This is a genomic window from Algoriphagus lutimaris (assembly GCF_017051705.1).
Classification (GTDB): domain Bacteria; phylum Bacteroidota; class Bacteroidia; order Cytophagales; family Cyclobacteriaceae; genus Algoriphagus; species Algoriphagus lutimaris.
Map to the genome: position 1 here is coordinate 1,038,090 of NZ_JAFIDJ010000001.1, position 92,661 is coordinate 1,130,750.

A 92,661-nucleotide genomic window follows, 5' to 3' on the forward strand; every position below is an offset into this window, starting at 1 on the left:
ACTTCATTTTTAGCACTAACCTCAACAGCTTCCCTCAAAGGTCTAATATCATCCAAGATCCAGAACCCGCGGCCATGAGAACCCAACACCACATCGTCATTTTTCAAGACAAGATCTCGAATTGGAGTATCCGGCAAATTCAATTGCAGAGATTGCCATTTTGCTCCATCATTAAATGATACATACACACCATGCTCAGTAGCCAAATACAATAGACCCGGCTTTTCTAAATCCTCACGGATGGCTCTGGCGAAATGTCCATCTTCAATTCCATCGATAATTTTAGTCCAAGTCTTTCCATAATCCGAGGTTTTGAACACATAAGGCTGTCTATCATCTACCTGATATCTATTTGCCGCTAAATACAAGGTGCCTGGCTGGAATTTACCTTCATCGATGATACTGATCCTTGAAAACTTAGGCAATTCTGTGGGGGTAATATCCACCCAGTTTTTACCTCCATCTTGGGTAATATGAACTTTTCCATCATCAGACCCTGCCCAAATCGTGTTGACATCATGCATGGATGGGGCTAAAGCAAATACAGTAGCATAGATCTCTGGACCATTCATATCCATGGTAATTACACCGCCCGTTTTACCTAAAGTCTCAGGATCTGCATAGGTTAAATCCGGACTGATCTTCTCCCAAGTTTGGCCATCATTGGTGGTTTTCCAAACATGCTGAGATGTGGTGTACATGATCGATGGATCCAATGGAGAAAACATGATTGGGAAAGTCCACTGCCATCTTTCCGGAAGAGCAGAAGCTGGTTCGCCCGAGAAGAATCTAGGATACACTTGAATATCTCTGTATTGGCCGGTTTTTCTGTTATATCGTGTCAATAGTGCTCCTTGGGAACCTGCATAAAAGACGTCTGGATCAGTTGGGCTTTGAGTAATCCATCCACTTTCTCCTCCACCAACAGCATAATGATAACCGTGGCCTGGACCTCTTCCTAACATATGATTCCAGCCTTCAGAAGGCATTGCCAAAGTACTGTTGTCCTGCTGTGCTCCAGCTACATGATAAGGAACATCAGAAGTGGTCATAACATGGTAAAATTGGGAGGTAGGATAATCTTCCTCTGTCCAAGTTTTACCGCCATTGATACTTACTACCCCTCCACCATCATTGGAGCTAATCATACGCATTGGATCATTTGGATCAATCCACAAATCATGATTATCACCATGAGGAACGGTTATTTCCACATCAAATGTTTCCCCTCCGTCTGTAGACTTCCAAAAATCAACATTCAATCCATACACTGTATTCTTGTCAATAGGATCAGCATAGATTCTAGAATAGTAAAAAGCTCTTTGTCTTAATTTTCGTTCATCATTTACCTTCTTCCAAGTCTGACCGGCATCATCAGAGCGGAATACTCCTCCTTCATTTGCTTCCACTATTGCCCATACGCGATTAGGATCAGCAGGGGATACAGTAACTCCAATCTTTCCAATTGGACCTTCTGGCATTCCTGGGTTCGAAGTCAAATCGATCCAGGTATCTCCACCATCCGTTGATTTCCATAGTTTGGAGTCAGGTCCACCCCCCCACATTTTCCAGGCTTTTCTATATACCTGCCAGGTAGAAGCATATAATACATCAGGATTCGTCCGGTCAATTATTAAATCTGCGGCACCTGCCTTATCACTTACATAAAGGACTTTTTCCCAATTGTTTCCTCCATCTGTAGAACGAAATACACCTCTTTCCTCATTTTCGCCATAGGGATGACCCAATGCAGCCACATAAACAATATCGGGGTTGGTAGGATGAACTCTAATTCTTGAAATAGCCTGAGTTTCTTTTAAACCTAAATGCCTCCAGGTCTCTCCTCCGTCAGTGGTTTTGTAAACTCCGTCACCTTGTGTGATACTTCCTCTTAACTGAGTTTCTCCTCCGCCTATGTAAACAACATCGGGATTAGTTTCAGCCACTGCTACCGCACCTATACTGGAAGAAGAAATTTTCCCATCGGTGACAGGAAACCATTCATTTCCACCGTCTACGGTTTTCCATAATCCTCCTCCTGTAGCTCCGAAATAATATTCATTTTTTCTTCCTGGACTTCCAGAGGCTCCTAAAGATCTTCCTCCACGGTTTGGACCAATATTCCGCCAGCTATAGCTACTATAAAAAGAGGGATCTACCACAGTTGATTGATCTTGCGCGAATACTTCATAATCGGTAAACGCTAATCCAAGGCATACCATGAACACCCGGATTGTTTGGTAATTGTATTTCATAAAGGTTGATGGTTTTGTCAAAATTAAAGTACAAAAAGTTAGAGTAAGCTCTGAATAGACTTTTTTGGACGGTTACTAGGGTGTGCTCAGAAGCAAAGAGAAGTAACTTAAAAAATCATTACGCACAAATCAAAAGAAAAGGGGAAGAAATAGCCTCCAACTATTATAAAGGTTAAATCTCAACATAAAATTCAAGTAAATAAATAATCATACACCATAAATTAAACTATTCCAAAGCTTATCTTGTTACTTAACTGTAATCACCTGCAATATGATGGTTATGAAATAAATGAGTTAATAGAAATTCGTGAAAACCAGGTCTAGGTTAGGTCTGGTTTTTTTATTGATCTAATCCTTTTTTCTTAAAACGTTTAAGGTGTATTAATAATTAAATTCTGTCTTTTTATAGAAGCTTAAAAACCTTTATTTTAAAAATTGATTTTTTTTCAACTATTTTTTTCAAAGATAAACTTATCGATCAAACACCTTCCTTGACACTTAAATTTTCGTTCAAAAACACCAAAAACCTGTTCATATAAACTAAAAAGAATTTAAATCAGGAGAGCAATTTTTTAAGTACAGAAAAAAATCAATTTAGCATTTCACAATCTAGAATTTGATTCAGGAGTAATGGTTAAAACCTTAAGATTTAAGGATTTAAAATTTTATATTGAAGTATACTTTTCAATTTTTTTTTACCCCTTAACCAAATTTTATAATGCAAATCATCGATTTTAGAAAAAGGGGAAAAGTCTGGATTGGCTTTTCCTTACTGCTATTTATTATCCAATCTTGTTCGGTCACTACCAATTCAAATTCAGAAGAAGAGAAAGCTACCAAAACTGTCAAAAACAATTTTCCAGACTTTGGAAAGATGCTTAGTCCTGAGGAGTTTCTCACACAATACCCAGGAGAAAAAGTATTTGAGTTGAGTCAAGATTACCCTTTAACCAAGCCAGATGAATCCCGGCTTCCGGAGTTCCTTAATATTCCATTTGATGAAGACGAACATTGGATGGAATACATTAACGCTGTAAGGGATTATTCCTTTGAAGGGATGATCGACGTGGACTTTGTTGCTCAAAAGAGTAAAGTTAGAAATTGGTACCATATGCCATGGATGCATTGGGGGCCACAAGGTTCGGAAGGCTTTCATGGATTGGCTAAAGAAGCTGAAATTGGTCCTTATCAATTGGGCCCGAATCAAACAGAATCGCATCAAACCTATGCCTTGGGTTTTTACAATGAATTTGCAGGGTACACTTTAGCCCAAATGTGGAAAGATGGAGATAATCCGAACCCTTATGCCACGCAAGAGCCCAATGGCTTCCCTGTAGGCACAGTCATTTTTAAACTACTCTTTACAGATGCAGATGAAACAGATGCAGATTATTTGGTGAATCCCATGACTTGGAATGCCTATATCACACCAACCTGGAATAATGGGTTGGACACTGGTAGAATTGTCAAGAAAATGCATTTAATCCAAATGGATGTAATGGTTAGAGATCCGAGAGCAGATCAGTATGGTACAGGTTGGGTCTTTGGGACCTTCTGCTACAACGGAAAGCTAAATAATGGAAAAGAAGGCTCCATGCGAGCTGAAAACTTAGTTCCTGTTGGAATACAGTTTGGAAATGACCCTCAGGATACAACCAATTTCATCAATCCATATCCCGTCAAGCGAACCGTTATAAACCCCAATTTAAAGCAAACCAAGATCAATCCTGATTCCACCCAGTTGCCTCCACAGCATTTGGGTTGGGGAGGGAGATTAGATGGTCCTGTGGATTTAAATAATTCTTCCTGCATGTCTTGTCATGCTACGGCTGAATTCCCTCAAGTAGCTCCATTGGTTCCAAAAGAAGCATTTATTGGAGATACCAATGCCATGGGACAATTGACAAAACTAACGGAAACACAAGCGGAAGCATTCAGAAAATATTTTCAAAATTTAAAATGTGCCACTCCTTATACTGACAATGCCACCTCTTGTGATTTCTCCCTTCAGGTTTCACTAGCCCTAGGATATTTCACGGAATGGAAAGATGAAGATGTAGCAGGTTATTGGACCAGTGAATACGAACGATTACCGGTGATGATGAACCGTGATGGATCCCCAAAAGTAGAGCCAAATACACCCCAATAATCATGAGCCAATATTTAGAAGAGCAAAAAGAAAGATTACAGAATAACATCAATCATATCGTGGTATTGATGCTGGAGAATAGATCTTTCGACAACTTATTGGGTTGGCTGTATGATGACGAAAAGCCCTGTAATAATCAGAAATTTGAAGGATTGAACTATGGCCTTTGGAACCCATTGGATAATATAGATTCTGATGGTATTCCATTTATTGAAAAAGTGGGAGTAGAGCAGAATGGAGAGAAAAAATATAAATACGGAAGAGAGGTAGATAATCCAGAAAATTTTTGTCTTCCAGACCCAGACCCAGGAGAAGGTTTTAAGGACACCAATTATCAATTATTTAGCTACTACAATGTGGCTGAAAATTACACTCCATCCCCCATTAATATGGGCTTCGTGCAAAATTACCAAAATGCCATGATGTACGGAGCATTCAGCTTTGGTGATCAACCCACCAACCCGAGAGATATTATGAAGTGTTACACACCTGCTCAGACACCGGTTCTATCTGGACTGGCCAAAGGTTTTGCAGTTTGTGATCAATACCATTGTTCTGTACCTAGTCAAACTTTACCTAACCGAAGTTTTGTCCATGCTGCCACTTCAGGAGGAAATGTCAATAATTCACCAAATGCTTTTTGTGATCAAAAAACCATTTACAATCAGATCCAAGATGCTATTGACAGCCAAAAGCGAACCGATTTAAGTTGGGGTATTTTTGGAAATAACTTAATGCCCTCCTCAGAGCGAAAGAAAGATTCAGATGCTGCAGGAGAGTTTGAAAGGGATTACTTTTCCTTAACCAGACTCTGTATGACGGAATTACATGATTCAAAATTCGATTCTAATTTTGGGACATTGGATCAATTTATCCAGAAATGTCAGGAGGGTAATCTTCCAAGTTACTCATTTTTAGAGCCTACCTATGGAGGAGTTAATCAAAATGATCAACATCCACCAAATGATATTCGACCTGGGGAGCAATTAATTGCTGACGTCTACAATGCAATCAAAAATTCCAAGGTATTTGATTCCACACTTCTGATTATTACCTATGATGAACATGGGGGTTGTTATGATCATGTAGCTCCTCCTGCCCAAGCCAAAAATCCTGATCCTAATAATACACCAGGGCAAGATGGTTTTCTTTTTAACCGATTTGGTGTGAGAGTTCCTTGCGTTCTAATAAACCCTTACATATCACAAGGGCTTATTGCTAGACCCAGTGGCTATATACCTTATGACCATACCTCTATAATCAAAACAGTTCAGGAATGCTTCCAATTAGAGGGAAACTTGACGGAACGTGATAAAGTAGCACCAAGCTTATCAGGTGTCTTGACGCTTTCAAAGGCAAGAACTAATTTTCCTGATGTAACTCCTCTGGCCTGGAATACAAAAGTGGACGAATCTCATGTGAATGATTTGCATAGAACCATGGCCAAAATAGTGAATGACTTGAGTGGTATCCCCCAAGAAGAAAAGGAAAGTACGCTCACTTACCTTCAGAAAAATTTTAAGAAACTTTTTATCACAAGACCGGCAAGATCTTAGTAACAGCTAGGGCTTCCTTTTTAACATTAAATACCATGAACAATAGCGTTTCATTTTTCCTCAATGGAGAAGAAGTCACCATTACCAACCCAAAACCTGAATTACTCTTATTAGATTACTTACGATCCAATGAAGTAGGACTTACAGGTGCAAAAAAAGGATGTGGCCAGGGCGGTTGTGGTGCTTGTACAGTCATTTTATCTACCTGGAATGAAAAAAAACAGGTTGCTGAACACAAGTCAATAAATTCATGCCTAAGGCCAGTTTGCGCCTTGGGAGGGATGGCTATCACAACAATTGAAGGTACGGGAGGAATCAAAAGGCCAGAGAACAAACATTTGACTTTCACGCCCTCCTCATCAAGGGGAGCGTCTAATTTTGCAGTTACACCTCCTCCTGCATGGAATAGAAAAAAAGCAGATTTACTGCAGTCCACATCATCGAGAACTGATCAGGTAACTCAGCGGTTGGTAGCAATTTCAACTAATTCCATCTCATCCAAATGCCTATCTGAACAAGAAAATCAAGATTTACATGAAGGAATTAATCCAGTAGCCCACCGCTTAGCAATCAACAATGGAACTCAATGTGGGTATTGTACTGTGGGATTTGTCATGAATATGTCGGCATTTTTATCAGAAAATCCCTCACCAACAAAACAGGAAATTGAATCAATTTTCGATGGGAATATTTGTCGATGTACAGGCTACAAATCCATACTCACTGGAATGAAAACTTTTGCCTCTGATTGGAATGCTGAGGATGAAGCCCATAGAATGAAGTGCTTAACTGAAGATAAATGTCAACAAGTGCTTGTTCATGATTCCATTAATATCCCGTTTCCAAAAGCTGCAAAAATGGCTTTGCCCCCCATATCTATTTTAAACTCTAGGCAAAAATGGTTTAGCCCAGAGACCTTGGATGAGTTAAAGATTATTCTTAGAAAAAACCCTCCGGATACCACAAGGATCGTTTTCGGAAATACTTCTTTTGGGGTTTACGCAGAGGAATTTCCGCAATTTAAATTATTCGTTGACATCAAATTAATTCCTGATCTATTTGGGATTAACAAGACTGAAAAAGGACTTGAAATAGGAGCTTCTACAACTTACTCGGAATTACTAGCCTACTTGGACCAACTTATCAAAAAAGAGGATTTAGCTTCAACTTCTAGAATAGGAGCTATTCAATATATGGTCCATAGAACAGCTGGGATGATCGTTAGAAATGCGGCATCCATTGCTGGTAATACCATGCTTGAATTAAAGCATATCTTCACTGGAGCACCTTTTCCATCTGATTTATTTACAACTCTCTTTGGAACAAATTCTGAAATCAGAATTCTAAAGGTGAAGTCAGGAAAAGAATCTCAAATCAAGATTTCTACGTTGATTCAGAAGGTATTAAAAGCTCCTGAAATGGTGCATGACCTAATTATCCTGGGATATTTCATTCCTTTTGGAAACTCCAATGAGGTGGTGTTATCCCAAAAAGTTGCTTTGAGAGAGGTAAATTCCCATTCTATCGTAAACAATTGCTCAAGGATAGAACTTGACCAGAATTTAAAAGTAAAAGAAGCCTCTATCGTATTTGCTGGAATTGCACCCTTGGCATGGAACGCCTCCAAATCAGAACAATGGTTGAAAGGCAAGACCATAAGTTTGGACCTTTTACCCAAGTTGACCGATATCCTAAGAATAGAAGTTCAAAAGGAGTTAAGTTATTGGGAGAATCAAGGAAGATATGACTCCATTCCTTCCGAGGGTTTTACCGATGAGTACAAAACCAACTTAGCAATTTCATTTCTATACAAAGCAATAATCAGAACCTTATTAGAAAAATCAAAAAAGGCGGTACCACCACACCTTTTATCAGCAGGAGATATTAATTGGGGAAACTGGGGTTTAAGTAATGGAACCCAATCATATGAAATTCAGGACTTTAAAAAACCTCTTTCTCAACCATACATCAAGTTAATGGCTTTTCATCAAGCCATGGGGCAAGTACATTATACGCATGAGATTCCGCTACCTCCTGTGGGTAAGAATGCTGCATTTATTCAATCCAAAAAATCCCTTGCCAATTATCATTTTATAAACCCTGACTCGAAAGAGAATATTAATGAAGAAGTTTTGGAACGTATTCTCAGGGATAAGTTTCCTTCCTTTTTTAAGCTGATCAATTCAAAGGATATCCCTGTTGGAGGAATGAACCTGCAGGGGATGGCTTTTGATCAACCTGTTTTTGCTACAGATAACATTCTTTATCCTGGACAAGCCATTGCCATGGTCATCGCACAAACAGAGCAAGATGCCATTGAAATCGCAGAATATGCCTCATCTAATTGTGTAGGTTATTCTCCCATTATCTGGCAAAATGAAGGGAATAAACAATGGGATAAAAGTTGGGAAGAACCCATTGTTTCTATTGAGGACGCCATTAAAAAAGGCAGCATTTTTCCAGATTGCCCAAGTACAGCCTCCTTCGTTTCTCATATATGGAAAATCACCAGACCCGGTACGGAGCTGTACTGGGTAAATCTGAACAGGGACCCTTTGGATAAAACTCCAAATTTAAGGAAAGAGAAAATAGATGGGGCTTCCTGCCTGGTGGTAGAAAACACCCAGATTTCGGGAGAGCAAGTCCATTTTTATATGGAAACTCAAGCCTGCGTAGCATTTCCGGAAGATGATGACCAAATCTTAGTCCATCCCTCTTCCCAAAGTCCCATGGAAATGCACCAAACAGTCGCAAGTACCTTGGCTGCAGAGCATAATAAAGTGAACGTGGACATCCGACAATTAGGAGGGGGGTATGGAGGAAAGACTGAGCAAGCAAAATTTGTTGCTGCTCCGGTAGCAGTAGCAGCCCATGCTTTGAATAGACCAATCCGACTGGCAATGAAGCGGGAACATGATACCGCGATGATAGGAAAGCGTCATGGATATTATGGTCAGTACCAAATTGCTATAGATCAAGGCAAATTACGGGAAGAGGACCGAGGGATCATCAGAGGCTTACATCTGAAGATCTGGGCGGACGGAGGAGCATTTTATGATTGTTCCTATATCGTATCCAACTGTGTTCAGTTACGAATTGACAATGCCTACAAGGTCAAAAATTTCGAAAGTCAATTAGATGTATGTAGAACCAATAAAGCTCCTAATACAGCCATGAGAGCCTTTGGAGATATACAAGGCAAACTCATTTTAGAAAATGCGATTGATGATGGTGCATTCTCTATCGGAATGGATCCTGTGGAATTTAGAAGGAAAAACATGTATGTAAGGGGCGATGTAACCCCTTTTGGACAGGCCCTTTCCTATTGCTACATGCGGGATGTCTGGAAATATGTGGAAGAAAAAAGCAATTACCGGGAAAAGCTCCAAGAAGTGGATGCATTCAATAAAGCCAATAAATGGAAAAAAAGAGGAGTGTATATGATTCCGGTAAAATACGGTTCCGGTTATAATCTGGTCATGATCGAGCAGGCAGCAGCAATTGTTTCGGTGTATTCTGGGGATGGAAGTGTTTCAATCAATCAAGGAGGAGTAGATATGGGGCAGGGCATGATGACCAAAGTTGAACAAGTTGCCGCATACGTGTTGAATATTCCTATGGAGTTAATTCAAATTCACAGTCCCACTACCAAAAGCATTCCCAATCCCACAAGCACCGGAGGTTCTACCGGAACTGCCTATAATGGAGAAGCAGTGAAGCAGGCTTGTGAGAAAATGCGAAGTAGAATTACCGAATTTGGCTTCAAGCTCTTAAAAGACCATGGAGAAGAATGGTGTAAAGAACAGGGAATTGACTTTTGGAATCATGGCTCAGCAGGTTGGTCTGCTTCCATAAAAAGACCCATCGATCAACATCCTAAATTAATTTGGCAAAACCTGGTCGCATTGGCCTATCAATATCGAGTAGATTTAATAGCATCATTTACAGCACCGATTCCTGGAGGAACCACTCCAATTCCTGCCATGACCTTCAAACCAAACAGTGAAAACAAGGCGATCCCAGGAATTGATTTAGCCAAGGTACCAAGTACAGCTGGGGTGGTGGACTCCTTTGTAGGATTTACATTTTCTGCAGCATGCTCGGAAGTAGAGGTAGATATTCTCACTGGAGAGGTAAAGATTTTAAAATCTGATATTGTTTTTGATATGGGATGGAGTTTAAACCCTGCCATTGACATAGGTCAGGTAGAAGGAGCATTTGTCCAAGGAGTGGGATATGTATTGACAGAAAAATTGGTCTTTGAACCTAAAGGAGAGGAAAAAGGAAGGTTGAATACCTTAAACACTTGGACCTATAAGCCACCGGCGATCACTACCATCCCCTTGGAAATGAATACTTATTTATATCCAAGATCCAACTCTTCAGAAGTGCCTGAAAACCCTAATGGGCTTTTTTCATCCAAAGAAGTAGGGGAGCCTCCTTTGGTTTTGGCCACCAGTGTATTCTTTGCCATAAAATCAGCCATTCGAGCTTCTAGATTGGAACGAGGTCTGTCTGGGTATTTTAAATTAGATGCCCCAGCCACAGTTCAGGAAGTAAGTAGGGTATTGGAAGTAAAGAAGCAGGATTTTAAATAAAATCTTTCCAAATCAACTCAAGACCTCAATAGTGTAGTGCTGTTGAGGTTTTTTTGCATCTGAAATCTTACAAATCGAAAAGGACTTTCTTAAAGTTTGTATTTTTTCTTTATATAAAAGGAAATTGCATCCTGCTCATTTTCAGCTAAATTTCTTGACTTAAAAAGACCGCCAACCTTATGAAAAAAATCTTATACGCTTCTCTGGCTCTTCTAGCAGCTTGTACCACTAGTCCTGACATGAAAGAGGAGCAAGTTCGAGAGCATTTTATCAAAGTAGATGAAATCAATTCTGCCATTCGTCCGGGGGATAATTTCTTCATGCATGTCAATGGAACTTGGTATGATACCGTCAAAATTGCTGATGATCAAGTAGGAGTGGGGTCCTATTCCTTTTTAAATATTCCCAAAAAACAATTATTGGAGAATATTTTAACTGAAGTATCAAAAGAAGAGCATCCCAAGGGGAGTATTGAACAGAAAGTAGGGGACTTTTACGCCTCTGGAATGGATACAGCAGCCATTAATGCGAGAGGCTATGAACCCATTATTCCCATTTTAGAGCAAATTGAGGCCATCAGTAGCCTTTCCGACTTACACCAATTTGTATCTTCTGAATTGAAGTCAAATAATCAAACCCTGATTGGGTTAAGAATATCTCCTGATGATGAAAACAGTATCGTCAACATTGTTCATTTAAGCCAAACAGGTATAGGCTTACCTGACAGGGATTACTACTTCAATACTGATTCCTCTACCATTGGTATTCAAAAGGCATATCAAAATTACTTGGCTACCCTATTTCAATTGACTGGTAGTTCAGAAACTGAGGCTACTAACGCCGCTGAAAAGACTTATGAGATAGAAAAATCATTGGCAGAATCCCACAAGACTAGAATCCAGCGCAGAGTTGTAAAAGAAAACTACCATAAGTTGGCTGTAGATGTAATTGAAACAGAACACGAGAACATTGGTCTAAAAGCTATTCTAACGGAGTTAGGTCTTCCTGCAGATTCTGTAGACGTTAGGCAACCTGCATATTACGATCGGTTAAACGGCATGCTTGCCTCAGTTCCACTGGAAGATTGGAAAACATACCTGAAATCTAGCACTTTGGTTAACTATGCAGATATCTTAAGCACCCCTTTCGAAAATGCAGCTTTTGAGTATTCGAAGGTTGTTTCTGGGCAGTCCACTCAATTGACACGAGCACAACAAATGGTACAGAAAGTGGATAGACAGTTAGGTTTTGACTTGGGACAATTATATGTCAAAAGATACTTCAATGAAGATGCAAAACAACGTGTTTTAACGCTTGTCAATAACCTCCAAAAGGCATTCGAAAATAGAATCAATAAGCTGGATTGGATGAGTGACAGTACTAAAACTCAAGCAAAAGAGAAGTTGTATTCCATTACCAAAAAGATAGGTTATCCTGATGAATGGAGAGAATACAACGTCTCCATCGACAAGAACAAATACTTTGAAAACGTCATAGCCCTTAGAAAAGACGAAAGTCAATATCAGTTGGCTAAATTCGGAAAAGCCCCAAATAGAGCCGAGTGGGGAACTACCCCAAGTACTGTTACAGCTTATTATAACCCCTCTTTAAACGAGATTGTCTTTCCAGCGGGAATTCTTCAATACCCTTATTTTGACTTCTATGCGGATGATGCTGTGAACTATGGAGGAATAGGGATGGTAATAGGACATGAATTGACTCATGCTTTTGATGATCAAGGTTCTCAGTTTGATAAAGATGGAAATGTGAAAAATTGGTGGACTTCAGAAGACTATGAAAAATTCAAAGCCAAAACACAGCAATTGATCGACCGTTATGACACGTATACAGTATTAGATTCTGTCCACATCAAGGGAGCCATGACCATTGGAGAAAATACAGCAGACAATGGAGGGATCTACATCGCTTACGATGCATTTAAACTCACAAAACAAGGACAGGACACTACCAAGATAGATGGGTATACCCCAGATCAACGTTTCTGTCTATCTATTGCCAATATTTGGAGAGTGAAAGTGAGGGATGAGTATATGAGAACCTATGTGAATACCAATTCCCACTCCCCAGCAATGTGGAGAGTCAATGGTCCTCTAATGAATTTTGAACCATTCTATCAAGCTTTTGACATTCTACCAGAGGACAAAAACTTTAAACCTGAAGAGCAACGGATTAAAATCTGGTAGGTAAAAGAAATTATAAACGCTATTTTTCGAAAGGCGAACTCTTCACTCTTAGAGTTCGCTTTTTTTGGATTCATCCAAAATCATGAGTTAAAGTGAAAGTAATTGTCAAGTTACTTTCCTTAATTTTTCGATTTTCATAGACATTCTTTTTGAAAATTCTTTTGGAATTAAGGAGACATAGCTTTCTTTGTTAAAACCCATTTTTCTTCAAATGAAAATTAGCCTTAAAGTATTACCTAACCTTTTCTTACTAGGAATCTTCTTTATAGTTCAATCTTCCTATTCCCAAACGGATTGGTTATTGGATAATTCGTCTTACAAAGCCAGAATTATTGAGGGAACTGGAGAATTGGAACTTACAAACAGCTTGGTCAAAAGAGTCATTAAAATCTCCCCAAATGCCGCAACCATTCGACTGGATAATATAACAAGTGGAGAATCCTATCTAAGGGGAGTAAAACCAGAGGCAGAAGTTCAGATCAATGGGGTAAATTACGAAGTAGGTGGATTGAAAGGACAACCCAACTATGCTTTTTTGAAAGAAGAGTGGATTAAGGACCTTCATAATTCCACCGCAGCTATGCAATTTGATGGCTACGAAATCCTGGAAACAGAAACCCCATTTGAATGGGCTAAAATACGCTATGGAGATTTGAATAAACCCTGGCCTCCTAAAGGGGTTCACCTTCGATTGGATTTCAAACTACCTGAACAAAATAAGTTATTAGAATCTAATGACCCTCTTCCAAGTTTTCTTGGAAGGAAAAAAATCTATTCCACTGAATTCAATGAATTAGATCCAACTTGGCGCACTCATGAATCTACCTCGCATCCAAGATCCTCATTTCAAAATGAGGGAAAAATGGGTGAGATCTACACCCTCCAAAACTCTGCAGTATATGTAGAGCGGAAATTGGAAGAGGATACTAAAATCATTGAAGCCACATTTAGAACAGGTACAGATCAATCCAAAGAATATGGTCCTGGAATCACCTTGGTATGGCCTGATCAAACTATCAAATTTTTCTTAAAACCGAGCGGAAATTCCTATGATGATGGAATTCCTATGTTTGGGCTTTGGAATGGCAAAGAACAAATCAGGGCTGCTGGAGGAAGACAAAAATTGGACCTTTCTACTCCTTGGTCTTTAAGATTTCGTGTCACAGAGAAGGCGGTTTATTGTGAAGCAAAACCAAAAAATGGCATCTGGATGACCATTGAAACCCTTCCTGCTTTTTCAAGTATGCCAACCAGCGTTAGGATTGGAAAAAGTGATGGAAAAGGAAACCCACAAGATGCGGATGAATTAGGAGAATTGGTTCGCCTGCAAGTCCTTGATTTTGCTTTATATGGTTCAATAGATCAATCGGTAAAAAACAGCTTACAACCAGAAGATGTAACTGTCTCCGTACACTACGAATTGTATGATGGTATCCCTGTGTTCGGAAAATGGATCACAGTCAAAAATCATAGTCCAAAGGATATCAATCTAGATGGGTTTACTAGTGAGATCATCGCTGCTGTAGAATATGAATCGAAAGTTGAATTAAGAGAAAATACAATTTTTAAAAGACCCAATATTCATGTAGAAACGGATATGGCATTTGCAAGTATGTCAGCCGATGATGCAAATGCACATTTGGTAAAATGGTTACCGGATCCTGACTATTCTACTCAAGTAAACTACCTAAGGCAGACCCCTAGCTTATTGAAGGTCAGTCCAGAATATGGTCCTGATCAAACCATTAACTCAGGAGAGGAATTTACTTCTTTCCGAACTTTTGTGTTACCACATGATAGTTATGATAGAGAACGAAAAGGTCTGGCGATGCGAAGGATGTATAAAACTCTTGCACCTTGGACTACAGAAAATCCTTTGATGATGCATGCTCGATTTGCAGATTGGGAACGCGTGAAAACAGCTATTGATCAAGCTTCAGAAGTGGGATTCGAAATGGTTATTTTGACTTTCGGAAGTGGATTCAACATTGAAGACGATAGCGAAGAATACCTCGCAGAAATGAAGCGATACGCTGATTATGCCAAAAGTAAAGGAGTAGAAATAGGAGGCTATTCCTTGCTAGCTTCAAGAAGTATCGATGCTTCAACTAACGTGGTCATGCCTGAGGGAATGAAACCTACATTTGGAAATTCTCCTTGTATCGAAAGTGAATGGGGACAATCCTATTTCAAGAAGCTATATAAATTTTATGAAAAATCAGGTTTTACCTTATTGGAACATGATGGCTCTTATCCAGGAGATGTATGTGCTTCAGAAAATCACCCTGGACACAAAGGGTTGAACGATAGTCGATGGAATCAATATCGTACCATTTCCAATTTTTACAAATGGAGCCGATCAAAAGGGATTTACCTCAACATTCCTGATTACTATTTTATGACAGGAGGAAGTAAAATTGCGATGGGTTACCGGGAGGTAAATTGGAGTCTACCAAGAAATGAGCAATTGGTTCATGCACGTCAAAATATCTTTGATGGTACGTGGGAGAAGACCTCTACCATGGGCTGGATGTTTGTTCCCTTAACCGAATATCACGGAGGAGGAGAAGCTGCTACCATCGAACCATTAAATGAACATTTAGCGCATTACGAAATGATGATGGCCAGTAATTTAGGTGCCGGCGTTCAGGCTTGTTATCGGGGACCTCGACTTTTTGATACAGAAGAAACCAAAAACATGGTCAAAGGCATGGTGGATTGGTACAAGGAGCATCGTCAGGTTTTGGAAGGAGACATCATCCATTTGAAAAGAGCCACTGGTAACGACTTGGATTATTGGCTAAATGTCAACCCTTCTGGGGAAGAGAAAGGTATGTTGGTGGTTTATAACCCTACCAATCAAGAGATTACCAAAAAGATAAAAGTACCTCTCTATTATACGGGGCTTACCGATGAAACCAGAATTACCACCAAATCAGGAGAATCCATCAATCTTCTTCTAAACCGTGATTTTTCGGTAGAAATTGAAGTAACTGTACCAAGTAATGGGGATTCTTGGGTATTGTTTCAATAAAAAAAGAAATACGATTTAAAGAGACGGTAGGTGCCAATTCTGGAAAGTTAAATCTTCCGAATAAATCCAATCTGTTTAAATCGTATTTCTACTTTTAATTTGTTTACTGTCAACCGAATTTCTTCATCAGCTGGTATGTAAACTGAACAATTTCTTTGTAATTCTCTTTGGAGATTTTCTCATCAATACCATGAAATCTTTTCATTCCATCCGGTGAAATCCGAATAGGGTAGTATCTATAAACCCCTTCAGAAATTCCATAAAAATACCGAGCATCGGTACCTCCGCCAATTAATCCAGGAACAACTACTGTTTCAGGAAATACAGAACGAATAGTAGCCTCCAAGAACTTATAAGCTTCCGAATCAATGCTGGAAGAAGGAGAGGGGTTTGTCAAAAAACCTACAGGTTCTACCCGTACTTTATCGCTAACTACAGATTCAATATGAGCTTGAACAGATTCGATAGTCTCTCCGGGTAAAATCCTAAAATTGATAGTCGCTTCGGCCACTGTAGGAATCACATTGTTTTTTACTCCTCCATCTATAATTGTAGGTGCCGTAGTGGTATGAGAATTAAGTCCTTCCAAAATAGGTCCTTGCATTAACCAAGGATTGGCAAAAGCAAGCTTTTGCATAAAAGGCAATTCTGGACCTAAATAGTCCAATTGGTATTGAACCGGTTCCACCATTCGGTAGGGCAATTGGTTGTTTTCCAAGTCGACAATGGATTGAGCCAAAATACCAATGGTGTTTTCACGAGGAGGAGAAGAGCTGTGTCCTCCAGTGGTTTCTACAATCAATCGAAAAGAAGCGAAACCTTTTTCTGCCACGTTGATCATAGATATTGGCTGATCCACCCCAGGAACAATTCCTTCGGTAATCATTCCTCCTTCATCCAAAGTAAATGCAGCTGATATCCCTTGTTGTTCAAGATATTCAGCAATCTTAGCAGCCCCTTTTCCGCCTCCTACTTCCTCATCATGACCGAAAGCAAAATAGATTGTCTGGGAAGGCTTAAAACCTTCATTTATTAGCATTTCTGCACTTTCCAATAAAGCTATTAGGGATGACTTATCATCTAAAGTACCTCGACCAATTATATGATCAGAAGTGATTCTTCCCTCAAACGGTGGTGCCTCCCACATTTCCATGGTTGGAAGGTCTACAGGTACCACATCCTGATGTGACATCAGAATAATTGGTTTTTTGGAAGTGTCTGAGCCTTCCCATTTGTATAACAGGCTGTATTGATTGATTTTGGTCAGGTCCATGGTTTCGTGAACTTGAGGGAAAGTTTCTGCCAAATAAGCGTGAAAGCCATTGAATGCTGCTGAATCCGGAATTGCATCTTCGCTAAATGAAATGGTTCGAAATTGAATGGCTCCAGAAAGATGATCAAATACATCCTCAGAAATAGCAACTTCTTGAATAGGCTGAGGTTCAACTTGTTTGGAGCTTAAACGGAAGGTGTTAAAGAGAAGAATAGCTATAACAATAATGACCAAAACAAAGAGAGTCAAGAACAGCTTTTTTAAAATTTTCATATTTGGTGGTTTGCTAGTTAAGGTGATGGTTTATGGAATATAAGGATAAGCCTTAGAAAATAGCACTATAGCCAAAGTAAATCAGTATCTCTTGAAAAAGTTGTTTCTCAACTATTTAACTGCTATTCAATCAAAATTTGATATTTTCATGGGAATAGTAATTCTATGATATCCTTTTTGAACGAGCAATTTTACCAATTGAGTAAGCGTGAAAAATTTTACGCCATTCTAGCTACAAGTCTATTTTTCAGCTTGTTTATGCTATTTTTTCAACCTTTTGGAGTAAATAATTATGACCCTAAAGAAGCGATTACACCACTTTTTACAATTACCATGTTCGGTCTAGGAATTTTGGTTTGTATCATTTTGATTGTAAATGAGTTTGTGCTTTTTCCTATAATTTTTAAAAATGAAGTATATAAATGGCAAATCCTTCTTTGGTTACTTTGGACAAATGTTTACACGGCTTCCTTTATTTTTTTAGCCTACAACTATTTAGGAGGGTGGCATGACTTCCATTGGAAAAGCTGGTTTGAATTTATTGGAAACTTCACAACGGTTAGCTTCATCCCTTTAGTAGCCATATATTTCTATTCGAAAATACAGCAGGTACAACATCGATCAGAGACTACAATCGATCATGAAAAAGAAGGAATAAAAATCATTCAAATTCCTTCAGAAAACCAAAGTGAGATTAAATCATTTGCCCTGGAAACCCTACTTTATATAGAGCCAGAAGATAATTATGTGGCAGTTCATTATTTACATCAGGGAAAAGAAGAGAAAACATTGGTAAGAACTACATTAAAAAAAATTGAAGACCTAAATCTTCATCCTGCATTGTTTCGTTGTCATCGTTCCATTACCATCAATCTTTTCCATTTAGCGAACTATGAAGGGAATAATCAACAAGGGATGATCAAACTAAACCATGTTCCAAAGCAGATTCCGGTATCTCGATCGTATGCTCCCAATTTATTGTTACAATTAAAATAAGTCATTAAACCCAAATACTTGAATTTCACCCCAAAAGCCCCAAATACTGTAACGAGGGGTGATATTTTTCGCTCAAAGAGAAAAAAAACAAATCTCTTATGAAAAATCTACCAGCATTTCGAACACCTAACATTTGGACTAATGTCCTGTCTTTGTTTATTTCTCTCACTTTTATGATCGTGTGGTTACCATTTATCCGGTCGTTATTTGATGGAACATCCTATGTTTGGGGGACAAATTATTTCGGTCTAAATATAAATGGGGCAGGAGTCACTCCTTCCTTCATTTTCCTCATTCTCCAAATGAGTTTATATGCCGCTGTCATTTTTGGACTTTACCGAATGAAAAACAGAAAACTATATGGAGGTTTGCTTGGCCTTTGGTGGCTAAATGTATTCGGAAACTTACTATTCGACATCTTCAAAAATGGAGATACCATGTTTCATGGAGACACCTTAAATGTCCATGTATCCATCAGCACCATTGTTTTACCTCTTTCCGCAGTTGCCCTTTTATTGATAATTATGGTACTTAGGATAGAAAAAGAAGAATTACTTATTCCATGGACTCAAAAAAACAGGACCTTGCTTTATTTGTTTTTAGGAATGTTACCGATCCTATTTTTATTGCTTTCCACAGGCACACCTAGCGGTACAAGCGACCAAATCGGAGTAATATTGGCTATCACCCAATGTTTTTATATCCCTTTTATTTTCAGACCTTACAAAACACAAGTTCAATTAAAAACCAACAGCATATAATTATATATGGGCAGGGATAATTCATTTTTTATCCCTGCCCATTTCAAATTTTTTTTAGGATAAAATAATCTATCACCTTTTTTTCCTTTATTCAAAATAGACTAATTTTATATAACTACTTGTTTTTTAAATGGTTATAAAATGGTAAAGTCGAAGTTTTTGTTTTTCTATCTGCTAGTCTATTCTGCCTTTTTCATTTGTTGCTCACCGGGAAACGAAGAAACCATACCATTCGATGGGGATAAAATACCTTCAGAAATAGCAGAAAAAATTGAGGATTTACCTATTGGTAAGGACAGTAGTGATCAAATAATGAAAAACCATGAACCTCTTCCTAGTAATGGAATCATTGAACCAAAAGGATCTTTAGGAGAGCTTGAAACATTACCGGAAGATGACTGTGATTGCAGTACCGTACGACTAGGTAAAATGGAAACAAAAACTTTTACGGGGTTTAGTGGATGGGGAATTCTCAGTCCCAAAACACCAAATTACACCACTGCGATTCATTATGAGATAGACAATTCTTCCAATCCACCGGAATCAGGAGAATTCACATTTCCAAGGAGGAACTTTAGAGATCAAATGTGCTTTTATTTCACATACCCTACCAATTTAGCTTATTGGGGAAGAGAAGGAGGGAGTCATCCTTGCAAGGTTTTGGTTGAAATAAAATGGCCTACAGCTAACTCCGCAACCGGTTTTTTTACCAACACTTGGCAATTATACGGCATAAGAGGAGTGGAAAACTTTGCCACAGGAAATAAAAATTATATCTGTTATATCTCCGCTCCAGAAGGTTTCGAAGTGGTTCCCGGAATTGGTGAAGTGCGTTGGTCAGTAAATGGAAGAATTTGTTCGGAAACGGTTCTTTTCAGAGTAATATAAAGTGGTGAAAAACATCAAAAACCAAATCTCTTTTTAATAACCCTTAATTTTTTCAACGGATGATTTCTAATAAATCTCCGAAGCAACCAGGGAGAAAAACGATTCAGCCAAAGTGTAAAGCCTTCAGCACCTCCCACGTAAAATTCCTCTTTGCCTTGTTGAATAGCAACAATGATTTTCCTGACTGCTTTTTCTACTGGGTAAGCATTTTTGAAAGCCGTTTCAACTTTTCCATAATTTTCTCCTTGCCCAAGCACCGCATGCGCTGTGATTTCTGTCTGAATAATTCCAGGGATAATCAGGCTAATCCCAATACCAGAATCTACTAACTCACTTCTAAGTGATTCATAAAAACCATGCAATGCATGTTTGGGAGCAGCATATGCAGCTAATTTTGGAACACCATATTTACCGGATAAACTACTGATCACCACCAGCTGTCCATTTCCTTGTATTTTAAATTGAGGTAATAATAATTTGCTTAAGGTAATAGGTCCTAAATAATTGATATTCATAAGTTTTAGATCAATTTCCAAGGAAGTATTCCCCACAAAATCGCGGACCGCCAGACCAGCATTATTCACAAGAATATCTACTCTCCCAAAATAGGATATGGCCATTTTAACCTTATCAGGAAGTTCAGTTAGGTTTTCTAAATCAAGGGGGTGAACTTTTGCTGAACCAGGATTTCGGGGCAGCTGAGCATTGACTCTCCTCAACTTACCTTCATTTCTAGCCGAAATAATCAATTGAGCCCCCAGCTTCGAAAATTGATAACTCATCTCTTCCCCAATACCGGATGATGCTCCGGTTATCCAAATTACTTTTCCATGAAAATGTGAATTCGATTTCATCCCTAAGATTAATTCACGACAAATTACTGATGTTCAGTTAAATATAAGCAAACCCTATCATCTAGTCCTATTTCATTAACAATCCTAATGCTTATTTCCGAATATACATCCGTACCTCAGTAATCTACATTCATCAATACATGGACCGATTGGAACAGCCAGATTTGAAGAAAAAAAAGATGAATACTTTCAAATTAATGTTGGCAACAGTTCTACTTCATTTAATAGGACTGATCAGTTATGCACAATCTGGATTTCAGGTTAATGGGAAGGTTCAGGGTCTTAACGCAGATTCATTGACAGTTCTGCATTTTGATACACCTTCTTCACCAAGATTTGAAAAAATCCCAGCCTTAAATGGTGATTTTCAATTCTCAGGAAAAGCTGAGTTCCCTTATTTTGTTCAGGTACTTTACCTGACAGAAGATGGTACGAATAGAAAGCTGACTGAATTTATCTTGGAGAATTCTGACCTCTTTATTTTCGGAGAAACTCCTCATTTTGATAGCGTACGGGTAGTCGGTTCCACATCCAATACCATTCTCAAATCTTACCTGGAGGAGGACAAAGCGCTACTGAAGCATTGGGATGATTTAAAAGAGGTTTATGACCAAGCGAAGGAATCTGGAAACCTTTCTACAGCTGGAATAATTGCTAAAAAATTAAATCAGATAACCCAAGTTGACCGGAAAGCACTTTTAAAAGAGTATGTAGAAAAGCATAAGGAGCAAATGATTGCAGCTTTGCTCCCGAATTTTTGCCTACTCGCTAATCAATTGACCATTGAAGATTATTCAGATCTATATGCTTCCCTTTCAATTCCTATCCAGCAATCCATCTATGGGCAGGAATTATTACACAAATCCAAATTAAAATAAAAACCATATTTTCACAGAAGTTCAGCTTCCAAGAAACTGTCTATGTGGATAAAACACTATCCAAAAATGAAAAAATTACTCTTCAGCATCTATTTATTACTACAGGCTTTCAGCTTGCAAGCACAGGTACACTTTGTAGAAAAAGGAAAACTAAAAATAGGAATCCGGGTATACAAAGACCAAACAAACTATCCAATTGATAGCCTTTGTGATGGTTTTGAACCTGGAACCAACTTACCTATCAATTTGATTATTCCTGAAGGTAGTTCACTCGGCATCAATACAGATTCTATCCAATCCACCGACATCGCTTTAGTCGTCAATAACAAACTTCAGTACATCAATCGACCTGAAGTAAAAATGAATGGATTCAGCATGAGTTCTTCGCCAGGATCAGAGCAGAGCTATGTATTTATTGATGAACAAATAGGAGATACACTGGCCATCACATGGAAAGTAGGATATTCCTCTTTGGAACTATCTGATCTTTATCCTGCTGAATACTTTAGCAACTTTGTCGCCTATCAGTTTCAAAACATCTTTGAATCTTATCCCGATTCCTCCCAATACAATTGGGAAGATGTAGAATATGTACAAGAACTGAATGAGAGGGGATTACCAGTTAATCCTTCATTCCCCTATAAGGATAATGGACTTTACTTCGTGGTAGATCAATTAACAGAAGATGCAAAGGTTCAATTAATCGGTTTCCATGAAAGTCTACAAGGATATGACCCTGAAAACCCATTTGCCTTATTTTTGTATGAAGATCTTTCTCCTGGCGACTATACCTTTTACGTCCAACCATTTGAAGGTGCGTCTGATGAGCTATCACTTAAATATCCATTCACTATCCTAAAGCCATGGTGGCTGGAGACACCTATGCTGATCGGAGGTTCTGTCCTAATAGTAATCTTGATAGGAGGTATTTTTTTCATTGGATACAGAAACAAACAAGAAAAACAAAAACAGCAGCTCGAATGGGCTAAACAATTGACGGAAGCAGAATTAAAAGCAATCCGAGCACAACTGAACCCACATTTTTTGTTTAATGCTTTAAGTTCCATTCAAAACTTAGTAAGTCAGGAAAAGAATGAAGCTGCCAATACTTATATCACAAAATTGTCAAGGCTCTTACGGGAAGTTTTATCTGCTTCGAACAGCCAGTTTCATGAATTAAAACAGGAATTAAACCTTATTCAACTGTACCTGGAACTGGAGCAACTTCGCTTCTCATTTACAAGTCGAATCCAAATTTCTGAAAATGTATCTCTTGATCAATTGGTTCCTGTGATGCTACTTCAACCCTATGTGGAAAATGCGGTAAAACATGGAGTTGCAGGAATGGGTAAAAATGGAGTTATTCAAATTGACATTCAGCAAAAAGAGCATTTTCTCCTTATAGATATTTTGGATAATGGACAAGGCTTATCAAAACCTAATAAAGCTTCTTCAGGATTGCATTTGAGCGAGGAAAGAATCCGGAATTTAAATAATTTATATGCGGGTGAGGCAGCTGTTGAAATCAAAAATAGAGAAGACGGGGTTGGAGTCCAAGTTCGAATAAAACTTCCACTGGAATAATGAAATACAATGCATTATTGATCGATGATGAGGAAGGCAATCGTGAATTACTAAAACGCTTGCTGAAACAGCATTGTTTAAGAATAGGATTTATAGATCAAGCCGCTTCTGCAAAAGAGGCGTTAGATAAAATCCAATTAACGAAACCAGACGTGGTTTTCTTAGATATTGAAATGCCAGGGGGAAGTGGGTTTGATTTTCTAAATGAAGCAGGAGACATTGACTTTAAAATCATATTTGTTACGGCTTATGATTCCTATGCCCTAAGAGCCATCAAGTATAGCGCACTGGATTATTTGCTGAAACCCGTTGACCCGAAAGAATTAATCCATGCAGTAGAGAAGTTGGAAGAACAAATAGGTCAACAAGAAAAAATTGATTTGCTATCCTATAACTTAAGTCATGACCAAGATCGGAGAATTGCACTAGCTACTCAGGAGGAAGTCATTTTTGCCAGGGTGAGTGACATTATCCGTCTGCAAGCTGAGGCAAACTATACCAAAGTTTTCATGGAAAATGAACCCACAGTATTACTTTCTGGGAATCTGGGACATTTTGAAAAGTTATTGAAAGACCAACGTTTTTATCGTACTCACCAATCTCATTTGGTCAATATGAAACATGTTCGAAAATATGTGAAGACTGAAGGAGGGTATTTTTTGATGGATGATGGGAGCCAAGTACCCATTGCGCGGATGAAGCGAGATGAATTGAAAAGGCTTTTTACTTAAATCTTATTTATAAAATTGATATTCAAAAAGTATTTAGGTAGTAAGGTCATTTATTCAAAAGCTTTTCAATAAAAATGCTCGCTGATTAATTTCAGCGAGCATTTCCTAATGGCATATTGTAAACTGCCTACTGATTATTGCCACTGGCTACAGCTTTAGCTTCCTCTACCAATTGCTCATTTCCATCTGCTAGCCCTGCGGAAATAAAGGCATCAATCTCCTTATTACGTTCTTGACCTTTGTTTAACAGAATGCCTAAAGTAATCATGGCTCCGATACGAGTTCCCACTTTTTTTGCAGCAGTCCCAAACAGAGGTTCCAATTCTTCATAAGTTACCTGTTCAGCAAGTTTTGCGATATCTGCTCTGGCAGCAGCAAGTTTATCACCGGAGAGATTGGTGTATTTTTTCGCAATTTTTTGAATTTCATTAATAGCCGAACGTTGACCTTGCCCTTGACTAGCATTAGGATTGGGCTGTTTAACAGATTGATTTGGTTGAGCTGCTGGAGCTGAATTTTGCTTGGCCCAAGAGTCTCTCAACCCCACTGTTTTATTAAATACCAATTGTTCTGACGTACTATCTTTATCAAGCGTAAAGTAGCCCAAACGTTGGAATTGGAACTTATCACTTAAGCTGGCATTTTTCAAGTATGGTTCCAAATAAGCTTCTTTGATCACGTTCAAGGAATTAGGATTGACAAACTCCATAAAATTCTTGTCTTCATGACTATCTGGAGCTTCATCCAAGAACAAACGATCGTATTCGCGAACTTCCGCTTTAATGGCATGTTGAATCGAAACCCAATGCAAGGTTCCTTTTACTTTTCTGGTACTTGCTTCTGTACCAGTTCCTGATCGAGAATCCAGGTCAGCTGTACAGTGAATTTCAGTGATATTTCCTGAAGCGTCTTTGACCACAGACTCGCCTTTGATGATGTAAGCACTCTTTAACCGTACCTCATTTCCCAATGTCAAACGGAAAAACTTACCTCCGGCTTCTTCTTTAAAGTCTTCACGCTCAATATACAATTCCCTTGAAAAAGGAACTTCATGCATTCCAGATTTTGGATCCTCTGGGTTGTTTTCAGCCTGAAGTATTTCTGTTTTTCCTTCAGGATAGTTTGTGATGACCAATTTTACCGGATCCAACACTGCCATTACGCGAGTAGCCGTTTTATTTAGATCTTCCCGGATGCAATATTCCAATAAAGAAACATCAGTTACAGAATCCCGCTTGGAAATACCTGAAAGTTCACTGAAATTTCGAATAGACTCTGGAGTATATCCTCGTCTTCTCAAACCAGAAATAGTTGGCATACGAGGGTCATCCCATCCAGAAACAGTTTTTGTCTGAACCAGCTCGAGTAATTTACGCTTACTCATCACGGTGTAGCTCAGGTTTCTTCGGGCAAATTCCCGCTGTTTAGGCCTTAACAATTTTGGATCTACGATTTGATCTAAAAACCAATCGTATAATTCTCGGTGCATCTTAAATTCCAGGGTACACAAAGAATGTGAAATCTGTTCTATGTAATCAGATTCTCCATGAGTCCAGTCATACATAGGGTAGATACACCAATCAGACCCAGTTCGGTGATGAGCTTTTTTAACAATTCTGTATAAGATCGGATCCCGCATGAGCATATTAGGAGAAGCCATGTCAATTTTAGCACGAAGCACATAGCTACCCTGCTCAAATTCTCCGGCTTTCATCCGTTCAAACATAGACAGATTTTCCTCCACCGAATTGTCTCGATAAGGACCTGCTACTCCGGGCGTAGTAGGAGTTCCTTTTTGCTCAGCCATGGCTTCCGCAGACTGTCCATCTACATAGGCTTTACCTTCTTTGATTAACTGAATGGCCCAATCATATAGTTGCTGAAAATAATCAGAGGAATAGCATTCTGTAGCCCATTTGAAGCCCAACCATTGAATGTCGTATTTTATGGCATCCACATATTCCTGCTCTTCTTTGGCAGGGTTGGTGTCATCAAAACGAAGATTTACAGGTGCATTATGCAGTTCACCGAGCCCAAAATTCAGGCAAATGGAAGCAGCATGACCAATATGTAAATAACCATTTGGCTCAGGAGGAAAACGAAAACGAAGCTTCTCCTTTGGAAAGCCAGCAGCTAAATCGTCTTCAATGAGTTGTTCTAGAAAATTGAGTGATGCGGATTCTTCAGTCATAGATCAAAATTGAATTTCAAAATTAAGTCAATTGGATGTATTTGCAACTGAAATCTGAAAGAAGTGAGCTGTAAATAGTGATCAGTTGGGAGTGTTTAGTCTTCAGGGAAGTAAGAAGTCGGGAATAAGGAATCTAAAAATAATGTGGTTAGTGTTCAGTCTCAGTATTCAGTAAATCAGAATTCTTAGATCATACATTATAAATTCTACCTCTTGCCTGTGAACTTACATTCGCACACTTCTTTATTCAACATGGTGAACGAACTAAGTCTATCTTAGAATTGAAATGACAGATTCTTACTATATTCCTATTTAAACCACCAGCCTTATGAAAAAACTTCACTTGATTGTAGTTCTATTGTTTTCTATTCCATTCTCCGTATTTCCCCAAGATGACCCTCATTTTCAAACTGAATTCTCCAAAGAGGAATTTGCCAAAAGAAGAAATACAGTATATGAAAAAATTGGAAATAACGCGATAGCCGTCATTCAAGGAGCCAGCGGAATTCCAGGATTCAGCGTATTTCGACAATCCAACACCTTTTTTTACCTCACGGGTGTGGAAACAGCTCGATCTTATTTATTACTCAATGGCAGAAGCAAAAGAGCTGTCCTTTACCTTCCTCATAGAGATGAAGGAATGGAAAGAAGCCAGGGGAAAGTGCTTTCTGCAGAAGATGCCGACTTAGTACAGGAACTTACTGGAATTGAACAGGTAAAAGGAATCGAATTTTTAGCGGCAGATTTAGTAGGAGCTGGCCTAATCAAACCTCCAGGCCCCATGCTATTTACAGAATTTAGTCCAGCAGAGACAGGTAATGACAGTAGAGATGAAATCTTATTTGGACAGGCTAGAAATGCATCAGACCCTTGGGATGGTGGTCCAACTCGAGAAGCAAGATTTATCTCCAAACTAAAAGACCAATACCCTCAATATGAAGTCCAAGATCTGACGCCTATTTTGGATGAGATGCGATTAATTAAAAGTGCAGAAGAAATTGCGGTCATCAAAAAGGCAACGCATATCGCAGGATTGGCCATTATGGAAGCCATGAGATCTACTAATCCAGGCGTCTATGAATACCAATTGGACGCAGCTGCCAAGTATATTTTCTACCTCTATGGCTCACAGGGAGATGGTTACCCTTCCATCATTGGAGGAGGAACCAATGCCTATATGGGACACTATTTCCATAAAACTGATCAATTGAAAGATGGGGATTTGGTATTAATGGACTATGCTCCAGATTATGAATTTTATACCAGTGATGTCACCAGGATCTGGCCAGTAAATGGAAAGTTCGATGAGGAACAAAAAGAACTATATAATTTCATAGTAGCCTATCGAGATGCCTTATTCCGTTACATCAAGCCTGGAGTAACTGCTGATGAGGTATTGGATCATGCTGCTTCTGATATGAAAGCCTATTTAGAGGGTAAGACTTTTGTCAAGGAAAGCCATTTGAAAGCCGTGCAAGATGGATTGAAATTCAGGGGGCATTTCCAGCATCCGGTGGGAATGGCAGTACATGATGTAGGTAGAGTACGAGGAAGACCGCTGGAAGCGGGAATGGTATTCACTATAGATCCCATGATCTGGTTACATGAGGAGCGATTATACATACGTATTGAAGATGTGGCCTTAGTGACTGAAAATGGGGTAGAAAACCTCAGTAGTTTCGTGCCTTCCAAATTAGAAGAGGTGGAAGCCACCATTCGAGAAAAGGGATTGATAGAATTCAGACCTGAAATCGATCTTTCTACATTAAAATAGACACATGTCTTCATTTTGTCATATTCCAAATACCATGAAGAATTTCTTTATCCTGCTATTTATCTTATTTTCCTCCTCCGTATTCGCCCGAACGGATTCTTATCCCAAGAACACTAAAGTGGATGTGTTAAACTACCAGTTTAACATTGAATTATCTGATGATACAGATGAAATTACCTGTGAATTAATCCTTGATGTTCGGTATCTGGGAGAAGGAGTGGACAGCCTTCGTCTAGACTTGGTAAAAGCTTCAAAAGCATTGGAAAATAAAGGAATGACTGTTTCATCAATCCAATCTGAAGGACAGGAGCTTGCTTTTACACACGAAGGAGAAGAATTAAAAATCAAACTTCCATCTAGCTCCAAAAAAGATCAAGAAAAGCAATACAAAATTGTTTATTCAGGAATACCGGCTTCCGGGTTAAAAATTGCCAATAACAAATATGGCGATCGAACCTTTTTCAGTGATAATTGGCCTGATAAAGGAAGAAACTGGCTAGCTATGGTAGACCATCCTTATGACAAAGCTACTTGTGAATTTATAGTTACTGCTCCATCACATTACCAAGTCGTATCGAACGGATTAAAAATCGAAGAAACGGATCTGGGTAACGGAAAACGATTGACCCATTGGAAGCAATCTATTCCGATCGCTTCCTGGCTTTATGTATTGGGAGTTGCCCGTTTTGCTATGCAGGAAGTAGATCAGTTTGACCACAAGTCAATACAAACTTGGGTTTACTATCAAGATCGAGATAAGGGATTTTATGATTTCGCTGTTCCCACAAAACAGGTTCTTGAATTCTATAGTGATTACATAGGTCCTTTTTCCTATGAAAAACTTGCCAATATCCAATCCAACAGTGTCAGCGGTGGAATGGAAGCAGCATCAGCCATTTTATACAGCGAAAATTCGGTAGTAGGGGATAGAAATACTCGCTGGAGAAATGTAATCATTCATGAAATCGCCCACCAATGGTTTGGAAATGCAGTAACGGAATATGATTGGGACGATGTTTGGTTGAGTGAGGGGTTTGCTACGTATTTCACTCTGTTGTATAGAGAGCATGCCTATGGTAGAGATGATTTTTTGGAGGGACTGGCGAATAGTAAAAAGACCGTTGACGCTTTTCATGAAAAAAATCCTAACTATCGAATCGTCCATGATAACCTGAGTGATATGAGCAAGGTGGTAAGTTCACATACCTATCAAAAAGGAAGTTGGATTTTACACATGCTTCGAGGAGTAATCGGAACAGAGAATTTCTGGAAAGGAGTCCAAGCTTATTATGCCAAATTCCAAAATGGAAACGCAACCACAGCTGATTTTAGAAGAGAAATGGAAAAGGCTTCCGGTAAAGATTTGGAACAGTTTTTTGGCCAATGGTTATATCAGCCGGGAGCATTAAAAGTGGAAGGTAATTGGTCATATGATAAAGGTAAAAAACTAGTTAAAATCACTTTAAACCAAGTTCAAAATGACGGAAGTGAGTTTCAGATGCCTATTGAACTTGCCATAAAGTCAAAAGACAGAACCGAGTTGAAAACCATTTGGATCAAAGAACTGAAAAATACAATCGAACTTCCAGTGGAAATAGCACCAGAAGAAATCATTTTAGACCCTAATACATGGGTGTTGATGGATGCGAAATTGGAACAGAAATAAGGTTTTGAGTAAAAGTTAAAGCAGCATCCAGTGGTTAGTGATCAGTATTCAGGCAAGTTAGAAGTCTAAAAAAATAAAAATCTGAAGCATAAAAAGGTTAGCTATAAGGAAACAGTGTTCAGATGGCAGTAATCAATAAATCTGAATTCTTATACCATACATCATACTTCCTATCCAAGGTTCAGGGAAGGTTGAAATCTAAAAGTTGAAATCTGAAGAAAAAAATGGGGAATGCTGGAATGATTCTATTTATGCCATTTGCTGGAATCCTCAAAGTAATGTTGCAATACAATGACAACACAAGACCTTTAGTTGCACTATTTATATCCATACCTAAGGATATTATCAATTCTGAAAATGACCCTGAGTCAAAAACCTGAGATGATTATTATTTAAAATGAAATTACTCTCTAAAAGAAGTTCATTAGAATAGGGCTGCTTACAGTTTCCCAATTCTCTTTTAAAATCTGAAGTTCAATGAATATAGGCCAGTTTTTTACGATCAATCATATTTTTTCTTTAGTATACTTATTCGTATTGATCTTTACAATTTTCAGAATTTTACTTGACACCCATTCAACCTCAAAAACACTAGCTTATTTGTTGCTGGTTATCGTGTTACCCATTCTGGGAATGATTATTTATTATTCTGTTGGCATCAATTATAGACATAAGCGGCATAACCATCGTGCAGTTTCTGTACAAAAAGATTTAGATCAAGATTATTTTCAAGTGATTCCCAATAACACAAATCATTTGTTAGAAAAGTATAAGGAGGAATTTGGCCATTATGAGGGATTAGTCAAGTTTCAACTTAATATGATGGGAGAGTTCCTCAGCGAAAATTCATTTGAATTATTGGTAAATGGAGAGGAAAAATTTCCTGAAGTATTAAAGTCTTTAGAGCAGGCAGAGCATTTTATCCATATGGAATATTATGCCTGGGAAAATGATATTCGAGGTAATCAAATCAAAGAAATTTTAATTAATAAATCAAAGGCAGGATTGTCAATCAAAGTACTCTATGATGATTATGCCAGTAGAGGAATTCATAAAAATATCGTACAAGAATTAAAGGAAAATGGGGTGTCAATCTACCCCAATATCAAAGTAAAATTGCGACAATTTGCGAATCGATTAAATCATCGAGATCATAGAAAAGTGATTATCATCGATGGAAAGATTGGTTTTCTAGGAGGAATTAACATTTCAGATCGATATGATAACTCCATAGATACGGGGCTTTATTGGCGTGACACCCATGTGAAATTTTCTGGGCCACTTGTTCACAGTTTACAAAGGCATTTTATCGTAAGTTGGAATATGGCTCAAAAAAATAAGGTCGATTTCCAAAAGGAATTATTTCCTGAAAGTGGACAAATTAATGGGGAAGGAACCAAAGGATTCGCACAACTTATGGCTGGAGGTCCTGTGTATCCCCAATCAAACATTATGATGACTTACTTTAAATCATTTAACGTTGCTCGCCACAGTCTTTACATAACTAATCCCTATTTTATTCCAAATGAAGGAATTCTAAATTCATTAAAACAAGCTGCCTTAAGTGGAATAGATGTCAGGATATTGCTACCTGAAAAATCAGATTCTGCGATCGTTGGAGCAGCTTCCAAATTCTACTTTACTGAATTATTAGATGCAGGAGTTCGAATTTTCTTATATAAAAAAGGGTTTATTCATGCCAAGACGGTGGTAGTAGACCAAAAGATTAGCATCATCGGAACTGCAAATATGGATATTAGAAGTTTTGATTTGAATTTCGAATTAATGTCTGTGATCTACGGCTCAGAATTTGGGCTCAAAATGGAAAAAATGTTTCTTAAGGATCTACAAGAAAGTGTGGAAATAACCAAAGAACAGTTTCATAATTTGAGCACTTTTAAAAAATTGACCTTTGCCACTGCTAGATTGATTTCCTCATTCTTGTAAAGGAATCCTGTAAATCTCATTAAACGCCACTTTGTAAAAACGCTAACAAGTCTGCCATTTCCTGTAGAGTCATGCTATTTTCAAGACCTTCCATCATCAGGGAGGTTCCTAAAGAACGAAATTCTTTAACATTAGATTTATAGATTGTAACACTTTCTCCTCCTGGCTTTTTGATGGTGATATTCTTATCAGTTTCATTGGAAACTATTCCAAGATGAACCACACCATCACTGGTCTCAAGCCTATGGTTGATATATTTGGTATCCACACCAGCATTGGGATCAAGTATATCATGCAGATTGGTTTCTTTGCTTTTTCGTCCTATTTCTGTCAATACAGGACCTACTTCATTACCTGTTTTTCCAAAGACATGGCAGTTTGCACAGATGTTTTCAAACACTTTCGCTCCATCCAAAACAGAACCATTAAGCGCCAAAGCTGGCTTCATTTGATCAATTGCCTCTTGTCTATTTGTAACACCTGAATCTGTAAATAATTTCTCAGCCCTGCGCTTTGTATCTTCATTTTCTGTCCACCAAAGCAAGGTTCTTCTTCGCTCTAGATCAAAATTCATTTCGCCGATATTGATAATTCCATTTTCCAATCCAGTCAATAAAGCGTCATGATGGGTTTCAACATAGAGCAAAAGATCGCTGGCATACCTTCTGGTTTGAGGGCTTAACTCGTTCCAAATTTCTACGATTTTTTCACCTATTTCCTTTTCATTGTATTTAGATAGTTGGCGTAATGCATTCTCTTGAAGTTTGAGAGGTTCAGTATTCCTTAAACACTGAAATAGCGCATCTGATTTGACTTCATAAGGGAGCAGCTCTATTATAGATAATTGTTGTAGCCTGAAAATTTCAGACTTGGATCGATCATTTACCGTGGTTAATGCAGCTACACTTATTTTGAAAAATTCGGGAGAGGTACCCAAATTAAGTTTACTTCGCAATTGCGCTAATTCAGAAATCAAACCTGGGTCACCAGATTTTTCCAATGGCCAAATATATGGTTCAAGAGCATTACCATTTACCTGGCCCAGTCCAAGAGAAAGATGTTTAATTATTTGTTGCTTGACACTCATATGAATATCAGCACTAACCAAAGCTTGAAGTACAGATTTGGCATCATTCTCATTTTTTCCAGCAGCCAAAGCAAGGGAGCTAAGAAACTGTTCTGGAATTTGTGTAGGTGGATTTGCTAAAAGAGTAGAAAGTAATTCTGGCGCGAATGGTCCAGCCGCTAAAGTATATGCGGCGATATTCCAGTCGTCATAAGGAAGAAGTGTAATGGCATTTTTAATTCCGACCAAAACATCCTGTTTAAGCTCAGAGAGTCTTTCTATTCCAATTGTAGAAATGGAAAGAGCTGCTTGCATACGAACGCGTCCGTCAGGATCACTTAAGCGAGTTAAGACTGCTTCTGCAAGGTTTAGATGAGTATCTAATTCTTGTTCTGCAAGAAGCAAAGCAGTTTCACGTATATCTCGAGAGGGATCCTGAAGTGCCCTAAGCAAGGCCTCTTCATCCAATTTTTTCTTTGCATTCAAAATCCATAAAGCATGAAGTTTGGCAAAATCATTACCAGCTACCAACTTATTATTCAATTCTTTGATTGTTTCTTCGTTGAGGACTTGATCGATCAACAGTCGGTGGGCAGTTTTCCTAACCCATTGATTGGAATGATTTAAACTTTTTACCAATCCTTCTTGGCTTTTTAATTGATCCAAATCGAAAGGAATATTTACATTCTTTTTAGAGATTTTATAAATCCGACCTTGATCTTTTCCAGCTTCCAGATCCAAAGTTTTTTCAATTTCATCTGGAATCCATTCAGGATGTTCTATCACTTTACGATACATATCAACCACATACATGCTGCCATCTGGTCCTAAGTTCATATTTACAGGACGAAAGGAGCGGTCGGAACTTGCAAGGAAATCACGCTTTTCTAAGACTCTAGAAGCAGAAAATGCAGAACCATTGGATTTTATTTTATCTACATGAATCAGGTTAAGAACCACATCTGCCACCCAAATGGTATTTTCATATTCAACCCCTAGAGAGCCACCTCCATAATAGGTTATCCCACAAGCTCCTGAAAAATAACCAGATTGCTCAGGATGATTCACCCGGGATTCTTGCTCTCCAATTGGAAAAATACGTGCTAAGCCATTCTCTTCATGATCTGAAATATTTTTAAGGGTATGATTTTTTAAGGTTTGGAGACCTTTTATGTATCGGTCTGGAAAAACAAGGTGAGAGATATGTTCCAAGTTATGTGTTTCAAATAGCCGTCCAACATCATCCATGGCGAGGCCAAATCCGCCAGAAGATTCACCCAAGCGTTCCAAGGTTTTTGTCTCCAGATTAAATCGGAAATCCTGACCTCGTAAATCCAACTGACTATCTGGTTCACCCCACCAAAATGGCTTTCCATCATTTCCACCATTGGCTGCATAAATCCAGTTATCTAGCCCAAAAGTCAGGGCATTGTAATTGTGTTGTAAATTTCCAGTAGAAAATCCACCCATCAACGTATCCACTTTTTCAGGGATATAATCTTGATTTTCATCACGTACAAATAATAAATAGGGGGGAGCTGCCACTAAAACGCCTTTTTTATAGGGCATAAATGAGTTGGCTAGCTGCAAGTTTTCTATGAAAACAATTCTATCATCATATACTCCATCCTTGTTCCTATCTTTTAAGACCAAGATTCTACTTTGCTGATCTTCAAAAGGATATCCCGGCATTTCTAGCACCAGAGCATCTCCTAATTCATTAAACTCCAAATCTACTGGGTCCTTAATTAATGGTTCAGCAGCAACTCTATCTAAGGAAAATCCAGGTTCAATTTGAAACTCCTCCAGCACTAAATCCTCCTTACAGGAAAAGAGAAAACAAAAGGCTAAAATTAAATGCTGAATAGAAATAGGAAACTTTTGTTTCATGAGAGCAGATAAAGACTAGGGGTTGAAAAAGAGAACATTGTGAATTTAAAATAATAAAATTTTAAAGATTCCTACTCGCATAAATCAAGGATTAGCAATGTCTTTTAAATGAAATCTCAAAATATAGATTTCTCGGTCTTTGATTTGAATTGAGTCCTACCAAAAAACAAATCTAAGCAATAGAGCCATTCCGAAGAGGGCGACTTACCACATCAATATAAATTACTGGTTATCAGAACAAAACATACTCCGCAATGAATATTTTTTGATAACTTGACATAGGATCAAACTACAAAATCATGAAAAAAGTAATTATTACCGCAAAAGTGGAAGATTCCGCAAAGTGGGAAGAAGGTTTTCGAACTCATGGCGAATTGTTTAAGCGCCAAACATGTGCAAGTCCCATTCATATCTCCATCCAGGAGGGAAATGAAGTAGCACTAATATTTGAAGTAGAAAATCTAGATACCTACATGAAAATCCTTGAAACTGAAGGCCCTGCTGCGATGGCAAATGATGGAGTGATCAGGGAGACAGTGAAGATTTTTGTAATGGACAAAGAGTTTCATATATAGGATATTCAATAAATTTCTTCCATTATCAAAAAGATTGTTGGGGAGGCGTAAATTGTAATTACGCCTTTCTTTTTAAGGATTCCCAATACCCCATCTTATGAAATCATTTGACTTTTTGATTTATCTTAAGTGACTGTAAATTTGAAGATTAACTGTTTATCCCCTTACTATGAAAAACTCCCTAATTTTTCTTTTCCTAATAACACTACTCGTTAATTGTAAACCTGCTTTCCTAGATGACCAGGCATTGCTTTCTTATGCAGATAATGCAGATCCAGACTTGATCAAGCGCCATATCGCTATCCTGGCAGATGATAGTTTGCGAGGAAGATTACCGGGAACCCCAGAGTATGACATAGCGATGAAGTATGTGGCAGATCAGTATCAATCCATGGGCATTAAGCCGATGGGAAACAAAGAGGGAAGTAGCTATTTACAATCCATGACCTTTAGAAAATCTATCGTAGATGAAAGTTCCTCTTACCTTATTCTTAATAATCAGGATACTGCTCAAGTAGGAATGGATTATTTTTTCTTTGGGAATTCAAGTTCGCCCGAAATTGAATTTGAAGGAGAATTGGTGATTGCTGGCTATGGAATAGATGCTGAACAATTTGGGTATAACGATTTTGAAAACCTGGATGTAAAAGGAAAAATAGTGATCATCTATAATGGAGGACCTGATGTATTGCCTGCGACAGAACGAGCACATTTCAGTAATACCAATACAAAGATTAATACCTTAAGTGAAAAAGGCGCTTTGGGAATCATATTCACAACTTCCCCAGGGGGTAGAGGTAGTTTTAAAGGAAGTTATGACCGTTATTCAAAAAACGGGATAGTAAGTGTAAAAATGCCCGATGGGGAATTTGCCGGTCGCTCCAACTACGGAAGAATGAAATTCGGAGGCTATTTCGATTGGGAATTTATCCAAAAAATCACAGCAAATGAAATAGACCTTATTTTAGAGAAATACCTTCAGGGAGAACTGGTTCAGCCCACCAATTCTATTTCATTTAAAGGAAAAGTAGTAAATAATTTTTCTGAATTTGAAAGTGCAAATGTAGTAGGTGTTTTGGAAGGTGGAAAACTCAAAAATGAATATGTAATCCATACTGCACATTTGGATCATATAGGAGTTGGAACGCCTGTGAATGGTGATTCGATTTACAATGGAGCACATGATAATGCTTCAGGAATTAGCGCCATGTTGGAGATAGCTAGACTATATAGTGAACTCCCCACCAAACCCAAAAGATCCGTAATTTTTGCAGCAGTTACCGCAGAAGAAATGGGTTTGCTGGGATCCATGTACTTAGCAGAAAATCCGGTAGTTCCTGCTGAAAGTATTGTAGCCAATGTTAATACAGATATGCCAACAATGGTGGGACCCCTAGTCTCGGTAGAACCATTAGGGGCGGAACAAAGCAGTATCATGAAAATTGTAGAGAAATCCACTAGTTTACTTGGATTAAAAATCGATGAGGATCATTTGCCAGAGGAAGTACGTTTCGTCCGAAGCGATAATTACAGTTTTGTAAAAGCAGGCATTCCAGCTTTAAGGATGAAATTCGGTATTCAGACTAAAGATTCTCCGACAGGATTGGACTCGGCAATCACCCATATGATGAGCCACATTTATCATAAACCCTCTGACGAACTTGGAGAAAGCTTTAATTTCGAAGGTGCCAAAACCTATGTTGAACTTCAGTTTATGAATAGTTATCTGATTAATACCTCAGAAGCAAGACCTACCTGGAATGAAGATTCATTTTTTAAGCGGTTTGAAAAATAAATTCCAATTAATCCTTAAGATTCCCTGCATGTGAAAAGGAATTGAATTGTGTGAATTTTCCTATTGAATAACCTTCCCATATGTTATTTATTTAAAAAGGATGATTATTGCCCCTAAAGCAGTCAATACTAGGATCATTTTCCTGAAAAATGCCTCATTGATCCTTTTAACAATGTTGATTCCAAGAATAAAACCTAGGATAATGCCAGGAATCAACTTTAGATCCAATAGCAGGGTTTCTTTGGAAATGGTTTCCCAGACAAAAAAGTGAAAGGGTAATTTGAATACATTGATTATTAGGAACAACCAGGCAGCCGTACCAATAAAGTGATTTTTAGGCAATCGCATGGCAAGAAAGTAGATATTGGAGATCGGACCAGCCAGGTTCCCTACCATGGTCGTAAAGCCTGCCAAAGTTCCAATCCCACTTCCAAAAGCCCAATGGGTAGGCACCGTTTTCTCTTTTTTTTGATCCCACCAAATAATAACAGCCAAGATCAAGAAAATGAGTATAACCATTCCGTATTTAAAGGCTTTTTCTGGAAGATCCATGCCCACCCAGCTTCCCAGTAAAATTCCCAAAATCATCCAAGGAAGGAATTTAGCGATATAACTCCATTGAGTATGTCGATTGTAATAGATTACAGCAAAGACATCCGCAACTACTAACAAAGGCAATACAATCCCGGTGGATTGTTTTGTTTCAAAGGCAATAGCCATAAAAGTCACATTGATAATGGCAATTCCTTTGATCCCTGCTTTGGACATTCCGATCACAAAAGCGGCTAAAAAACTAAGAATCCATGAAGTGGTACTGATTTCAGAAAGGATGGCTAGAAACATGGGTTGGGGTCAAAAGCAGGGGCTAAGATATTTCTATTTTTTTTCAAACTTATAAAAATCAATGGAGGGACAATAATGATTCAGTCTTAGAAATAAGAACTTGATCCTATTTTATCAGGGCCCCTAAAGCTACTCCACATGCCACAAGTTCGAAAGGCTTTGAAGACTTAGCTTAATTTCGAAAAAAGGAATTCACAAATGAAGAGATCAATCGCTCCAATAATTAATAAATATTGATAACTTAAATCCCATGAATTGGAACCATAACAAATTAACATTACCATTCCTATTATTCAGCCTATTGACCTTTTGCAAGAGCCCAATAGACGAACCCATAATTACGTTGGCTGAAGAGGGAGACCAACCTTCTATGTCTAAAGATCTTGATGGAAATCTTGGAATCACCTATGGAAATGGGAAAGACATATATTTTGCATTCTCTACGGATGAAGGTAGCACCTTTAGCACGGACAAAGTAGGGACCTTGGAAAATATGTTTCTTGGAATGTCATGTGGACCTAGGTTGGCGATGGGAACTGACTATTATTCAATTGTAGCTCCGACGAAAAAAGGAGATCTGGTTGCCTTTAGAAAAAATAAGGGGAATGATACTTGGGAAGGTCCCTTCCAAGTCAATGATATAAGAGGATCGGCTGGAGAAAGTCTAGCAGATATCACCGCAGATACCCAAGGAAATCTTTTCGCTACCTGGATAGACACTAGATCGGTTATGCCTGAAATGGACCATGGAAATACAGAAGAGAATCACGCTGAAATGGATCACAGTAAAGGCAAAACAGAACTTGAAGCCACCAAAAATAATACCATCCCAAAAGAGCTCAGTAAAGAAGAAATCATGGCTGAGCTAGGGGAAATGCCAGAAGGAGGAGAATCCATTAGACAATATCCTGGAGAAGATGGTAAAATGTATTGGGTAGTTTTGGATAAGGATGGAAAAGCCATCAAAGCAAAAGACATGGATTCTTACCGGGCGTTTAGAGCCAAGAATTCCAAAAGAAAAGCACCAGAAGGGAAAATTTATATAGCGAAATCTACAGATGGAGGAAAAAGCTGGAGCAAAAGCCAATTAGTTTATTCCTCACCGGATGGATCTGTATGTGAATGTTGCATGCCGACTATTCAGACGGATAAAGATGATCATCTGTACATCATGTTTCGCAACAATCTGAATGGTTCAAGAGACTTACATTTAGCCATTTCAAAAGATAATGGAAACAGCTTTGGCAGTCCAATAAAACTAGGTCAGGACACTTGGAAACTCAATGGATGTCCCATGGACGGAGGTGGTTTTCGGGTGACCAATCAAGATAATATTGCGACTGTTTGGCAGCGAGATGGGCAGATATTTTTCGCACAACCAGAGGAAAAAGAAATTAAGATTGGTAATGGTAGATCCCCGAGTATTGATGAAGGAACTAAAGGTGATTACATCACATGGTCTGAAGGTGAAAACATCATGTTTCTTGGCCCCAATAGTTCCAACGGGGAAGTCTTGGCAAAGGGGGCCTATTCAAAAACGATCAGCACAGATCAGGGAGATGCTATGTTGATCGTTTGGACAGAAGAAGGAAAAATTAAGATGAAGAAGGTTTCTTAAGAATGCTTCTTGGCTAATTATTTTCATTTCTAGGAGGTTTTTTTTGATTTAAAAAAACAAAAAATCAAGATCTAACTAATTGGTAGCTATTATTTTACATCCTTTATAAAGGGGTAAATATGTATAAAAATTGTAGTTTGCTTTTGGCAGTAAAACCATAACCCAACCATTCAACAATCATGCATATCAAAAGAAGGGATTTTTTTAAAATTTTAACCCTAGGTGGTGTTTTGTCAGAACAATTTTTAATTGGACAGACCTCTGGGTTAAATTCCATTGCAGCTGGCAATCCATCATCTGACATATCTAAATCGATGAGAATGGCTGACAGTATTGACAAAGTATATGACGATGCAATTGTTTATGATGGATTGGTCATTGCCCGCAACTGGAATGAAGCTTCTTTTGAGGCCCTTCAAAAATCCGGTTATACCGGTTTCAACGCTTCGTTAGATACAGGGAATTTAGCCAATGCACTTAAAAACTTGGAGGAGTGGCAACATCGTATCAAAGAAAACCCAGATCGATTGATGCTGGCCACAAACGCAGAAGATTTCATTAAAGCAAAGAAAGAGAAAAAGGTAGCCGTCATGTTGGGTTTTCAGAATTCTGCAATCATTGAAGACTCCATTGATAATTTAGACACCCTTTATCAAGCAGGAACCCGATGGATGCAATTAACCTATAACGAGCGTAATTTAATCGGAGATGGCTGTACCGAACGGACCAATGCAGGTCTTTCCGATTATGGGATCGAGGTAGTAGAACGAATGAATGAGCTGGGAATTATAATAGATCTCTCGCATTGTGGTTTACAAACTACCAATGATGGCATCAAATTCAGTAAAACAGGTGCTTCAATCAACCATTCCATGTGTGAGGCATTGCACAAAAATCATCCACGCGCAAAAACAGATGACCAGATTCGTGCTATGGCCGATAAAGGCGGGGTAATTGGGATTATTTGTTTAGGCTATATGATCGGACCGAATTTGGGCGTAGACACTACTTTGGAGACTTATGTGGATCACATCGAACATGCTGTAAAAATAGGGGGAATTGATCATGTGGGATTGGCTTCTGACTTCCCCATCCAAGGGTTACAGGCTTCTGGAGCAACATACGAAAATTGGTATGAACCACGCCTGACTCGATTCAAACCATCTTATAAAGTACAATGGCCACCCTGGATTCCCGAACTGGATACGACAGACCGATATCGCAATGTGGCAATTTCGTTAGATAAAAGAGGTTTTAGTACAGGAGATATTGAGAAAATACTTGGGCAGAACTGGCTTCGCTATTTTAAGGAAACATTAAAGACTTGAATTCCCCTTTCATTCATTCCAATCTATCTCTGAATCTAATTCTTAATCCATTCAATATGAACTATTCCATCTTACTGATTTTTCTGTTATTCAACATACCCTCAGGATTCAGTCAGTCAAGTCAATTCGACACGACCATTTACGATGTAGTTTTTAGGGAAAACAATGCTGGCTCTTATAAAAAATGGCAAACTACTGATCGGAGTTTTGGATATTACTATACCTACACTGATAGAGGTCGAGGTCCTAAATACAAGGAAGAGATTTCCCTGAACAGTCAGAATTTTATAATCAATCAGCGTATAAAAGGCGTCAACTATTTAAATGTAGCCATCGATGAAAGTTTCTCCAGTAAGGAATCAACTGGACTCAGTAAAAACATGATGGGCACTACTCAAGGCAACTTCAATGGGGATCAACTCTATTTTCGTTATGATGGCTCGCCTGCGATATACGAAGTGCTGGCTCAACTCTTATTGAAATCTGAAACAGGTCAGGTCGATCTCTATCCTCAAGGTACCACTGAAGTAATAAAAAAAATTCCATTTAAACTCTCCAATGGCACTTCAGTCGAATTGTTGGTAATAAAAGGATTAGAACTTGACCCAACTTATATCTGGATAATGGGAGACAAAATGGTTTGTATGATTTCGGGAAATCTACATATCATAAGACAAGATTTGAGTGGAATGCGCCTTGAGATGAAGGCAATACAAGACAATATTGAAGATGAAAGTCTCAAAGAGGTTGCTCAAAATCTAACCCATAAGTTGGATCAAGCGGTCATTCAAAATGTGAATGTGTTTACGCGAGCAGGCACATTACTTTCAAATCAAGATGTTATTGTTGAGGCGGGAAAAATAAAGGCTATTCTCAAAACTGGGGGCGAGGCAATCGAACAGGGGGTAACAATAATTGATGGAACAGGGAAAACCCTTTTACCCGGGATGTTTGACATGCATACCCACAATGATAAATTCAGAGGCATCATGCACTTAGCCGGCGGAGTGACTTCTGTAAGGGATTTAGCAAACAACAAACAGTTGAAAAGCCTGGCAGGGCAATTCGAAAGGAATGAAATTATCGGTCCGAACATTGTCATATACTCGGGAATAATTGATGGTCCTGGGCCTTTTGCCAATCAAAGAAATGTCATCGAAAACCTAGAGGAAGGCATAGCAGAGATTCAAGATTACAAAGACTTAGGGTATCAGCAAATCAAATTATATAGTTCCATAAAGCCTGAATGGGTGCTTCCTTTAGCAGATAAAGCCCATCAACTTGGAATGCGAGTCAGCGGACATATACCTGCTTATATGACGGCAACTCAGGCAATAAATCAAGGATATAATGAGATTCAGCACATCAATATGTTGTTTCTTAATTTTTTATCTGACACGATAGATACTCGAACCCCTTTACGATTCACCATGCCTGCCCAATATGGAGCAGACCTTGACCTTCAATCTCAGGAATATCAAGATTTTGTAAAACTGCTTAAATCCAAAAATATTCTGGTAGACCCTACTGTAGCCATTTTTGAAAACATGTTTGTTTCTCAATTAGGTGAACTTAGTCCCACCTATCAAGCCATTGCAAATAGGTTTCCAATCATTGAACAGCGAAGTTTTTATACAGGAGGGATCCCTAAAGTGGGAGTACAAGTATCCAGATACAAGGAGAGTTTTGAAAAGATGCTAGCAGTAGTTGCTGATTTATTTAGGCAAGGCGTAGCGATTGTTCCTGGAACAGATGGATTACCAGGCTTTTTATATCATAGAGAACTCGAACTTTATGTGAAAGCTGGTATTCCAGCTTTTGAAGTATTGAAAATGGCGACTATTAAATCAGCCGAGATTACTGGTCTGGCAGATAAAGTAGGGGCTATTGAAGTTGGTAAACAGGCTGACCTTATTCTAATAGATGGAAATCCTTTAGCTGAGATTAGCGATATCCGAAAAATCGAATGGACTATGAAGGGTGGAAATCTATATTATAGCAAAGAGCTTTATAACTCCTTAGGGGTAAAAGATTTTAAATAGTATACCGACTTCACATTCGACCTTAGTCTGACGTATTAATTATAAAGATAGAATTCATTTTAATGTTTCGAAACATGAAGCCCCCTTTAAATAATTCCAATAAGGAGTCATTTAAAAACTAGAAAATACTTTTGATCAATATAATTAACGGTACAGGTTTAAAAGCCGAATAGGAAACCCGCTATATTTCATATATTAAACTAGTTATAATGCTTAGTTTTTTATAGATACTAAAGAGTGGTAGAAATATCAGCTTTTGGGGCAAATAATGACTAAATATTGATTAGAAATAACGTCTCCAGTCAAAGATCATACGCATCCCCACATTCCAAACCGGTATTAAATTCGGTGCCTGTTCACCCTCAGGTAAAATAACCGAAGTATTGCGGGGTAAATCCACACCTACCGTAAATTGAATATTCATGCTTGAACTTTGATTTTTGGAAAATGTATGAAAAGGATTGTATTCCAAAACAGGAAAATCAAGTTTTGTGGATGAGTATGACATGTAAACAATACCATCAGGAGTTGGAATTAAAATACCTGTTTCTTTGGCCCCGTAAATAGAAACACCAATCTCTCTTCCCAAGACAAATTGAAATCTTCCTACTGGTGTTGCTATGCCAGATTGCCATGGAATTAAGCCTCCATTTGCTGATGTAACAGCCATTTTAGTTAAGGTTTTAGGAGATGTTAGGGCAAGTATTGGAGCCAAAACCAACATATCTCCTGGAATTAGCCAAAATGGCAATCTAAGCCTAAATGCATAGGCAGATCTGCTTGGGATTGCTGATGGAACAGAACCTTGGGGAATAGTACCTACATTTTCAGAAAACTTATTTGAAGTTGATGCATCTTGTCTAAAACCTCCCTGAATAAAAATCAAGCCATCCCCAGATCTATTTAATACACCATCAAGACCAAGTCCCAGTCTTAGATTGATCTCTAAACCGCCAGAGGCACCAGAGGAATTCTGATTTTCACCAAATCCACCGTGGACCCAACCAGCATTCAAAGAAGATGACACACCATAAAAAACTCCCATTTCGGTTCTGTATCGAGGAATTTCACCCAAGCCCTCCGCCAGACCCGGAACTGGTGTTTTCATCAAAACTTTTGGTAGATAATCATTCCAGTCCTTTTTGGATCTGGCGACCAGTTCTGTTTTATTGACTCTTTGTGGAATCAAAAAATTAGTGCAGACATTCAATGTATCAGGAGTATTATAAGAAGATAGAACATCAGTTTTATAGTCTAATTCCCATTCACCTGTAGCAGCCATAATTAATTGTTCAATGCTCAGTTTTATACTTTCTGCAGCAAATTCTACATCTTCTTGACGCATAAAAGCATCTCCCAATGAAATGAAACGCTTTCCATCCCAGGTTTGAACCTCAAGTCCTTTTTCATTATAGTAATCATGAGTTCCTTTTCGAACTGCAGAAGGTCCCCAAGTACCGGCAACATGTCCAGAGGCATAAGAATCTTCTAAAAAGTGTATTGCGAAAGCTTCGTCTGCAAAAGCAGCAAGTATAAGTTGGGATTTCTCCTGGTCAGAGAGTTTTTCAGATGCGTATCGAGCTGCTTTATTCATTGCAGACATATGAAACCAAGAATAGGCTCCTAAAGCATTCATTGGCTCACCTTTACTCAAACAATCCCTTAGATACTCTTCTACATCCATATCCACCTCTCTACGAGCTAAGAGAAAGTGAACATTATTAGAACTTGCCCGAAGTGCATATTCCTCATCAGCACGTTGAAACCTAATATCTGAATCTCGCAAGGAATTGATTCTTTCACTAAGATTTCTGGATTCATTAATCTTAACCTCCAATTTCGCAGAAATAGATGCCACATTTAGTATCCAATCTGAATTCAAAATTATTTCCATCATGTCCAAAGGAGAGCAGCTATGATCTCCTGCTATTCCAGCCCAAGTAGCAAAATCAATTTGGGTAGGCTCAAGCCCTTGACTTGGATCTATGATGGATTCTGTAAGTCTTTCTGAATTTCCTTTTCTAGCTTCAAACCAGAGTTTATTTAAAGCAATCCTCTTTTCACTGCTTAGTTTTTGGATCGCAAGAAAAGTGATCAACCTGTGCTCTGGGAAAATCCACGCAGTGGCTGGTTGGCAAATGAGAAATATTAAAATTAGAAGAGTACTTCGAAAAAATAATTTTCTCATAATAAAAATGGGATTATTATCTATATACCAATTAATTATACCCAATTTAATATAATTGCAGGGCTAATTAACTGACAATTGTCAGTTGCCAATAAATAATATTAACCTACCTCACTCTTATTTATTCATTGTCATTAAGCGTTATATTTAGAATATTTTGGTTTGAGCAAAGGGATTATTAGTTTAGAATTAAGAAGTAAATAAGTAAAATAAATAGGTATATCTAGGTTCACAGTTGGGAATGAGCGCTAAAGAAATAGTTTCATTTAAGGAATTTGAAGATTTGTTGATCAAAGCAACAAATACGGCAAATGAAGGAATTACTATTAGCTCCATGGACCAACCTGACAGACCTCTTGTTTTCGTAAATGATGGTTTTGAAAGGTTAACAGGATACTCAAAGGAAGATGTTATTGGGAAGAATTGCCGATTCCTGCAAGGAAAGGAGACGGATAAAGCACCAGTAGAAGCCATTCGACAAGCAATCAAAAATGGAGAACAGACTACCGTAGAATTACTCAATTATAAAAAGGATGGAACACCTTTTTGGAACAGGCTATCCATTACTCCACTAAAAGATAAAAATGACGTAACGACTCACTATGTAGGAGTACAGTCTGATATTACTGAATTAAGGGAAACACAGAAAAATCTTAAGGCAGCAAATAAGGATTTAGCCCTTTTTCAGGATAGAATCAACTTTGAATTGGAGGAGGCTAGGAGAGTGCAAAATTTCATTCTTCCATCAGCATTACCTGAAACTGAAAAAATTAGATTTTCCTCAGTTTTTGAACCCATGGATCAGATTGGTGGAGATTTTTATGATGTAATTGAGATTGAAAAAGGAGTCTACGGAATTTTAATTGCTGACGTAACTGGACATGGAATACAGGCAGCATTATTAACATTTATGACCTCATTTGCTTTTAAAAATGCAGCTCTACATACTAGCTCTACAGCCAAAGTAGTCTCAGCAACAAATGAAAAGCTGTACGATAAAATGCCAAGAGGGTCTTTTATTACGATGTTTTATGCGGTCTATAATTCAAATGATAAAACTCTTACATATACCCAAGCGGGACACCCAGAAGGGTATTTGCTTAGACCTAGCTCCAAGGTAGTAACACCTTTGACTTCGGAAAGTCCTCTTGTAGGTGCTTTTAGCGGTGATTCAGTAAACTATAGAGAATCAAAAATTCGGCTGGAAGTCGGGGACAAAATTATTTTATATACGGATGCAATTCTTGAGGTATGGAATAGTGATAATGTCATGTTAAACAAAGAGGACTTCATTTCATTTTTAATTGAAAATTCGAATCAGCCAATACATGATCTTTTGGGAAGAATTAAATCCTTTGGTCTTAACTACAGCGGCCAGAAAACTTTTAAAGACGATTTCACCATGTTAGGATTTGAAATCCTAGGATAAGTATTTTAAAAAAGCCCTTGCTAAGAGCCTTGCAATTTAAGATCTAACTCTTCCTTTTTGACCATGAAAATCAAAATCCATCACGAACCAAGTAAGGAGATGTTGATTCAATCACATCAAATGTCTGTTCCAAAGTTTGATCTCCTGAAGAAAGCTTCACGGTATATTTTCCAGTTTGAATAAACCTTTCGTAGTGAACAAAGTAAGGAGCATCACTGCTTTGCTTTTTCACTACCAAATCCCATCTATATTGGTTAAATCCTTTATTTCCAGTTAAATCTTTCTCCCAGACTAGGTTATTTGACTCATCAAAAATTGAAATAGTTACAGGTTTTATCTGATTGAGCCAAAATGAAAAGGTTGCTTTTTCAACTGTGCGATAATCAGGTTCGCCGCTTGAGGAATTGAACCAAGGTCTAGGAGTAGGATGGATCTCAAAGAAATGGTCTCTAGAAGTTGAGAGATTTTGACTGAGCATTTCATGAATGGGTTGAAGGGTGGTTTTATAAATACCTCGACCATGAGTGGCCACGACCAAATCCATAGTTGGTTCATGAAATTCCAAATCTGCCACTGCTGCAGCAGGCATGCCTTCTCCTAAATAGGACCAGGTTTGTCCACGGTCAATAGAAACATAGACTCCTCTTAATCCTCCCAAATACAGAATATTTTCATTTTTAGGGTCTTCTTTGATCACATTGACTGGCTCATCTGGAAGACCAGAAGCGATGCTTTTCCAGTTTTTTCCATAATCTTCAGAAGCATAAACATAGGCTTTCAAATCATCGTAATTGATTCCGGTCATCGCCATATATACCCGAGAAACTTGATGATGGGAAGGGGAGATGCTTCGAATGTAGTTATTAGCAATTCCGATGGAATTTTCTTCCCAAGTGGCACCTTCATCTTTGGATACCCAAAAAGCCCCATGGTCAGTGCCTGCATACAGCACTTCTTTATTGATGGATGATTGGGCAATATCCCCTGTAGCAAACGATTGCTTTTCAGGATCGGAAGAAATAGCAAAGTTCGGACTTATAGCATCCCAAGAATCTCCACGATCTGTACTTTTCATCAAGTAATTTCCACCATGATACAAGGTCTTATGGTCATATTTTGAGAGGAAATAAGGGGTCATGTAATTAAAAACCAGCGTATCATTTATATCCTCAGGAAGCCTAGGCATAATGGATACAGCTTCATCAACTGATTTATCCAAGCGCATCGCATCTCCATGTTGCCTGCTGTAATAGATAATAGATGGATCCACTGGGTCAATTTGAGTAACACAGCCATCACCACCATCCCAAGGATCAATCCATACATACTTCCAGGGGTCGGGAAATCTCGTGTTTAGTTCCTTCGCGGGACCATAAACTGTGGCGTCATCCTGGGTACCTCCATAAATGGTATAATTTGCCTGATCAATTGTAATATCATAAAATTCACCCGTTGGAATATTGTTATAATGGACCCAAGTCAAACCCTTGTCATAGCTCACATAAAACCCTCCATCATTTCCCAAGGCCAGATGATTGGGATTCGTTGGGTTAATCCATAATTCACATTGATCCAAATGGAGTCCTTGTGCCAAGCTTGGGTTCATCCGGCTTACTTGACCTCCGATGTATGAAAAAGTTTTGCCACCATCCAAACTATGCGCTAAACGAACTCCCAAACAAAAAACTTCTTCATCATTCTCTGGATTCACATACACATCGGTAAAGTACCAACCTATTCCCGGGAAGATTTTGAAAGGTCCCGAATGGGTTTTCGTCCATGTTAGCCCTCCATCTATAGTTTTATACAGTTCTGCGGCTTCATTTCGGGCATTGTTCAAATTATCAATCAGAGCATAAGCTTTATTGGGATTAGTACTGGAAACTGTGAGACCAATTCTGCCGATTTTTGGACCACTGGGCAAACCATTGGTAGCAAGCTCCCAGGTCGAACCACCGTCCATGCTGCGATATACCCCACTATTTTCTCCACTTATCCCCGGATATACTTCCCAAAGGGAAGCATACATAACCTGAGGATTGGAAGCAGAGATCTGAACCTCATTGGCACCGGTCAACTCATCCTTGTACAGCACCTGCTCCCAGGTTTTGCCTCCATCCAAGGTTCGATAAAGACCCCGGTTTTCATTTTTAGTCCAAAGATGACCCAATACAGCTACAAATACGATGTCCGGATTGGTAGGATGAATTTCTATTTCGGAAATGGCCCAAGAATCTTCCAAACCAATATGTTCCCAGGTCTCGCCGGCATCATTCGACCGAAACATCCCTGTTCCGGGTAAGGTAAAATTTCTTGGCTTCTTTAGATTTTCACCTGTACCCAAATAAATGATATTGGGATCCGAGGGAGCTAATTCCATATCCCCAATACCTATTGATGATTGTTCTTCAAAAATGGAATTCCAAGTTACTCCATGATTGGTGGTTTTCCATATACCACCCGAACCAAAGCCCACATACATGGTGCCTGGATTCGTTTCATCTACCTGAACGATATCTGCCCGTGCAGAATTAACAGTAGGACCTAAGGAAATCCAATCTAATTTAAAGGTCGTTTCCTCCTTCATTTGTCGGTAGGTTTCAAAAGAAGCTACCAAAGGAGAAGTGGGCTGTTGAGCAAAATTTCCAGAGGAATAAAGCATGAAAAAAAGCAGAAGGGTGAATTTCACAGGTAGGATCCACTTTTTATTGCTTAAATAATCAGAATAGGGCATAGGTAAAATCTTTTGGGTGTTTGAAAACCAAAACTCTTTGTAAAAGGAATATTAACTTTTTTTATTGAACATCATAAATCTATATCCCCGAATTAAAGGAAAATGTCTTATCTTTTTCAATCCTCATAGTTTGAATTAAACTATTGCTGTCATTTGAAATTACTCCTAACTTACTGACAATGATTACATTTATTTGGATTGCCCTTGCCCTATTAACTTGCTGGTTTTGCATTGCATTAGTAAGGGATTTTTTAAAACATAAAAATCAGTTAGAACCCGTAAGTTGGACCAAGACCTCCATCATTGGATTTGTAGTTAATTTTTTTGATGTGCTGGGCATAGGCGCTTTTGCCCCACAAACAGCCTTGTTGAAATTCACCAAACAAACAGAAGATAAGGTAATGCCAGGGACTTTGAATGTGGCCAATACCCTTCCTGTGCTCTTTCAGGCCTTGATTTTCATTACTATCATAGAAGTAGATGCATGGACACTCATATTAATGTTGGTATCTGCAGCCTTAGGAGCCATTATTGGAGCAGGTGTGGTCTCCAAACTTTCGGAACGTAAGATTCGATTGACTATGGGAGTTGCCTTGTTGATTACCGCAGTGTTTATGATTGCAAGAAACTTGGATTGGATTCAGGGTGGAGGAGATGCCATTGGTCTTCGGGGAGGCAAATTAGCGATCGCAATTATCGGTAACTTTTTCCTAGGTGCTTTGATGACAGCGGGAATTGGGTTGTATGCCCCATGTATGGCCTTGGTTTTTGCCTTGGGGATGTCTCCTCAAGTTGCTTTTCCCATCATGATGGGTTCCTGCGCATTTCTGATGCCACCTGCATCCATCCGATTTATCCGTGAAGACGCTTACAATAAAAAAGCAGCCATTGCCATGGCGATACCGGGAATTGTAGCAGTATTAATCGCAGCCTTACTGGTCAAGTCTTTGCCTTTGGATGTTCTTAAATGGGTCGTGATAGGGGTTATTTTATACACTTCCGCAGTGATGCTGAGAGCAGGATTAGTTCAAAAGGAATTGAGTATGAATTTGGAGGAAAAGTGATTTGGAATTATTCTGAAATTACTATCAGGAAAATGGAATTAGAAGAACTCCAATCTACCTAGACGAATAAAAAAGCTGTATTATATATTACCTGAGGCTAAACAATTCCTTATGGCTATGATAAGCAAAACTACTTTTGGTACTCTATTTTAAGAATCTTCCACACAAAATCACCCATTTTGGTTTTAACTATCACCTCATCCCCAACAGTTTTACCAAGAAGCGATTTTGCCATTGGGGAGTCCATAGAGATATAATTTTTGTTACCTATTAACTCTTCGTAACCAACAATACGAAAACGATTTTGAAGACCTTTCTTTTCGTTTTTAATTTCAACCCAAGCACCAAAATTCACTTTTCCCTCTTGGTTGGGGTGGTAGTCAATAACTTTAAAGTCATCAATACACTTACGCAAATAACGCAGGCGATTATCAATTTCTCGAAGACGTTTTTTGTTGTAATGGTAATCGGCATTTTCTGAACGATCTCCCAAACTTGCGGCCCATGCTACCTTAGCGGTAACGTCTGGACGTTCAACTCGCCACAAATGATCATGTTCTTCTTTTAATTTTTGTAAGCCTTCGGAAGTAATTAATTGTGAGCGATTGAGTTTTGGTAGAGTTGATTCTGGGATTTTTCGCCTCATGATAAATGATCTTACTTTGAAAATTTTCACAAGATAATATAATGATGGGATAGGTTTGTATACTCCTTGTATGGCCTTGGATTTTCCCTTGGAAATGTCTCCTCAAGTTGCTTTTCCTATTGAGATGGGCTCCTGTACATTTCTAATGCCTCACGCATCCATTCGGTATATTCGAGAAGATGGATACCATAAAAAAGCAGCCATTGCCATGGCAATACCGGGAATCGTAGTTATTTTAATCGTAGCTTTTGTGGTTAAACCCTTGCCATTGGATGTTCTTAAATGGGTAGTATTCATTGTTCTATTATACACCTCCTGTGTGATGCTCAGTCCTGGATTGATTCCAAAGGAATTAAGTATGGATTGGGAGGAAAAGTGATTTTGGTATATTCCAGAAAGGCTTTATTCAACCCAAATATTTTTTTAAATTAATTATGAAATGCCTGATTTGATAAAGAAAGCAGCCTCAAGCTACCGTTGGATTCGTAATTCGCTTATTTCCTTTTTTATTGCAAATATCCTTATTCTTATAGGTAAAGATGATTGGATTGGACGGTTTAAGACCCCCTTGCATTATTTGGATATGCTGGTGACATTTCTTAGTGTCTTTATAATTTTAGAAATTATTGATCGAGTAAACCTTTTTCTAAATAAGAAATTTGAATGGACTAAAGAGACTTTTAAGAGGGTGATCTACCAACTTTTATTTGCCATAATAATTCCCGTAATTCTATCCATTCTAATCACTTTTATCCAATGGGAATTTATATGGCATCAGGATCTTTTTAGAGATAATTATTTTAAATATGAGTTTTTTCCTCAGGTTTTACTGATTCTAATTATCAATTTATTTTTTATAGTAATTCATCTTTTTAAAGAAGGAGTTTCAAAGGATAATGAGGCGAATTTATCAAGTTTACCATTTATAATAGGTAGAAAAGGTGTTAAGAAAATTCCGGTGCAGGTGTCTAACGTTTCCTATATCCAATTAAAGCAAGGAATTGTTTACTTAATCACTTTTGAGGGAGAGGAATTTTTTCTCTCAGAAAATCTGGATCATTTCGAGAAAATCTTACCTCCCAGTCATTTTTTTCGAGCGAACAGACAATTTATCATTAGGAGAGAGGCTTGTAAATCATTTGCCTCAGGCACTAATGGGAAAGTAGATGTGACAATTTTTCCTGCTTTAGCAACTATTCAAGTTAGTCAGAAAAGAGCTGCCAATTTCAGAAGTTGGATTAGTACCTAATACTTCATCGACTTCAGCATATTTTTTATCGACTTCGGTGACAAATCATTGATTAAAGCAAACCTAAGAGGTTTTTTATCGATCTTTAATTTAAAACCCAACATTATGAAAACTACTATGAAAACCACAATTCAAAAATGGCTGCTTTTTGCATTAGCCAGTACAACTATTCTTCAATCGTGTAAGGAAAATGAAGACTTATGTTTAAATGGTTCGGGAAGAGTCAATGAATATGATATATCGGTAAACCAGTTTGATAAAATTTCAATTTCAGGTCCAGTTAATCTGAGAATAAAACAGGGGCCTATTCAAAATGTAACGGTGTTTGCAGAACCTGAATTGATGCAACCCATAAAATATAAAGTATCTAATGGAGAACTAGAAATAGGGTATGAAGACAATATCACTTGTTTCAATACAAACTTTGGTGTTTGGATCGCCATTACAGTACCCGATCTTAAAGAGATTATTGCCAATGGCGATAACATCATAGAATCAGACGGTGATCTTGATCTTAATGACCTTTACATCATTACCTCAGGAAAGTCAATGATGAATCTTACAGGTAAGGTAACCTCCCAATCCATATTCAGTTCAGGCCAAATAGTAGTGAATAATTTTAATCTCTTAACACAATCGACCATTCTAGATATTTCCGGTGAAGGGACCTTAGAAGTTTCCTGCGAAACAGAACTAGATATTGAGGTTGACGGACTTGCCACAATTTCCTACAAGGGAAATCCTACCATCACACAAAAGGTAACTGGGTCACTGAATCTTATTGATGCGAATTAATCACAATCGAAAGAATCATGAAAAGGGCTACCACACTTACCTGTTTTCATTTGGATTGGTGGTTTGAAAAATCAGAAATTCGAATCGTACCCCATATTGTTCAGCATATGAAAAAGTATACTTTTCTAATCATCGCATTTTTCTTTACGTCAAGCCTGATAGCCCAAGATGAAAAGCATAATGAGTTCTCCTTGAATTGGGGAATGGGTCAAATCATGAGGCAAGACCAAACAGTGTCGCCTTTTATCCATCAACAGTGGGCGCCCATAAATGTACTGTTGTCTTACAGCCGATCAAAAAAGTTAGATCAGCTAGCTGAGATTAAGTTTAGTTTATATAACCCAAGTATCGTTGATCCTTACAGTTTCAACTCATTTTATAACGGGAATGAAACTGATATAGCGCATAGTTTTAAACTTATAGATTTTAACTATGCACTTGGCAAATCTATTCTAGACAAAAATCAATGGAGGCTCGTAGTAGGAGGAAAATCAAGGAATCAAATTTATTCCTCGGACTACAATTTTGGCCCCACATTGACCCCTTCACCGATGTTTATATCATTTGGACTTGACCTATGGTTAAATCTTAGGTATGCAATTAATGAACAACACTATTTCAATTCCAACCTAGGGCTTCCTTTATTTTCCTATATCTACCGCGCACCCTATGCAGCACAGAATGATGATTATTTTGAAAACATCTATTCTCACAAGGGAATTAAAGAATTTACAAATAGGGTAAAGGATGGAGAATTAGAATCATGGGGAAACTCTCAACGCTTTGACTTTGATCTAAGGTATGGCTACGTCCTTAATGAAAAATGGGATGTCGGGTTAACATATCTATTAGCAATGAATTTCAACCAGTCACCAACTCAATTTACCCAAATTGAGAATGTGTTCTTTATCAGCGGGAAAATTAAATTCTAGAAAAATGAAAAATTATCATATAATCCTTTTTGCTTTTCTTATTCTCTCATTAGTGGGTTGTGAAAATGCCTTTTTCGAACCAGAGCCAGCCAATAATCCAGAAAATATATTTGAAAATTTATGGAGCACATTTAATTCGGAATATGCGCCGTTTGAAGAAAGGGGAGTGGATTGGGACCAACAATACGACATTCATCGGCCTCAGGTAAAACCCTCTACTTCGAATGAAGAATTGATAACCATCATTAAAAGCATGCTCCGATCACTGGATGATGGTCACGTATCATTTACTACACCAAATTCTGATGTCTTTTATTCCAACTATTTAATTGATCAAAGAATAGATGATGAATTGTTCGATCTAGAACTTATTAAAAACAATTACCTGCAAAACGATTTCTTGAAAAGTGGAAACGGCTTAAATACTTATGGTTGGCTTGGAAATGTAGGTTATTGGCATATCAAAGCAATTGGCATTAATATGTTTGACATTAATAGCATCCTTGACTACTTCGCTTCTGCTGACGGGTTAATTGTAGATATGAGACACAGTTCAGGTGGAAATTTCACTTATGCATTTTCTGAATTTGGAAGGCTTACTGATGAAAAACGTTTAGTTTTTAGTTCAAAAACAAAAAATGGCCCAGGTAAAAATGACTATACTGAATTATACGAGTGGAGTGTGTATCCAAAAGGAAAATATTTTAACAAACCCATTGTTTTAATTACCGACAGATATACAATTAGTGCTAGTGAAAGGGCAGCAATGGCTTTTAAAGTTCTTCCGAATGTTACGCATCTTGGAGACACCACCAATGGTGCAATTGCTACTAAAATTGGCAAGGAACTGGCCAATGGATGGTATTACTCTCTGGTGACACAAAAAACGTATTTTAATGATGGGAACACATTTGAAGGTGTTGGAATACCTCCGGAGATTTATGTTAAGAATACAAGTTCTGAAATGGCTGTTGGCCAGGACAAAACCCTAGAGCAAGCTTTGGGGATTTTTTAAAAACTTTTTCAGTTAAATACGCTACAGACTATTTAAATCACTGAATATCAAATATATTGAATAATAAACATTCAAATAAATCATATGAAGTTGATAGAAAATTTAAATAAACCAATAGGGTCAGTTATTTATAGCGTAACAGAAAATGAAATACGTGCAGTTTGGAACTTTATTAATAAGAACGGTGAAAAAACCTTCGGTAGGGGATATGGGAAAAGGGTATCAACCTATGATGTTGAAAAAGCTTTTGTAGGGAAGTTTGAAATTACTTATACAGATCAAAACAGTATTAAAAATTCCTATTTATTAGAGATAACCTTTGATGAAGCCAATTATGAACTAGCTTGGAAAAACAGTGATGGTAAAACCTTGCTTTCAGGTATTGGAATTGAGAACGGCTTAATACTCGCTGCAGGATGGAATTGAATAGTAATTCTATTTTTTTTTCCTTGTTGATTATTACTTAACAAGGCCATGGTTAAGTATTCCGAATATTTCTAAAATAGAATATCAATAAATCCGAAACAGTGTCCCATAAGCATCGTGAATTGCTCCTTAATTCCCAATAGAGTCTGTTGATTCAAAATAGAAACTAGTTCGCTTTTTCTTGGAATTCCCTATCTCATTCATAGTATCTGCATCGTATATCCGTCCGTTGAGGATTACAAAAACCACTTGATCGGAATCCCTAATATCATTCAGTACATCTCCATCGATCACAGCTAAGTCTGCCAATTTTCCAACTTTAATAGAACCCAAATTCTTATCTAAACCAAGATGGCTTGCAGGGACAATGGTTGCGGCACGCAGAGCTTCCATTGGAGTCATTCCTCCTTGTTGCATCATCCACATTTCCCAGTGAGCCGCAAGCCCTTCCCGTTGACCATGACCTCCAATTGCCACCATGATATTGAGATCCTTCATTTCTTTGACTGTTTTGACTACATTGAAATGATTGTAGTGGTGATTAGGTGCCATCATTCTTCGCATTGAACGAGGCGCAAGAATATCTTGAGGTACAAACTTGCTCAATTTCGGGTGCTTCCAAACATCTGTATTGGCATACCAATAATGTTCCCCAGAAATCCCCCCAAATGAAACCACCAAGGTAGGAACTGAAGCTGCTTGAGTTTGGCTCCAAAACTGATATACATCCTCATAAAGCTTAGCTAAGGCAACAGAGTGTTCAATGGATGAGGCGCCATCAGCAATTTTCCCTAGATCTTGCTGAAGTAATGCCCCTCCTTCAGAAAGCACCATCATTTCATACTCTGCTGCGGCTTCGATAATTTGCTGGTATTGTTCTCTTCTCGGGTGATGATGCATCTTAATAGCAAAGGCTCCCACACGCTTTAATCTATCCATATGAAAGCGTGCATCGTCTATTCCATTCACAAAAGCCGTATGTCCTGGTTCATAGGCACCATACAAGGACATTCCCGTCGAAAAAATCCGAGGGGATAGGATGTTCCCAGCTTTTTGCATTTCTGCAGCTCCAAAAACTTCTTCAGTAAAAGTGTTTGGGTTAAACATCGTTGTAACTCCAAAGGCTAGGGTACCATAGGCACTCCAGTTTTGCTGGGGAATTATACCGTTGGTTCCATTGGGCTGATGGGCATGAGTATCTATGATGCCTGGAATCACTGTTTTCCCTTTTAAATCAATTACAGTTGCATTTTTTGGAATTATCACTTCTGCCTTTTTTCCAACTGCTATGATGTGATTGCCTTCAATCAAGACCACACCATCTTGAATCACTTCATCAGCTTCCATGGTAACCACTCTTCCGCCTACCAATGCCAGAACTCCATCTGGTTTATTTATGGGTTGAGAAAAACTGATGTACGTTTCCCTAATTTCTTTCTGGTTTTCAGTTGATTTACTATAAAGATTTGGTCCGAGGTTCCAGTGGATTTCGTTGTTCATTAGACTAAAACTAATGTTAGTTCCAGCCAAAACAGACCATGTTTTTACCTGAGGTAAGGAATCTGCATCCGTTATGATTATTGGCTGCTCTGATTCTAAAAAAGGAAGGCTTTTGACCCGATAATGCTCCACAAAAGCTAGTTCTTTGCCAGTAGGAGCCATTTTAAATTCAGTCGCATACTTAATAGTATAAAGCGTCTTGAAATTCTCTCCGTCCAAATCAACCCGGGCTAAACTAGGCATTTCACCATCCAATTGGAGGTAAATACGGTCATTTCGATCAGCAAAATGAGGCGAACGTCCTTTTGAGGTAATAAATTTTGGAGTACCACCCTCAGAAGAAACTTGGTAAATACCAGTTGATAAATTGTATTCTGGGTTCAGCATGCTCTCATCTTTAAACTTGCGGAACACCACGGTCTTCCCATCAGGTGAGAAAGCAGGTTCTGTATATTTCCCCGGCAAATTCAGGAGATTTTTTCGCTCTCCATCAATTAAGGTAATCACTTGGATTCCGCCTTGTTCTTGATCATTCCAAGTACTGTAAACAATCTTTTTCCCATCGCTTGAAAAACTTGGAGCATATTCAAAATGGGAATTTTGTTGAGTAAGTCGTCTAGGTTTTCCATTGGGTAAATCCATCAAATAAAGATAGCCAAGTGCCTCATAAACAGCTTGTTTTCCATCAGGAGAGACGGCTACATGATGAAGCATTTTCACTTCAAAATTCTCTTCATCAATGTTTTTTGTAAACCGAAGTGTTTTATTCTGGATTTTTTCTCTCTTTACTTCAAACGGAATAACTGTTGAAACTTTTGATTCGATCTGAATCAAATTGATTTGACCATTGGCCCAAAAAAGGATACCATTATCATCTGGAGTCCAAGACATAGCAGGATAAACACCATGAATGGCCCAGGCAGCTTGTTTGTCTCGATCCAGTCGGTGAAATATTGCGGTTTTCTTCCCCGTCTTTAAATCATAAACGAACAAAGTGCTTTGAAAATCAACTCTAGAAATATAAGCCAATTTGGATCCATCATGTGAAAGGGTAGGGCGGATAGCTCCACCTCGACCACTTAGCACTACTTCAATTTCTCCAGTTTGAAAATCCAAGCGCTTTATCGCATAAATTCCTTTTTCGCTGTCTTTTGAATATTCGAAAAAATCTCCAGGAGTCACGTCTTGAGAATAATATACATAACGACCATCTGGAGAATACGCTGGTTCACCCATATCCTTTTGTTGGTTAGGCCGAGAGGTTAACTTTCTTCCTTCTCCTCCAGATGAAGGATAAACCCAGATCTCTCCAGCTCCCAAAGATCTGGTTCCTGTAAAATGCTTTCTCACAGCAATGGATTTACCATCTGGACTCCAAGCAGGGGAGTTGACCATCCGAAAAGTCTCTGAAGAAACAGCACGCTTATTTCCTCCATCCAAATCCATAATCCAAATATTTTCGCCACCGCCTTCATCTGAAGTAAAAACAATGTGTTTACCATCAGGACTGAAAGATGGCTGCATTTGCCAAGCTAAATCTGAAGTCAAAGGTGTACCAATGCCACCGCTTGCAGGAATAGAATAGATATCTCCGAGGAGATCAAATACGATCAGTGAACCATCAGGACTGATGTCGAGATTCATCCATGTGCCTTCGTTCACATGGATCTCAGCAAGACTAGCATCACGTCTTATAGTTTCAACATTCCAATTAGGAGTGGTAGCTTGAAAACTAGACTGTGCATAGGTACCAAGGGTTATAATTTGTAATAATAAAAGAATAATTATGGACCTGGCTGAAAAATAGATAAGTGTCATTTGAAAGAGCAATGATAAAATTCGGTAGAAGAAACTTTGAGCGACTATAGATTGTACTGGATCATTTTCAAACCTAGAAATTGTCGGTTATAGCAATGAGCGAGCAAAATAATTATAATAAAAACAAAACAGTTGGTTCTATGAATGAAACCTAATTAAAATATATAAATATGTTATATAATTTATATTATGTTAAATAGTAATTGAAAGATCTGTTCCATTAGACTTTATACTGCTTATATTCAATTTCCAAGTGATTTCCCCGTACCACCACCCCAATTCCAAAACTGGGTTGAAAATTGCTATAAATACAGCTCAAGGATTGAAATGATTGATTTTTTGAAATTGCAGGAACCTCTAATCTTGGGTTTTCCATGGTATCTTTGACAAGCACTTGGTCAAGTGGAAATGTCAAACCTTTCCCAACTAATTTTATATAGGCCTCTTTGATACACCATAACCTGAAAAAAGCATCAGCCTTAACTCTTCCTGTGGAATTTCGAATCAATGAGATTTCATCAGAAGCAAAAAAATGATTAGAGATGAGCTCTGCTTCAATCTCATCATTTAATGATTCTATATCGACCCCTATTTCAGCTTCTCTAGAGAAACCATATAGCACGCAATCCTTAGAATGTGATATATTAAAAAAGATTTTAGTTTTAGGATTTGCTACATATGGTTTTCCAAGATTGGAATAATCTATAACCATTTCATTAGGTTTTATGTCAAGATACTCAGAAAGCAGTTTTCTAAGAATGCTTCTCCTTTTAATGAACTTAATTTTTAGCTCAGGACGAACAAAACGATCTGCACGTTCCAATTCTTCTCTTGCAAGATCCCTCCCATCTTCTTCAGGAATTTTGTCCAGTCTGGCAAGCCATAAATCAACTTTCATGAATTTATAGTTTTCTATTTGTCATCCCATTTTTTGAGATTCCTTACGATTGCCTTATTTAGTTGACCTGTATACGGTTCTCTCATCAATTTTAAATGTGGACCTAGAATCTTCTCTCGATCCACGATATTTAATAAGGGGTCCCATTCATAGGTATGTTTAAATTCCCTGGGTGTGGTTATAAGTAAGGTGTCACAAGCTATTTTTTCAGGCTTATAAGAAAGAATATACTTTTTCAATAAGCCTGTATCTTGGATCAATACCGGCGGATTAGAATCCTTTATTACCTTTTTTCGAACTTTTTCCAGCAATTGGCCAGGTTTCTTCCAGTAGTCCAAATAGGTAAATAGCTTTTTATAACCTCCTTTTCCAAAGGTCCTGGATTTATCAAAAAACAGCGGAGGATCGATCATGATCAAATTTACTTGCTCCCCTACTTCTAGCAATTGTCTGGCAATCTCGAAGGCAACTACATTCCCGATTGAATAGGATAAAATGCGGTAGGGGCCTTTGGATTGAATCAATCTAATATCTTCTAAACATAGACTTGCTATCTCTTCAATATTCCTAGGTATTGAAGTCTTGATCAATTCAGGACTCACCGACAAAATGCCATAAACCGGGTATTCAGCGGGCATATGCCTTGTCAATTGGCTATAAACTGTTTCGTAATAAAATTCACTATGAATACAGAAAAGGGGTGATTTTCTCCCGGTTGTTTTAATAGGTATCACCCTTTTAATATTTTTTGACTCAAATTCAACTAAACTACTAATAGATAGGATTTTCTTTGAAATATCCTGAATTGAGTCATTTATATGGATCGGCTCCTTAAAAGTAAATTTGGAGCTCAGCTCTTTCTCAACCTGTCTCCACTCATAATCCGAACCTCCATTTTTTTGGAAACTATCCTTCACCCCAATTAATTTTTGATTGAGATAGGTTTCCCAAACCTTTAAAACCTCAAGTTCTAGCGTGTTTACCGGTCTCTGATACGCTTCATGATGAATAGACTTGACTAGCGATTCCACTGTAGAATAACGTAAAAATTGAGCTGGCGTAACCTTAATCCCAATGTCTCTGCATCTTGCGATGATTCGAATGCTTTGGAGCGAATTTCCACCCAACTCATAAAAATCTTTATTGACAGGAACTTCCTCCTCTCCCATTACATCGGCCCAAATCCCTGCAACTTGCCGCTCTAAATACGAAGAAGGAACTTTTGGTGCAGCAATTGATGCCTTTGGCTTAGCTAGCGCAATTCCCTTTAAAGCATTCAAATCTACTTTTCCGTTTGGCAGCAAAGGAAATTCATTCAAAGTGAGAATTAAATCCGGAACCATGTATCGGGGTAAATTTTGACGGAAAAATTCCCCCATCTCCTCTTCTTTTAAATTAGCATCCGATTTAATAGCTAAAATTATTTGAGCTTCTGATTCTCCACTTACAATTGCTAAGGCCGAACTAACTTTTGGATAGCGTTGGGCTAAATCTTGAATCTCAGTCAATTCTACTCGGTGCCCTCGGATTTTTACTTGATTGTCCTCTCTCCCAAGGTATTCCAGTAACCCATCTTTTTGTATTCGAACCAAGTCTCCCGTCCTATAAACCCTATCCCATTCATCAGAAAATGGGTTTTTCAGGAATTTAACAGCTGTCTCACTTTCCGATAAATAGCCTTTTGTCAGTCCAGCACCAGCAATGCAAAGTTCTCCGGGAATACCGATAGGACTTAATTTCTGATTTGAATCAAGAACATAGGCTAAGGTATTCGATGTAGCTAAACCTATAGGAACTCGATGAAAAGAATCCCCAGCCTTTAGTTCCTGAACAGTACACCAAACAGTCCCCTCTGTTGGGCCATATTCGTTAAAAAGACGTGTATTTGGAAGCTTGTCAAAGTGCGTTTTTATCAATTCGTTTGGAAATTCTTCCCCTGCTAAAATTACTCCCCTTAGAGAATCCCAGGTTCTATCATTTCCTTGCAATAGAGCCTGATAAAGGGATGGAAGCATCAGCGTGTGACTGACTTCTTCACGCGCAAGAATTGCAGAAAGAGCAGCTGTGTCTAAGGTCTCATTTTGTTGGGTGATAATGAGTTTACCTCCCGAGCACAAAGACCAAAAAATTCCAGCCACAGAACTGTCAAAAGAAAAAGAGGATACCAATAAGAATGAGGTTGGCGACTCTTTATAATAGCTTTTTCTAGCTGCCACAGAAGAGTATAAATTATCATGGCTAACCAATACACCTTTGGGTTTATTAGTACTACCAGAGGTGAAAATAAGGTAAGCATTTTCGCCAATATTATTTATTTTATCTAATTGATTATCAATGTTTTGATTGTATTCAAGTGAATCTATTTCTATTATTTTAAACTTTTCTTTAACAGACTCTTTAGAATCAACTAAATGACGATGAGTCAAGAGATACTTAGCCCCTGATTCTTTTAGGTATTGGAGAATCCTTTGGTCCGGATAGTCAGGATCCAATGGCAAATAAGCTCCTCCAAATCTTAAGATGGCAAGAATTGAAACCAGAAAATCCACGGACCTTTCCATAAAGATTCCTATAGGTTGATTTGGGTCAGCTGAATTCTCTTTTAACTCTTGCGCAATTATTTGACTTCTCTTATCTAGTTCTCCATAAGTAATTCGCTCCAAACCGCAGACTGCAGCAATTTGATCTTTGTTTTTAGTTAGGTTTTCAAAAATCTCAGTGAGAACAGTCTGGTTACTTTCTGGGCGAAACTCATGACCAAGACCTGAAATTAGATATTGATTCTCTTCCTCGGAAATAAGAGAATAAGAGTCAATCTCTAGGTTTGGATTATCGCATATGTTTTCTAAAAGTGTCGCAAAATGCTGACTCAAACGCTCCGCAAACACAGGACTAAATAAATCCGTACTAATTTCTATTCCAATTTGATAAGCATTGGCTTTTAGACCAAAATGATGCAGCGTCAAATCAAATTTAGAAACCTCTAAATCCAACACTTCAAAATCTACCGAAAGACCATGGTTTTCAAAAGGATTCTCCCCAGCGGAATGCCCCACAAACATGGCTTGAAATAAAGGATTGTAGCTTTGATCTTTTGTTGTTTGTGAATTACTTACCAAATCCTCATAACTCGGTTTTTCGGAAGAAATGGCCTCTAAAACATCATTTTTGATTTCTTTAATCAGCTCAGGAAACAATTTATGTTTTTCCAGATTAGTCTCAATTACCTGCGTATCTACAAAATACCCAACCATGGATTTAAACTCTTCTTTATCTCTATTGAAGACTGGTATTCCTACCGTTACCTCTTCACTTTTTGCATACCGACCAAGCAAAACCTGAAAGCATGCAAGGAAAAGGTTAAAGTCCGTAGTTTGAAAATCTCTGACGAGCTTCGCTACTTTATCAGTTAATTTTTTTGGCAAGGCAAACCGAATTAAACTGCCTTGGTAACTTGGACTAGCCGGCCTTGGAAAATCCAGCGGTAGATCTAAAAATGAATCCGTACGCGTAGTAAATGAATTGGAAATAAACTCGGATTTGGGAAGTTCTTTTTGCCAGGAGGTATAATCCTGATATTGCAGCTCATTTTCAGGTACTGAGAAGTTTGATTGTTGATGATTATTGGAAATCTCAGCATAAAAATCAGCAAAATCTTCCCTCAAAATACCCATGGACCAGGCATCAATTATGATATGATGGAAGGTGATCCCTATCAAATATTGGTTATTAAGATCACAAACCCCCAACCGAATCAAAGGATCTGTTTCTAGCCTAAAAGCTTTGCTAGCTAGATTTTTAAGCCAGATTCTGGCATTTGATTCATGCTGTATATCATATGCAACATGAAGATCAAAGCTCTTTTCCTGTCGAAAAACCATCACAGGTTCCTCTTGGAATACGACATAATTGCTTGCTAAAATCTGATGCTTGGCAACTAAGCATTCCAAGGCTTTTGTAAAAACACCTTGATCAAAAGAGGATCCTTGAAAATTCCAGATCTCTGAATAATTATATACAGGGCTTTCAGGATTCTTTTGATAGACGAACCAAAGGCGCCGTTGAGCTACAGAAAGTGGATAATGGTCTGATAAGTTAGCTTTGGGAATTCGCTCCTCTGCTAAATTTTCAGATCCTCGATCCTGTTCGTTAAAATTAAGCCACTGATCAAGAAGATCATCAGAATTTCCTTCCATACTCTAATCTACTAAAGGATTCCTTTTTCGAGCAACCAAGTATGAAGTTTCAAATCATATCCAAAGGCTCTTTCGATGATCCAATAAGCCGATATAGCCATCAATAAAAGAGAGAAACCAACAACGATGATATAGTATTGCTTTAGTCTACTTAGTAGGAAAAGAAGTGGAAAAGCAACAATGATAATTCCTAATTGACCAATTTCTACTCCCAGATTGAATCCAATTAATGAATAAACCAGATACTCCCCTCCTCTTGATTGTTCCGCCAAAACCGAGGCAAATCCAAATCCATGAAAGAGGCCAAATACTAAAATAATAAGCCACTCTCTCTTATTTAAAAATGGGACAATGTTATGAAAAGCAGCCATGGCGATAGAAATGGCAATAATCGATTCTACTAACCTTGAAGGCAGATTAATCAATTCTAATGCAGCTAAACTTAAAGTTACGGAGTGAGCAAGTGTAAAAATTGTGATTATTTTTACTACTGAAATAAAAGCTGTTTTAAAACTTGGCTGAGGATCAAAATCATTATAATTTATTCCTAACCATTTCTTTTTAGGAGCATTTTTGGGTCTGTAAACAATCACCGAGGGAATCAGAAGGGCTATCAAAAAAAGGATATGATCCAATCCGATCCATATATGGTAAATCCCAGATTTCACCATTGCCAAAAAACCAGTTAGGACTGAACCTTCCTCAATGTCAAGCGTCTGATTTGGAGATGAAGTCCCAAAGATCAATGAAGGTAAGGATTCATTGGCCAATACACCCGTTTTCCAGTTCCGCTCAATATGAAGTAATGATTCATGATTACTCAATTCTTCTACAAAAATCTGATCATAAACCTCTAGATTGGAAGGAACAGGATTCATGTTTTCCATCGAAAAATTAAATAACAGGTAATCATCACCGTCTTTTAATTCCAACAAACCTAAGTCTGTGAAAACCATAGCATGATCACCTTGGGAAGATGTAAACTTAAGGTGACTAAGAATATATTCTCGCATCCTTTGAACTTTTGGGTCATTCTCATCAGGAACTACTCCTGGTCCAATTTCAAAACCAAATACTTTTGCGATATCGCTTTTCCTTAGTTCTACCCTACAATCCATTTTACCTTCGTAAATACTCAGATAAATAAAATTTTGATTGGGTTTATGTGCCTCTACCCTGACTGCTAGTGTGAATAAAAGAAAGAATAAAAAACTTGTTCTGATTAATTTGGTTGTTGACATATACCGAAGAGAATTAAGGATTATTTGGGTTAAACAAACTTTTAATTTAAAAGTTATGGAATTTGTGCTTTTTAGTAGGCAAAAAAATGAATTGACACCTTAATTCAAAATTGTATATTGGGTATTGTTTATTTTAAATAATGAAGAAAAATCAAGAAAGTATCATTATAGATAGTAATGCTGTCAATAAGATTATTACAAAAATTGGGTTAGACAGAGTAATGGATGACCTGATTTCCGAATTAGAAACAGCGCTTAAAAATTTTAGTAAGGCAGAAACTGAAGTACCCATTCGATCAGGGTTTAATTATAAAAAACCATTCCTTGGTTTAGTAGAATGGATGCCGATCATGAAGAAAGGTGAAGAAGTTCTAATTAAAATTGTGGGCTACCATCCTGAAAACCCAGACATTTTTAAACTACCTACTATTTTATCAACTATTTCTTCTTACGATGCTCACACAGGTCATTTGAATTTTTTAGTAGATGGAGTTTTGCTTACAGCATTACGTACCGGTGCCTCTAGTGCAGTTGCCAGTAAAATGATGGCAAAGCAAAATTCAAAGACACTTGGCATTGTTGGATGCGGAGCTCAGTCAATCACCCAGATTCATGCTATATCCAGATTGTTTCCAATCGAAGAGATTTTAATTTACGATATCGATCAAAACTGCATGGATAGCTTAGAGGATCGATTGGATCCTATTAATCTTAGAATTTCTCCTAAGCTCTCTAGCATATCTGAAATCTTGGAAAAATCGGATATTGTGTGCACCGCTACCTCCATAGCTCCTGAAAAAGGGCCGCTTTTTACAGAATTTAATTCAAAGCCTCACCTTCATATTAATGCTGTGGGAGCAGATTTTCCAGGAAAGTTTGAACTTCCAATGGAACTTTTGAAGAAATCTTATGTTTGTCCTGATTTTCTTGAGCAAGCAGTTGTCGAAGGCGAATGTCAGCAATTGGAACCCTCTGATATTGGTCCATCTTGGATTGAATTAATCCATAATCAAGTTTTGATCAAAAAGTACCAATCTGGAATAAGCATATTTGATTCTACTGGATGGGCATTGGAAGACCAGGTTGTGGCCAATTTATTTGCCAAATATGCAAATGAATTAAAACTAGGAACAAAGATGAATATTGAGTCTTACAGTTCTGATGAAAAAAATCCATATGGAATGATTCATCAGCTAATCAATGTAGCTCAATAGGTATTCATTTTTATTGAACTAAATATTAATTTTTTTAAAACAAAATCTCCTTTAATGAAGTAAGGTTTCAGAAAATATTTCAATTCTCCTTGTGAATTGATTTTCAAGCCAGCTTTAAATAAATGTCTATGATTAAAATAGTACTCTCCACCGTTGTCCTATTTACTTTTACAGTAATTTTTGTAAACGCCCAAGCACTAAAAGGCCGAGTTTTAGACAGAGCAAGTTCCCCAATTATCGGAGCATATATTATTCACAATGCCTCAGAGCATCATGCTCACACTAATGAATCCGGATATTTTGTTCTTGCAGGTGTTCAAGATGGAGATTCCCTCCAAGTAAGTCATATTGGGTATGAAACCCAGATTTTTGTAGTAAATAATCTTTCAAAAGAAGTTACTGTGCGGATGGATGAAACAACCATTGAACTTGGAGAAGTGGTATTCAGTCAAGACGTTAACCCCGTAAATACACTTTCCCGAATTGATCTTAAAACAAATCCAGTAAACACTTCTCAAGATATATTAAGAAAAGTACCTGGGCTTTTCATAGGTCAACATGCTGGAGGGGGTAAAGCCGAACAAATTTTCCTTCGTGGATTTGATATTGACCATGGAACAGATATAAATATAACAGTTGATGGCATGCCTGTCAATATGGTATCTCATGCCCATGGACAAGGATATTCAGATCTCCATTTTTTGATTCCAGAAACAGTAGAGCGGGTTGATTTTGATAAAGGACCCTATAATGCCGATAAAGGAAATTTTGCTACTGCAGGCTATGTAAACTTCCAAACAAAAAGAGGATTGGATAAGAGTTCTGTTTCAGTGCAGGGCGGAAGTTTCAATAGTGTCCGTACTGTAGGATTATTTAATCTAGTGAATGACCAGAAAAATAATGCATATGTAGCTGCAGAATATTTGGCAAGTGATGGTCCGTTTGAATCCAGTCAGAATTTTAACCGGTTAAATCTAATGGGGCGGTATGGTCTAAAATTAGATGACGGAAGTGATATCAGTTTAATTGCATCTCATTTTACCAGTAAATGGGATGCTTCAGGACAGATACCGGTTCGTGCGGTAGAAAGTGGTCAAATCACCAATTTCGGGGCTTTGGATGATACTGAAGGAGGATATACAAGTAGAACAAACATCGCTCTAAATCATACCAAGCTTATTAACGACCGTCTATTTATTAAAAATAACGCCTACTATTCTACCTACGATTTTGAACTATTTTCAAACTTTACTTTCTTCTTAGAAGATTCAGTAAATGGAGATCAAATTCGACAGCGGGAAAACCGGGCGATTTTTGGAGCAGAAAGCCAACTTACATATAGCAATACATTTAATGGTGGAGAATATGCGCTTCAAGTTGGTGTAGGACTTAGAAATGATGACATTCGGGACAATGAATTGGCTGGAACAAAAAATAGAGATAGTGTTCGATTTGTAACCCAAAGAGGTGACATCACTGAGTCGAATTATTACAGCTATGTGAATTTTGATCTTTACTTGAAAAAGCTAAGAATCAACCCAGGGATACGTGTTGATTATTTTAATTATCTATATCAGGACGACCTCACACCAGAATATGACCCTGAATCTTTAAATGCGGCAGTTGTGAGTCCCAAACTGAATTTCATTTACACTGCTAACGAAAATGTGCAGGTTTTCTTAAAATCAGGAATTGGCTTTCACTCAAACGACACCCGTTTGGTGTTAGAAAGGCCTAATAATGAATCCATACTTCCAAGAGCCTTTGGTGCTGATTTAGGAGGTAATTTTAAATTAATGCCACGATTAATAGTAAATGGAGCGCTTTGGTATTTAAGACTTGAACAGGAATTTGTCTATGTAGGTGATGCCGGCATTGTGGAGGCGAGTGGAAGAACAGCAAGAAGAGGAGTAGATTTGGGATTGCGTTGGCAAGCAAATAAGTGGATCTATTTAGATGGGGATTTCACCTACTCATATGCTAGAAGCATAGATGACCCTGAAGGAAATAATTTCATCCCATTGGCACCAAGAATTACTACAACAGGAGGATTGAGTTTTGAAAAAGATGGTTTTGCAGGTGCTATAAGAGCCAGGTATTTACAGGATCGTCCTGCAAATGAAGACAACAGTGTGGTTGCCAAAGGATATACGGTAGTTGATATGAACGCTAATTATACTTTTAATGCATTCACTTTTGGTTTTTTCATAGAGAACCTGCTTAATACTGATTGGAAAGAAACCCAATTTGATACGGAATCTAGAATAAGGCTTGCAAATGGAAACCTCGAAGCAAGTCCGGTTAGTGAGATTCATTTTACTCCTGGTACTCCTTTCAATTTTAGAGGTTTTGTGAAATTCACATTCTAAATTATATGGATTTTAGCTGGAGCAAAGAACAATTAGAATTACGAGAGAAGGTCAAGAAATTCTCGGAGAATAATCTGAATAAAGACATTTCTCAAAAAGATCGTAATAATATATTTCCAGAAGAAGAATGGAAAAAATGTGCTGAGTTTGGGGTTTTGGGTTGGCCTTTTAAAAAGGAATATGGAGGAGGAGGATTTGATTCACTTACTACAGTATTGATGCTCGAAGGACTAGGCTATGGAAGTAAAGACAATGGACTCCCCTTTTCTCTTAATTCCCAAATTTGGAGTACTCAAGTTGCAATCAATGCTTTTGGAACAGAAGAGCAAAAACAAAAGTATTTGACTAGATTAATTTCGGGCACAATTGGAGCATTTGGAATAACTGAAGAAGGTTCTGGTTCGGATACTTATGCCTTAGAAATGACTGCTGAGAAAGTTAAGGGAGGATATATCTTAAATGGAGAAAAGCATTACATCACCTTAGCCCCTATTTGTGAAATAGCAGTTGTGTTTGCTACTACAAATGTAAAGTTAGGCAAGTGGGGAATTACGGCTTTCATTGTGGATAAAACAATGGAGGGCTTTTCCAGTAGTGACGTTCGGGATAAAGTAGGAATGCGAACAACCCCCATGGGAAATCTCTATCTAAAAAACTGTTTTGTACCGGATGAAAACCGATTGGGAAGAGAGGGTTCAGGTTTAAGTCTTTTTAGTTCTGCTATGGAATCAGAGCGGGGCTATATCTTTGCAAGTCAGATTGGAAGAATGGAAAAGCAATTAGAATTATCAATTGCTTACGCCAACGAACGCAAATCCTTTGGGCAGAGCATTGGTAAATATCAATCTATTTCCAACCGTATCGCCAATATGAGACTGAGGCTTGAAACCTCAAAAATGCATCTTTATAAAGTAGCATATTTAGATAAAAATGATTTGCCTCTAATACGAGAAGCGGCAATGGCTAAACTATACATCAGTGAAGCTTTTGTGGAATCCAGTTTGGATTTTATTAGAATTTTTGGAGCCAAAGGAGTGGTAACAGAATATGAAGTAGAACGTGATCTTCGAGATGGATTAGGAGGATTGATATACTCTGGAACATCAGATATTCAAAGGAATATTATTGCTAAATTGGATGGATTACTATGAATTCTACTAGTCAACTGTTAAGTGAACTCATTGCGGTCGGAGCAAAAAAGACTCCGAACAAAATTGCTTTTAAAAGCGGTGAAGCCCAGATCACCTATCAGGAATTAGAATTTAGAAGCAATCAACTAGCAAATTGGCTTGTAGAAAATCAGGTAAAAAAAGGAGAGCGAGTCGGTATTCTGATTGAGAAAAATGCTTTTACAGCCTATGCAATATATGGCATTTTAAAAGCGGGAGCTGTATTGGTGGCCTTAGATCCCAGTCAACCTTCAGAAAGGCTAAATGCAATTATCGCAGATTGCTCAATTAAAGTAGTAGTCAGCATCCCCTCCCACCAACGAGTTATAGATCAGATTGATAATCAAAATTTTTTAGTAATAGGTTCAAATCATGGCGTTTCTTGGGAAAATATATTTCAATTAGCAAGTGCCAACCCTTTGGATTTAGAAATAGAACAAAGCGACCTTGCTTATATCCTTTATACTTCGGGCTCTACCGGAGAACCAAAAGGAATTGTCCATACACATGCAAGCGGGTTGGCTTATGCTAGGCAATCTACTTTGCTATATGAAGTTTCTGAAGATGACATCATTGGGAATATAGCTTCTTTGCATTTTGATCAAAGTACATTTGGATACTTTTCAGCAATGTATGCCGGTTGTACTACCTATATTTTCAATACCAGCGAATTAGTCATGCTTGGGAGTTTTTGTGAAGCGGTAAGATCAAATGGGGTTACCATTTTGTATTCTGTCCCTTCATTATTCATTTCATTGATCCAAGGAGGTTTTGATTTAGATTTCCCATCAGTAAGATGGATTAAGTATGGAGGTGAATCCTTTCCAGCAATCAAATTAAACGAGTTATTAAAAAAGGCTCCAAATGCGAATATTTCGAATGTTTATGGACCTGCCGAAGTGAATCAATGTACTTATTATACTATTTCAGAGCCTATTGAGCCAGATAAAGAAATTCCTATTGGTCAGGTTTGGGATAATACAAGCTACTTAATTTTGAATTCGGAAGATCAGCAGGTTGCTCCTGGGGAACAAGGAGAATTTCTAGTTCATTCCGTGACTATGATGTCAGGCTATTGGAATAATGATTCCTTGAACCAAAAGTCTTTTTATACCTACAGAAGTGAAGGAAAGGAAGTAAAATATTATCGAACAGGCGACTTTGTCTATTTGAACAAAAATAATGAGTTGGTATTTGTAGGCAGAATGGATCGTCAAGTAAAGATTAGTGGCTATAGGATTGAACTTGGAGCCATTGAACAGGTATTAATTCAATGCCCAGAAGTAAAGGATGTGGCTGTTTTCACTTGTAAATCAAATGGAATGAGAGAATTATGTGCTGCAATAGTACCAAAGGAAAAGCCATTAGATAATGATTCATTGAGAAAGAGATTGTTAAAACTACTCCCAAAGACAAGTATTCCAAAACACTTCTATGAAGTTCAATCACTACCCCATTCAGTCAATGGAAAAGTTCATTACCAAAAGTTGGAAAAACAGTTTTCTAATTAAAATAGAAAAGTGAAATAAACTATGCTTAGTCAAGAGCAAATCAATACATACCATCATCAAGGCTTCTTACAAATAAGTAATTGGCTGGAGGGAAAAGAATTAGATCAGGTCACCCTTGCTATTGAAAAAATTGAGCAACTAGATGGACCCGAATTTTTCAGAGAAAAATCCTCTGGAAAAATCCGGACCATTTTTGCACCCGAAAAATTTGATTCATCCATTCTTGCACTACTTGAAAATTCCTCATTACCGAAAATTATTGAGCAGCTTTTGAAGACTGATTTTTATTTATTTCAGTCTAAACTAAACACCAAAAGTAGTCTTGAATCAGGTGTCTGGAGTTGGCATCAAGATTTTAAATTTTGGAAAGAAGATGGGATGATTGCTCCAAATGCTCTGACCGTTGCTATCTTGCTGACGGATGTAGATGTAGCAAATGGTCCTATATTAGCGATACCATCATCCCAAAATGAAGGAGAAGTGGATTCGTACTTGAATAATCCAGATGGAGTACATGATGAGAATCTGAAATATATGATCACCCAAAAGACCTTATCGGAAATGGTGAAAAAATATAGCCCCATTATTCCATTTACTGGGAAAGCCGGTGACATTCATATTTTCCATTGTAATTTACTTCATAGCTCTTATCAAAACATGGGGGTAATTGATAGAAAACTATTAATGTTTACTTTCAACCCAATTGATAATATCAAAGAAGTTTCAGATCCAAGACCTGATTATATGGTCAAAAGAAACCATAATGCATTAAACCCAAAGTAATGGTAGAAGAAATTACAAATTATATACATGAGGAAATAGACGTCCTTGTCAACCAAGAAGAAGAACTATTGAGCAGTGGTTTGATTGATAGCATTACGATTATGAAACTTATTGCTCATTTGGAGGAGAGGTATGAAATTAAAGTTCCACCTCAGGATATGGTGATAGAAAATTTTAATACAGTCCTTTCCATTACAGAATATATTGCCCAGCAGCAGAAAAAATAGATAAAGATTGCAAGTATTAAAAGACTCTATTTCCAGCCTAACAGGAAGTCAGCAAAGTATTTGGGCTAGTCAAAAGCTGGATCCTGACTCCACTTCAAACTATCTTCCCCATACATTTGAATTTAATGGTGAAATAGTTCCCTATACTTTTCAATTAGCTTTTAAACACCTGATTGTAAATCATGATTGCCTGAGAACAGTTTTTCTTGAAAATGAAGATTCAGTTGTTGAGCAAATTGTATTACCCAATTTAGATTTTGATCTTTCTTTCGAGAAGATTCCTAAAGCATCGCTTGATTCTTTCATCAAATCTCGAATTCAAACACCAATTGTCCTTTCCAAAAGATGCTTCGATTCCATCCTACTAAAAGTAGAAGAGGGAATTTTTATTTGGTATTTGAATATTCACCACATACTTGCAGATGCAACGACCTTTAAAGTTCTGTTTGAAGCATTAGGGAAGCTTTACGAAGCGGAATTAAAGAAAATTGAAAATGATTCTGGAAATCAAGTCAGCTTTAACGATTATCGGGAGTTTGAGCAGAAAAAACGAGAAAATAAAAATACCCCAGCTGCTGAATATTGGAAGTCAAAGGGACAAATTCCTGTTAAGGAGTTATCCTTATATGGAAATCTTAAATCTGAAAATCGATCCAAGGCAAGAAGGGTGAAAATCCCAATAAGTACAAAAATAAAGGGGCTTTTAGAGGAAAAACTAAATACAGAATCCTATAGATCCTTAAATCCCGACCTAACAAAATTCACCATTTGGTCTACTATTTTTGCTGCCTTTATCTCCAGGATTTCGGGTGAATCTGCCTTACGGATAGGAAGTCCCTTTCCAAACCGTAACCTCAGTAAATTCAAAAATACAGCTGGCCTGCTCATTGAGGTGTTGCCCGTTGATATTCAGGTAGACACTGAAGACTCCTTCCTAAGTCTTTTTGGGAAAGTGAGGCAAGAACTATTCGACTTTTTTAAAAATGGCTATCCTGGTGCCCAAACTTTAGAAAGCGTTAGAGGAATTCAAACAGTAGTAAATTACATCCCCCTTTATTTTGGTGATTTTGGAAAAATTCCAACCATAACTAAATGGCTTTTTTCAGGGCAGATGGACGCAGGTCATCGAATTCGTTTCCAGGCTTTCGATTTTAATGATCAATCAAACCTTGATTATTATTTCGATATTAATGAAGCTTATTTTACATCTAGCCAAATAGCCCTACTCCCACTCCATTTTGAAAAGTTGCTTCAGGCATTTATTTCAGATGACAAATCAAAAATTTCGGAGATAAAACTTGTTTCAGATAAGGAGGAAAAGGAGTTAATCGCTAGAGGTAAAAGCAATAAGGGTACTCCGATAACTTTTGATGAGCTTATTAAACCTGTTTTTGAATGGAATTCAAATGAACCAGCTTTAATATTGGGAGATAAAACCCTTTCTTACCAAGAACTAAGATCATTGGTGAATAAGGCTGTAGAAATACTTAATCACCAGGGGGTTAAAGAACAGGATATTGTGGTTGTACACAAAGAAAGATCCTTCGAATATATCATCTCTGTCCTTTCTATTTTAAGGCTTGGAGCCACATTTGTCCCTATGCCTGTGGATCTTCCACAAAGAAGGATGGAAGGAATTTTGGCAGATTTGAGTCCTAAATTGATTGTAAGCTCATCATCAGATTTTGGACCCTTTTCATCCATCGATTTAAGGATCAATAATCTTCTTTCTTTCGAATTGGCAGATCTAAAACCGGAACTAAAATTAGACCCCAATCGAACCGGATATATTCTTTACACTTCCGGTTCTACAGGCAAACCAAAAGGTGTGGAAATCTCCCTCAGTTCTTTAGCAAATTATTTAACCGAGGCTAAGAGGATGTACAGCAGTGGTCAGGAAGTACATATGCCTTTCTTTACTTCCATTGGTTTTGATCTAACGATCACATCTTTATTTCTGCCTTTAATTTCTGGAGGGACCATTCATATTTATCCAGAGAAGAAAAGTGGCCCTGACGTGTCTATTTTGGATGTCATTAAGAATAGAAGCATCAACACCATTAAGCTTACCCCCTCCCATGCGAGAATAATCCAGGAATCTTCCTTGAAAGAATCGAGGCTCAATACTGTGATTTTGGGAGGAGAGAATCTTGAGACTAGACTCGCTTCCAGCTTCCAAAAACTACTTCCGGAAGGAGCTGAAATTATTAATGAATATGGTCCTACAGAAGCAACAGTTGGCTGTATCGTACATAAATTTGATCCGAAAGAAACAGCTACTTCAGTTCCTATAGGAAAACCTATCTCGGGATGTAATTATTACATTTTGGATGAGAAATTAAACCCGGTTCCGCAGGGCGTTAAGGGAACCTTATTTCTAGGAGGTGAAGTACTTGCCAAAGGATATTATAATAATCCTCAACGCACAGCTGAATCCTTTATTAGAAATCCATATCATGAAGATCAAATGATCTATAAAACCGGAGATTTGGTTCGGTTAAATGCCTCTGGCATACTAGAATACTTTGGTAGAATAGATGAACAAATAAAGTTGAATGGTGTCAGGCTTGAATCAGCAGAATTGGAGATTTTGCTTTCCGAATTCCCTACCATAGAGGAAGCCCATATAGTCGTTGCTGATTCCAATGAGGATTTATACCAAGCACCTGATTTTTACTGTAGGAATTGTGGAATTCCATCCAATTATCCTGATGCGTCTTTTAATGAAGAAGGAATCTGCAATTTGTGTGAATCCTTTGAGGAATATCAGAAAAATGTTTCTTCTTACTTTAAATCCATTGCTAACTTAAAATCAGAGATTTTGGGTTTGGGAGAAAACAAAGAGAAGGAATACGATTGTCTGATGCTATTAAGTGGAGGAAAAGACAGTAGTTACGCTTTGGCTAAATTGGTAGAACTTGGGCTTGATGTTTTGGCCTGGACGCTTGACAACGGGTTTATTTCAGATAATGCCAAGGAGAATATCAATAATACTGTCAATAAACTTGGGGTCGATCATATTTATGGCAGAACTGATGCCATGAACGCCATTTTCAGGGATAGTTTAGAAAGACATCAAAACGTGTGTAATGGTTGTTTTAAAACCGTATACACGCTCAGCACCCAACTGGCCCTTGAAAAAAATATACCGGTGATTGTTACGGGTCTTTCAAGAGGACAATTTTTTGAAACCCGACTCACTGAAGAACTATTCTTAAAGGATCATTTTGATCCGGCAGATATAGATCAAATCATCCTAGAGACTCGAAAATCCTATCATAGAAGCAAAGATGCAGTGAGTGAGTATTTGGATGTATCGATGTTTGAAACAGACGATGTTTTTACCAAGGTCTCTTTTGTTGATTTTTATCGATTCAGTGACGTAAGTCTTTCTGAGATGTATGCTTATCTGGAAGAGAAAATTGGGTGGAGAAGACCAAAGGATACCGGCAGAAGTACGAATTGTATCATAAATGATTTGGGAATTTTTGTTCACAAGCGAAAAAAAGGATACCACAACTATGCATTTCCGTATAGCTGGGATGTCCGCGTTGGACATAAAAAGCGGGAAGAAACCATAGATGAGTTGAATGATGAGCTGAGTACTGAGGAAATTACCAAGCTCATGCAGGAAATCGGTATGCAAGAGCATGCCATTCATTCCAAAGAAATCAGGGCCTACTTCAAAGCTTCTTCACAGGTAGATAAAAATGAATTGATGGAATATCTAAAGTCTTTCCTTCCACCTAACATGATCCCTTCTACTTTTATCCAGGTTGACTCCTTCCCACTCACTTCAAATGGAAAAGTAGATAAGCAGGCACTATTGAGAAGTCAGACTAAAAGTACTCCAACAAAGAACAAAGCAATTATAAAACCCAAAAATAAAATTGAAGAGCTTGTACATGGAACCTGGTGTACTGTACTAAAGATGGACAGTATAGATGTGACAGATTCCTTTATACCATTAGGTGGAAATTCTTTATCAGCGATACGAATCGTTTCTCTTTTGAGCAAAAGGCTAAATCTGGAAATATCTATTCAAGACTTTTTTGAACAGGATACAATTCGGAAGCTATCAGCATCAATAGAAGTAGAAATCAAGAAACGAATGGGAATTGCATAAGCTACTAATTTTGAATTTTGAGGTTTCATTTTTTTTCACTGTCAAAAAATATGTGTTGAAAAGTTTTAGCTTTGAAACTTTATGGAAATCAAGATCAAATCACTAGGGCTTTACCTAGGGCCTTTAGCCTTCTGTTTAATTAATTTTTTTGCAGTTTTTAATGACTTAAATCCTGCTGCACAATCCATGTTGGCCCTAGCTGCATGGATGGCCATCTGGTGGATCTCCGAAGCTTTACCTATTGCTGCCACTGCATTTTTACCTTTGATCTTTATGCCACTGTTGGGAATTCTTCCAATAGCTGAAGTATCTGAAAATTACATGCATCCCACAGTACTTTTATACATGGGTGGATTTCTATTAGCCACGGGAATCGAAAAATGGAATTTGCACCGCAGGATTGCATTGAACATCATCAATTTATTAGGAACTGATTTACGACGTATTGTATTAGGATTTATCCTGGCCACGGGCATTTTATCTATGTGGATCTCTAATTCCGCAACTTCTCTAATGATGCTTCCGATAGGTTTGGCCGTAGTCAATCAGTTTAAAAGTCAGTTGGGGGAGTCCAATACTTCCATCGCAGATCGATTGGGAAAAAATATCATGCTGGGAATCGCATACAGTGCATCGATAGGTGGTTTGGCAACCTTAATCGGAACCCCTACCAATGCCATTATGGCTGCGGTAATCAATGATTTATATGACTATTCCATCGGATTCAATGAATGGATGGCCTTTGGATTACCTTTAGTGGCTGTTTTGTTGATGATTTGTTGGTATTACCTAGTGAGTTCCGCCAATCCACTTCCCAAAAGTTTCAGCCTTCCTGATGGCAAAAACATCATCGGCACTCAACTAAAAGCTTTGGGAAAGATCAGTTATGAAGAAAAATCCGTGATGATAGTCTTTGGAACGGTCTGTTTGGCCTGGATTTTAAGAAGTTTTGTGTTAGTCAAATTGCTTCCTGGAATAGACGATACCATCATTGTATTGATCGGGGTAGTATTATTGTTTATCCTTCCCTCCTCCTCTGGTGAAGATCGGATTTTGGACTGGAAAACTGCCGAACGTATTCCATGGGGCGTCTTGATCTTATTTGGTGGTGGATTGGCCTTGGCAGCTGGATTCAAGGAAACCGGTTTGGCAGAATGGATCGGTCAGCGATTTACTTTAATCGAAGGAATTTCTTTCTTCTTCTTATTATTCATCATCATTGCATCGGTCAACTTCCTAACCGAAGTCACCTCCAATGTGGCCACTGCGTCCATGTTGCTGCCAATATTGGCTTCTGTGGCTTTTAAGCTCGACTTACATCCCTTTGGGTTAATGGTGGGCGCCACTCTAGCTGCTTCCTGCGCCTTTATGCTACCTGTTGCCACCCCACCTAATGCTGTGGTATTTGGTTCGGGATATCTACGGATGAAAGATATGGTGAGTGCAGGTTTCTGGCTGAACGTTATCTCCATTGTTTTGGTCACCTTGATGGTCTACTTTGTATTGCCATGGATGTGGGGAATAAATTTGATAGGAAACCCGTTTTGATGTAGGATTTTTGATTTATGAAATGTGATTCAAAGTTTGAAAACTACTGATTACTGAGGCTGAACACTAATCACTTCAATCAAGATAATTATACGTGATTGCTTCGTCTTTCCTCCTCCCGATGATGATCATAAAGTTGATCCAGATTACTTAAGACGATCGATAACCTTTCACCGGAATCCCCCTAGGCCCCTTGAAAAGGGGGAGTTGTTTCGTTTCATTTGGACTTGCCTGCTTACTGGCAATGGAGCCTTATTCACTTTTTCTGAAAACTATAGGTTATACAATTCCACGAGATTGCTTCGTCGTTCCTCCTCGCAATGACGTTAAAAAAGTTAATTCTGTCAACTGAACACTGACCACTGCTTCCTGATCACTTTTTCCATTTCCGTCCCTCATTTTCCCCATTCCGTCACATTCTTTTGTAAAGGCTTTTTAGTCCATGTATTCTTGAACTATCAATTAGAAAGAGAATTCATGAACACCAAGAAAGTCTTTTATTTGCTGATTATTCTAGCATTTATTTACAATTTGCTGATGATTAAATCATGTACCAGCATTTCAGAAAATAGGCAAGAGACTATCGTAAGTTCTAATTCGAATCCAGTTAAAACAAAGTAGTTCAACCTATTTATTTACAATACCTTATGAAATCAAAAAAATTTGACTTTCGGTCCATAGAATGGTGGATTACCACCTTGGTGTTTTTGATTATTGTACTGACAAACTTAATGATTGCAGTATCCTCCAATCATTACCCCATGGAGAAATTTTTTGGGATTGTCATTCAGCCTATTATCATTTATATAGGATTTTATGTGATGCATTTGGTGGTTATTCCAAAGTATTTAAAGGATAAAAATATAGTTCAATTTATTCTCTATAGTCTGCTGACAGCTGCAGTCATGGGGGCATTATCGGGAGCATGTGCAGGGATTAACAATGTGGATGCTGAAGGTTACTTCCGCTTCTATTTCAGTACTCTTTTATTATATATTGTTTACCTAGTCACTACGAATCTCCTGAAGAAGATGTTCTTGCCACCGATGTTCAAAGATTTTCAATTGTACAATGGAGTTCGCTTGTTCATGATCTTTCTATTTGTAGGCATATTTTTATTTGTTGCACGGATTTTTGTAAATGAAGTCATCTTGGTGATTATTCTGTTGATTATTCCCGGGATTAGCTTTTTCATCTTCTACAATTATTTTCTGCTTTACCGAAACAAAGAAGCCGGCAAGATCAAAGCCTATCGTTGGTTTCTTTGGGGACTGATCAGCATCATCGCTTTTGTGTTCTTTTTGATTTCCGTGGATGAGAACGTCCCAGAAATTATGCTACTGGGAGTTGGGATGGTGTTTTTACTTTTCTTTGTCATCTTTCCACTTTCCAATTTGGTTTTCAGAAAATATGAGGATTATATAGGAAAAATAGATACTCTTTCAGTACAGGTCAATCAAAGTTCTGCCAACTTGAGTTTCCTACGGTCCCAAATCAATCCACATTTTCTTTTCAATGCCTTGAATACACTCTATGGATCCGCATTGATGGAAAATGCAGAGAAAACCTCCGATGGGATTCAGAAGCTGGGAGACATGATGCGCTTTATGCTGCATGAAAATCAAATGGATAGAATCCCTCTTTCCAGAGAAATAGATTACTTAAGAAACTACTTGGACCTGCAAATGCTACGATTTGCCAAAGAAGATCACTTGGATGTAACTATTCAGATTAATGAGGAACATTGTCACGGGGACATCTCTCCTATGTTGTTGATTCCTTTTGTGGAAAATGCCTTTAAGCATGGCATCAGCACTAAAAGTAAGTCCTGGATCAAAATCAACTTGCGCTGCCTACAAGGTTCCGTGCATCTGGATGTGGTCAACAGCATGCACCCCAAAAAAGCCACAGAAGATCCAAAAGACGAATCAGGCATTGGTTTGGAGAATGTAAAAAGCCGTTTGGAACATTTTTACCCACAAAAACATAACTTAACCATCGTGGCGAACGACACAGAGCATTTCGTTCACTTATCTGTTCAACTATTATAATATGATTAAAGCAATTGCGATAGATGATGAAAAGATGGCTTTGGAAGTGATAAAAGCACATGCTTCCAAAGTCCCTTTTCTTCATTTGGAAGAAGTCTTTTTGGATGCAATTCGGGCATTGGAATATATGAAAACCAATTCCATTGATTTGATTTTTCTAGACATCAACATGCCGGATATATCCGGGATAGACTTTGCTGAATTACTTCCCAAAGAAACCATGGTAGTATTTACTACAGCATATTCCGATTTTGCTGTAAAAGGCTTTGAACTCGATGCCTTGGATTATTTATTAAAGCCATTTAACCTGAGTCGCTTTATCAAAGCTTGTCAAAAAGCACAGGAATGGCTGGAATTACAACCAGGAAAAGAACCGGAGTTTACATTTATCAAGACTGGAGAAGGTCAAATCCGATTAAATTTCAGCCAGCTTTTGTTTTGCGAAGCCAGCGGAAACTATGTAACCTTTCAGCTGGAAGGAGAAAAAGTGATGAGCAGAATGACCTTGGCAGAAGTGGAAAACCTACTTCCCTCTTTTTTTATACGTTCCCACCGTTCGTTTTTGGTAAATAGCAAGAAGGTGGATAAAGTAGAAAAACATATATTGCATCTTGGGGATAGGTCCGTACCTGTCAGTTTATCCTATATGGATCAGGTGATGGAGTTTTTTAATCAATAGAAAAGAAAGATTGCATTTTAGATTTTGGAAATATGATTACCACTAATTCCTGAACACTAATCACATTATTTTCAGATTTCTGATTTTAGATTTTTAACATTCCTGAACACTCGTCACTACCAACTGACCACTAACTTTTATTCAAAACTATCCAAATATTCCTTTCTATAGGCCAAAGGAGTTTTTCCGATTCTTTCTTTGAATTGTTTATTGAAATTGGAAAGGGTGTTGAATCCACTTTCATAGCAAACTTCAGAAATATTAATTCCCTCCTCATGAAGAAGTTTGCAGGCATGACTGATTCTAACGTCACTGATAAAATCTGATAAAGATTTATTTGCTCGGGATTTAAAAAACCTACTGAATGCACTCACTGATAAATTGGCCAGAGCAGCTACTTCCTTCAACATGATTTTCTCTTTGTAGTTTTTCATGACATACTCGTACACCTCTCCCATCCGATCTTTTTCGGATTCCTTATTTAAATTAATATACTCTGCATTGGTAATTGGACTGATATCTTTTGAGTGTGCCAGGTGATTCAAAATATCCAACAATTGAATTAATTGGCTGGAACCCTTCAACTGAACCAGTTTCTTCATTTTGGTGGTGATTTCTTGGTTAGTTTTCCCAGTGACTTCCAGACCTCTTGCGGAGGCTTTCATCAGTCTCCCAATGTCCTCGAATTCTTCCTTTTCAAAAATCCCTTCTCCTAGAAAGTTTTCAGGAAAATAGGCAACAATCAAATGAGTATCCAACTCGTTGGCCGGGTCAAAATAAGCGTTGTCCGAGCGCCAAACATGCGGAAGATTCGGCCCAGTCATGACCATATCCCCTTCTTTAAAGGGTTTAATATGATCTCCTATGTAACGGGTACCTCTCCCCTTCAATATTACTACCAATTGATACTCTGGGTGAAAATGCCAGTTTTTATCAAAATAAGGCGCAATTAATTCCTGGACTACAAAGACTTTTGAGTCGGGAATACGCGATTTTTTGAGCGGATTCTTCATAAATTTTAGCTGAGTTATGCTGTATTTTGAAGTGATTCATTTACAAATAGGGCAAAATTCAGTCATAATTCAAATCAATACAGTGAGAATTTTGGGAAATTTATATAGAATATTGGTTTGCAATTGATACATAAACCCATTTTATGAGAATATCCATTAAAATCCCCCCCATGAAACTTTCCTGGTTAGTGACCACGTTGGTCGTTTCGCTTCTTGTAAGTTGCGGACAAAAATCTGGCGAGACATTCTTGTCTTCCACGGAACCTAGACGCGTAGAAATCCTTGTGCTAGGTCATGAAAGCGAGCATCACAATTCAGAGAAATTGATGATGTATTTAGAAACTCCTTTATTTCAAAAGGGAATCAATTTAACCTATACAACAGATGTCAACGATCTGAATCCGACTAAATTGAGTAATTATGATGGTTTGATGATTTATGCAAACCATGAAAATATTACTCCAGAGCAGGAAACTGCATTGAAGGATTATATACAAGGTGGCAAGGCCTTGATTCCGATTCACTCGGCATCATTCTGCTTCCAAAATTCTCCTTGGTACATTTCTGCTGTTGGCGGTCAATTTAATACCCATGGTACTGGAGATTTTACGGTAGACATCATTGATAAGGATCATCCTATTATGAACGGAATCAATGAATTTGAAACATGGGATGAAACCTATGTTCACAGCCAGTTGAATCCAGACATGCATGTATTAATGGAGCGTGTGGAGGGTGACCACAAAGAACCTTATACCTGGACTCGTGAAGAAGGGAAAGGTAGAGTTTTCTATACTGCTTATGGTCACAATGAAAAGACTTGGGAAAAAGAAGAGTTCCAAGAACTTATTGCCAATGGAATCCTTTGGGCTGTTGGTGAAAAAGTAAATGAACTTTTAGCAGCTTACAATATCCCTGTACCACAATTTGAGGACGCAGAAATTCCGAATTATGAACGAAGAGATCCTGCTCCAAAGTTCCAATTACCTTTATCTCCTGAACAATCCATGAAACTGGTACAGGCACCAGTAGGATTTGAATTAGAGCTTTTTGCTTCTGAGCCCATGATCATCAACCCGATTGCATTCACTTGGGATGAAAGAGGAAGATTATTTGTCATTGAAACAACTGATTATCCTAATGAGGTTCGCAAAGAAGGTGGTGATGATAAAATCAAAATTCTAGAGGATACTGACGGCGATGGAAAAGCAGATAAAGTAACCATTTTCGCAGATGGCTTGAATATACCTACTTCTATCACTGCAGTAAATGGGGGCATGTTGATTTCCATGGCTCCTGATTTTGTTTTCTTAAAAGATACTGACGGAGACGACGTTGCGGATGTTAGAGAAGTGATCATGACAGGTTGGGGTAAATTCGATACCCATGCAGGTCCATCCAATCTGAAATATGGCTTTGATAATAAAATCTGGGGAGTGTTGGGCTATTCTGGATTTAGAGGTGAAGTAAGTGGTAAGCAATATAGCTTTGGTCAGGGAGTCTATCGATTTGATCCATCAGGAGAAAATATGGAATTCTTGGGCAGAACCAGTAATAACACCTGGGGGCTTGGATTCTCCGAAGATTTCGAAACCTTTATTTCCACCGCAAATGGCCAGCACTCTGTGTATTTGGCTATGGACAATAAGTTTGTCAAGAGAACGATTTATAAAGGCACACCAAATACTGCTACTGGAATTGATTCTCACTATGATATGCCTCACCTTACTCCTTTCTTAAGACAAGTGGATTGGCATGGAAGTTATACTGCAGCTGCAGGTCATAACTTGTATACAGCAAGAAGCTTCCCTGAAGAATATTGGAACAAAATGGCTTTTGTAGCTGAACCTACTGGTCGAGTATTGCACAATGCAAGAATCCTAGAAGAAGGATCAGGCTATAGAGAAAAAAATGCATTTAACATTTTGGCTAGCTCTGATGAGTGGTTTAGCCCTGTTCATGCAGAAGTAGGTCCTGATGGATCACTTTGGGTAGCAGATTGGTATAACTTTATCATCCAGCACAACCCTACTCCACGTGGTTTTGAAAATGGTGAAGGCAATGCCTACATCAATCCAATGAGAGATAAGGAACATGGAAGAATTTATCGATTGACTTATAAAGGTGGTGAGCCATCCAAAACATTTGACCTGAAAGATGCTTCTGCCAGCGAATTATTGGATGCCTTGAAAAGTGACAACTTATTTTGGAGAATGACTGCACAGCGTCTAATTGTAGAAACCCAGAATAAAGAAGTTATTGAAGGACTATATGAAATCATCGGTTCTATTGAAGTGGATGGTGCTGGAATCAACGGTCCTGCAATTAATGCACTTTGGACCTTGAAAGGTTTGGGTGAATTAGAAGGTACTAATGCAAAAGCTCAAGAAGTAGTAGAGAAAGCATTAAACCATCCTTCAGCTGCAGTAAGAAAAAATGCAGTTCGAGTGATCCCTAGAAACCAATCCGCATTAAATGCGATCATAGCTGCCAATATGATGGAGGACGATAACCTTCAAGCTAGAAAATTCGCCATCCTTGCGGTTTCTGAAATGCCTGCAAGTGAGGAAGTTTCCAAGAAATTGCTAGCGATCTCTGAAGACCCAGATAATGCGAAGGATGAGTATTTGCCACAGGCGATTTTTGCTGCAGCTTTAACCAACCCTTCAGCCTTTGAAAATAGACCTGCAGTTCCTTCTACGGAGCCAGATTCCACTATGGGAATCGCTGACAGAATTGCCAAAAGTTTAATTTCTGAGGTTTATACGTTGGATCCAAGAAATGCCCTTCTTTTCCCACCTGATCCAACTGGAAAGGAAATCACGATATCGATGGAAGTGACACCTGGAAGAGATCCATTGGATGGAGTAATGGTTGCCCAAGGAAACAACGTGAATGGATATAGTCTATATGTTTATAAGAATGCATTGAGTTTTGCTGTCGCACGTGATGGAGATGTAAAAATTATCAGATCCCGTAGACTACCTTCTGAGAAATTCTTGGTAACGGCAACCTTGAAAGAGGGAGGCCAAATGAGCTTAAGTATTGATGGCAAAGAAGTAGCAAAAGGAAAAACCAATGGACTATTTACTGCTCCACTTTCCCCTGAAAATGTGCGAGTAGGACAATTTGATTCTGGGAATAAAGTTGGTGACTACGAAGGAAACTGGAGATTCTCAGGTAGAATTGGTAATAGTTCTAACCTTGATTTGAAAAAGGCTGATTCTTCAGCTGGGAATGAAGGTGTTGCATCTATAGAAGCTCCGATTGAATATGTAGAAAATGGAACGGTCACTCTTACGGCCGTTCCTCATGAAATGAGATTTGACAAGCCTGTATTTGCAGTAAATGCAGGCAGCCAGTTGATTGTTGATTTCAAAAACCCTGATTTTGTTCAACACAATTTGGTAATTGGAACCATTGGTTCTCTACAAAAAATCGGTGAAGCCGCAGATCAAATGGCGAAAAACCTGACTGGCATGGAGCGCAGCTTTATTCCTAATATCCCAGAGGTTCTTGCTTCCACCGAATTGGTTTTTCCAAATTATTCGGAGTCCTTAGTAATGAAAGTACCTTTCCAAAAAGGTGATTATCCATTCGTTTGTACCCTTCCTGATCATTGGAAGCAGATGAACGGAATTATGAAAGTTATTTAATAAAGAATGTCTCTTGAAGTAAAATTTGGGGTAAGTACCTGGTTATGGACTTCCCCATTTAATAAGGAAACGGTAAAACTATTTCCAAAGATTAAAGGATTTGGTTACGATTACGTGGAGATTCCTGTAGAAGATCCGGCGCTTATAGATATCAATGGAGTAAAAACTGCTTTGGCTGATAATGATCTAAAGGCCGTGATTTGTGGTGCCTTTGGTACAAGCAGGGATTTGACCAATGAAGATCCTAGCTTCCATAAAACCAGTTTTGATTACTTAAACAACTGTTTTGAAATTGCTGCAGCGTTGGATTGCAAATTTGTGGCAGGTCCCATGTATTCTGCAGTAGGAAAAGCCCGACTGGTTTCTCCGGAACAGAGAAAAATCGAATGGGACAGAGCAATTAGTAATCTGAGGATTGTATGTCAAAATGCACGGAAATTCGGGTTGGAAATCGCATTGGAAACATTGAATCGTTTCGAAACCGATTTGATCAATACCTGTGAAGAGCTAATGCAGTTGATATCAGACATAAATGAACCAGAAGCCAAGGTTATTTTAGATGGTTTTCATATGAGCATTGAGGAACCTGACCCCGAAGCTGCTATCAAATTGGCAGGGGATAAATTGATCCATTTTCAGGTTTCTGAAAATTACCGAGGAACTCCTGGAACTGGACAAACTCCTTGGGCAGCCTACAAAAGAGGTTTAGAGTCCGTCAATTATAAAGGAGTCATTTCTATTGAAAGCTTTACCCCAGAAGTTAAAGAATTGGCTGGCGCTGTATGCATTTGGAAACCATTGGCACCAAGCCAAGATAGCTTTGCTAGCGAAGGATTGAAATTTTTAAAAAAATGGGCTTCTGAAGCCTGATTAACCCAAATTACCATACCCATTTAATAAAATTATGAGTAAGAAGAAATTTAACATTGCAATTATCGGACTCGGCTTTGGGGCTGAATTTATTCCGATTTACCAAAAGCACAAATTGGCCAATATGTATGCCATTTGTCAGAGAAATAAAGAAAAGGCTGAAGAGATCGGTAAAGCTTTTGGGATAGAAAAAGTATATACGGATTATGATGAGTTATTAAAGGATCCGGAAATTGATGCAGTTCATATTAATACGCCTATTCAAAACCATGCGGAACAATCCCTAAAGGCACTTAGAGCTGGAAAGCATGTGGCTTGTACCGTACCTATGGCTACCACAGTAGAGGAATGTAAGGCAATTGTCGAGGAAGTTCAACGTACCGGATTGACTTACATGATGATGGAAACGGTGATTTATAGTCGTGAATTCCTGTTTGTGAAGGAAATGTATGAGAAAGGTGAACTAGGTAAAATTCAGTTTTTGAGAGCTTCTCATCAACAGGAAATGGCTGGTTGGCCTGGCTATTGGGAAGGCCTCCCTCCTATGCACTATGCGACGCACTGTGTGGGACCAGTCTTGGCGTTACCAAAAGCTCAGGCTGAGTATGTTTCTTGTTTAGGTTCAGGAAGAATTGATGAAAACTTGATTCCAAAATATGGTTCTCCTTTCGCTATTGAAACCTGTCATATTAAGTTTAAAGATTCAGATTTAGCGGCAGAGGTAACTAGATCCCTATTCAATACGGCAAGACAATATAGAGAGAGTTTTGATGTCTATGGTTCCAAAAAATCTTTTGAATGGACGCTTATCGAACATGAAGATTCTGTCATTCACACTGGTGAAACTCCAGAGAGGGTAAAAATACCTGACTATGCGCATTTACTTCCGGAAGAAATTGCTTCTTTCACGACTGCTGGAGTTTATGATAGTGACGATAACCAGCACCTTTCATTCATTCAAGGTTCAGGACATGGCGGTTCTCACCCTCATTTAGTGAATGAATTCTTAAATGCTTTGGCAGAAGAAAGAGCTCCATACCCAGATGCAAAACAGTCAGCCAATATTACTTGCGTGGGTATTTTGGCTCATGAATCAGCAATGGCCGGTGGAAAAATCATTCATTTACCGGAATTTACCCTGAGCTAAGGAAATAACTTTTACATGGGAAATAGGTTGTATATACTATTTCCCATTTATCAGAAAATCTGTAGCTAAATATAAATAATCCATCAATTGGAAGAGAGTTTATTCAAATTCACTATTTGAATGCTAATACAATAATAGAATGAAAATTACAATCTTATCAAAGTCAGCAATGGTAATACTGGCTGCACTTTTAGTTGCCTGTGGTGCTGAGAATAAAGAAGAAAAGGCAGTGGTAGTGGAAAAAGAAACTCCAATTGTAAAAGAGGCTCCCAAAGAGCCAGAACCTCCAGTTTCTGAACCTCAAGTGGAAGAAGTGGAAGAAGAAGCTGTAGTAAGTGAGGCTAGCAAAACAATTTCTGGCGAAGATAAAATTGCCAATTCAGATTGTCTTTCCTGCCACATGAAAGAAAGACAAGTGGTAGGACCTGCATTTCTGGATATCGCTGCTGAATATGAAAACAATGATGCCAATGTCGCCAAGCTTGCCACAAAAGTCATCGAAGGAGGAGCTGGTGTTTGGGGTGAAACTGCTATGCCACCACATCCAACTCTAAGTGAAGAGGATGCTAAGGACATGGTAAAATATATCTTGGGTCTTAGCTAAAAAGATCCAGGTAAATCCCAATAATGAGTAATTCACCTAGCTGATAAGAAACCACTATAAAAGTTGGTATTTAAATAGAAAAAGAGGCAATAATTATTGCCTCTTTTTTTTTACTTCATTTTCGTTCCAATGGCATCAAACATTCCCATCAGATCCCCTTTTGCTGTTTCATCATCCACTTTCTTCAAGTTAAGAGTAACATCGTACCCACTAATATTGAATGCAGCATACAGGGCATCATCTGTAATTTTTACTGAAGACATCTTTTTCTCTTCAGCTACCCCTTCTTCAGTAAAATAGCCAGTAGTGACCTCATCTACCGTTTCAAATCTCATGGGAATGATTGCACTACCTTGAGGAGTATCTTTAATTAACACTTCCCACTTTCCTTCGTAATACTTAGGACTTAGGTTGGACGGCGCAAAAGCGAAACTCATCATTATCAGAATTAACAAACTACTTAAAAAAGTTACTCTAATTTTCATGGTTGTATGGGTTATTGTTTATAATTAGTACAATAAGAAAAAAATACTTGATTCATCATATAGTTAGTGAATAAAAATTAGTTTGAGACTAAAGATTGAGACCACATCGAAACGAAAAACCTATGATTTCCTTTAAAACTCCCCTCCTTGTCTTATTCCTTTTGGTATCTGTAAGGTTGTCCGCCCAGCAATACCAAAAAGACCTTCCCATCAGGAATTCACTCAATTACGGAAAGTCTGTCGCTGTTTTTGGCGGATCTGTTTCAGTAATCCCTCCAAGTGACGTTGCCAAAGATCTTTGGAAAGAGCGATTGGGAATGTCAGTGACCAATTATGGTGTGGGAGGAGCTGGTTTTTCTTCTCTACAAGGGAAATCCCTGCAGCAACAGATAGATGAAGCTGGTGTTTTTGATATCTATATTCTTTGGGCCTCAACCAATGATTATACGAATAACAGAGCCATCGGAACTTACACAGACTATACAGAATTTGATGATTTCGATGAGAAAAAACTTGTGACACAAGCTGGAGGCATCAATTATTGCATCAAAAAAATCTATGAATTAAATCCTCAGGCCACGATTTACTTTTTCACTTCAAGCAAGGCCTTTAACAACCGAGGTGGTTATGATCCTTTTGATGAAAACGGAATGGTGAAATATGTAGAAATTCAGAAACAAATCTGTGAATTGCATGGCATTCCATACTTGGATCAGTTTACATTGGGTGGATACAACATCTATAATCAGGATCAATATTACCGAGACCCTATTCATATGAATGAGGCTGGCTATAAAAAATTAGGAGCACTTCAGGTAGCTTTTCTGGCCTTTCCAGAATAAGTGTTGTGTACAAAAAAAAGAGAGGCTTTTGTTGAAGCCTCTCTTTTAAACTATCTAGCATACAGAATTAAACTTCGCATAGACCAAGGTTTCTCTCCTGTTTCTGCGCTTTCAATTTTTATAAACCTTACGTTTTCTGAAGATTTCCATCTTGCATTGTTCAAACCTGGATGGCCGGTTTCTTTGGCAACTTCATTCCAGCTTTGCCCATCTTTTGAAATAGAAACCGTATATCCAATCGGGAATTCTTCTTTACTTGCACTAAATTGAATTTCAGCAAGCTGATGCTCATCTGGTAATTCAACTTGATACCACATTCCTGGTTTTTGGGATTCTTCCGTTTTCCATCCTTTATATCCAAATGCATAAGAAGGATCTCTGGTAGAGCCTACTCCTTGCAGGGCTGTACTACTAGCTGTAGCAATCCAATTATCTTGAGGAGCTAGCGCTTTTGGTACCTCACGGATCAATTCGTCAAAGGTGTAATTTGAATCTCTCTCTTTGGTTTCCTCTCGAATTTGAGCCACATATTCAGGGGTAATAAAACTACCTTCATTACCGAAATCATTTCTAATATAAGATAACACAGATGCAATGTACTCGTCATCATTCATATTCATGGCAATCATAACCCCTTCATATTCTTTTCCTTCCAAATCACCTGTAAGACCATGCAAAAGAGTCTTAACCGCATATTCAGGATGACCTTGGATTCGCTGTGAACCAGAAAATGCAGGAGCAATCAATCCATCTCCAGCAGGAGACCCTAATCCTTTGGGGCCATGGCAAGTGGAACAATAACTATCAAAAATGGATTTTCCTTTTGTAAACAATGCCATTTCCTCCGGTGCATATTTTATGGAAGCAGCTTTTTTAGCTTCCTCTATTTTCTCCAGAATTTGAGTAGAAACCAATTGTACTCCTTGAGCTTGGTTAGAAGTGAAGGTAAACTTCATCAAGTTTTCCACTTGGTCAATTTTCAAAATGTAGGCACTAAACAAAGCCTGAATCACCACATTTGGATCGGATGATTTTGCCATTTCTTGGTAATCAGAAGCCAAACTCTTTTCTCCATACTTATAGAGCGTCTCACTGGCTTTCAATGCTTGAATCTGGATGTTTGGGTTAGGGTCTTTCATCAGTGCTCTTACCAAACTTAAGTCCAAGGAATTAAGACCTTCTAAGGTCCAAAGTGCATGAATCCTAGCCAACTCATTGTTGGAAGTTTTAGCCATATTCTCCAAATCTCCCACAATGGATTTATCTTGGTTCAAAATCATGATTTGCTGGGCCTGGTCTCTCCACCATCCATTTGGATTTTCTAGGTGTCTCACCAACTCCGCAGAGCTTTCTTCATACATTCTTGGCTTTTCCGTATTTCTAGGCATTCCCTCATAGGTTAAGCGCCAGATTCTACCATTTCCAATCACATCATCCATTTGATACTGTTGGATTTTAGTCCTCAGGTAGCTTCCCTCCTGCGTCCAGTTTCCTTCTTGAATAATCCCTCTGTACATGTCAACAATGTACAAGGTCCCATCAGGGGCAGTGGCCATATCAACTGGTCTGAATAAAGGATCTGTGGATTGGATAAACTCTGATTTTGAATCTATGTAACTATTTTGAATATAAGTCAATCCCTCTACATTTTCAGAATTGACTTGTCTGACGATTCTACCCACTGGCTCTCCATAAAAATATTGTCCAACCAATTCTTGTGGAAGTCTATCTCCTCTATAAACATCACTACCCGCGGCTCCAGTTACATTATTCAAAGACCCATCAGGGTTTGCTTCTTTCATTCCAGGTTGGAAGTCTGCTAATTTGATTAGGCTATAAGGAATCCGGAAACCATCTTTCCATTGACCTTTCACGCTAAAGTTTCCATAAGCAATGGGAAACTGGAACCCTTGTGGCACTCCTCCGGCACCATCTTGAAACCATAGCTTCCCATAGTTATCCTGGGTTACTCCCCATTGTCCCCAAGGATTTCCGCTTGGTTCCTGGATCACCCCATCTGGGGTCCAACGAATTCTTTTTGAATTATAAGTACTGTACATCCAGTTGTCCAATGCCCAGGTAAGAAAGCTGGTCTGATGCTCTACATTCCCTGATCGGCCCAATCCTGAGGCAAAAAGCTCTTTCTTATCTGCCTTTCCATCTCCGTCTACATCTGTAAACTTGTATACATGATCTTCATTGGATTCCATGGATAAGATTGCATTGGGACCGAATGGAACCACATATCTTGGGAAAACCAAGCTATCCAAAAAAACCACCCCTGTTTCATATACTCCGTCATTGTCTGTGTCTTCCCATCTGGAAATTCGGGAAGTTGGCATCAATTCACCATTCGCATCAATGTCCTGCATATACGTTCGAAGTTCCAACACATACATTCTTCCGTTTCCATCAAATTGGATCGCGGCAGGTTCCCTGATTTGTGGCTCTGATAAAACTGGATCCATATGATATCCTGGTTTCAACACAAATGATTTCTTTTCCTCATTGGCAGACACCGGAACAACGGGAGCAGTAGGTGTAAGATCTATCCCTCTCCAGGTAGGAGATTCCAAATCTATTCCTTCAGGAAGCGATACTTCAGGAAATGGAGGCTCCAGACGTTTAGGATCCATGGATTCAGAAGGAGAAACATCAAATGGAGATCTCTCAGGTTCACAAGCTGAAAAAACTATGATGGAGAAACTGGCAAATAATGCCGATTTAGTAAAGAAATTCATGAACTATAAAGGGGTGTGTAATACATTGAAATATACAAACTCTTAATGCGTGTACAAATTATAGGATTATTGTCTGAAAGACCTTACCGAAAAAGTAAAATCATCTTATGAAAGAAAAAAAACTAGAAATGATTATAAATGGGCCATCTTTGATTTTGGAAATGGAATCAGAAAAATAAAGGCTTCTCTAAACCAATATAAAACAAAAAAACCACTCGGATTAGCGAGTGGTTTTTGTCGTTTCAGAGCCTCCTATCGGGATCGCCCGCGATAGCTATCGGGGCAATGACCTACTGAGTTGCATCAGTATAATGCTCTACCAACTTTCGGCTGATTTCTGGATACTTTTGAAGGTCTTCTAAATATTTCCTTTTTCTCGCTCTTTTGATATGCAATTCGATGTTCACTGCTTGTTTCCTTGATGAACAAGCAATTTTATGGACTACTTTCCAATCCTTAATTCCATGAGTGTGTGAATTTTTGAAATAATCTGAATTGTGTTGAAAAAGTCGCTCTTCTAGATTTTCAGTCTGCCCAATGTAATAACGGTCCTTGGAACCTGAATAAAGGATATAAACAAAAAATAATACTGCCATTTAACCAATATAAAACAAAAAAACCACTCGGATTAGCGAGTGGTTTTTGTCGTTTCAGAGCCTCCTATCGGGATCGCCCGCGATAGCTATCGGGGCAATGACCTACTGAGTTGCATCAGTATAATGCTCT

General features: G+C 38.2%; 59 protein-coding genes (1 of these 59 cut by a window edge). 42 read left to right on the plus strand and 17 right to left on the minus strand.

Going from position 1 to position 92,661, the window contains the following annotated elements; all coding sequences use genetic code 11:
* On the minus strand, positions 1 to 2,255 hold the 5' portion of the coding sequence (locus tag JYB62_RS04305; protein ID WP_205644190.1) for a VPS10 domain-containing protein. It extends 808 nt beyond the left edge of the window; 2,255 of the gene's 3,063 nt are visible here — the first part of the coding sequence; its start codon is at positions 2,253 to 2,255; the stop codon falls past the left edge of the window.
* A 718-nt stretch (positions 2,256 to 2,973) separates the two neighbouring features.
* Here JYB62_RS04305 and JYB62_RS04310 point away from each other — a divergent pair.
* From JYB62_RS04310 to JYB62_RS04330, 5 genes are all read left to right on the plus strand, one after another.
* Positions 2,974 to 4,404, plus strand: coding sequence for a hypothetical protein (locus JYB62_RS04310; protein WP_205644191.1), 1,431 nt, complete (start codon positions 2,974 to 2,976; stop codon positions 4,402 to 4,404).
* A 2-nt stretch (positions 4,405 to 4,406) separates the two neighbouring features.
* Complete coding sequence (locus tag JYB62_RS04315; protein ID WP_205644192.1) at positions 4,407 to 5,960, plus strand: alkaline phosphatase family protein; 1,554 nt, start codon at positions 4,407 to 4,409, stop codon at positions 5,958 to 5,960.
* 35 nt (positions 5,961 to 5,995) lie between these two features.
* On the plus strand, positions 5,996 to 10,558 hold the full coding sequence (locus JYB62_RS04320) for a molybdopterin cofactor-binding domain-containing protein (RefSeq protein WP_205644193.1): 4,563 nt from the start codon (positions 5,996 to 5,998) through the stop codon (positions 10,556 to 10,558).
* Positions 10,559 to 10,737: 179 nt separating this feature from the next.
* On the plus strand, positions 10,738 to 12,762 hold the full coding sequence (locus tag JYB62_RS04325) for a M13 family metallopeptidase (RefSeq protein ID WP_205644194.1): 2,025 nt from the start codon (positions 10,738 to 10,740) through the stop codon (positions 12,760 to 12,762).
* 211 nt (positions 12,763 to 12,973) lie between these two features.
* Positions 12,974 to 15,796, plus strand: a complete 2,823-nt coding sequence (locus JYB62_RS04330; RefSeq protein WP_205644195.1) for a hypothetical protein — start codon at positions 12,974 to 12,976, stop codon at positions 15,794 to 15,796.
* Between the two features lie 109 nt (positions 15,797 to 15,905).
* Here JYB62_RS04330 and JYB62_RS04335 read toward each other — a convergent pair whose 3' ends face one another.
* A complete protein-coding gene (locus JYB62_RS04335) occupies positions 15,906 to 17,342 on the minus strand; it encodes a M20 family peptidase (protein ID WP_205644196.1) in 1,437 nt (478 codons plus the stop codon).
* Positions 17,343 to 17,507: 165 nt separating this feature from the next.
* Between JYB62_RS04335 and JYB62_RS04340 the strand changes: the two genes are divergently transcribed.
* The 3 genes from JYB62_RS04340 (at position 17,508) to JYB62_RS04350 (ending at position 19,987) form a co-directional block, all read left to right on the plus strand.
* Positions 17,508 to 18,338, plus strand: a complete 831-nt coding sequence (locus tag JYB62_RS04340; RefSeq protein ID WP_205644197.1) for a LytR/AlgR family response regulator transcription factor — start codon at positions 17,508 to 17,510, stop codon at positions 18,336 to 18,338.
* A gap of 98 nt (positions 18,339 to 18,436) precedes the next feature.
* Positions 18,437 to 19,099 (plus strand): ubiquinol cytochrome C oxidoreductase, encoded by a 663-nt coding sequence (locus tag JYB62_RS04345; protein WP_205644198.1) that lies wholly within the window; start codon positions 18,437 to 18,439, stop codon positions 19,097 to 19,099.
* A 141-nt stretch (positions 19,100 to 19,240) separates the two neighbouring features.
* Positions 19,241 to 19,987 (plus strand): hypothetical protein, encoded by a 747-nt coding sequence (locus JYB62_RS04350; protein ID WP_205644199.1) that lies wholly within the window; start codon positions 19,241 to 19,243, stop codon positions 19,985 to 19,987.
* Positions 19,988 to 20,001: 14 nt separating this feature from the next.
* Here the strand turns inward: JYB62_RS04350 and JYB62_RS04355 are convergent, their stop codons facing one another.
* The gene (locus JYB62_RS04355; protein ID WP_205644200.1) at positions 20,002 to 20,841 is read right to left on the minus strand and encodes an SDR family oxidoreductase; all 840 of its coding nucleotides are present in this window, start codon (positions 20,839 to 20,841) and stop codon (positions 20,002 to 20,004) included.
* 140 nt (positions 20,842 to 20,981) lie between these two features.
* Here JYB62_RS04355 and JYB62_RS04360 point away from each other — a divergent pair, with 140 nt between their 5' ends.
* The 3 genes from JYB62_RS04360 to JYB62_RS04370 all read left to right on the plus strand — a co-directional run bounded on the left by JYB62_RS04360 (position 20,982) and on the right by JYB62_RS04370 (position 24,034).
* Positions 20,982 to 21,719 carry a DUF4369 domain-containing protein gene (locus JYB62_RS04360; protein WP_205644201.1) on the plus strand — a complete coding sequence of 246 codons (738 nt, stop codon included), beginning with the start codon at positions 20,982 to 20,984 and terminating at the stop codon, positions 21,717 to 21,719.
* A gap of 66 nt (positions 21,720 to 21,785) precedes the next feature.
* Complete coding sequence (locus JYB62_RS04365; RefSeq protein ID WP_205644202.1) at positions 21,786 to 23,303, plus strand: sensor histidine kinase; 1,518 nt, start codon at positions 21,786 to 21,788, stop codon at positions 23,301 to 23,303.
* Positions 23,303 to 24,034: a LytR/AlgR family response regulator transcription factor gene (locus JYB62_RS04370; protein ID WP_205644203.1), complete on the plus strand. Its 732-nt coding sequence runs from the start codon at positions 23,303 to 23,305 to the stop codon at positions 24,032 to 24,034. Before JYB62_RS04365 ends, JYB62_RS04370 begins: the two co-directional genes overlap by 1 nt.
* 127 nt (positions 24,035 to 24,161) lie before the next feature.
* On the opposite strand, the gene JYB62_RS04375 is transcribed toward JYB62_RS04370, so the two are convergent.
* Positions 24,162 to 26,225 (minus strand): glutamine--tRNA ligase/YqeY domain fusion protein, encoded by a 2,064-nt coding sequence (locus tag JYB62_RS04375; RefSeq protein ID WP_205644204.1) that lies wholly within the window; start codon positions 26,223 to 26,225, stop codon positions 24,162 to 24,164.
* A gap of 328 nt (positions 26,226 to 26,553) precedes the next feature.
* Between JYB62_RS04375 and JYB62_RS04380 the strand changes: the two genes are divergently transcribed.
* The 3 genes from JYB62_RS04380 (at position 26,554) to cls (ending at position 31,612) form a co-directional block, all read left to right on the plus strand.
* Positions 26,554 to 27,999 carry a M24 family metallopeptidase gene (locus JYB62_RS04380; protein WP_205644205.1) on the plus strand — a complete coding sequence of 482 codons (1,446 nt, stop codon included), beginning with the start codon at positions 26,554 to 26,556 and terminating at the stop codon, positions 27,997 to 27,999.
* Between the two features lie 4 nt (positions 28,000 to 28,003).
* The gene (locus tag JYB62_RS04385) at positions 28,004 to 29,665 is read left to right on the plus strand and encodes a M1 family metallopeptidase (protein WP_205644206.1); all 1,662 of its coding nucleotides are present in this window, start codon (positions 28,004 to 28,006) and stop codon (positions 29,663 to 29,665) included.
* Positions 29,666 to 30,142: 477 nt separating this feature from the next.
* A complete protein-coding gene (cls, locus tag JYB62_RS04390; RefSeq protein WP_205644207.1) occupies positions 30,143 to 31,612 on the plus strand; it encodes a cardiolipin synthase in 1,470 nt (489 codons plus the stop codon).
* A 19-nt stretch (positions 31,613 to 31,631) separates the two neighbouring features.
* Here cls and JYB62_RS04395 read toward each other — a convergent pair whose 3' ends face one another.
* Positions 31,632 to 34,568 (minus strand): PVC-type heme-binding CxxCH protein, encoded by a 2,937-nt coding sequence (locus tag JYB62_RS04395; RefSeq protein WP_205644208.1) that lies wholly within the window; start codon positions 34,566 to 34,568, stop codon positions 31,632 to 31,634.
* A gap of 299 nt (positions 34,569 to 34,867) precedes the next feature.
* Between JYB62_RS04395 and JYB62_RS04400 the strand changes: the two genes are divergently transcribed.
* Positions 34,868 to 35,143 (plus strand): hypothetical protein, encoded by a 276-nt coding sequence (locus JYB62_RS04400; RefSeq protein WP_205644209.1) that lies wholly within the window; start codon positions 34,868 to 34,870, stop codon positions 35,141 to 35,143.
* A gap of 169 nt (positions 35,144 to 35,312) precedes the next feature.
* A complete protein-coding gene (locus JYB62_RS04405) occupies positions 35,313 to 36,938 on the plus strand; it encodes a M28 family peptidase (protein WP_205644210.1) in 1,626 nt (541 codons plus the stop codon).
* A gap of 87 nt (positions 36,939 to 37,025) precedes the next feature.
* On the opposite strand, the gene JYB62_RS04410 is transcribed toward JYB62_RS04405, so the two are convergent.
* A complete protein-coding gene (locus JYB62_RS04410) occupies positions 37,026 to 37,781 on the minus strand; it encodes a sulfite exporter TauE/SafE family protein (protein WP_205644211.1) in 756 nt (251 codons plus the stop codon).
* 250 nt (positions 37,782 to 38,031) lie between these two features.
* Between JYB62_RS04410 and JYB62_RS04415 the strand changes: the two genes are divergently transcribed.
* The 3 genes from JYB62_RS04415 (at position 38,032) to JYB62_RS04425 (ending at position 42,769) form a co-directional block, all read left to right on the plus strand.
* Complete coding sequence (locus JYB62_RS04415) at positions 38,032 to 39,399, plus strand: sialidase family protein (RefSeq protein ID WP_205644212.1); 1,368 nt, start codon at positions 38,032 to 38,034, stop codon at positions 39,397 to 39,399.
* A gap of 179 nt (positions 39,400 to 39,578) precedes the next feature.
* A complete protein-coding gene (locus JYB62_RS04420; protein WP_205644213.1) occupies positions 39,579 to 40,727 on the plus strand; it encodes a dipeptidase in 1,149 nt (382 codons plus the stop codon).
* A 56-nt stretch (positions 40,728 to 40,783) separates the two neighbouring features.
* Positions 40,784 to 42,769: an amidohydrolase family protein gene (locus tag JYB62_RS04425; RefSeq protein ID WP_205644214.1), complete on the plus strand. Its 1,986-nt coding sequence runs from the start codon at positions 40,784 to 40,786 to the stop codon at positions 42,767 to 42,769.
* Positions 42,770 to 43,052: 283 nt separating this feature from the next.
* On the opposite strand, the gene JYB62_RS04430 is transcribed toward JYB62_RS04425, so the two are convergent.
* Positions 43,053 to 44,957, minus strand: a complete 1,905-nt coding sequence (locus tag JYB62_RS04430; protein ID WP_205644215.1) for a hypothetical protein — start codon at positions 44,955 to 44,957, stop codon at positions 43,053 to 43,055.
* A 241-nt stretch (positions 44,958 to 45,198) separates the two neighbouring features.
* On the opposite strand from JYB62_RS04430, the gene JYB62_RS04435 reads away from it, so the two are divergent.
* Positions 45,199 to 46,386, plus strand: coding sequence for a PP2C family protein-serine/threonine phosphatase (locus JYB62_RS04435; RefSeq protein WP_205644216.1), 1,188 nt, complete (start codon positions 45,199 to 45,201; stop codon positions 46,384 to 46,386).
* A gap of 70 nt (positions 46,387 to 46,456) precedes the next feature.
* Here the strand turns inward: JYB62_RS04435 and JYB62_RS04440 are convergent, their stop codons facing one another.
* Complete coding sequence (locus tag JYB62_RS04440; protein WP_205644217.1) at positions 46,457 to 49,048, minus strand: WD40/YVTN/BNR-like repeat-containing protein; 2,592 nt, start codon at positions 49,046 to 49,048, stop codon at positions 46,457 to 46,459.
* Between the two features lie 251 nt (positions 49,049 to 49,299).
* Here JYB62_RS04440 and JYB62_RS04445 point away from each other — a divergent pair, with 251 nt between their 5' ends.
* Positions 49,300 to 50,184: a sulfite exporter TauE/SafE family protein gene (locus JYB62_RS04445; protein ID WP_205644218.1), complete on the plus strand. Its 885-nt coding sequence runs from the start codon at positions 49,300 to 49,302 to the stop codon at positions 50,182 to 50,184.
* Between the two features lie 130 nt (positions 50,185 to 50,314).
* Here the strand turns inward: JYB62_RS04445 and greB are convergent, their stop codons facing one another.
* Entirely contained in the window at positions 50,315 to 50,830 is a 516-nt protein-coding gene (gene greB, locus JYB62_RS04450) for a transcription elongation factor GreB (protein ID WP_205644219.1), read from the minus strand.
* A gap of 55 nt (positions 50,831 to 50,885) precedes the next feature.
* Here greB and JYB62_RS04455 point away from each other — a divergent pair, with 55 nt between their 5' ends.
* The 6 genes from JYB62_RS04455 to JYB62_RS04480 all read left to right on the plus strand — a co-directional run bounded on the left by JYB62_RS04455 (position 50,886) and on the right by JYB62_RS04480 (position 55,247).
* Entirely contained in the window at positions 50,886 to 51,209 is a 324-nt protein-coding gene (locus JYB62_RS04455) for a sulfite exporter TauE/SafE family protein (protein WP_262897655.1), read from the plus strand.
* A 60-nt stretch (positions 51,210 to 51,269) separates the two neighbouring features.
* On the plus strand, positions 51,270 to 52,079 hold the full coding sequence (locus tag JYB62_RS04460; protein WP_205644221.1) for a LytTR family DNA-binding domain-containing protein: 810 nt from the start codon (positions 51,270 to 51,272) through the stop codon (positions 52,077 to 52,079).
* Between the two features lie 105 nt (positions 52,080 to 52,184).
* Positions 52,185 to 52,874 (plus strand): GIN domain-containing protein, encoded by a 690-nt coding sequence (locus JYB62_RS04465; protein WP_205644222.1) that lies wholly within the window; start codon positions 52,185 to 52,187, stop codon positions 52,872 to 52,874.
* 17 nt (positions 52,875 to 52,891) lie between these two features.
* Complete coding sequence (locus tag JYB62_RS04470; RefSeq protein WP_205644223.1) at positions 52,892 to 53,806, plus strand: hypothetical protein; 915 nt, start codon at positions 52,892 to 52,894, stop codon at positions 53,804 to 53,806.
* 4 nt (positions 53,807 to 53,810) lie between these two features.
* Positions 53,811 to 54,821: a S41 family peptidase gene (locus tag JYB62_RS04475; protein ID WP_205644224.1), complete on the plus strand. Its 1,011-nt coding sequence runs from the start codon at positions 53,811 to 53,813 to the stop codon at positions 54,819 to 54,821.
* Between the two features lie 84 nt (positions 54,822 to 54,905).
* Positions 54,906 to 55,247 carry a hypothetical protein gene (locus JYB62_RS04480; RefSeq protein WP_205644225.1) on the plus strand — a complete coding sequence of 114 codons (342 nt, stop codon included), beginning with the start codon at positions 54,906 to 54,908 and terminating at the stop codon, positions 55,245 to 55,247.
* 129 nt (positions 55,248 to 55,376) lie between these two features.
* Here JYB62_RS04480 and JYB62_RS04485 read toward each other — a convergent pair whose 3' ends face one another.
* From JYB62_RS04485 to JYB62_RS04500, 4 genes are all read right to left on the minus strand, one after another.
* Complete coding sequence (locus JYB62_RS04485) at positions 55,377 to 58,565, minus strand: amidohydrolase family protein (protein ID WP_205644226.1); 3,189 nt, start codon at positions 58,563 to 58,565, stop codon at positions 55,377 to 55,379.
* A gap of 220 nt (positions 58,566 to 58,785) precedes the next feature.
* On the minus strand, positions 58,786 to 59,463 hold the full coding sequence (locus tag JYB62_RS04490) for a 4'-phosphopantetheinyl transferase family protein (protein WP_205644227.1): 678 nt from the start codon (positions 59,461 to 59,463) through the stop codon (positions 58,786 to 58,788).
* Between the two features lie 14 nt (positions 59,464 to 59,477).
* Positions 59,478 to 63,659: a non-ribosomal peptide synthetase gene (locus JYB62_RS04495; RefSeq protein ID WP_205644228.1), complete on the minus strand. Its 4,182-nt coding sequence runs from the start codon at positions 63,657 to 63,659 to the stop codon at positions 59,478 to 59,480.
* Between the two features lie 11 nt (positions 63,660 to 63,670).
* On the minus strand, positions 63,671 to 64,900 hold the full coding sequence (locus JYB62_RS04500) for a HupE/UreJ family protein (protein WP_205644229.1): 1,230 nt from the start codon (positions 64,898 to 64,900) through the stop codon (positions 63,671 to 63,673).
* A 140-nt stretch (positions 64,901 to 65,040) separates the two neighbouring features.
* Between JYB62_RS04500 and JYB62_RS04505 the strand changes: the two genes are divergently transcribed.
* From JYB62_RS04505 to JYB62_RS04550, 10 genes are all read left to right on the plus strand, one after another.
* Positions 65,041 to 66,114 (plus strand): ornithine cyclodeaminase family protein, encoded by a 1,074-nt coding sequence (locus tag JYB62_RS04505; RefSeq protein ID WP_205644230.1) that lies wholly within the window; start codon positions 65,041 to 65,043, stop codon positions 66,112 to 66,114.
* A 128-nt stretch (positions 66,115 to 66,242) separates the two neighbouring features.
* Positions 66,243 to 68,483 (plus strand): TonB-dependent receptor, encoded by a 2,241-nt coding sequence (locus tag JYB62_RS04510; protein WP_205644231.1) that lies wholly within the window; start codon positions 66,243 to 66,245, stop codon positions 68,481 to 68,483.
* 5 nt (positions 68,484 to 68,488) lie between these two features.
* Complete coding sequence (locus tag JYB62_RS04515) at positions 68,489 to 69,634, plus strand: acyl-CoA dehydrogenase family protein (RefSeq protein WP_205644232.1); 1,146 nt, start codon at positions 68,489 to 68,491, stop codon at positions 69,632 to 69,634.
* Entirely contained in the window at positions 69,631 to 71,163 is a 1,533-nt protein-coding gene (locus tag JYB62_RS04520) for an amino acid adenylation domain-containing protein (RefSeq protein WP_205644233.1), read from the plus strand. Before JYB62_RS04515 ends, JYB62_RS04520 begins: the two co-directional genes overlap by 4 nt.
* A 21-nt stretch (positions 71,164 to 71,184) precedes the next feature.
* Positions 71,185 to 71,946: a phytanoyl-CoA dioxygenase family protein gene (locus JYB62_RS04525; RefSeq protein ID WP_205644234.1), complete on the plus strand. Its 762-nt coding sequence runs from the start codon at positions 71,185 to 71,187 to the stop codon at positions 71,944 to 71,946.
* Entirely contained in the window at positions 71,946 to 72,173 is a 228-nt protein-coding gene (locus tag JYB62_RS04530) for an acyl carrier protein (protein ID WP_205644235.1), read from the plus strand. The genes JYB62_RS04525 and JYB62_RS04530 overlap by 1 nt, the downstream gene beginning before the upstream one ends.
* Positions 72,174 to 72,180: 7 nt before the next feature.
* Positions 72,181 to 76,299, plus strand: a complete 4,119-nt coding sequence (locus tag JYB62_RS04535; RefSeq protein WP_205644236.1) for a non-ribosomal peptide synthetase — start codon at positions 72,181 to 72,183, stop codon at positions 76,297 to 76,299.
* An 81-nt stretch (positions 76,300 to 76,380) separates the two neighbouring features.
* The gene (locus JYB62_RS04540; protein ID WP_205644237.1) at positions 76,381 to 77,847 is read left to right on the plus strand and encodes an SLC13 family permease; all 1,467 of its coding nucleotides are present in this window, start codon (positions 76,381 to 76,383) and stop codon (positions 77,845 to 77,847) included.
* A 647-nt stretch (positions 77,848 to 78,494) separates the two neighbouring features.
* Positions 78,495 to 79,898, plus strand: a complete 1,404-nt coding sequence (locus JYB62_RS04545) for a sensor histidine kinase (protein WP_205644238.1) — start codon at positions 78,495 to 78,497, stop codon at positions 79,896 to 79,898.
* Position 79,899: 1 nt separating this feature from the next.
* Positions 79,900 to 80,577 carry a LytR/AlgR family response regulator transcription factor gene (locus JYB62_RS04550; protein WP_205644239.1) on the plus strand — a complete coding sequence of 226 codons (678 nt, stop codon included), beginning with the start codon at positions 79,900 to 79,902 and terminating at the stop codon, positions 80,575 to 80,577.
* A 137-nt stretch (positions 80,578 to 80,714) separates the two neighbouring features.
* On the opposite strand, the gene JYB62_RS04555 is transcribed toward JYB62_RS04550, so the two are convergent.
* A complete protein-coding gene (locus JYB62_RS04555; RefSeq protein WP_205644240.1) occupies positions 80,715 to 81,590 on the minus strand; it encodes an AraC family transcriptional regulator in 876 nt (291 codons plus the stop codon).
* A 170-nt stretch (positions 81,591 to 81,760) separates the two neighbouring features.
* On the opposite strand from JYB62_RS04555, the gene JYB62_RS04560 reads away from it, so the two are divergent.
* The 4 genes from JYB62_RS04560 (at position 81,761) to JYB62_RS04575 (ending at position 87,867) form a co-directional block, all read left to right on the plus strand.
* Positions 81,761 to 85,246, plus strand: coding sequence for a PVC-type heme-binding CxxCH protein (locus tag JYB62_RS04560; RefSeq protein WP_205645411.1), 3,486 nt, complete (start codon positions 81,761 to 81,763; stop codon positions 85,244 to 85,246).
* A gap of 6 nt (positions 85,247 to 85,252) precedes the next feature.
* Positions 85,253 to 86,116: a sugar phosphate isomerase/epimerase family protein gene (locus tag JYB62_RS04565; protein ID WP_205644241.1), complete on the plus strand. Its 864-nt coding sequence runs from the start codon at positions 85,253 to 85,255 to the stop codon at positions 86,114 to 86,116.
* A gap of 34 nt (positions 86,117 to 86,150) precedes the next feature.
* Positions 86,151 to 87,263, plus strand: a complete 1,113-nt coding sequence (locus tag JYB62_RS04570) for a Gfo/Idh/MocA family protein (protein WP_205644242.1) — start codon at positions 86,151 to 86,153, stop codon at positions 87,261 to 87,263.
* Positions 87,264 to 87,402: 139 nt separating this feature from the next.
* On the plus strand, positions 87,403 to 87,867 hold the full coding sequence (locus JYB62_RS04575) for a c-type cytochrome (RefSeq protein WP_243431440.1): 465 nt from the start codon (positions 87,403 to 87,405) through the stop codon (positions 87,865 to 87,867).
* A gap of 110 nt (positions 87,868 to 87,977) precedes the next feature.
* Here the strand turns inward: JYB62_RS04575 and JYB62_RS04580 are convergent, their stop codons facing one another.
* Complete coding sequence (locus JYB62_RS04580; RefSeq protein ID WP_205644243.1) at positions 87,978 to 88,352, minus strand: hypothetical protein; 375 nt, start codon at positions 88,350 to 88,352, stop codon at positions 87,978 to 87,980.
* A 122-nt stretch (positions 88,353 to 88,474) separates the two neighbouring features.
* Here JYB62_RS04580 and JYB62_RS04585 point away from each other — a divergent pair, with 122 nt between their 5' ends.
* Positions 88,475 to 89,194, plus strand: a complete 720-nt coding sequence (locus JYB62_RS04585) for an SGNH/GDSL hydrolase family protein (protein WP_205644244.1) — start codon at positions 88,475 to 88,477, stop codon at positions 89,192 to 89,194.
* A 50-nt stretch (positions 89,195 to 89,244) separates the two neighbouring features.
* On the opposite strand, the gene JYB62_RS04590 is transcribed toward JYB62_RS04585, so the two are convergent.
* Both JYB62_RS04590 and JYB62_RS04595 read right to left on the minus strand, forming a co-directional pair.
* On the minus strand, positions 89,245 to 91,935 hold the full coding sequence (locus JYB62_RS04590) for a DUF7133 domain-containing protein (RefSeq protein ID WP_205644245.1): 2,691 nt from the start codon (positions 91,933 to 91,935) through the stop codon (positions 89,245 to 89,247).
* Positions 91,936 to 92,225: 290 nt separating this feature from the next.
* Positions 92,226 to 92,531, minus strand: a complete 306-nt coding sequence (locus JYB62_RS04595) for a GIY-YIG nuclease family protein (protein ID WP_205644246.1) — start codon at positions 92,529 to 92,531, stop codon at positions 92,226 to 92,228.
* Between the last annotated feature and the right edge of the window lie 130 nt (positions 92,532 to 92,661).

Coding starts and splice junctions, on each gene's coding strand:
- JYB62_RS04560 (WP_205645411.1), top strand. CDS start 81,761: ATGAAACTTTCCTGGTTAGTGACCACGTTGGTCGTTTCGCTTCTTGTA.
- JYB62_RS04385 (WP_205644206.1), top strand. CDS start 28,004: ATGTCTTCATTTTGTCATATTCCAAATACCATGAAGAATTTCTTTATC.
- JYB62_RS04400 (WP_205644209.1), top strand. CDS start 34,868: ATGAAAAAAGTAATTATTACCGCAAAAGTGGAAGATTCCGCAAAGTGG.
- JYB62_RS04395 (WP_205644208.1), bottom strand. CDS start 34,568: ATGAAACAAAAGTTTCCTATTTCTATTCAGCATTTAATTTTAGCCTTT.
- JYB62_RS04475 (WP_205644224.1), top strand. CDS start 53,811: ATGAAAAATTATCATATAATCCTTTTTGCTTTTCTTATTCTCTCATTA.
- JYB62_RS04500 (WP_205644229.1), bottom strand. CDS start 64,900: ATGTCAACAACCAAATTAATCAGAACAAGTTTTTTATTCTTTCTTTTA.
- JYB62_RS04460 (WP_205644221.1), top strand. CDS start 51,270: ATGCCTGATTTGATAAAGAAAGCAGCCTCAAGCTACCGTTGGATTCGT.
- JYB62_RS04545 (WP_205644238.1), top strand. CDS start 78,495: ATGAAATCAAAAAAATTTGACTTTCGGTCCATAGAATGGTGGATTACC.
- JYB62_RS04565 (WP_205644241.1), top strand. CDS start 85,253: ATGTCTCTTGAAGTAAAATTTGGGGTAAGTACCTGGTTATGGACTTCC.
- JYB62_RS04445 (WP_205644218.1), top strand. CDS start 49,300: ATGATTACATTTATTTGGATTGCCCTTGCCCTATTAACTTGCTGGTTT.
- JYB62_RS04510 (WP_205644231.1), top strand. CDS start 66,243: ATGATTAAAATAGTACTCTCCACCGTTGTCCTATTTACTTTTACAGTA.
- JYB62_RS04370 (WP_205644203.1), top strand. CDS start 23,303: ATGAAATACAATGCATTATTGATCGATGATGAGGAAGGCAATCGTGAA.
- JYB62_RS04310 (WP_205644191.1), top strand. CDS start 2,974: ATGCAAATCATCGATTTTAGAAAAAGGGGAAAAGTCTGGATTGGCTTT.
- JYB62_RS04580 (WP_205644243.1), bottom strand. CDS start 88,352: ATGAAAATTAGAGTAACTTTTTTAAGTAGTTTGTTAATTCTGATAATG.
- JYB62_RS04345 (WP_205644198.1), top strand. CDS start 18,437: ATGAAAAATCTACCAGCATTTCGAACACCTAACATTTGGACTAATGTC.
- JYB62_RS04490 (WP_205644227.1), bottom strand. CDS start 59,463: ATGAAAGTTGATTTATGGCTTGCCAGACTGGACAAAATTCCTGAAGAA.
- JYB62_RS04590 (WP_205644245.1), bottom strand. CDS start 91,935: ATGAATTTCTTTACTAAATCGGCATTATTTGCCAGTTTCTCCATCATA.
- JYB62_RS04505 (WP_205644230.1), top strand. CDS start 65,041: ATGAAGAAAAATCAAGAAAGTATCATTATAGATAGTAATGCTGTCAAT.
- JYB62_RS04320 (WP_205644193.1), top strand. CDS start 5,996: ATGAACAATAGCGTTTCATTTTTCCTCAATGGAGAAGAAGTCACCATT.
- JYB62_RS04480 (WP_205644225.1), top strand. CDS start 54,906: ATGAAGTTGATAGAAAATTTAAATAAACCAATAGGGTCAGTTATTTAT.
- JYB62_RS04360 (WP_205644201.1), top strand. CDS start 20,982: ATGGACCGATTGGAACAGCCAGATTTGAAGAAAAAAAAGATGAATACT.
- JYB62_RS04555 (WP_205644240.1), bottom strand. CDS start 81,590: ATGAAGAATCCGCTCAAAAAATCGCGTATTCCCGACTCAAAAGTCTTT.
- greB (WP_205644219.1), bottom strand. CDS start 50,830: ATGAGGCGAAAAATCCCAGAATCAACTCTACCAAAACTCAATCGCTCA.
- JYB62_RS04340 (WP_205644197.1), top strand. CDS start 17,508: ATGATATCCTTTTTGAACGAGCAATTTTACCAATTGAGTAAGCGTGAA.
- JYB62_RS04435 (WP_205644216.1), top strand. CDS start 45,199: ATGAGCGCTAAAGAAATAGTTTCATTTAAGGAATTTGAAGATTTGTTG.
- JYB62_RS04530 (WP_205644235.1), top strand. CDS start 71,946: ATGGTAGAAGAAATTACAAATTATATACATGAGGAAATAGACGTCCTT.
- JYB62_RS04575 (WP_243431440.1), top strand. CDS start 87,403: ATGAAAATTACAATCTTATCAAAGTCAGCAATGGTAATACTGGCTGCA.
- JYB62_RS04570 (WP_205644242.1), top strand. CDS start 86,151: ATGAGTAAGAAGAAATTTAACATTGCAATTATCGGACTCGGCTTTGGG.
- JYB62_RS04595 (WP_205644246.1), bottom strand. CDS start 92,531: ATGGCAGTATTATTTTTTGTTTATATCCTTTATTCAGGTTCCAAGGAC.
- JYB62_RS04425 (WP_205644214.1), top strand. CDS start 40,784: ATGAACTATTCCATCTTACTGATTTTTCTGTTATTCAACATACCCTCA.
- JYB62_RS04315 (WP_205644192.1), top strand. CDS start 4,407: ATGAGCCAATATTTAGAAGAGCAAAAAGAAAGATTACAGAATAACATC.
- JYB62_RS04335 (WP_205644196.1), bottom strand. CDS start 17,342: ATGAAAATTTTAAAAAAGCTGTTCTTGACTCTCTTTGTTTTGGTCATT.
- JYB62_RS04495 (WP_205644228.1), bottom strand. CDS start 63,659: ATGGAAGGAAATTCTGATGATCTTCTTGATCAGTGGCTTAATTTTAAC.
- JYB62_RS04585 (WP_205644244.1), top strand. CDS start 88,475: ATGATTTCCTTTAAAACTCCCCTCCTTGTCTTATTCCTTTTGGTATCT.
- JYB62_RS04550 (WP_205644239.1), top strand. CDS start 79,900: ATGATTAAAGCAATTGCGATAGATGATGAAAAGATGGCTTTGGAAGTG.
- JYB62_RS04540 (WP_205644237.1), top strand. CDS start 76,381: ATGGAAATCAAGATCAAATCACTAGGGCTTTACCTAGGGCCTTTAGCC.
- JYB62_RS04415 (WP_205644212.1), top strand. CDS start 38,032: ATGAATTGGAACCATAACAAATTAACATTACCATTCCTATTATTCAGC.
- JYB62_RS04405 (WP_205644210.1), top strand. CDS start 35,313: ATGAAAAACTCCCTAATTTTTCTTTTCCTAATAACACTACTCGTTAAT.
- JYB62_RS04365 (WP_205644202.1), top strand. CDS start 21,786: ATGAAAAAATTACTCTTCAGCATCTATTTATTACTACAGGCTTTCAGC.
- JYB62_RS04410 (WP_205644211.1), bottom strand. CDS start 37,781: ATGTTTCTAGCCATCCTTTCTGAAATCAGTACCACTTCATGGATTCTT.
- JYB62_RS04470 (WP_205644223.1), top strand. CDS start 52,892: ATGAAAAGGGCTACCACACTTACCTGTTTTCATTTGGATTGGTGGTTT.
- JYB62_RS04520 (WP_205644233.1), top strand. CDS start 69,631: ATGAATTCTACTAGTCAACTGTTAAGTGAACTCATTGCGGTCGGAGCA.
- JYB62_RS04430 (WP_205644215.1), bottom strand. CDS start 44,957: ATGAGAAAATTATTTTTTCGAAGTACTCTTCTAATTTTAATATTTCTC.
- JYB62_RS04525 (WP_205644234.1), top strand. CDS start 71,185: ATGCTTAGTCAAGAGCAAATCAATACATACCATCATCAAGGCTTCTTA.
- JYB62_RS04420 (WP_205644213.1), top strand. CDS start 39,579: ATGCATATCAAAAGAAGGGATTTTTTTAAAATTTTAACCCTAGGTGGT.
- JYB62_RS04350 (WP_205644199.1), top strand. CDS start 19,241: ATGGTAAAGTCGAAGTTTTTGTTTTTCTATCTGCTAGTCTATTCTGCC.
- JYB62_RS04325 (WP_205644194.1), top strand. CDS start 10,738: ATGAAAAAAATCTTATACGCTTCTCTGGCTCTTCTAGCAGCTTGTACC.
- JYB62_RS04515 (WP_205644232.1), top strand. CDS start 68,489: ATGGATTTTAGCTGGAGCAAAGAACAATTAGAATTACGAGAGAAGGTC.
- JYB62_RS04380 (WP_205644205.1), top strand. CDS start 26,554: ATGAAAAAACTTCACTTGATTGTAGTTCTATTGTTTTCTATTCCATTC.
- JYB62_RS04330 (WP_205644195.1), top strand. CDS start 12,974: ATGAAAATTAGCCTTAAAGTATTACCTAACCTTTTCTTACTAGGAATC.
- JYB62_RS04485 (WP_205644226.1), bottom strand. CDS start 58,565: ATGACACTTATCTATTTTTCAGCCAGGTCCATAATTATTCTTTTATTA.
- JYB62_RS04375 (WP_205644204.1), bottom strand. CDS start 26,225: ATGACTGAAGAATCCGCATCACTCAATTTTCTAGAACAACTCATTGAA.
- JYB62_RS04355 (WP_205644200.1), bottom strand. CDS start 20,841: ATGAAATCGAATTCACATTTTCATGGAAAAGTAATTTGGATAACCGGA.
- cls (WP_205644207.1), top strand. CDS start 30,143: ATGAATATAGGCCAGTTTTTTACGATCAATCATATTTTTTCTTTAGTA.
- JYB62_RS04465 (WP_205644222.1), top strand. CDS start 52,185: ATGAAAACTACTATGAAAACCACAATTCAAAAATGGCTGCTTTTTGCA.
- JYB62_RS04440 (WP_205644217.1), bottom strand. CDS start 49,048: ATGCTTTATTCCTCTGGAAATTTTGCTCAACAGCCCACTTCTCCTTTG.